The organism is Actinomadura rudentiformis (genome assembly GCF_008923185.1).
Taxonomy (GTDB): domain Bacteria; phylum Actinomycetota; class Actinomycetes; order Streptosporangiales; family Streptosporangiaceae; genus Spirillospora; species Spirillospora rudentiformis.
Genome location: NZ_WBMT01000015.1, coordinates 1 through 115,343 on the forward strand (window position 1 = coordinate 1; position 115,343 = coordinate 115,343).

Genomic DNA, 115,343 nt, shown 5'->3' on the forward strand with positions numbered 1-115,343 from the left:
CGGGACCGCCGGGGCCGCGACCGTTGGGCGCGCCGCCCAGCCTGCCGGGGCCTCCGGTGCGGGGAGCACCAGGACGCGGCGGGGCCTCGGCGCGCGATGCCGCACCGGCGCCTGCGGCAGCACCGGCACCCGCGCCCGCGCGTGCCGGGGCTCCTGGGGCGCCAGGGCGTCCGGGGGCTCCGGGCCGACCGTTGCCATTGGGTCCAGAGCGTGTGCCGTTGGGTCCAGAGCGCGCTGCGCCGCCGGGACGGCCGATGCCGTTCGGCTGCCCGGAACCGTTGGGGCCGCCGGGACGTCCGGCCGGGGCACCGGGGCGACCGGGGGCGCCGGGGGCACCGGGTCGGCCGGGACCGTCGGGACCGGCGGCCGCGCCGCGGGGGCCGGGGCGTCCGGGCATGGCAGAGGACTGGGGGGCTCCCGGCCGGGCGGGGACGCCTGGCTGGCCGGGGCGGGGATTCTGCTGCCCGCCCGGCCGCGGCGACCCGGGTTCTGGTCGGGGCTGGCTTGGATTACTCACGCGACCTCATCAACGGGGGTAACGGCTGGTGCGTCGTCCGAAGAGTACTGTGCAGGCTGGTGAGCGGGTGACGGCCGTGCACGGTTATGACGCCCTGACATGGGCCGTCCTCGCTGGTTGCGAGGCCGCCTGGGAGCTATCCCCGCTGGCTGCGGGGTTCCTGCCCATGGCCGAGGACGTATGACACCGACAGGTGATTCCAGGCGCAACCTTGGCACACTTCGACCACATAGACCCTGAATTCTCCGTATTCACGGTCCATGTCGGCAAGATCGGCTGTCGTCTTGACCCTGCCTTCGTAACGGCCCAGTTCGTCTCCGTATACATAGGTGACGTGCGTGAGGCGCTCGCGGCCGCAGACCGGACAGGCCTGATCGGTCGGCTCTCCGTGGTACCTGGCCGCGCGGAGGAGATAGGGGTGGGCGTCGCAGGCGTCGTCCCTGGTCAGTGCACCGGAGCGTAGCTCGGCCAGGGCTGCTCGCTTCGCGAGGCCGTAGTCCACGACCAGCCTCGGTCTCATGGGCGGTTGCTCCGACCCCACATGCCAGCAGGGTACGACCCGGATCCCGCCTTTGGAAGATCACGTAGAGGCCGCGGACGAGCACGGAGCAGCATCGGTCCCCGCGCGACTTGCGGGGACGGGCGCCGGTACGTATCTTTCAGATGTATCGAGTCGATACATTCGCTCGATACATCTGACTGAGACATCGGCTCTCCGGGAGTGGAACATGAGCAGTAGGAAGGGACAAGGCGTGCTCGAGCTCGCCGTGCTCGGCCTGCTGCACGAGTCCCCGATGCACGGATACGAGCTGCGCAAGCGGCTCAACACCCTGCTGGGCATGTTCCGCGCCTTCTCGTACGGCTCGCTCTACCCGTGCCTCAAGCAGCTCCTCTCCAATGGGCTGATCATGGAGGACCGGTCGGAGCAGAACGTGCCGCTGGCGCTCCAGAGCCGCCGCTCGAAGATCGTCTACAAGCTCACGGCCGAGGGCAAGGAGCGGCTGCAGGAGCTCCTGACCGAGGCCGGCCCGGCGTCGTGGGAGGACGAGGGGTTCGGCGTGCACTTCGCCTTCTTCTCGCACACCCGCGCCGACGTCCGGCTGCGGATCCTGGAAGGCCGGCGCAGCCGGCTGGAGGAACGCCTGGAAGGCGTGCGCGCCGCGCTGGCGCGGACCCGTGAGCGGGTGGACAGCTACACCCTCGAGCTCCAGAACCACGGGCTCGAGTCCGTCGAACGCGAGGTCAGATGGCTCAACGAGCTCATCGGGCGCGAGCGGGCGGAGCAGCAACAGCAAGCACAGCAAGAGCAAGAGCAAGAGCAAGCACAGACTTCGAATACGACTCAGGACATGCCTCGGGAGACGGGCCGCTGATCGCGGTTCCGCGCCCCCTCGGGGTCGGGTGAAACACACCACATGTTCCGTAAGAGAGAATGGAGCAACCGGATGGGTTCGGTGCGCGTAGCCATCGTGGGTGTGGGCAACTGCGCCTCTTCGCTCGTCCAGGGTGTCGAGTTCTACAAGGACGCGGCGCCCGAGACGCGAGTCCCCGGCCTGATGCATGTTCAGTTCGGCGACTACCACGTCGGTGACGTGGAGTTCGTCGCGGCCTTCGACGTGGACGCCAAGAAGGTCGGCATGGACCTGTCGGAGGCCATCCACGCCAGCGAGAACAACACCATCAAGTTCGCCGACGTCCCGCCGACCGGCATCATCGTCCAGCGCGGCCACACCTTCGACGGCCTCGGCGAGTACTACCTCGACATGGTCGAGGAATCCGACGCCCAGCCGGTCGACGTCGTGCAGGCGCTCAAGGACGCCCAGGTCGACGTGCTGGTGTCGTACCTGCCGGTGGGCTCGGAAGAGGCCGACCGCTTCTACGCCCAGTGCGCCATCGACGCCAAGGTCGCCTTCGTGAACGCCCTGCCGGTGTTCATCGCCAGCGACCCCGAGTGGGCCCAGAAGTTCACCGACGCCGGTGTCCCGATCGTCGGCGACGACATCAAGTCCCAGGTCGGCGCGACCATCACGCACCGCGTGATGGCCAAGCTGTTCGAAGACCGCGGCGTCGAGCTGCTGCGCACGTACCAGCTCAACTTCGGCGGCAACATGGACTTCATGAACATGCTGGAGCGCAAGCGCCTGCAGTCCAAGAAGATCTCCAAGACCCAGTCGGTCACGTCCCAGATCCCGCACGAGATGGCCAAGGCCGACGTGCACATCGGCCCGTCCGACCACGTGCCGTGGCTGGACGACCGCAAGTGGGCCTACGTCCGCCTGGAGGGCAAGTCCTTCGGTGACACGCCGCTCAACCTGGAGTACAAGCTCGAGGTCTGGGACTCCCCCAACTCGGCCGGCGTCATCATCGACGCGGTCCGCGCCGCCAAGATCGCCAAGGACCGCGGCATCGGCGGCCCGATCCTGTCGGCCAGCTCCTACTTCATGAAGTCGCCGCCCGAGCAGTACAACGACGACCAGGCCCGCGAGGCCGTCGAGGCCTTCATCCGCGGCGACGTCGAGCGCTGAGGCCGAGCACCGGCATCGAAGGCCGACGTCGAGCACCGACGTCGAAGGCTGACGTGGAGCGCTGACTGAGAGCCTGGTCACAAAGATCGCTCAGGGACGCCCTGACAGTGGACATCACTGTCAGGGCGTCCTTACTTCTATAGGGAAATGGTGATGTAGCGGCCGTTGTCACGCTCTGGCCCTACTCTGGCACCGCTAGTGATGGCCGTTGCCGGTCGGTCGGTGGAGGGACGATGGCACGCGAGGCACTGAGGGCGACCGCGGGGCTCGTAGGGCTCACGATGGGGCTGACCGCGTGCGGGGGCGGCGGCGACTCCGGTGGCCCGACCGCCGGCCCGCCGAGGAACGGCGGCACGCTCCGGGTCATCGGGTCGTCCGACGTGGAGCACCTCGACACCGCCAGCGCCAACAGCACCGGCTCGTACGGCCTCAACCGCACGTACGCGCGGACCCTCTTCGGTACCCGGGCCGCCAACGACTTCAAAGAGACCGTGCCGGTGCAGGCCGACGTCGCGGCCAAGCTGCCGAGCAGGGAGAACGGCGGCATCAGCAAGGACGGCCGCACGTACACGGTCAAACTCCGCAAGGGCGTCCAGTGGAACACCCGTCCCCCGCGCCCGGTCGTCGCCGCCGACTTCGTCCGCGGGTTCGAGCGGCTGTGCAATCCCGCCTCCCCGGCGGGCGGCATCGGCTACTACACCTCCACGATCCGCGGGATGAAGGACTACTGCCGCGGCTTCGCCAAGGTGAACGCGAAGGACCCCGCCGCCATCGCCGCGTACCAGAACGAGCACGCGATCCCCGGCGTCCAGGCCAAGGGCGACGACACCCTCGTCTTCAGGCTGCGGCAACCGGCGAGCGACTTCCTCAACCTGCTGACGTTGCAGTTCACCGCCGCGGCGCCCAAGGAGTACGACAAGTACGTGCCGGACAGCCCCGAGTTCCGGCAGCACACCATCTCCAACGGCCCGTACCAGATCACCTCCTACAAGCCCGGTCTCTCGTACGTGCTGAGCCACAACCCGGCCTGGCGGCAGGAGACCGACCCGCTGCGCGAACGCCATGTCGACAAGATCCAGCTCACTCTCGGACAGGACTCGGCAGACGCCGTCCAGCAACAACTCGAACAGGGCACCGCCGACCTTTCCTGGGACCAGCCGGTGCCGGTCACCGCGATCGCACGGCTGCGCCGGGACCGGGACGAACGCTTCAACATCCGCGACACCCCCAGCAGCAGCCCGTACCTGGTCTTCAACACGCGCGGCAGGACGGGCGGCGGCGCGCTGGCCAGGCGCGAGGTACGGCAGGCGCTGCAGTACGCGGTCGACCGGACGGCGCTCATCAAAATCGTCGGTGGCCCGGAGGTGGCCGAGCCGCTGCACACGATCATCCCGCCGGGGAACGCCGGTCACTTCGCCTCCAACCGTTACGCCACGGCAGGCGAAAGCGGTGACCCGGCCAGATGCCGCCTGCTGCTCGCCAAAGCAAAGGCGCCGAAGGATCTGACCCTGAACTTCCCGTACCGGATCCAGGGCACCCACAAACGCATCGCCGAGTCCATCAAGGAGAACTTCGGCGCCTGCGGAGTGAAGGCCAAGCTCATCCCTGACACTGGCGGCAACTACTACGGCGAGACGCTCGCCGACCCGGCCAAGGCCCGAGAGGGCGTATGGGACATCGCCGCCCCTGGCTGGACGCCCGACTGGTACGGCAACAACGGTCGTTCCCTCATCCAGCCGCTGTTCGACGGCCGGACCTACGGGCCGAACTCCACCAACTTCGGAGGCTACGACAACCCGCAGGTGAACGCCCTCATCGACAGCGCCCTCACCGCACCGGACCAGGGCCGCGCCGCCGGTTACTGGCAGCTCGCCGATCAGAAGATCATGGAGGACGCGGCCGTCATCCCGCTGCTCAACCGATCCCTCCCGATCTTCCACTCCGCCCGTGTCCAGGGCGCCCGGTACCTCCCCACCGCCACCGGCTACGACTACACCCGCCTCTGGCTGTCCCGCTGACGTAACCCAGATCACCACCACCGCACGTTGCGGAATCCGATCCTGGATATCTAATATCCAGGATACTTCCTCAGAGAGCAAAGGCGGACAGAGTGGCGCACAACATCCTCAACCCGAGCGAGCTGCATGACCCGGTGCGCTTCGGCTACAGCCACGTCGCCGAAACCTCCGGCGACCTCGTGTTCATCGCCGGCCAGTACGCGTCCGACGGGAACGGCGAGGTCCCCACTGACGACTTCGCCGAGCAGGTCGCGTTGTCCCTCGCCAACCTGCGTACCGCACTCCGTTCCGTGGATCTGGACTTCGAGCACGTCGTCCAGCTCCGCACGTACATCGTCGACCACGATCTCGCCAAGCTTGAGATCCTCGGCCGCCGGATCGGAGAGATCTGGAGCGCCAAGCCCCCGACCCAGACCCTGAACGGCGTCGCCGCCCTGGCCCTCCCCGCCATGAAGTTCGAAATCGACGCCGTCGCCGCCCGACCCTGACCACCACGCCAGGAGCCCCGGCCACCACGCCGGGAGCATGGAGGGAGTGCGCGTAGGGTGATCTGATGAGGGCGAGCGAGCTGCGAGTGATCCTGCGTGGGCGGGATTTCCGGCGGCTGTACGCCACGCGCCTGATCTCGCAGCTCACCGACGGCGTCTTCCAGGTGGCGCTGGCCGGGTGGGTGTTCTTCTCGCCCGAACGGCAGACCTCGGCGGGCAAGGCGGCCGCCGCGTTCGCCGTGACCTTGCTGCCCTACTCGGCGCTCGGCCCGTTCGCCGGGGTCTTCATCGACCGGTGGCAGCGGCGCCAAATTCTGGTGTGGGCGCCGATCCTGCGGGCACTGATGGTGATCGCGGTCGCCTCCCTGGTGGCCTTCGGGAGTGACGGCGTCCTCTTCTTCCTGGGCGTGCTGCTCGTCCTGGGGATCAATCGGTTCTTTCTGGCGGCCTTGTCCACCGCGCTTCCGCACGTCGTACGCCGCGAGCATCTGGTGACCGCCAACGCGTTCGCGGTCACCTCGGGGACGATCGTGGCGTTCGTCGGTGCCGGTGTCGGCTATCTGCTGCGGCAGGTGTTCGGCGCGGGTCATGCCGGCACCGCGCTGATCCTGCTCTGCGCGGCCGGGCTCTTCCTGCTGGCGGGAGCCGTCGCGACGAGCCTGCCGCGCCGGTTGCTCGGCCCTCACCTGGAGGAGGCCGCGGCGCAGACGCGAGACGCACTGGGGAACGTCCTGCACGGCCTCGTGGACGGAGCCAGGCACATCCGGGGACGGCCGTCGGCGGCCCTGGCGCTCGGCGCGATCTCGTTCCACCGGTTCATGTACGGCGTCATCCTGATCATGACACTGCTGCTCTGCCGCAACCACTTCACCACGGACGCCGACGCCGGTCTCGACAAGTTCGCGCTGATGCTCGGAGTCTCCGGGGCCGGCTATTTCGCGGCGGCGGTGATCACTCCACCGGTCGTCCGGCGCATCAGCAAGCAGCTCTGGATCGCCTGGCTGCTGGGCGGTGGCGCGGGCGCCCTGCTGGCGTTCGGCATGCCGTTCACCGAGCCTGCCTGGGCGGCCGGAGCCTTCGCACTGGGTGTGGTGTCGCAGGGGGTCAAGCTCTGCGTCGACACGATCCTTCAGGAGACGATCGACGACGCCTACCGGGGCAGGGTGTTCGCCGTCTACGACATGCTCTTCAACGCCACGTTCGCTGCGGCGGCAGCGGCGGCGGCCACCTGGCTCCCGTCCGACGGCGTCTCGTACCCGACTCTGGGCCTGGTCATCGTCACCTACGCCCTGGGCGCCGTCGCCTACCGGACGGCGACCACCCGCATCACCCGCCATCCGCTGGGGTCATCGGTCACCTGAGGCGTCCCCGCCCCGGCGCACGCCAAGCCGCAACGCGGTTTGGGCGCTCAGAGAGATTCGGCGGCGGCGTACATGGCCTCGGTGATGTGGCCGACCTCGTCCTCGGAGCAGACGTACGGCGGCATCGCGTAGATCAGCTTGCCGAACGGGCGGAGCCATACGCCGTGCTCCATCACGGTCTTCTGGATGGCGGGAACGTCGACCGGCTCACGTGCCTCGATGACCCCGATCGCGCCCAGCACCCGGACATCGGCGACGCCGGGAAGCTCCCTCGCGTCCTCCAGGCCGGCCGTGAGCAGGGCCTCGATCGTGTCGACCTCCTCCTGCCAGTCCCGGGAGAGCAGGAGGTCGATGGAGGCGTTCGCGGCGGCGGCCGCCAGGGGGTTGGCCATGTAGGTCGGGCCGTGCATGAGCACCCCGGCTTCGCCCGCGGCGATCCCCTCGGCGACCCGGTCCGTGCAGAGCGTCGCGGCCATGGTCATGTAACCGCCGGTCATGGCCTTCCCGACGCACATGATGTCCGGGGCGACCTCGGCGTGGTCGCAGCCCCAGAGCTCGCCCGTACGGCCGAACCCGGTGGCGATCTCGTCGAGGATGAGCAGCAGGCCGTGCTCGTCGGCCAGGTCGCGCAGTGCCCGCAGGTATTCGGGCGCGTAGAAGCGCATGCCGCCTGCGCCCTGCGCGATGGGCTCGGCGATGATCGCGGCCAGCTCGCCCTCGTGGGCGGCCACCAGCTCGGCCAGGCCGCTCAGGTAGGTCTCGTCCGGCTCGGCCTGGTAACCGATCGGGGGCGCCGGGGCGAACACGTGCTGCGGCAGGACGTCGGCGAAGAGATGGTGCATGCCGTTCACCGGGTCGCAGACGGCCATGTCCCCGAACGTGTCGCCGTGGTAGCCGCCGCGCACCGTCAGCAGGCGGTGCCGCTCGGGGCGGCGCTGCGAGCGCCAGTACTGCAGCGCCATCTTGATCGCGACCTCAACGGCGACCGAGCCGGAGTCGGCGAAGAACACCTTGGTGAGGGGTCCCGGGCTGAGGTCGACGAGCTTCTCGGCCAGCCGGATCGCCGTCGGGTGCGTCAGCCCGCCGAACATCACGTGCGCCATCTTGCCCAGCTGGCGCGTGACGGCCGCGTTCATCTCCGGGTGGTTGTGGCCGTGGATGGCGGCCCACCAGGACGACATGCCGTCGATCAGCTCGGTGCCGTCCGCCAAGGTCAGATGCACGCCCGACGCCGAGACCACGAGCTCGGACGGGTAGGCGGCGGGCATCGGCGCGTACGGATGCCACACGTGCTCGCGGTCGTACGCCAGCAGGCGCTCGGTCTCCTGCGGGCTCATCCGGCCGAGCCTGAGCTGGATCATGAATCCTCGTCCTTGGGGCTACGGTCCTCGTCCTTGACGGAACGGTCCTTGCCCTCGGTCGTGTCGTCCTTGCCCTCGGCACCGCTCGTCGGGGCGCCGGTCGCGTCCAGGATGCCCTGGTCGACGGCCCAGCGGCGGAGCTCCTCGACGGCGGCCTCCTTGCCGATGGGGCCGCGATCGAGGCGGAGTTCGAGCATGTAGCGGTAGGCCTTGCCGACCAGGGGGCTCGGCTTGATGCCGAGGATCTCCTGGATGTCGTTCCCGTCGACCTCAGGGCGGATCGCGGCGAGTTCCTCCTCTTCGGAGAGCCGCGCGATCCGGGCCTCGAGATCGTCGTATGTGCGGCGCAGGCGGTCGGCCTTGCGCCTGTTGCGGGTCGTGCAGTCGGCCCGGGTCAGCTTGTGCAGCCGCGACAGCAGCGGCCCGGCGTCGCGCACGTACCGGCGTACGGCCGAGTCGGTCCACTCGCCCGTGCCGTACCCGTGGAAGCGCAGGTGCAGCTCGACCAGCCGGGACACGTCGGCGACGACGTCCTTGGGGTACCGGAGCTCGGTGAGGCGCTTGCGGGTCATCTTGGCGCCCACGACCTCATGGTGATGGAACGACACCCGCCCGCCGGCCTCGAACTTCCGGGTCCTGGGCTTGCCGATGTCGTGCAGCAGCGCCGCCAGCCGCAGGACGAGGTCCGGTCCCTCCTCCTCCTGCGCGATCGCCTGCTCCAGAACGATCAGCGAGTGCTCGTACACGTCCTTGTGCCGGTGGTGCTCGTCGATCTCCAGCCGCAGCTTGGGCAGCTCGGGCAGCACCCTGGCGGCCAGACCGGTGTCCACCAGCAGGGCCAGGCCCTCCCGGGGATGCGCGCCACAGATCAACTTCGAGAGCTCGTCACGGACGCGTTCAGCGGAGACGATCTCGATCCGGCCCGCCATGTCCGTCATGGCCTGCACGACGTCGGGCGCCACGGTGAAGCCGAGCTGGGAGGCGAAGCGCGCCGCCCGCATCATCCGCAGCGGGTCGTCGCTGAAGGAGTCCTCGGGGCGGCCGGGCGTGCGCAGCGTCTTGCGCCCCAGGTCGGTCAGCCCGCCGAACGGGTCGACGAACTCGTGCCCCGGCAGGCGCGCCGCCATGGCGTTGGCCGCGAAGTCGCGGCGGCGCAGGTCCTCCACGAGCGAGGTGCCGTACGAGACCTCGGGCTTGCGGGACTTGGGATCGTACGACTCGCTGCGGTAGGTGGTGATCTCCAGCTCGTAGCCGTTCTTGCGGAGTCCCACCGTGCCGAACTCGATGCCGATCGTCCACACCGTGTCCGCCCAGCCACCGATGATCTCCAGGATCCGGTCCGGGGGCGCGTCGGTGGTCAGGTCGACGTCCTTGCCGGGACGGCGCAGCAACGCGTCCCGTACCGGCCCGCCGACGAGGGCCAGTTCGTGCCCGGCCGCCGCGAACCGCTCGCCGAGCTCGTCGGCGACCGGCGCCACCCGGCGGAGCAACTCGGTGATCGCGACGCGCTGCGGCTGTGACACCTGCGACTCCGGCGACTCGGGCACCGATCGCGGCATGTGCGACGGCGACGGCCGCAACGGTTGCGACGCATGCCGCTGCTGCGGCGGCAGCGGCTGACGCGGTTCGGGCGAAGCCGGCGCCTCGGGCGAAGCCGGCGGCTCCGGCGACCGCCGCGTCGGCTGGGAGCGCTCCGACAGCTCATGCGGTTCAGGGGTGGCGTTCTCTTCAGGCACGGCCATCGAGCGTATTTCCTTGCTGGGCGGCTGACAAAAGACTTTGGGACGTTCCCGACCGCGAAGAAAGGTAAGACGCCTCTTCACACGTCGCGATCCCCGAGTTACGTTCTGGACACCCCGAAGAGGACGCTCGCGCGGCCGCCGGTCCGTCAGACCAACGGTAGCGGGAGTGGGCGGGGCGATCGTCACTGCACGGCGCCAGAGCTGGGTTCGCGGGCGCACAGGCCACAGAGGCCACACGGAACGCAAGGCGAGGGTTAAAACCGCCACCGTGGGTATGTGGGGAGATCCCCCAGCGGAGCGGGAGACGGGGGCGAAGAGAGTCACATCGGGGGTGTGCGGGGGTCACCCCGCAGGACGGAGCTGAAGAGATGAAGGACGCTCTCACCATTCACCGCGCGCTCCTCGAACGGGAGACGCTGCACGAGATCGTGCGGCTCCCCGCCGCGATCGCGCACGCCGACGAGCTGCCCAGGTCACTGGGACTTCCGGCAGGCCGGTGCCTGGTGACGCGCGTCTACGCCTGTAACGACGTCCACCGGGGTTCGCGTTTCCTGGTGGGAGTGATCGTCCCGGCGGGCGTGCGTCCGCCGGCCGAGCGGGTCCGCCTCGCCGTCGGCGCGCGACTGATCCGCCCTGCCCGGCCCGACCTTGTCAACACCGTCACCGAGTACGCGGCGGGCCTGGTCTGCCCGCTGCTCCTGCCGGAGTCGATGCCGCTGCTGATCGATGAGGAGACCGTCGGCGAGCTTCCGGTCGACGACGTCGTCTACACGGCGACCGGCGAGGCGTCCACCGCACTCGGAATCCGGGCCCTGGACCTGTTCGCGCTCAGCGGCGCGAAACCTGTCGATCTGAGGAATGGCCGGATGACCGGCGACCACGACCCCGGGGCCGGCCCCGGGCCCAGGGAAATTGGGCAGATCGCCAAGCCGAGGGCACGCGAGCAGGCTGCGGGAAAGGCCGCCGGGCAGGCCGCCGGGTCTGCGACGAGCGGCCGTGCCCGGCTGACCTTGCCCCGCTGATCTTCCTGGGCACCCGGCACGGCGGCGTTCGCCGATCCAGCAGATCGGACGTATCGGATCCCGGATTGGATCTGCGTCGGATCCGGGATTGGATCTACGGAGGTGGCCAGGAAGGTCTGACGGCACCCATGTCACGGCTAACATCGAGGCCGTGATGCGGGAATGCGACGCCCGCTGCCCTCGGGTGGCCCGCCCGGCGGCCGGCAGCCCCTGGGTGGAAGGCTCTCAGGCGGACGGCACTCGGGCGGACGGCACTCAGGTGGACGGCCCTCGGGTGGAAATGGCGTGAGAACGTTCGAACGCGCGGCCGCGCTGGCCGCCGCCCTCTCCTGCGTCATGATGTCGGCGACGCCGGTCCTCGCCGACCCCCGCGATGGGAACGCGCAACGCGCCTCCCGGCAGTCCTCCCGCCAGACCCAGTCGCAGGCCCGCGACCAGGTGTCCATCGTTCTGGAGTCGGTGACGCCCAAGTCCGCCCAGCCGACGGACAAGGTGCAGATCACCGGCACCGTGCAGAACCGTTCCGGCGCCGCGATCAACGGTCTGTCGGTGCGGTTCCGTTACAGCGGCCAACACGTCACCAGCCGGGGGCAGCTGGCGCAGTTCGCCGCGAGCCAGCCCTCGTCGATTCTGCGGGGCGCCCCTACGGGGTCCGCCAGCGTCAGAGCGCTCCCGCAGGCGGCCGCGGCCAATGGCAAGCAGGCCTTCAAGGTTGGTTTCACGACCCGCCAGATGGGACTTGGCCAGTTCGGGGTGTATCCGGTCGGCGTGGAGGTCTACGACGCCAGCGGCCGGGTCCTCGGCGGCCAGACGACCTTCATCACTTACGTTCCGGCGGGGCGGCAGGCCTTCACGCCGGTGAAGGTGGCGTGGATCTGGCCGATCGTCAGCGGGATCCACCGCGCCAATGACGAGACCTTCATCGACGACCAGCTGGCGAAGGAGGTCGCTCCGGGGGGACGGCTGACCAATCTGGTCAACGTGGCCGCGCAGAGCACAACCCCACTGACCTGGGCGATCGATCCGGCAGTGCTGGACGACGCGCAGGCCATGAACGCCAAGGGCGGCTACTCCTTGATGTCGGGCCGCAAGAAGACGACCAAGCGGCCCCAGAACGCGGTCGGCGTCAATTGGACGAGGTCCTTGAAGGAAGCCTCGAAGTCCGAGCCCCTCTTCAACTTGCCGTACGCCGATCCCGACGCCGTGGCCTTGGTCCGGTACAAGCTCGGAGCTCACCTCAACACCGCGTACAAGAACGCCAATGAGGTCACCACCGCGACCCTGCAGCGGCCACCGGACGCCCAAATGGCCTGGCCTCCGTCAGGTTCGGCGGGGCGTGGCACGCTCAACCAGCTCGCCAAGTCAGCGAAGCTCTCTCCCAAGTCCGGCGCGTTCGTGATGAGCAGCCGTGACTTCCCTGTGCAGACGGTGACGCCGAGCGCCACCACGACCGTGCCGACCGACGCGGGTGCGATGCGGGCCGTCGTCTACGACGAGGGGCTCAGCGACATCATCAGCGGCGACAGCCGTTCACCGGGCGCGGACACGCTGATCGAGCAGCGGTTCCTGGCCGAGACCGCCATGATCACAGCGGAGGCGCCGGAGCTGCCCCGAACGCTGGTCGTCGCCCCCAACCGGCGCTGGGACCCGAGTCCCGAGCTGGCCTATAACCTGCTGAAGTACTCGGCGACCGCCAAGTGGCTTGACGAGCGGACGCCCCTGGGCGGGATCGCGCAGGCGCGACCGGTCGACCGGCCCTACGCGGGCTATTCCAACGCGTACGAGCGGTACGAGCTCGGTAAGAACTACCTCGCCGAGGTCCAGGACATCGCCCGGCGCGCCGTGACCTTCCGCTCGATCCTGAACCCCCCGGTCAACACCTACGAACGCGGCGTCCTGCGCATGGAGTCGTCATACTGGCGCAGCCGGTATTCACGGTCGGTGCGGGCCCGGGACGAACTGGACCGGGGGCTCAAGGACGACATGGACGGGCTGCGCGTCGTCTTGCCGGCCAACAAGCGGATCTCGCTCGCCGGGACGTCAGGCCGGAACACCGTCACGATCGCCAACGATCTGCGCGGCAGGAAGGTCAGGTTCCGGGTCGTCTTCACATCGCAGAGCCCCGGTCTGCGGATCGGCAGGCTCCGGCCCGCGGATGAGGGCGTGATCGCGCTCGATCCGGGCAAGAAGATCCAGATCCGAATCCCCCTCCAGGCGTCGGGCAACGGCAATTTCAAGATGGTCGTGCAACTGATGACGCCCACGGGCGAGCGGGGCAGGGTGTACGGCCAACCTGCCGAGATCACGGTCCGGAGCACGGAGTACGGCAGGGTGGCCTTGCTCATCACGGGCGGCGCACTTGCCGTACTCTTCGTGGGCGTCGGAGTGCGGGCCATGCGAGCAAGGCGCCGCCGGAAAGCGGAGGCAGCCGGTGACGGGTCGACCGGAGTGGGACCAGCAGGGACGACCGGACCCCAGGGGTCAGGGTTCCCCGGCGACGGGTCCGGGTACCCCGCCGAATCCGCATTCCCCAGCGGGCCCGAATTCCCCGGGGGGACCGGGCTCCACAGCGGGCCCGGGTTCGACCGGGAGGCCGGGCCCAGGTCCGATTCCGACCGGTGGGAGGCAGGGTCCGGGCTCGGCCGGGAGGCCGGGTCAGCATCAGGGCCAGGGGCCACATCAGGGACCGGGTCAGCAGCCGGGTCCGGGTTCGGCCGGGAGGCCGGGTTCGACGGGCCGTCCGGGCCCGATGGGGAGTCCGGGCCAGGGCCCCGCGGGACCTCCGGGCCAGGCGGGTCCGGGCCGTCCGAGAACCGGGCCGGGTTCACCCGCGGATCCTCGGGGGACGGGCCGTCCGCCTTCGGCCGCTGGGATGGAAACCAGAGTTGATCTCCCTGCTGCCGTCGCGGGAGCCGGTGCTCAGCAGACACGCGTAGACCTTCCAGCCGGCGTGCCCGGTGGGCCCGGCGCTCCCGGACCAGGCGACCCGGGAGGGCCTGGCGGCGAGCCGCCGTCCGACAAGGGCGCCTCGGGACTGCTGCGATCCGGGGCGATCATGGCCGTGGGGACGCTGGCGTCCCGGGTCACCGGATTCCTGCGTACCGCCATGCTGGTGGCCGCCCTGGGCACCGGCGCGGTCGCGGACGCCTACAACACCGCCAACACCGTTCCGTTCATCGTCTACGACCTGCTGCTGGGCGGCATCCTGACCGCGGTGGTCGTACCGCTGATCGTCCGCGCTCGGGAACGTGACAGCGCGTACGGCGCGCAGTACGAGCAGCGGCTGTTCACGCTTGCGGTGCTCGGGCTGTCGGTGATCACGGCGATCGCGGTGCTGCTCGGGCCGGTGTTCATCAGCATCTACGGCGGCAAGATGGAGGGCGACCAGCGCGATCTCGCGGTGCTCTTCGCCCGGCTGTTCGCGGTGCAGATCTTCTTCCTCGGCGTGAGCGCGTTCTCCGGCGCGATCCTCAACACCCGCAAACGTTTCGCGGCGCCGATGTGGGCGCCGGTCCTCAACAACATCGTCATCTGTTGCACGGCGGCCGCGTTCCTGCTGGTCAGCACCGGCAAGGTGACACCCGAGTCGATCTCGTCCGGGCAGATCACGCTGCTGGCGGCGGGCACGATCGGCGGCATGGCGCTGCAGACTCTGGCGCTGTGGCCCTCGCTGCGGAGCTCCGGTTTCCGCTGGCGGCCACGGCTCGACTTCCGCAAGGGCGAGCTCGGGCAGATGGGCCGGATGGCGATCTGGACTCTCGCGTACGTGATGATCACGCAGATCGGGTTCGCGGTGACCACCCGGCTGGCGAACGCGGCGGGCGTGGAAGGCCGCCAGGAAGGCATCGGGGACGTCGGCTACACCCCGTACTTCAACGCCTACCAGCTCTTCCAGCTGCCGTACGCGATCATCGGCGTCTCGGTGATCACCGCGCTGCTGCCGCGGATGAGCGAGCACGCGGCGGCCGGCCGCATGGGCGAGGTGCGCGACGACTTCTCCAACGGCCTGCGGCTCTGCTCCGCGGTGATCCTCCCCGCGGCCGCGCTGATGGGCGTCTTCGCCTCCGAGATCACCACCGTGCTCTTCGCCCACGGCAACACCAGCGAGAGCGACGCCCTGGTCATCGCCAACGTCCTGCGCGCCTTCGCGGTCGCACTCGTGCCGTTCGCCGCGTACCAGCTCATGCTGCGGGTCTTCTACTCGATGCAGGACACCCGCACTCCCACGTTCATCAGCGTCGCCGTCGTCGCCACCAACATCACGGCGTCGATCACCATGTACAGCCTGCTGCCCACCGATAAGATCATCGTCGGTATCGCCAGCGGCTTCGCGGTCGCTCAGACGGCCGGCGCGATCGTGGGCTGGGTGATCCTGCGCCGCCGCCTCGGCGGCATGGACGGCCGGCGTGTCTTCACCGCGTACGTGAAGCTGGCGGTGGCGATCTGGCCGCTCATCGGCTTCGCGTACGCGACGCACGCGATCATCGACGCCACCCTGGGCCTGGGCCTGCTGTCCGGACTGATCGCCCTGGCCGTCGGCAGCGCCGGCGGCGGGGTGCTTTACCTGTTCTTCGCGAAACTGCTGCGCGTCGGCGAAGTCCAGTCAATGATCTCAATGGTCGCCGGGCGCCTGCCTGGCCGAGGCTGAGCCGGGTTCCGTGACTACTGCGCACAGTGTGACGTAAGGGTAAATCGTGGCAAAGTGCACACGACGCGCGCCGATAAGGCATCCAGCGATCGGTGTAAGCACTACCATGTGGGGGACTACGGCTTGCGGGGCGACACCCTGGGGAACGCAAAGAGGAGGGTCGGAGGCGTAAGCTGCCACGCCACGAACATGACACTTTTGCGCAGGACGTTGCCGTGAGCACGTCAGTCATAGAGCCCGGCACTCGTCTCGCCGGCCGTTACCGCCTTGAAGAGCGCATCAGCGACTCCGGCGGATCCACGCTCTGGAAGGCCATCGACGAGATTCTGGCTCGCGCCGTGGCCGTCCGGACCTTCGAGCCCGACTTCCCCCGCATCGCCGAGGTCGTCACCTCGGCCCGCGCCGCCAGCCGGCTCACCGACCCCCGCCTCACCCAGGTCTTCGACGCCGACGACAGTGGCGAGAACGCCTATGTCGTCAGCGAATGGGTCGTCGGCGAGACCCTTGAGCAAATGCTCACCAAGGCGCCATTGGAGCCTGGCCGCGCCGCCACGCTGCTGTTCGAAGCAGCCGAGGCGATCTCGACCGCGCACGCCGCGGGCCTGGCCCACCTCTGCCTCACCCCCCGTGACCTGGTCTGGACGACCGGCGGCACCGTCAAGCTCCTCGGCATCGCCACCGACGCCGTCCTGGCCGACTGCTACTCCGACGACCCCGCCGCCGAAGACGTCCGCGGCCTGGGCGGCATGCTCTACGCCGCCCTCACCGCCCACTGGCCAGGCGCCGCCGACCGTTCCCGCCTGCCCGCCGCTCCGGAGACCGACGGCGTCCCCCACGCTCCGCGCCAGGTCCAGGCCGGCATCTCCCATCCGCTGAACGCCATCGCCTGCCGCGCCCTCGGCGTCGAGGTACCGGGCCAGAGCCCGATCACGACCCCCGCCGAGCTGGCCCAGGCCCTCCGCGGCGTCCCCCGTACACCTCTCCCGCTCTTCGCCGGCCTGGCCGCCTCTCAGCCGCCTCCGCCCGCCCCGCCCCGCCAGACACGCACCACCCCGGCCCCGGTGCAGCCTCCCGCACCGCGCCCCCAACCACCTCAGCCGCGCCAGCCGGTCTCCCACCGGGCGCCGCAACCCACCCAGCACCAGAGCATCCCGTCAGCGCCGACGGCCCCGCACTCCGCCCGCAAGCCCATCAGCCGAGGCCTCATGGGCATCGGCGCCGCCGCCCTCACCGTCATCCTCGGCCTCGGCATCTGGGCCATCTCCAACCTGGGCGACGACGACTCGGGCAAGAACAACAAGGCCAGCATCGGCAAGGCCGGCAAGAAGTCCGAACCCGCGCGCCCCACCACCACCAAACTCAACGTCGTCAGCGCCAAGGGCGTCGAGGAACGCTGGATGGGCGGGCCCGACTCCTCCATCGACAAAAATGTCGACACGGTCCACGACGGGGCCATGAAGCCCGTCTGGCAGTCGCAGACCTACAACAACGTTAACTTCGGCAATCTCGAGAGGGGCGTCGGCGTTCTGCTCGACATGGGCGGGACGGTCAAGATCTCCAAGGTTGAGGTGACCACGCCCGAGGGCGGCGCATCGATCCAGCTCCGGGTAGGAGACAGCGAGTCCGCCGCGTCGCTGCCAACCGTAGGCAGGAAGACCAGTACAGCCGGCAGCTTCAGCATCGTCCCCACTGCCGAAGCACGCGGCCGCTACGTGGTCGTGTGGTTCAGCCAGCTCCCGTCCTCGTGCAAGGCCAAGCTCAGCGAGGTCACCGTGTATGGCTCCAAGGCCTGAGGGGCCACCTGGCCGTCGACACCGCAGTCTTCGCAGACCAAAGGGAGAGGGACCCTCCGCCCAAGGCGGGTCCCTCTCCCTTATGTCAGCAGGTGGCGCTGCATGCCGGGGCGGCCGCGACACGGCCGCCCTCGCTGGGGCGGGGGCGCACGATCGGCAGAGACCGGGGTCTATTGGCCCTGCGCCTGCGCGGTCGACTTCCACCCGAAAGATCAGCACGGCGAGCTGCAGCGAGCCCTGGCGTCAGTAACTGGCGCTGCACGCTCTGCCCTGGTAACCGTTGCCGTCGTAGGTGGAGATGCAGATACGAGCCCGGTAACCCTTTCCGTCCCACGCCCACCCGGTCGTGTGCTTCGGCCGCGTGTTCTCAAGCCATCCAGCGGGCCCAACTTGGCGCCAGGGGCCCTTTCCCTTCCGCCGCTCAAGAGTCACACGGAAGTCGGCGTTGTACTTCATGCTGTTGTGGAATCGTCCTCGCGCGTAGATTCTGCCCTTGCCGGTTGTCGATGTCGAGACGCCCAGTGATCCCGTCGTACCGAACCACGCGCTTGCTGTAGTAGACCTTCGCCGAGGCGGGGGCGGCGGGGGCGACGACGAGCCCTCCGGCCAGGGCCGCGACGGCCACTGCTGTGATGCCTCGCCTGACATGCGATGTCATCGAGTGTGGTCCCCTTCGTCATGAATCAAGATCAACCGCAGCCTATGGGGGCTACCGGGAGGATTCCAGCGTGTCGGGCCGCCGGTTGTGGACGGTCGGGGAGGGCTTGATCGACGTAACATCTCCGCCGCGAATGGTGAGGCGGCCATATGAGCTGTGACGTGGGGTCGCACCAGTCGGTATCGTGCCTGTGAGCAGAATGTCCCCTCCCCTCAGGAATCTGTGGTGTCGACCCCAGCAGGCCAGACCGCACCCACGAGCAGGTGCCCATGGCGTCGGTGAGCATGCGGCGCGTGGACGAGGTTCCCGACAAAGAGCTGCTCGCCAGGCACGCTCAGGGAGATCCGCATGCCTTCGCCGAGCTGGTCAACCGGCATCGCGACCGCATGTGGGCGGTGGCGATCCGTACCCTCGGCGACCCCGAGGAGGCGGCGGACGCGCTGCAGGACGCCTGCCTGTCGGCGTTCCGCGCCGCCGGGCGGTTCCGGGGTGACGCGGCGGTCACCACGTGGTTGCACCGGATCGTGGTCAACGCCTGTCTGGACCGGCTACGGCGCAAGTCCGTACGGCCGGCGACGCCGATGGGCGACGACGCCACGTTCGACGCGGTGGCGCCGAAGATGCCCGATCCCACGGACGCCCACGGCGTATCGCTCGACGTTCAGTCGGCCCTGGCCCAGTTGCCGTTCGAGCAGCGAGCGGCGTTGATTCTGGTCGACATGATGGGGTACTCCGTCGATGACGCGGCCAAGGTGCTGGAGGTGCCGCCCGGGACGATCAAGAGCCGCTGCGCCCGGGGACGCGCGCGACTGGCGCCACTTCTCGTGCAACATCGGAACCGACGGGACCGCAAGAACGTCGGAGGTGTGGAAGGAGGTGGCATGCCCTGATGAACCCCGCTCACTATGACTACGACACCCTCGCCGATCTGGCCGAGGGCCTGCTCGAAGACGATCAAGCCGCCTCCGTCAACGCGCACCTCGACACCTGCGCCGAGTGCCGGGACCGATCCGCCGATCTTGCGGACGTCTCCCGGATCCTGGCGGAGGCACCCGTTCCGTCCATGCCCGCCGAGCTGGCCGCGCGCATCGACACCGCCATCGCGGCGGAGTCGATGAGCAACGCCACGGTGGTGAGCCTGGAGCAGCGGCGCGGAAGGCGGCACTGGCGGATCCTGTCCGCCGCTGCCGCGACGGTGGTAGTGCTCGGCGGCGGAGCTATGGTCGGCAAGGCGGCCCTGAACGGGTCGGGCGATAATGATCATTCGGCGACGGCGCACTCACCCGTCACTGACCGTAAGGATTCGAATAGCGGCGCCCCACAAGGTGCGGCTCCGTCGGAACGTACACAGACGCTCGGTGAGAGTGGCCAGCCCAAGGTGGCCGGCCCGTACACCGTCTCCCGCAGCGGGACGGACTACCGGCAGGGACAGCTGAACCAGCAGGTGGCGCGCCTCTTCGGCAAGGGACCGGAGCTGAAGGCCGGCGGTGGACAGACCCCTGATCCGCAACTGGCCCAATGCGTCTCGACGATCACCGGAGGGAAGAAACCGGACCTCGTCGACGTGGCCAAGTACGAAGGCTCGGACGCCACGGTGATCGCTTTGGCCGGAGCCAAGCCCGGGACCTGGAACGTCTGGGCCGTGGGCCCGAACTGCTCGGTCCTGAAGCGCGAGTCCGCCTGATCGAAAGCCCTCCCGCCCGCCCCGCATGGGACGCGGTCCGGAGGGCTTTCGCGTACGCGCTGGAGGCCACGGAGAGATCAGCGAGCATGCCCGGGAGTGGCCGCGACTGGTGACCGGTCCGCCCTGGATATCAATATCGCCACGTCATGGCTCCCGCCCCAGCATCCCCATGACACCGTGGGCCACCTTGGGGGTGGCCCAACTCACGAGCGGCGGCCGCCTTGGCGTGCACGTCTCCCAGCGTGGCCAGCACGTGACCGTCCATGCTCGATCACCACGCTCATGTAGGAAGCCTCCGCCACAGCCGACCCGGACGACGGCCAAGGCGTTCCCTCGTCAATCGTCACGTGCCCTGTTCCATGGAGTGGTTTGGTCTCGCGCGTGGTTTGGTCTCGCGCGTGGGTTGGTCTCGCGCGTGGGTTGGTCTCGCGCGTGGTTTGGTCTCGCGCGTGGGTTGGTCTGGCGCGTGGGTTGGTCTGGCCGCCTGGCTTGGTGCCGCGCGTGGCTTAGCGTCGCGCGTGGCTTGGTGTCGCGCGTGGCTTGGCGTCACGCCTGGCTTAGCGTCACGCGTGAGTTGGCGTCGCGCATGGGTTGGTCACGCGCGTGAGTGGGTCTCGTGCGTGAGTGGGTCTCGTGCGTGAGTGGGTCTCGTGCGTGGTTTGGTTTGGTGTCGCGCGTGGTTTGGTCTGGCGCGTGGTTTGGTGTCGCGCGTGGTTTGGTCTCACGCGTGGCTTGGCGTTACGCGTGAGTTGGTCACGCGCATGGGTTGGTCACGCGCATGGGTTGGTCTCGCGCGTGGCTTGGTCTCGCGCGTGGCTTGGTCTCGCGCGTGGCTTGGTCTCGCGCGTGGCTTGGTCTCGCGCGTGGCTTGGTCTCGCGCGTGGGTTGGTCTCGCGCGTGGCTTGGTCTCGCGCGTGGTGGTGGGCTGTCTGGGCCGGTGGCTTTGATGGCTGTGGGCGTCCTGGGCCGGATTAGAGGTCGGCTAGGAAGGCTTCGGCTGTGGCCCAGGCTTGTTCGGCGGCTTCGGCGTCGTAGTCGGGGAGGTCGGGGTCGGTGAAGAGGTGGCCGGCTCCTCGGTAGCGGTAGACCTCGGCGTCGGCTCCGGCTTTGCGCATCCGCAGGTACCAGGCGTTCAGCCAGTCGACGGGCTCGAACGTGTCGGGGTCGGCGACGTGCAGCTGCACCGGGATGTCGGTGGATGCGTCGTCGGCCAGGTCCGACGTACCGTGGAAGAGGAGCAGCCCCCGGGCCTTTTCGTCGGCGAGTGCGAGGTTCTGGGCGAGGGCGCCGCCGAGTGAGAAGCCCATGTACACCAGGCCCTCGTCGGAGAGCGGTGCGGCGGCGGCGACGGCGCGCTTGAGGAGCTCGTCCCGGCCGATCTCCTCCCGGATCGCGGCCCCCGCCTCGGCGTCGTCCACCACTCGCCCGTCGTAGAGGTCCGGGACGTGGACGTCGTGGCCGGCAGTTCGGAGCCGTTCGGCGGCCGCGTGGACGGCTGGTCGCAGGCCGTACATCGAGTGCAGGAGAAGAATCCGTGCCATGTGGTCAAGCTTATGACCAGGCAGACGAGCGGATCGGACCGTACGGGAATCACCGGGCCCTAGGATCGGTTGACGCCACTGGCAGGCCGGAGTCACCGGAGGCGGCGACCGGCCGCCTGACACCCTGGCGTACAGGAGGCGGGGTGGGTCCTCAGCCAGGGGGCCGGAAGAAGCAGAGAGGCGCAAAAAGTGAGCGACGTCCGCAACGTCATCGTCATCGGCTCGGGCCCCGCGGGCTACACCGCCGCGATCTACGCGGCCCGCGGCGACCTTAAGCCGCTGGTGTTCGAGGGCTCCGTGACGGCCGGTGGTGCGCTGATGAACACCACCGACGTGGAGAACTTCCCCGGCTTCCCCGACGGGATCATGGGTCCTGACCTGATGGACAACCTGCGCAAGCAGGCAGAACGCTTCGGGGCCGAGCTCATCGCCGACGACGTCACCGAGGTCGACCTCACGGCCGACCCGAAGGTCGTGAAGGTCGGCGAGGACGTCTACCTGGCCAAGTCTGTGATCATCGCGACCGGCTCCGGCTACCGCGAGCTGGGCCTGGAGAACGAGAAGCGGCTGTCCGGACGCGGCGTCTCCTGGTGCGCCACCTGCGACGGCTTCTTCTTCCGCGACCAGGACATCGCCGTGGTCGGCGGCGGCGACACCGCCATGGAAGAGGCGATCTTCCTCACCAAGTTCGCCCGTTCCGTCACCGTGATCCACCGCCGCCACGAGCTGCGCGCCAGCAAGATCATGCAGGACCGGGCGTTCGCCAACGAGAAGATCCGCTTCCTCTGGGACAGCGAGGTCGTCGAGATCCACGGTGACAACAAGCTCACCGGCGTCCGCGTTCGCAACACCAAGACCGCCGCCGAGGCGGACCTGGAGCTGACCGGGCTCTTCATCGCCATCGGCCACGACCCGCGCAGCGAGCTCTTCGCCGGGCAGCTGGAGACCGACGCCGACGGTTACCTGCTCGTCGAGGCCCCGACCACGAAGACGAAGATCCCTGGCGTGTTCGCCTCGGGCGACGTCGTCGACCACATCTACCGCCAGGCCATCACCGCGGCCGGCAGCGGCTGCTCCGCGGCCATCGACGCCGAGCGCTGGCTGCAGGACCAGGGCACCGCGGAGCTGACCCACCAGGTCTGAGCACCGCCGCGCAGATGCTGATCGGGACCCGAGTCCATGGGGGCCGGGTCCCGGCGGGGGACGACCCTGCCGTTCAGAATGAAGGAGACACCGTGAAAGCCGTGACCGACACCGACTTCGACGTCGAGGTGCTCAAGAGCGACAAGCCCGTCCTGGTCGACTTCTGGGCGGAGTGGTGCGGGCCGTGCCGGATGGTGGCCCCCATCCTCGAGGAGCTCTCCGCCGAGCACGGCGACAAGATCGAGATCGTCAAGATGAACATCGATGAGAACCCGCAGAAGCCCGCGCAGCTCGGCATCACCGGCATCCCGACCCTGCAGGTCTACAAGGACGGCGAGATCGTCAAGCAGATCGTCGGCGCCAAGCCGAAGGCCGTTCTGCTGCGTGAGCTCGCCGAGTTCATCTGAGCCATCGATCCACTGACCCTCGCCTCTCCCGCGGCGGGCGCATGAAACACGGCCCGTACCCCTTGCAAGTCAGGGGGTACGGGCCGTGCTCGTTCATCGTCAGAGCTTGATGACGCAGCCGGAGACGACCCAGCCCTTTGTGCTGCCATAGGTGATGTAGTAGTAAGTCGTGCCCGTGACGCCGCAGGCGGTGTACGAGGGGCCGGACGAGCGGCTGTTCAGGCACCCGGTGCGGTCCTTGTGGAACAGCCCGAGCGAAGTGCCGCCGATCGAGGCGCGAATGTGAATGCTCTCCTTCGCCTTGATCGGGCTGCTGCAGGCGGCCACGGACGCGGGCACAGCCGTCGTGGCCTGTGCGGCCGCGGTGCCGGCCAGGCCCGTGCCGGCGATCGTGAACGCGGCGGTGGCGGCCGGAGCGACGAGAAGCAGTCTCTTCATGGGGGTTCTCCGTTCGAACGAGCCTGGACGCCCGAGGCCGGCGGCCCTGGGCGATGTGCCGGATGATCTTCACTGCCCGAGCGTCACCGTAGAGGCAAATGATCTTCACGGAAAGATCAACTTGTGCCAGAGCCCGAGCTGATCATGGACGAAGAGCGACAGGGTCGTGGAGAGTCGGTACACGTTCCGCGCAGCCCGGCCGCTGTCGGGCGCAGCGCGGTTGTCCGGCTGAGTTTGTGGCGCCGCAGCCAGCACGCCAGGCGATGCCCGCGATACCCGCGCCGGAGATGAGGACGTTGGCGTTCTTCTTCGCTGGGGTCTCCTGGCCGTCCGTTGTTGTCTCGATGTCCGGGACGGTATTTGAGACACACGTGCAAGACAGTTGTTTTAGACGTTCGTTCCGGGCGTGTGTAAGCTCCTGGCCATGGGCAACCGTGAAGATCTGTTGGAGGGCGCGAAGCGCTGCCTGCTCGAGAAGGGCTACACCCGCACGACGGCGCGTGACATCGCGGCGGCCGCCGGGGTCAGCCTGGCCGCCATCGGCTATCACTTCGGGTCAAAGGATGTGCTGCTGACCGAGGCGTTGCGGCAGGCCATCGAAGAGTGGGGCGACGACATGGCCCGTATCTCGACCGCGTCCAAGAACGCCGTCGACGCCGATCCGGCGGAACGTTTCGCGGCCACGTGGACGAAGGTCACCGAGTCGTTCGCCCAGTCCCGCGCCCTGTGGTCCATCCAGTTCGAGATGCTCGCCTACATCGAGCGCGACCCCGGCCTGCGCCAGACGTTCGCCAAGGCCGGCAAGCAGGCCCGCATGGCCCTGGTCGACCTGTTCGGCATTCCTGCATCGGTGACCGACCCGCAGGAGGTGGAGAAGATCGGCGCGTACTACCAGACGCTGCTCAGCGGCCTGGCGGCCCAGTGGCTCCTCGACCCCGAAACCGCGCCCTGCGGCCGCGACCTGATCGAAGCCGCCCAAACCGTGGCCAAGGGCCTCCCGATCCCCACTGACTCCCGGACGACCTGACAGCCCTCCGTCCCGGACCGCTGGGTCAGATCCGTTCGAGGACGACGACCGGGATCTCGCGGGTGGATCTTGCCTGGTACGTGTCGTACGCGGGCCACCATGAGGTCATCAATCGCCAGAGGCGCGCCCTCTCCTCACCCTCGGCGGTACGCGCACGGACAAGGAACCTCTCACCCTTGATCTGCACCTGCGCCTCAGGGTGGGCGACCAGGTTGAGGTACCAGGAGGGATGCTTGGGGCCGCCGCTGAACGAGGACCCGATGAGCACGAAACGGTCCTCGTCTTGCCCGAAGAAGAGCCCTGTACGGCGCAGCTGTCCTGACTTCCTCCCCACCGTCGTCAGCAGCAGGTTGGTGACGCCGCCCTCCATGAAGCCGTCCTCGCCGTCGGTCGCGAGGTAACGGCGTACGTGCTCAGCCACGCTTGGCTCCGGGCTGTCGATCACCTCTGCGTCCCATACGGACATGTTCTTCTTCCTCCAACCGGCTTGTACGACGCGTCTGAGCGGACGATCAGGAGGCAGGGGCGCGGAGAGCTGGAGCAACGGCCGCGAGGTGGCTCTGCGCACATCGCCTGTCCACCGCCGTTTGGCCCCTTGCGGTGAACGTGGCGGTGGGAGCCAGGAAGGTAACTTGCGGCCGCTACGTCCCGTTCCGACCAAGCGAGGTGATCTCGACGGCTCTCGTTCCTGCGTCTGGTCCGTGGGTGTCCCCGATCCTCAATCCTCAGTGCTTCGGTTCCTTGTGGTGACTGAGGTCATCGTGCCGAGATCGGTGATCAGTAGAGAAGAAGGCACTTTGAAGTAACCCGGTCACCGCCAATGGAGTGAGCCGGTCACCGCCAATGCTCAGGTCCCTGGCGACCTGCTGGCCCTGTGAGGGACTGGCCCTGTGAGGGACTGGCTTCCGCCCTGGAGGTCGGTGCTCAAGCACCGGCCACCCCGGAGAAGGCGGGACGGGTGGGCAACACAATGGCTCGGCGGGCCGGAAGGAGTATTCCCCCGGCCCGCCGAGCCATGGATCCGGCTACGCGGAGATCGGCACCTGAGGGGCGTCGTCCTCGTCAGCGACCTCTTCGGTCACGCTCGGACGGTTCCTCTTGCGCAGGTAACGGACGACCTCGACCACGATGGTGACGCCGATGGCCATCCCGAGGCCGAGCACCACACCCTTGATGGGGTCGTTCTCGAACGCCATCCCGCCCAGGTAGCCCAGGAGCGTGCCGTACAGCGCCCAGCTGACGGCGGCCAGGGTGGCGAAGAAGGAGAAGGAGCGCAGGCGGTAGCCGACGCAACCCATCGTCATCGTGACCGCGGTGCGGCCGCCGGGGACGTACCGGGCCACCACGAGGATGAGCCCGCCGCGTTCGTGCATGGTCCGGCTTGCCCAGTCGAACGCCTTATGCCGGCGTGTGCCGGGCTTGAGCCGCGCCGTCAGGCGGCCGCCGGAGCCGCGTCCGATGAAGTAGGAGACGTGGTCACCGAGGAAGGCCCCGAGTGCGGCCAGGACCACGACGGCCACCACGTTCGGCTCGCCGGAGGCCGCGTAGACGCCCGCGGTGATGACCATGCTTTCGCTGGGCACCACCGGGAAGAATCCGTCGATCGCCGCCACCGCGAACAGCACCAGGTAGAACCACGGCGAGCTGACCGCCGTATGCACAAGATCCAGAATTCCGTCCACAGGAAGAGAATCTAGTGACGATCACTGGCCCGCGGATCGACCTTACGTCCATAACCACCCCCTACTTTGGGTGGGGTGTCGACCCGATCCTCCGGTGGGGGCGAGACGGCGGCGCTCTCAGGCGGCCTCAGACGGGACGGAGGGCACCCTCTGGGGTCATGGAGCCCAAGAGACGTTCCAGGGCCACCTCGACGTCCTCACGCCACGAGAGAGCCGACTTGAGCTCAAGCCGGAGGCGGGGATAACGGTGGTGCGGTCGTACGGTCTTGAACCCGACCGAAAGCAGGTAGTCCGCAGGCACCATGCAGCCGCCCTCCTCGCCCTTCAGGTCGCCGAAGGCCTCGATGGCCTTCACCGCCCGGCGCGTGAGGTCCTTGGCGACGCCCTGGACGAGCATCCGGCCCAGCCCGCCTCCGGTGAACTCGGGCAGGATGTGCGCGGTCATCAGCAGCACGGCGTCGGCGCTGACGGGGCTGGTGGGGAACGCGACCGAGCGCGGCACGTACAGCGGCGGCGCATACAACACGAACCCGGCCGGCGCGTTGTCCACGTACACGATCTTGCCGCAGCTGCCCCACTCGAGCAGCGTCGAGGAGATCCAGGCCTCTTTTTCGAGGTCGGGGTCGCCGTCCTCCACGGCGCGGTCCCGGCTCACCGGATCCAGCTCCCAGAAGACGCAGCGACGGCAGCGGCGAGGGAGATCGTCGAGATTGTCCAACGTGATGTTGACGAGACGACGCGACACCGGATCTGCACCCCTTGGTGGACCCGCCCGGTGGACCTCGGGTGGCGCGCGGCCGAGGACCGGACAAGGAGCGTGCTGGGAAACGGGTTTGCTCGCGCGGAGCGCCACTTCGCGGAAATTCCCGGCAACTACCCGGGTTCCTCAGGCATCGTATCGGACGGAAGGCTTCGCACCGCCGGAAGCACTATCCGGCGGGCGCAGACACCCCGACACCCCTCGAATTGTAAGCAAGGCTCAACGGAGAGTCACCACAAGATTTCGTCATATGAGGTCAAAGATCGCAGGCGCATCGGCCTGAGTTCTCGTAACACCAAGGGGCCGTCCCGGTCACATGACCGCGATGCCGTAGTTTGCAGTAAATCGAAACGCCACGGAGGTACCTCGTGGAACAGCACTCGCGCACAGATGCCTACTCCGATCGCTACGCCGCCCGTGCCGCCGGCATGGTCGCCTCTGAGATCCGGGCTCTGTTCGCAGTCGCTGCCCGTCCCGAGGTGGTCTCGCTCGCGGGCGGCATGCCGTACGTGTCGGCGCTTCCGCTCGACGCCGTCGGCCAGATGGTCGGCGATCTCGTCGCGCGCAACGGCGCCGAGGTGCTGCAGTACGCGTCGGCGCAGGGCGACCCGGGACTCCGTGAGCAGATCTGCGACGTCATGTCGCTGGAGGGCATCAAGGCCTCCGCGGACGATGTCGTCGTGACCGTCGGGGCCCAGCAGGCGCTGGACCTCATCACCCGGATCTTCGTAGACCCCGACGACGTCGTCCTGGCCGAGGCACCGTCGTACGTCGGCGCGCTCGGCACGTTCGCCTCGTACCAAGCGGACGTCGTCCACGTGCCGATGGACCAGGGCGGTCTCATCCCGACCGCGCTCCGCGAGACTCTCGAACGGCTGCGGATCGAGGGACGCCGGGTCAAGTTCCTCTACACGGTGCCCACGTTCCAGAACCCCGCCGGCGTCACGCTCACCCCGGCTCGCCGTGCCCAGATCCTGGAGATCTGCGCGGCGTACGACGTGCTCATCATCGAGGACAACCCGTACGGCCTCCTCGGCTTCGACAACGAGCCCATGCGGGCGCTCCGCGCGGACGACCCCGACCGGGTCATCTACCTCGGCTCGTTCTCCAAGACGATCGCCTCCGGCCTCCGCGTCGGCTGGGTCCTGGCGCCCCACGCCGTGCGCGCCAAGCTCGTGCTGGCCGCCGAATCCGCGGTGCTGTGCCACTCCAGCCTGACGCAGCTGGCGGTACGGGAGTACCTGACGACCCAGCCGTGGCGAGAGCAGATCAAGGACTTCCGCGAGCTCTACCGCGAACGCCGCGACGCGATGCTGGACTCGCTCGGGTCGCTCATGCCAGAAGGCTGCACGTGGACCCGCCCGGCGGGTGGCTTCTTCGTTTGGCTCAGTCTCCCCGAGGGCTTGGACGCCAAGGCCATGGCCCCGCGAGCCATCGCCCAACGGGTCGCGTACGTGCCGGGGACCGGTTTCTACGCCGATGGCAGCGGCCACAGGCACATGCGGCTTTCGTACTGCTACCCCGAGCCCCACCGCATCCGCGAAGGCGTCCGGAGGCTCGCCGGAGTGATCGAGCAAGAGATCGAGCTCCGCGACACCTTCGGTGGAGCCGGCGGCTCCGGCGCCCAATCGGCCTTTGTGGACACGCCAGGCCCCGAAACCCTCTAACCCCCGACCCCTACAGCGCCCCAGAGGAACCCCTCTGGGCGCTGCGCATAGAGGCCCCAGCCCGTCGCGCCCCGTGGGGATTCGCAGATCGTGTTAGCGCCGGTTCCAGCCGGGTCGGTCGGCTGCAACGTCAGCCATGGCCTCGTCCAAGTCGAGACACCAGAGGTCTGCCGTAAGCTCCGCATTTCCCAGCCGACGGAGGTGGTTGGACGGACTTCCAGGCCAAGGAGGGACAGCAGTCACCGCCAACCAAACCCACCTTGCACCCAGGGGCATCGGAGAACCCACCAGACCCTTCATCGACGGCCCCGTCCGCGTCGCAACCGAACTGCTCCATGAGATGGCCCACCCCAGCCGCGACTCACCAACCCCAGCAACCACAACGCCCCCGAACCCCCAGTCCTGCCTTCCATGTGATGCCCTGAGGCATCACCCACTCGCAAGACGAGTCAAACGTTGGTTCTGATGACTGCCGGGACTTCCCAGTCGCGGGCAGTTCCTCCGCCTTACGCAGCAGGGCGGAACCCCGTGCGGCCGCTGCCATCGGGCCTTGTCAGGGCGGGCCAGCGCAGTCGCGCAGCGATGATTCGCACATCTCCAGCTCGGTCACCGGCGCCGGATGAGGGCCTCCCGGGCACCCGGCCCCAACACGCCACCCCACCATTCTGGTTTCCTTGGAACACCGCCAAGCTGGTCTCCGCGGAGACACCGTCTGAAGGGCACTGGATTGGAACTCGGGCACGTGATCGTCCTTGCCGGGGGTCTCTCGTACGAGCGTGAGGTCTCCTTGCGCTCAGGTCGCCGGGTCGCGGACGCGCTCCGCGCAGCCGACGTCCCCGTGGAACTCCGGGACGCGGACGCCACGCTGCTGGACTCGCTCACCAACGATCCTCCGGACGCGGTGTTCCCCGTACTCCATGGGTCCGCCGGTGAGGACGGTTCGATCCGGGACGTGCTCGAACTCCTTGAGGTTCCGTACGTGGGGGCCCGCCCGGACGCGTGCCGGGTCGCCTGGGACAAGCCGACCGCCAAGTCCGTCGTCCGCCAAGCAGGCATCGCGACCCCTGCCTCCGTGGCCCTCCCGAAGGAGGTCTTCCATGACCTGGGGGCGGCCTCTGTGCTCGACAGCATCGTCGACCGGCTGGGCCTCCCGCTCTTTGTTAAGCCCACTCGCGGCGGCTCAGCCCTCGGCGCCTCCGTCGTACGTGAAGCAAGCGAACTACCCGCCGCAATGGTGGGCTGCTTCGCATACGGGGACGCGGCCCTCATCGAGCAGTACATCGAGGGCGTCGAGATCGCGGTCAGCGTCATCGAACGAGCCGGAGAACCCCTCGCCCTCCCGGCCGTTGAAATCGTCGCTCCCAGCGGCCTGTACGACTACACCGCCCGCTACGACGCCGGCGATACCGAATTCGTCACTCCAGCACGCCTCTCACCTGAAGCGGCCCAACGAGCGACCGCCGCCGCCGTGACCGCGCACCAAGCCCTGGGCCTACGCGACCTTTCTCGCACCGATCTCATCGTCGACGCTTCAGGTGAGGTCCACTTCCTCGAAGTCAACGTCGCCCCCGGAATGACCGAGACAAGCCTCCTCCCCCGTGCCGTCAGCGTCGCAGGCCTAGACCTAGGCTTCCTCTGCCGAGACTTGATCCTCCGCCGCTTCCCCTAACACGCCGCCCGCTGTTTCCCGTGAAACATCGCCCGCCGCAACCCGACGCTCCCTCACCGGCACATCCATCGGGCGCCCCCGCCCAACCACCCGGGAAAGACCATGGTCACCGCCGCGTGATGTCCAGCCCGACGAAGACGAGGCGCGCTCCAATCCCCGCCACCGAGCGCGGGCCGATCGCCCCGCGCGAGCTGCCGAAGCCGGACCGCCCGCAACCGATAGATCACGTCCCCAGCCGCCGCAACCGTGTCTGACACTGCCGCCCCCCGTGGCGAGCGCGGCGGCTGGGAACGCGGCCCGTCGATCACCAAGCTCGCACGCCTTGGGACACCGCCGCACAATCCTTCGGCCAGGCCTGAGCCCAGTCGCCAAGGAATTTCACAGAGCCTGTGCCGGTGCCTCACCAAGGCTCTGTGCCACGCAGCTATCAGCCGAAGCCGACATGCCCGGGATGACGTGATCAGGATGCACGCCTGCTCTGCCGCCATCCTCCCCCGTCAAAGGTGTGGAGCCGGTCGGAAGATCGCCGTGTCAGCCAGCTACCACCCACAAGGAGGGCAAGAGCAGGCCGATCGCCTACCTCCACGTACCAGACGGCACTGATCTCAGTACGAAGCAAGAGCTGCTGAAGGTGCTCTATGAGGCCCCCCGCACGAGGCCTACCCATTCCCGACGCCACGGGATCTTCCTGCACGAGTGGCAGGCACCGATCCCCCGCCAGACTCGGGGGAGCGCACGCGGCCGAGACTGGCGGCTGCGCCCGACGCCCAAGGCAACACCGCCCGCAAGCGAGAACGGGGGACCATGCCCCATCGGGACCCGCCAGCCGTTCCACCAAGGACCATCGCTGCAAAAATCAGCCAAGCCCCCGTCGGGATAGCCCGCGCCGGCGTTGTCGGGCCCAGCCCACTGCCCTGCCGGCCTTAGCCACAACCATCGGCTGCTAAATCTCCGCAGATGATTCCGCGCAACTCCCTCTTGCAGACGATTGCCGGGATCGGTGCCCCTCCGGCCGACGCAACCCGGCGGACCTCTGCCCAGCCCGCCATGCTCTGTACTCCTCCCGCGCTCACTACATCCTGAAGGGTGACCCGCGCCGTTCTACTACCCGTTCATGCTGTTCCTGCTGGCGATCATCTCGATCGTCCTGCATCTGGCGCTGCCGGTGAGCCTGGTGCAGTGGTCGGCGAACATGGTCAATCTGGGTGCCCTGATCTACCCGTTAGATTCAAGGATGGGTCCGTTTTGCGCGTCCTCACAGGGCCAGGTCGACAAAGGCTTTTCATCGCCTCGATCAGCCTGGGCGGCTGGCCCCGGCCGTTGCCCGCTCCCGACCGGTTGCCCATACCAGTGTCCGAGGCACCGCCCCCGAGCTCGGCCAGCACGACCCAGCACCCGGTCACGGGCCCGCCCGATCGGGGTCAGTCATGCGCTGATCCGGCACGAATAGCCGACCACCATCACCGACACGGGCGGTCGACTGCCGCCCGCCCTGCCAGCATCCGTCAGGGTGCCCGCTGTCTTGGCCGTCGCCCATCACTGTCCGCCGCCCGTCTTGGTGGCTCGGTTCCTGAACGGGGCGGCGGAGAGGCCAAGCACTCCAGGCCATGGCCTCCCACCATGAGGCAATCTGCTGCCTGAAGGCTGAGCCACGTGAGGGTTGTTTCGATCCCCGGCGCCTCGATCGGCAGAGGCCCTCCACATCACCACCATTCAAGTCATGGCTCTTGCCGCCCACGAGGGCGGCTGTATGGGTGGCAGTCTGCGACACCTCAGCCGATGTTTCATGTGAAACATCGCCGCCTGATACGCCTTTCACGCTCGTGTGGGCATTCTCTAAGGCCCTCTCGCTAAGGCTGGCCGTCTGAGGGTTCACTTCTGAGGACGCACGACGGCACAGGCAACTTGTGCTGCGTCAGCCGCTGTATGCCTTGGGCTCCTCCGCGCACCATGGGTACTCGGCGTGGAGCCTGGCTGGTGTTCTGTCGAGCGCGTCGACATCTTCGACCCGATTTGTGAGGACACAAGGGCTAGGTGTACTGCTCAGGGATGTTGGTCAACCTGGTGATGGGTGGTTTGCCGCCGGTCTGGGCCGGTGGTGATTGTAGTGATGCAGCCAGGCCGGTAACGCTTTGCGGCGTGCCTGCTGCAAGCTGTGGAAACGGCCCCAGGGCCCAACTGTCGGCCAGGGTGCGGTGGAAGCGTTCGACCTTCCCGTTGGTCTGTGGCCGGTAGGGCCGGGTCTTCTTGGGCTGGATGCCAAGCTCGGTGCAGGCGTCGCGCCGGGCGTGGGACTTGTAGGCCGAGCCGTTGTCGGTCAGCACGCGTTCGGTGGTGACGCCGCGGGTAGCGAACCAGGCGACAGCGTTGCGCAGCACGGCGATCGCGGCGGCGGCCTTCTCGTCGTCACAGATCTCGGCGTAGGCGAGGCGGGAGCGATCGTGGACGACAGTGTGCACGAACGCGGTGCCGACCCGGGGCTCGTAGCGGCTGTTGCGGGCTCCGATGCGGCGGGCGGTGGCCTCCCGGTTGCGTTCGCCCTGGATCCGGCCGACATAGCGCCAGCCGCCGCCGTCGGGGATGTTGCCGAGCTTTTGACGTCGATGTGCAGCAACGCGCCTGGGTGGTCGTGCTCGTAACGGCGGACCGTTTCGCCGGTGGCGCGGTCGATGCATGACAGCCGGTTGAGGCGGCATCGGGTCAGCACGGCGTACACGGTCGAGGCCGGCAGCCCGAGGCATCCGGCGATCTGGACTGGGCCCAGCCGCTGCTTCCAGCGCAGGTGCACGATCTTGCGTACCGTCGGCTGCGAGGGCCGGGCCGGGCTGCGGTGCGGCCGCGAGGACCGGTCGGCCATCCCGGTCACGCTCAACTGCCGGTACCGCTCGGCCCCCAGTGTTTTGGCGGTCGGCCAGGACATTTGGTATCGCTCGGCGGCTCCGGCGATCGACCAGCCGTCCTCGACGATCAGACGCGCCAGCCGAAGACGCGCGCGAGGGGTCAGGGCAGCGTTAGCGTGGGACACGAAGGCCTCCTGTTGGCGGAGCGGTTCCTAGACAGCTCCGCTCCACAACCGGAGGCCTTCACCTTTCACGCAGACACACACGGACAGACCGTGTCGTCACACAACCTCAACCAAACTCAGCTAGAGGCCGACCACGCGCGTTCGCCGGGGTCTGGTGACACGCCGGAGTGATGTCCCTGGTGCCGGTGAGCCTCACTCTCGATGAAATCTGAGCGCTGTTGAGGGTGGGGAATGTGGAGCAGAGCCAGTCAGACTGCGGCGGCCGACCGATCAGGGGGCAGAAGCTGCAGCAGATCGTGCGGCCGGGGGAAGCCTGGGCCGATCCGGGTGCGCCGGGCAATGATCACAGTGGCGCCGGCGTAGGGGGCGACGGTTCCGGCGATGGCGCATCTGGCGGCGCATGGGGACACCGCTCGGGGCGTCATCTATGCCTTCAACGATTGGGAGATTGGCCGCGGTGGCGCCTAACTGTGGGCATGGCGGCCTTGTGGGGGCAGTGGGTTCGGGCGGAGGAGGCTCCTCCGGTCGTGGCAGGCGATGAGTTTTGTGTTCGGTGTCGTTGAGGGTTCATGTGGGACGACAAATGGAAACGCCCCGGGTGGGGCCGGGGCGTTTCGGTGGCTGGTGCGGTCAGGCGTCGGGGTCGGCGATGCCCTCGTCGTCGGGGACCATCGTCTTGATGATGCGGTCGAGGTCCTCCAGGGAGGCGAACTCGACAACGATCTTGCCTTTGTTGCGGCCTAGGTCTACGCGGACCTTGGTCTCGTAGCGGTCGGAGAGGCGGTCGGCCAGCTGCTTGAGGGCGGGCGCGACGGGCTTCTTGCGCTTCTGGCGAGGCGTCTGAGGGCTGTCCTCGACGTCGCGCATGGCGATGATCTCTTCGACCGCACGAACGGAGAGGCCCTCGGCGACGATGCGGGCGGCCAGGTTTTCCTGGGCCTCGACGCTCTCCAGAGAGAGGAGCGCCCGAGCGTGGCCCGCCGAAAGGACGCCGGCGGCGACGCGGCGCTGGACCGCTGGAGGCAGGTTGAGCAACCGCAGGGTGTTGGTGATGTGCGGGCGGGAGCGCCCGATGCGGGTGGCCAGCTGCTCGTGGGTGGCTCCGAAGTCCTCCAGGAGCTGCTGGTAGGCGGCGGCCTCTTCCAGCGGGTTGAGCTGCTGGCGGTGCAGGTTCTCCAGGAGCGCGTCCCGGAGCATGGCGTCGTCACCCGTGTCGCGGACGATCGCGGGGATGACGTCGAGGCCGGCGAGCTGCGACGCGCGCCAGCGGCGTTCGCCCATGACCAGCTCGTACTCGTGGTCGGCCGAGTCAATTTTGCGGACGACGATCGGCTGGAGGAGGCCGACGATGCCGATCGACTCGGACAGCTCCTCGAGCGCCTGCTCGTCGAAGTTCTCCCGGGGTTGCCGCGGGTTGGGACGGATGGCGTCGAGCGGGAGCTCGGCGAAGTGCGCGCCGGCGACCGGCTGCATGGCCGGGGCGGCCGCGCCGTCCGAGCCGTTCGGGCCGCCGGGGAGGCCGGGCTCGCCCGCCGTTCCCGGGGTACCCGGGGGCGGAGCGGTGGGAATCAGGGCACCCAGCCCCTTGCCCAGACCTCGTCGCTGCTGGCTCACGCCACCTCCCCGTGCGGCCGCCTGGCCACGTGTGTTTGGACGCTCACTGCGCTGCTCCGCGGTGGGCGATCTCGGATGCGGCCTCGCTGTAGGCGAGCGCACCACTCGATCCCGGATCGTACGTCATGACGGACTGTCCGTAGCTCGGAGCCTCAGAAACGCGGACGCTTCGGGGGATCACCGTGTTGAGCACGACGTCACCGAAGTGATCGCGAACGTCGTCAGCCACCTGCGCGGCCAGGCGTGTGCGGGCGTCGTACATCGTCAGCAGGATCGTGGAGACGTTCAGATCCGGGTTGAGGTGCGATTTCACCAGGTCGACGGTACGGATTAGCTGGCCGAGTCCCTCCAGCGCGTAGTACTCGCACTGGATCGGAATGAGCAGCTCGTCCCCGCCGACGAGGGCGTTGACGGTCAACAGGCCCAGCGACGGCGGGCAGTCGATGAGGACGTAGTCGAACTTGTCCTTGTCGTACGCGTCGAGCGCGCGACGCAGCCGGGACTCGCGGGCGACCTTCGAGACCAGTTCGATCTCGGCGCCGGCGAGGTTGAGGGTGGCCGGAGCGCAGAAGAGATTGGGTATGTCCGGTGCCGGCACGACGATGTCGGCCAGCGGCATGTCCTCGATGAGCACGTCATAGATCGACGGGATCTCGGCGTGGTGCTCCACCCCGAGCGCCGTGGAGGCGTTCCCCTGCGGATCCAGGTCGACGACCAGGACCTGGGCGCCGTGCATCGCGAGCGAAGCGGCCAGGTTGACCGAGCTCGTGGTCTTGCCGACCCCGCCCTTCTGGTTGGCAATGGTGACCACGCGGCATTCGGCGGGCTTGGGCCACTCCTTCTGCTTGCGGCCCGACATGGCCTTGATCACCGCCACCGTTGTTTCTTGTGAAACATTGGCGTCCTTGAGCGCCTCGCGCACGAGCTGCGACTCCCCCTGAGATGGTCCCTTGCGCGGACCTGGCGGCTCCTGCGTGCCCCCGTTGGTCGGTACGTAGCCGACGTTCTCCGCGGTCCCGGACGTTGTGTTCCCCCACATCGCATGCCCGGAAGGCGTCCCCGTCGACTCGCCGGACGCCGCCTCCACGGATTCCTGGGCCTCCGGCGCCGCGCCCTCGTCAGGCGCGGAGACGTTGTCATCAGGGGATTCGTTGGCGCGGTCAGGCCAGCCCAGTCCTGGTCCCGTGCTCATGAAGACCTCTTCCTCGACCTTTTAGCGTCGCCCTTCCCGACCAACCGACCCCGGCCGGACTGCCGGCGGGGTTCGCGCTCGGCGACCACACGGACAAGCGTTGTCGGCGGCTCGACCTTACCGCGCCCGACTTGGAGTAGTTCAGTCGTACGTACACCGAACCGCTTCAGGACAGGCTGAGCTTCTTCCAATTCGGTCGCCGCACGCTCGCCCTTCATCGCCAGAAGCTCACCGCCGGGGCGCAGAAGTGGCAGTGCCCATTTGGCGAGACGTTCCAGCGGAGCCACGGCGCGGGCGGTCGCGATGTCCACGGAAAGCTCCCGGGCGGCCTCTTCCGCCCGGCCGCGGCGTACCTCGACGTTCTCAAGCTCCAGCATCTCGACGACCTCGTTCAGGAAGGTCGTCCTCCGGAGCAAGGGTTCCAACAGGGTGATCGAGAGGTCCGGCCGTACGATCGCCAGCACGATCCCCGGCAGTCCGGCGCCCGAGCCGATGTCCACGACCTCGGCGCCCTCCGGAATCGCCTCCTCCACGACAGCGCAGTTGATCAGGTGCCGTTCCCAGAGCCGATCGACCTCGCGGGGCCCGATGAGGCCCCGTTCGACTCCGGCGTCGGCGAGAAATTCCGCATAGCGCTCCGCCAGCGGTAGTGCATCGCCGAAAACCTCACTCGCAATCCCCACCGTACGAATCGTTCCACAAAAAGTCCTGGGGGCGCACACATGAAACGACCAGCACGAAGACTGTTCGGACCGCCACAAGGGGCTTACCAGCCGCAGCCACAGGCATATTCGCCCCTCGTCGGGTAGGTGCAAGGCAGCAGCCCGTCCGAAAACGGAAGGAGCTCCGAGTCATGGGAGTGGGAGTCAGTCTCGCCTTCATCAGCTTGGGTGCGATTCTTGCGTTCGCCCTCCGCGTCGAACTCTCCGGCATAGACATCCAGCTCGTCGGTTGGATCCTCATCCTGGCGGGGGCCATCAGCATGGCCTTCACCCTCCTGTACACCCGACCTCGTCGCCGGGCAGGCCTCATGGTCGGGGCCGACCCCGGTTACACCGAACCTGCTGAGCCCGAGGCGATCATCCACGAGGAACGCACCGTCGAGCAGACCCCCAACGGCCCGGTCGAGCATGTCGAACGTGTCATCGAACGGCCCGGCCACGTGGCAGATGCGCCGCGAGGCCACACCTCACAGGATCCGGCACGAGCGCAGGATCCAGCCATCGCGCAGGACCCCGCGGCACAAAACCGACCCCACGCCACCACCCCGCCGCTGCGTCGCGCCCCGCACGAACGTCCTTCCTAACCGCTTCCGCAGGGCAGGGACCGCCTGAAGAAGGGGGACGCGCCCGGTCAACTGGTCGCCCGGCCTTGCCCAGTCGCCCGACCTTGCCCAGCCTCCTGGTCCTTGGCCGCGTGGTCTCTGATCACCTCGTCCCTGGCCGCGTAGTCCCTGGCCGCGTGGTCCTCGGCCGCCCGGTCGCCTGGTCCTTGGTCGTCTCATCCCTGGCCGTCTCGTCCTTGGCCGCGTGGTCTCTGGTCGCCTGGTCGGCGACATATCGTCGATAGTTCTCATGAGTCGCCGGGGCGCCGACTCCTGTACCCATCCGAACACCCTCTGTGAATCTCTCCACAGGCTCTATCCACAACGCTCGCCCGCGATCCACACTCACGCGCGTTCAGCTTGCGCATGCAGATGACATACATCACAGGAGACTTCGGGCTCCGGCGTGATCGCCGCCGAAACGAGCCCATCCAGCCGAAACCCACTCCAGCGCCGCACTTTTGCAGGAAGGGACGCCTAGTCGGAGTCGCCCGACGCCCCGCCCTCCGCTCATGCGTTCGTGGCCGTCCAGAGCACCATGGTGTTCCGCTATCAACAGCGCCATCCACATCCCAGCGGCGCCCAAGCTGGGGATAAGACAGCCTGAGCCGCCATCCCGAGAGACGTGCGCCAGAGACCTCAACTTGCGAACACGGCGGGGTGCGCGGCGTGCGTCGCCCGGCTGAGGGTTTGCGGTGTTGATTGGGTGGGGGACTGACCGATTACGGGAAACAAGAACGGCGGTGGTCCCCCGGTTTGGGGGCCACCGCCGTTCTTCTGCGTCTTATGCGGGGAGCACGACCACGTAGCGTTCGGGCTCTTCGCCCTCGGACTCGCTGCGGAGGCCGGCTGCGGCTACGGCGTCGTGGACGATCTTGCGCTCGAACGGGGTCATGGGGGCGAGCGGCTTGGGCTGGCCGCTCTGCTTGACCTCGTCCGACACGTCCTGGCCCAGCTTGGTGAGCTCGGCCCGGCGCCGCTCGCGGTAGCCGCCGATGTCCAGCATGAGGCGGGTCCGGTTGCCGGTCTGGCGGTGCACGGCCAGGCGGGTCAGCTCCTGGAGTGCCTCCAGGACCTCGCCGCGCTTGCCGACCAACTCGTCCAGCGAGGCACCGACAACGGCCACCATGGCGCGCTCGCCCTCGACGTCCATGTCGATGTCACCGTCGTAGTCACCGATGTCCAGCAGACCCTCGATGTAGTCGGCGGCGATCTCGCCTTCCTGCTCGAGCGCCTGGACGTCGACCTCGGTGGTGTCGGTCTGGCTCAACGGGATCTCCTTCTTCGACATGGACCGGGGTTCAAACTAGCGCTTCTGGCTGCCGCTGCGCTTGCTGCGCGGCTTGCGAGTCGGCTGGTTGCGCACGACCTTGGGCTTCTCCTCGGCCTTCGGGGCCGGCTCCGGCGCCGACTCCTTCTTGAGCTTGGACTTGAGGCCCGTCGCCGGCTTGGCGTCGCCGTTGCCATTGCCGTTCTCGTCGTGCGGGTAGTACTTCTTGTAGATGTAGTGCTGCTGCGCGAGCGTCCAGCTGTTGGACGTCACCCAGTACATGAGCACACCGAGCGGGAAGCCGAGGCCGAAGAGGCCGAAGAGCGGCGCGAGGAAGACCATCATCTTCTGCGCCTGCATCATCGGGTTGTTGTCGTCCATCGTGCCCTGCAGCTTCTGCCGCTGCATGCTCGCCCGGACGGTGAAGAACGTGGTGAAGGAGCTGATGATCACCGCGATGCCGGTGACGACGATCGCGCTCCAGGTCTTGGGATCGGCGCCCCACGCGTTCAAGAACGTGTCGGGGATGTGCGCTCCGAAGATGTTGGCCTTCTGGGCGCTCTGCACCAGGTCAGGCGTGACGGCGAAGTAGCCCTCACCCTCCTTGGCGTCCGAGACGTTCTTGAGAACCTGGAAGAGACCGATGAAGACCGGCATCTGTACCAGGATCGGCAGGCAGCCCGACAGCGGGTTGGCGCCGTTCTCCTGGTAGAGCTTCATGACCTCCTGATTGAGGCGCTGCTTGTCGTTCTTGTACTTCTTGCGCAGTGCCTGGATCTTGGGGTTCAGCTCCTGCATCTTCTTCGATGCGTGGATCTGCTTCACGAACAGCGGGAAGAGCACCAGCCGCAGCAGTACCGTCAATAGGATGATGGCGCCGCCCCAGGCCCATCCACTGTCCTTGTCAATGCCAATAGAGCTCAGACCCGTGTGGATCCACACGATGAGCTGAGCGACGACCTTGTATAGCGGATCAAGCACCGGGCAGCTCCTTGGGCTCTCCTAGGGCGGGGCCGCTTTCCTCGCGGCCGGAGGTCTTCGAAGGTGCATCCCCTCTGCGGGGCGGCACGGGGTCGTACCCACCCCTGTGGAAGGGTTGGCACCGGCCGATCCGGCGGACCGTCAGCCAGGTGCCCCGCAGGGCGCCGTGCACCTGGAGGGCCTCCAGGCCATACGCGCTGCAGCTGGGCTGGAAGCGGCACTGCTGTCCGAGCAGAGGGCTCAAGAAGCGGCGGTAGGCGCGGACGAGGAGCATCAGCCCGCGGGCCGCGAGGCTCGGCCTCGCGACCACGTGCGGCGAGGGGAGGTACCCCTCTGGCTGGCTCGTCATTTCCGCCCCTTGGACGCGGGCCGCAGCAGCCGGTCGAGTGCCGACTCGAGATCCGCGGCCAGTTCGTCGTGTCGTGCCGTACCCGCGGCGGGGTTGGCACGCACTACGAGCAGGCTACCCCGCGAAAGTCGATCGAGGTGCGCACGTACGAGGTGACGGAGCCGACGCCGTACGGAATTGCGTACGACCGCGTTGCCCACGTTGCGGGCCACGATGAACCCGACCAATGGGTCCTCTTCGGCGGCGTCATCTCGGCGTAGCAGGTGAACGACGACAGTTGGCCGTCCAGCGCGGCGACCGCGCCGGACGGCCAACGTGAACTCGTCCCGCCGCCGCATCCGGTGTCCGGACGGCAGCATGCGAAGGGAGGGTCAGACCGCGATGCGGGAGCGACCCTTGCCGCGCCGCGCGGAAAGGACGGCGCGCCCGGCGCGCGTGCGCATGCGCAGCCGGAAGCCGTGCTTCTTGTGGCGACGACGGTTGTTCGGCTGGAAAGTACGCTTGCTCACTCGAGGCTCCAGTGCTGCGGTCGGTTTGGTTCTTCAGGCGCGAAAATTCGCATCGAGGGCCGCGTCTGGTCCCTCGCAGCGGGGGCCCATCCGGCTTTCCCTGGGCGGGCAAGACAGCGGGCACGCGTCAACTCCGTCGATGCGACTCGACCTCAGAACGTTACGGGCTAGTCGCCCACTGGGTCAAACGGACAGCACCGACTCGGAGTGCCCAGGATACCCGCCCGAACTCCTCGTTTGAGCCACCCGCACTGACTCCCCTGCGACCTCTCTGTTCGGCTCCAGCCCCCGGCCCCCGCCACGGCGTCCAATCAGCTCCAGCTACGGCGTCCGAGCAGCTCCAGCCCACGGCGTCTGAATAGCTCCAGCCCATGGCGTCTGCGCCTGCGGCTTCGGACCTGAGGTGCGGATGGCGACTTTGTGAACGAGGAGATCTAGGGGACCTATGTGACCAATGTGTGGAGAGCGGAGGTTGCTTGACTCTGTTGCGAGGAGGCACCGCGCAGCGCTAAGGTCTCCCGGCGAGCTGGTGGACTTCTCACATCCCTTCAGCCGGCTCTCTTCCCCTCTGGGACTCGGCATGAGCTACGCGAGTCCCCTCTAGATCACCTACCCTGGCCTCTCCGCTGTGGCTTTTGCACAGGCATCCGATGCTCATACACAGCGTGTGGACAACTCTGTGGACAACTCGTGAGAGAGTAAGGCTTCCGCGGCGGGGCTGAGCTTGTTGAGACTGGCCGTGCCCGTGGTGATGCAGGGCAACCGGGGTGCCTCGGTTGACGGGGAGTTTTGGGAGGGACCTTGCGCATGGATGGTCAGGATCTCGCGTCGGTCTGGGCCCGCACCCTCACTGCTCTCACCGAAGGCGAACTTCCCCCGAGCTACCGCGCCTGGCTGCCGATGGTCCGCCCCCTGGCTCTCGTCGAGGGCACCGCACTGCTTGCGGCGCCGAACGAGTTCGCCAAGGACGCCCTGGAGACCCGGCTCCGCACCCTGATCACGCAGGCACTTTCCCATGAGCTGGGCCGCGAGATCCGTGTCGCCGTCACCGTTCATCCTGAGGCGACCGAGGCCGATCCGCGCGGGCCCGAGTCCGCCGCACCTTCTTCTTATGGCGAACGCCCCTACACAGAGCAGTCCTACGGAGAGTCCTACGAGGACCGTTCTTACGGCAGCCAGTCCTTCGGGGAGCAGTCCTCGTACGGGGACCAGCAGCGGCCGTATGGCGAGCAGGAAGCGTACGGGGAGCAGCAGCCGTCTTATGGTGACCAGGGTTACACCGAGCAGTTCGGTGAACGGCCCTACGGGGATCAGGGATACGGCTCGTCCCAGTCGGGAGTTGTCCACAACTCATCCACGGGAAGCGGTGGTTATCCACCGCAAGACGAGGACCGTGGATGGCCTCAGCGTGACAACGAACACTCCGGTGGTTACCCGACCGCCGCGCCGCGACCGCCCGCATATGGCGGCGGCCCTGGCAATCGAGGGCCAGCTCCGTTCGACGGGCGTGGATCTCAGCAAGGCGGCGGCTTCCCCGGGCGCGGGAGGGGCGGCGGTCAGGGCGGCTCCGGCAGGCCCGAGGGACCCGGCGAATCCGGGGGACCGGGGGGACCCGGAGGGCCTGGCAGTTCGGAACGGCGTGGCGGACCCGGAGGATCAGGCGGCTCGGACGGGCGCGGCGGTCCCGGCGGCCAGGAAGGGCGCGGCGGCCAGACCGGAGGCCACAACGGACTCGGCGAACCCGGGCTGCGGGGCGGTCCCGGCATGGGTGGCAGCGGTTCTGATTCGTACGGCCACGGCGGGGAGCTCCCAGGGCACCAGACGGGCTCGCACACGAACATGCCGGGCGGCAGGCACTCGCCCTCCCATCTGAACGATCGCACCCTCGGTGCACCTCGGCCAGGCCGGCAGGCCGAACCCCCGAACCGCGGTGGCGAACCACAGCATGGTGGCGAAACTCACCGTGGACCCCGGCACCGCAGACGCGAGACCGAGGACGCCTACGGGAGCGGCGACCCCTTCACGAACGACCCGTACCAGGCCGACGCCTTCCAACAGGACGCGTTCCAGCCGGACGACTCGTACCGCAATGACGAGGCCCTCCGGGACGAGGAGCCGTCCCTTCCCGGCCAAGGTGAGCCGCGCGGCGGTCCTGGCGGTATGCCCGGCTCCGGCGGTATGTCGAGTGGTGGCCAGGGAACGTCCGCGGGCGGCGGAGCGAGCGGCGCCGGTGCGAGCGGCAGCGGTGCGACCGGCGGCGGGGCCGAGCACGCGCGGCTGAATCCGAAGTACACGTTCGAGACGTTCGTCATCGGCTCGTCAAACCGGTTCGCGCACGCGGCCGCCGTCGCCGTCGCCGAACAGCCGGCCAAGGCCTACAACCCGCTGTTCATCTATGGAGACTCTGGCCTCGGCAAGACGCACTTGCTGCACGCCATCGGCCACTATGCGCAGAGTCTCTTCAACGGAGCCCGCGTCAGGTACGTGAGCTCCGAGGAGTTCACCAACGACTTCATCAACTCGATCCGCGACGGTAAGGCCGACGGCTTCCGCCGGCGCTACCGGGATGTGGACATCCTCCTCGTCGACGACATCCAGTTCCTCGAGGGAAAGGAACAGACGCAGGAGGAGTTCTTCCACACGTTCAACACCCTCCACAACGCGAGCAAGCAGATCGTGATCTCCAGTGATCGGCCGCCTAAAGAACTGGTGACGCTGGAGGATCGGCTGCGCAACAGGTTCGAGTGGGGACTGACCACCGACGTCCAGCCGCCCGAGCTCGAGACCCGGATCGCGATCCTCCAGAAGAAGGCGCGGCAGGAGGGTCTCGCCGCGCCGCCGGACGTGCTGGAGTTCATCGCCTCGCAGATCGCGACCAACATCCGCGAACTCGAGGGCGCGCTGATCCGGGTGACCGCGTTCGCCAGCCTCAACCGCCAGTCGGTGGACATGAAGCTGGCCGAGATCGTGCTCAAGGACCTCATCCCCAACGACTCCGGGCCGGAGATCACCGCAGCGATGATCATGGCTCAGACTGTGGAGTACTTCGGGACGACGATCGAGGACCTCTGTGGACCGTCGCGGTCGCGCATGCTGGTGACCGCCCGGCAGATCGCGATGTACCTCTGCCGCGAGCTCACCGACCTGTCGCTCCCCAAAATCGGGCAGCAGTTCGGCGGCCGCGACCACACCACGGTCATGCACGCCGAACGCAAGATCCGTTCCCTGATGGCCGAGCGTCGCGCCATCTACAACCAGGTCACAGAGCTGACCGGACGGATCAAGCATCAGGCGCGCAAACGCTGACCCGCCGCGCCCGTGGCGCCGCCGGGCCGCCGGCTCCTCCTGCTGGGACCGCGGCAGACGCCCCCCAGGACGGGTGCGAAAGACTTCGTACGGCACAACGACTCCCACAGGCTGGGGAAAACTCTGGGGATCCCGGTGGAAAAGCCGGGGGACAACCTGCGGAGAACCTGAGGACAATTCGTGGATGGAGTGTGGACCGGTTGGGGACACCCGCCGCACGTCATGGGGACGAACCCGTGGACTGCTTGGGGACTCCCTGGGGACGTCCTGGGGACGAGCCCGCCGCCCGCCGCATCCGACCCAGACGGGCCCCGGGAGGCCGTGCGAACCTGCGGAGAACTCGTGGACAACCGGGGGAAGACATGAGGACGACGTGTGGGGACGATTTGGCCGTCCTCAGGCGACGCTCGGCGATCCACCTCCGGTGCACAGCCGCGGTGGACAGAGATTCGGGCTCTCACCTGGGAGAACGCATGATGTCCACACTTTCCACGGCCCCTATGACGAGTACTACCTCTCTTATCTATTCAAGAAAAAGCTCAACTCAAACTAGGGCCTGGGGATCAAGCGCCCCGGGTGCGTCACCTGAGCTCTTCCACCTCACCCTTAGTCCGAAACCTGCAGGAGGCGGGTCCCCTTGAAGTTCCGCATCGACAGAGACGCGCTGGCCGAAGCCGTGGCCTGGACGGCACGAACGCTTCCGGTCCGGCCGCCCGTGCCCGTGCTGGCCGGCATGCACCTCGTCGCCGAGGGCGACCGGCTCAAGCTGTCCGCGTTCGACTACGAGGTCTCTGCGCAGGTGTCCACCGACATCGACGTGGAGGACGCGGGAACGGCGCTGGTCTCCGGCCGCCTTCTCGCCGAGATCTCGCGCAGCCTGCCTCCCCACCCTGTGGAGGTGACCACGGACGGGGCGAAGGTGATGCTCCGGTGTGGCAGCGCGAAGTTCACACTCCTCACCATGCCTGTGGAGGACTACCCGACGCTGCCGGAGATGCCGCCGGCCGCCGGGTCGGTGGGCAGCGACGAGTTCGCCGCCGCCGTCAACCAGGTCGCCGTCGCCGCCGGGCGTGACGACACCATCCCCATGCTCACCGGGGTACGTGTGGAGATCGAGGGCGAGACCGTCACCCTTGCCGCCACCGACCGCTACCGCCTCGCCGTCCGCGAGCTGCACTGGAAGCCCGAGCGCCCGGACTTCTCCGCGGTCGCCCTGGTGCCCGCCAAGACCCTCGCCGACACCGCCAAGTCGCTCACCGCCGGCGCTGAGGTCTCGATCGCCCTCGGCGGCACGGGCGGCACCGGTGAGGGCATGATCGGCTTCGAGGGCGGCGGCCGCCGTACGACGTCGCGGCTGCTGGACGGCGACTTCGTCAAGTACCGGTCGTTGCTGCCCAGCGAGTACGCGGGTCTCGCCGAGATCCAGACCGCCCCGTTCATCGAGGCCGTCAAGCGCGTCTCCCTGGTCGCCGAGCGGAACACCCCTGTACGGCTCTCGTTCAGCCAGGGAGAGGTCGTCCTGGAGGCCGGGACCGGCGACGAGGCCCAAGCCGTCGAGGCCCTGGAGGCGACGCTGGAGGGCGACGACATCGACATCGCCTTCAACCCGGGCTTCCTGCTGGACGGTCTCTCCAACATCGGGTCCGACATCGCGCGGCTCTCGTTCACCACGCCGACCAAGCCCGCCGTTCTCACCGGCAAGCCGCCGGAAGAGGGCGTGAACCCCAACTACCGTTACCTGATCATGCCGGTGCGCCTGTCCGGGTAGGGGATTTGTCCTGGGGACACACCTGAAGTCGAGGCGGATCGCCGTACAGATCAACAGCCTGTGGGTAACCACAGGCCGCCGATCCGTGCACAGATCGGGTCGGCGGCTGGCGGACTGACTCGGCGGGCTCGCGGGTCGGCCGCCGCTCGCCCGGCATTCGCCGGCGTCGGCCAGGGACTGGCGGTCCGTTGGCGAGCTGCTCGTGGGCAACTTGCGGTCGGCGCGCCAGGAGATCGATGTCCATGGCCGGCGAACGGGTGGTGCATCCGCAGGACCAGCGGACTCGGACCTGGACGTGGGTCGGGATTCGGGAATTACGGCCAGCGGACTCGAGCTGAACGTTCTCGGGGCTCGTGTCCTTGCGACCTTGCGTCCTTGGAGTCTCAGGGCAACTCAGAATCCTCAGGCTGTGGACAGGTCGCAGGCCGATAGGTCTGGGGGCTGTCTGTGCGGGTACGCGGACTTACGTCAGGTATGCGGCATGCGTTCGCAGGGACGCGTGCGCGCGGCAGGCAGGCTTGTGGCAGGCAGGCTTTCGGGCACGACTAGGCAGAGTTATGCACAGGGGAGTGGAGTGAGCATGGAGCTCGGGATGATCGGCCTCGGCAAGATGGGCGGCAACATGGCCGAACGTCTGCGCCGCGGCGGCCACACGATCGTGGGGTACGACCGGAACCCCGAGATCAGTGACGTGAGCTCGCTGGAAGAGCTGGTCGAGCGGCTGTCCCCGCCGAGAGCGGTCTGGGTGATGGTCCCCGCGGGCAAGCCGACCCAGGACACCATCGACCAGCTGGGGAAGCTCCTCCAGCCCGGGGACGTCGTGATCGACGGCGGCAATTCACACTATGTGGACGACCAGAAGCACGGCGAAGAGCTCGCGGCCAAGGACATCAACTTCGTTGACTGCGGCGTCAGCGGTGGTGTCTGGGGCCTGCAGAACGGCTACGCCCTCATGGTCGGCGGCGACGAGGCCAACGTGAAGCGGCTCATGCCGATCTTCGAGACCCTGAAGCCCGAGGGCGAGTTCGGCTTCGTGCACGCCGGGACGATCGGCGCCGGCCACTTCGTCAAGATGGTCCACAACGGCATCGAGTACGCGATGATGCAGGCCTTCGGCGAGGGCTACGAGCTGATCGAGGCCAGCGACATCGTGACCAACGTGCCGGAGACGTTCCGCAGCTGGCAGGAGGGCACGGTCATCCGTTCCTGGCTGCTGGACCTCATGAACCGCTCGCTGGCCGAGGATCCACAGCTTGAAGGCCTCCGTGGATACGCCAACGACTCCGGCGAGGGCCGCTGGACCGTTCAGGCCGCTGTGGATCACGCGGTCCCGCTCCCCGCGATCACCGCCTCGCTCTACGCGCGCTTCGCCTCCCGCCAGCAGGACTCGCCCGCGATGAAGGTCGTCGCGGCGCTGCGCAACCAGTTCGGCGGGCACGCGGTCGAATCGGCCAAGGGCGCCGACTCTCCCGGCGCCGACGTGGAGCCGCCCAACCTCTGACCGGCCACACCGGACTGTGACCGGCCACGCCAGGCTGCGACCAGGCGCGCCGGACTGCGACCAGGCGCGCCGGGCTCTGACGGGGCGAGCCCAAGCTCTGACCAGGCACGTTCAGGCTCTGCCGAGTTGAGGGGCGCAGGCGGCCGCCGGAAGGCTCTACGCTCGTGTCCCGTGCACGTCGCCCACCTTTCGCTCCAGGACTTCCGTTCGTACGCCACCGCCGAGGTCGCGCTCGAACCGGGAGTCACCGCGTTCGTGGGCCCGAACGGGCATGGCAAGACCAATCTCGTCGAGGCCGTCGGCTACGTCGCGACGCACGGCAGCCACCGCTCGGCCACCGACGCGCCGCTGGTCAGGCAGGGTGCGCCGCGTGCGATCGTGCGCGCCGGGGTCGTCAAGGACGACCGCAGGGCACTGATCGAGCTGGAGATCAATCCGGGAAAGGCCAACCGGGCGCGGCTCAACCGTTCGCCCGTCCCCAGGCCGCGGGAGATCCTGGGGATGCTGCGGACGGTCCTCTTCGCCCCCGAGGACCTCGCGCTTGTGAAGGGCGATCCAGGTGAACGCCGCCGCTTCATGGACGAGCTGCTGACCACGCGTGCCCCGCGCTTCGCGGCCGTCCGTTCGGACTATGACCGCGTCCTCAAGCAGCGCAACGCCCTGTTGAAATCCGCGGCCGCCCACCGCCGCTCCCCCGGTCCCGAGATCATCGCCACCCTCGAGGTCTGGGATTCACATCTCGCCCGTACGGGCTCGGAGCTTCTCGCCGCGCGGCTGGAGCTGGTGGCGGCGCTCCGTCCCCTGGTGGCCAAGGCGTACGCGGCGCTCGCACCGAGCAGTGGCGCAGCCGACCTGACCTACAAGAGCTCACTGGGTGACGCGGAGTTGTCCACAGACCGTGCACAGCTGGCCGAAGCCCTCTTGGCAGGTGTGGCCGAGGCGCGCAAACAAGAGCTCGAACGAGGCGTCAGCCTGGTCGGGCCGCACCGTGACGAGCTCGTTCTGCGCCTGGGTGACCTGCCCGCCCGTGGCTACGCGAGCCACGGGGAGTCATGGTCGTTCGCCCTGGGGCTGCGCCTGGCCGCGTTCGACCTGCTCAGGGACGACGGCGACGACCCTGTGCTCATCCTCGACGACGTCTTCGCCGAGCTGGACTCCGGGCGCCGCAGCCGGCTGGCTGAGATGGTCGCCCCCGCCGAACAAGTCCTCATCACCGCGGCCGTCCCGGCCGACGTCCCCGCCGAACTGACCGGCGCCTCGTTCTCCGTCTCCGACGGCCAGGTGACCCGTGACTGATCCACAGGATGTGCACAACTCTTCCGCGCTGCCGGACTCCGGCCCGCTGAATTCCGGTGAGGCGCCGGCCAAGTCGGGGATTGAGCTGGCCCGCGAAGCCCTCGCCCAGGCACGCGCCGACGCCGCCAAACGCGGCTCGGTGCCGGGCCAGGGCAGGCGCAAGGGCCCGCGGGCCCCGCGCGTGCCGCAGCCCGGCCGCGGCGGCGACCCCAAGCCCTTCGGCTCAGCCATCCGCGAGCTGATGTCCGCCCGAGGCTGGGAACAACGCGCCGCCGTAGGCGGAGTCTTCGGCAACTGGCCCGGCATCGTGGGCCCCGAGCTGGCCGAGCACACCCGCCCAGAGAAGTTCGAGGACGGCGAGCTCACGGTCGCCGCCGACTCCACCACCTGGGCCACCCAGCTCCGCCTGCTCTCCTCCACCCTGGTCAAGCGCCTGAACGAAGAGCTCGGCCACAACACCGTCCGCCGAGTCAAGGTCGTAGGCCCCGCTGGCCCCCGCCGCACCGGCGCCTGGCGCGTCCGCTAACCGGATCTGGACACACCGCGCCCCCTGCAAGGGTCACCGCACCCCTACGGGGACGCCGCGCCGTAGGCGTCGCCGCACCCGCCGCGCGGATCACGGCGCCCCTGTGTGGGGTCGCCGCACCCCGCTGTGGCGGTCACTGTGGGGTCGCCACGTCCCGCTGTGGGAGTCACTGCGCGCAGCTGTGGGGACCGCCGCGCCCGCTGTGAGTGTCACGGCGCCTCACTGTGAGTGTCACAGCGTGCCGCTGCGGGGGGCGCCGCGCCCCATTGTGAGTGTCACGATGGCCCACTGTGGGGACCACCGCACCTGCTGTGAGTGTCAGGGCGTGCCGCTGCGGAGGTCGCTGTCCCCGTTGTGGGGACCGCCGCACCCGCTGTGGGGGTCACTGCGCGCGGCTGTGGGGTCGCCGCGTCCCGCTATGGGGAGCGCCGCGCCCGCTGTGGGGGTCACGGTGTCCCGCTGTGGGGGTCACAGCGCCACGCAGTGGGTGTCACGGCGTCCTGCTGTCGGGCTCACGGCGCGCCGCTATGGGAGCTACCGCGCCCGCTGCGGGGTCACTGCGCCGCGCTGCGGGGGGTCGCGTGCTGCTTGGGGGGGTCGTTGCGGCCCGCTGCGCAGGCAAGGTCCATCTGTTCGGGGCGATCAAGGGGCGGTTTCGCTTCGAGCGCCCCGTAGGCCCGTAGAGCCCCCAGGGGCAATGGGGGGATGTATCTCCTCGCCCACTCGCCCGCCACACGCTCATACAGAGCCCGCGAGTGCCACTTTTCCGTCCATGACCCGGTAGAATGAAATCGGGTTCAGGATGCTGCGCCGCCTTGGGTCGCCCGAAGTCTCTGATCGACAGACCGGAGCAGAGGGCGCCCTTACGTGTGTTACGGGGCACACCGCGTGCTTTTCACGGTACGCGGGTGGCGGTGCGCTTCCCCGGCAGGAGGATCTCCTTTGGCGTACGACGCTAGTTCGATCACTGTCCTTGAAGGTCTCGAGGCGGTGCGTAAGCGCCCGGGCATGTACATCGGATCGACCGGGGAGCGTGGCCTCCACCACCTCGTCTACGAGATCGTCGACAACTCCGTCGACGAGGCGCTCGCCGGTTATGCCGACGACATCCATGTGACGTTGCTCGCAGACGGCGGCGTACGGGTGCGCGACAACGGCCGAGGCATTCCCGTGGGCGAACACCCTGTGGAAAAGCGCCCGGCTGTCGAGTTGGTCCTCACCACGCTGCACGCGGGAGGCAAGTTCGACGGCAAGGCGTACGCGGTCTCCGGCGGTCTCCACGGTGTCGGCTCCGCGGTGGTGAACGCGCTCTCCAAGAGGCTTGAGGCCGAGATCAAGACTGACGGCCACTACTGGCGCCAGTCGTACACCTGGATGGGGCCCGAGGCGGCGCTGGCCAAGGGCGAGCCGACCGACGAGACCGGCACCCAGATCACGTTCTGGCCTGACAGCGACATCTTCGAGACGCTCGACTTCAGTTTCGAGACCCTCTCGCGCCGAATGCAGGAGATGGCGTTCCTCAACCGCGGTCTGGCGATCACGCTGAAGGACGAGCGGCCGGACCACATCAACGGTGAGCCCCGTGAGGTCCGCTACCACTACGAGGGTGGCATCGAGGACTTCGTCCGCTACATCAACAGCAAGAAGGACGCCGCCCACCAGTCGGTGATCTACTTCGGCGACGACACCGACGGCATGTCGGTCGAGATCGCGATGCAGTGGAACTCCTCGTACGCCGAGTCCGTCCACACGTTCGCCAACACGATCAACACGGCGGAGGGCGGCACGCACGAGGAGGGCTTCCGGGCGGCGCTGACCACGATCGTCAACCGGTACGCCCGCGACAAGAGCCTGCTGCGTGACAAGGACGACAACCTCACCGGCGAGGACGTCCGCGAGGGGCTCACCGCGATCATCTCGATCAAGCTGGCCGACCCGCAGTTCGAGGGCCAGACCAAGACCAAGCTCGGTAACACCGAGGCCAAGTCGTTCGTGCAGAAGGCGGTCAACGAGCACCTGCGCGACTGGTTCGAGGAGAACCCCGGCGAGGCCAAGGAGATCATCAACAAGGCCTCGCAGGCGGCGCGGGCCCGCATCGCCGCGCGTGCCGCGCGTGATCTGACGCGGCGCAAGAGCCTGCTGGAGTCGACGTCGCTGCCCGGCAAGCTGTCGGACTGCCAGTCGACCGACCCGTCCGAGTCCGAGCTCTACATCGTCGAGGGTGACTCGGCGGGCGGCTCGGCCAAGGGCGGCCGCAACCCGCACTTCCAGGCGATCCTGCCGATCCGGGGCAAGATCCTGAACGTCGAGAAGGCGCGGATCGACAAGATCCTCAAGAACAACGAGGTGCAGGCGATCATCACCGCGCTCGGCACGGGCGTGCACGATGAGTTCGACATCGCCAAGCTGCGCTATCACAAGATCATCCTGATGTCGGACGCCGACATCGACGGCCACCACATCAACACGCTGCTGCTGACGCTGCTGTTCCGCTTCATGAAGCCCCTGATCGAGGCCGGCCACGTCTACCTGTCCCAGCCGCCGCTCTACAAGATCAAGTGGGACGCGCGCGGGCAGGACGCCGACTACGCCTACTCCGACCGGGAGCGGGACGCGCTGGTCGAGGCCGGGATCGCCGCCGGCAGGCGCGACCCCCGTCCCCGCGACCAGGTCCAGCGGTTCAAGGGTCTGGGCGAGATGAACGCCAACGAGCTGTGGGACACCACGATGGACCCCGACAACCGGGTCCTGCTCCAGGTGCAGCTCGACGACGCGGCCCAGGCGGACGAGCTGTTCAGCGTCCTCATGGGCGAAGAGGTCGAGCCGCGCCGCGAGTTCATCCAGCGGAACGCCAAGGACGTTCGCTTCCTGGACATCTGATGAGCCGAGGCTTCCTCCGCGGCCCGGCCGCCGCCCCTAGCTCCCACGCCTTGCACCCGCCCGGCGTCTCCGACCCGCGTCGCACCCACTGTCCGGTTGGCGCCTCCAGTCTGGTCGGTGTTTCCGGTCTGGTTGGCGGCGCTCCGTTCAGCCGTGGCGTCACCTCCGGAGGTGACGTTGTGTCCGGCGGCGTCGTGTCCGGCAGGAGCGCTGCCTCTGGCGGCGGCGCTGCTTCTGGCGTCGCGTCCTGCCGTGGCGTCGTGTCTGGCCGTGGCGTCGCGTTCGGCGGTGGCGTCGCACTCGGCGGTCGCGGGGCGTTGGGCGAGAGGGACGCGGGCATCGCGTCGCGCGGGTGCGGGACGGGAAGTGCCGGTCAGGGTGCGGTCCCGGAGCAGAGGCCTTCGGCAGGCAGCAGTCGTAGTTCCACTATTCAGAAGAGGTCTTTCAGGTGACGGAAGTGACCACCGAAGGCGGGGGCCAGAGCGGCGGGCGCATCGAGCCGGTCGACATCCAGAGCTCGATGCAGGCGAGTTATCTCGACTATGCGATGTCGGTCATCGTGTCGCGTGCCCTGCCCGAGGTTCGTGACGGCCTCAAACCGGTGCACCGCCGCGTTCTGTACGCGATGTACGACGGCGGCTACCGCCCCGACCGCGGCTACTTCAAGTGCGCCCGCGTCGTCGGTGACGTCATGGGTAACTACCACCCGCACGGCGACTCGGCGATCTATGACGCGCTGGTGCGGCTGGCGCAGCCCTGGTCGATGCGTTACCCGCTGGTCGACGGCAACGGCAACTTCGGCTCGCGCGGCAACGACCCGGCCGCGGCCATGCGGTACACCGAGTGCCGCATGGCGCCCCTGGCGATGGAGCTGCTGCGCGACATCGACAAGGAGACCGTCGACTTCTCGCCCAACTACGACGGCCGCTCGCAAGAGCCCGACGTCATGCCGTCGCGGTACCCGAACCTGCTGGTCAACGGCTCGGCCGGCATCGCGGTCGGCATGGCCACCAACATCCCGCCGCACAACCTGCGCGAGGTGGCCGACGGCGTCAACTGGTTCCTGGACAACTACGGCGCCAGCGACGAGGAGCTCCTCGAGGCGCTGATCGCACGGGTCAAGGGCCCGGACTTCCCGACCGCCGGTCTGATCGTCGGCCGGAAGGGCATCGAGGAGGCCTACCGGACCGGCCGCGGCTCGATCACGATGCGCGCGGTCGTCGAGGTCGAGGAGATCCAGAACCGTACCTGCCTCGTCGTCACCGAGCTGCCCTACCAGGTCAACCCGGACAACCTCGCGCTCAAGATCGCCGACCTGGTCAAGGAAGGCAAGATCGACGGGATCGCCGACGTCCGGGACGAGACGTCCGGCCGTACCGGCCAGCGCCTGGTCATCGTGCTCAAGCGGGACGCGGTCGCCAAGGTCGTCCTCAACAACCTCTACAAGCACACCCAGCTCCAGGAGACCTTCGGCGCGAACATGCTCGCGCTGGTCGACGGCGTGCCGCGTACGCTGCGCCTGGACCAGTTCGTCCGCCACTGGGTGGCGCACCAGGTCGACGTCATCGTCCGCCGGACCCGATTCCTGCTGCGCAAGGCCGAGGAACGCGCCCACATCCTGCGCGCGCTGCTCAAGGCCCTCGACCGCATCGACGAGGTCATCGCCCTCATCCGGCGTTCGCCGTCCGCGTCGCAGGCGCAGAGCGGCCTGATGCAGCTCCTGGAGATCGACGAGATCCAGGCGCAGGCGATCCTCGACATGCAGCTGCGCAAGCTCGCCGCCCTGGAACGTCAGGCGATCATCGACGAGTACGACAAGCTCATGGCGGAGATCGACGACTACAACGACATCCTCGCCTCGCCGGAGCGGCAGCGGCAGATCATCGCCGACGAGCTCCGCCCGATCGTCGAGAAGTTCGGCGACGAGCGGCGCACCGAGATCATCCCGTTCGACGGGGACGTCTCGTACGAGGACCTCATCGCCGAAGAGGACGTCGTCGTCACGATCACCCGCGGCGGCTACGCCAAGCGCACCAAGACCGACCTCTACCGGGCGCAGCGGCGCGGCGGCAAGGGTGTCCGGGGCGCGCAGCTCAAGCAGGACGACATCGTCGACCAGTTCTTCGTCACCACGACGCACCACTGGATTCTGTTCTTCACCAACAAGGGCCGTGTCTACCGCGCCAAGGCGTACGAGCTGCCCGAGGCCAACCGCGACTCGCGCGGCCAGCACGTCGCCAACCTGCTGGCGTTCCAGCCGGACGAGCACATCGCCCAGGTCATGGATCTGCGTGACTACGACGTCGCGCCGTACCTCGTGCTGGCCACCAAGCAGGGGAAGGTCAAGAAGACGTCCCTGACCGACTTCGACTCGCCGCGCAGCGGCGGCATCATCGCCATCAACCTGGCCGAGGACGACGAGGTCATCGCCGCGCGGCTGGTCTGCCCGGAGGACGACCTGCTGATGGTCTCCACGGGCGCCCAGGCGATCCGCTTCCGGGCGGACGACGACTCCCTGCGGCCGATGGGCCGCGCCACCAGCGGTGTGATCGGCATGCGCTTCGACGAGGACCAGGAGGTCCTCAACATGCTCGTCATCCAGGCCGGGGCCCAGGATGTCCTGGTGGCCACCGAAGGCGGATATGCCAAGCGAACTCCCGTGGACCAATATCCGTTGCAGGGTCGTGGGGGTAAGGGAGTCCTCACCGCTAAGATCGTGCAAACTCGCGGCAGGTTGGTAGGGGCGCTGATGGTCGGCCTCGACGACGAGGTCTTCGCGATGACGTCCAACGGCGGCGTCATCCGTACGAGCGCGGCCGAGATCAAGCAGTCCAGCCGCCAGACCATGGGGGTTCGGCTTATGAACCTCGCGCAGGGCGACAGTGTGGTCGCCATCGCGAGGAACGTAGAGTCCATGGACGAGCCGGACAACGTGGACTCGCCGGACGACTCCGGGGGCATCGTAGAGTCCATGGATGACGCAAACGCTGAGGTGGGTGAGGGGACTGAAGGTGAGTGACCTCACACCCGCCACCAATCGGGTAGGCCAGGAGGACACGTGAGCACCCAGCCCGGTAAAGGCAAGGGCCGCTCCGGCGGCACTGGCAAGGGTTCCGGTTCGAGCTCGGGCTCGTCCGGTTCCTCTGCGGGCGCCAAGAAGACCGTCCCGGCCGCGAAGCCCGGTCGGGACGAGGCGACCGTGGAGATCACGCCGGTGAAGCCCGCCGTGGACGAGACCACGCCCGATCTGGGCAGCAAGGCCAAGCCTGCGGACGGCAAGTCCGCCGAGGCCAAGCCTGCGGACTCCACGCCGAAGGACCTTGACCAGACGCGCGTCGACGCCGCGATCGACATCGATGTCGATCTGCCCAAGCCCGCCGCCTCCGGCAAGTCCAGCACCTCCGATGGTCCCGGCAAGCCGAGCAGCGCCAGCGGTGCTGGTAAGCCGAGCAGCGCCTCGACCCCCAGCAGTGCTTCGGCCTCAGGCAGCGCTGCTGGGACGGGTAGCGCGAGCAGCGCCGCTAAGCCTGGCAGCCCGGCCAAGCCCGGCGGCCCCGGCGAGCCAAGCGACCTTCCCGGCAAGCCCAGTGCGTCTCCGGTGATCCCGCCGGTCAGGGACACACCGGCCGAGAGCGGTTCCGCCTGGAGCCGTTCACCCGAGACGGGCGGTGGCCGCGACAAGCCGTTCGGCCGCAGCGGGTCCGGTTCCGGTACGGGCGGTGCCAGCGCGGCCTCGGCCAGCCCGGGCTTCGCGGGCACGGCCCTCAAAGACCGTCCCGCGCAGACCTCGGCCAACCCGGCCGCCGGGGCCAAGCCCGCCGGCGCCAAGTCCGCACGGAAGGCCCAGCTGCAGCTCGCGCGCCTTGAGCCGTGGTCGGTGATGAAGTTCAGCTTCGTGATGTCGCTGGTCTGCTTCGTCGTCCTGCTGGTCGCGGTCGTCGTCCTGTACATGATCCTGTCCGGCCTCGGCGTCTTCGACTCGATCAGCGGCACCATCGACGAGCTCACCCGCGACCCGAGCAAGAACGGTGGCGGCCTGGACGCGGGCAGCTGGTTCTCGTTCGCGCGCATCTTCGGCTACACCGTCCTGGTCGGCGCCCTGAACGTATTGCTCATCACGGCTCTCTCCACGGTCGGCGCGGTCATCTACAACCTCGCCGCAGACCTCGTCGGCGGCGTCGAGGTGACCTTGAAGGAAGCCGAGTAGGCACAGCCCGCCGTCCTGCGAAACCGATTACCGGTTGCCCCTTCGGATGGGGTAATCTCTCGTTGCGCCGCAAGGACGGCGGCAAGTGCGGGCCTATAGCTCAGCTCGGTTAGAGCGCTTCCCTGATAAGGAAGAGGTCCCTGGTTCAAGTCCAGGTAGGCCCACTTCGCACGAGCATGTGAGAGAGGGTTTCGGATCATTCCGAGACCCTCTTTTCGATCTCCAAGGTCCTTGGGAGTCCTGCAGGTGCTCCCGGTCTCCATTGGTTCGGTTCTACCGCCACTGACTCGGCTGACTCATGTGCCTGTTGGCGCCAATGGTGCGTCGTGGCGCGACGCCCGGCCAGACGAGTCTTCGTTGTACTCCTCGGTCGGGGTGCGCCACTTGGGTTCGAGGGGATGTGCCTGTTCAGGGCGTACATCCTTCGGAGTACACGCGCGAGGCGGACCGGAGTACCGCTACTTCGCCACAGAGGCTGACTTTTCCATGCGATCGAGCCCCTAGCGTCTTGTTCGTGCGTTATTCGAGGGCTGGATTCGGCCGGAGGAAAAGGGCCGGAACGGTCGCCGGATTCGCAGAACCCGAGACGGCTGAAGAAGGTGAAACTCATGGAGACCTTCGAGGAGATCGTGGTCGAGACGCCGCAGACCGACGAGGCTTCGGACATCGACTTCGGCTGCTGACCGCTCGGTCCGGTCGCCGTCGCCACGCAGACCCTCACCACGAGCATCAGGGCCGGCCCGCACGCCTCCAGCGTCCGCCGGGACGGGACGCTCGCCGCCCACCCGCTGCTGCCGGCCGAGGCCGGTGCGTCCGGAGCGCTTTGGAGCCGCCACCGCTGCCCGGAACGGGCTGGGCTGAGGTGGGGGTCATGTCATGAGCGCTGTCGCGACCGTGGTGGAGGGCTGGACCCCGGAGCCTGGAGGGGAATCGGCCCCGATCCCGCTGCGCCGCAACCGCGACTTCCAAATCCTCTGGCTCGGCCAGAGCGTGGCCCACCTTGGCAACGAGATCGCGCTGCTCGCCTATCCCCTGCTGATCCTGGAAATCCACGGCACGACCGCGCTCGTCGGAGTCCTCGGCTTCCTGGCGTACGCGGCGGGCCTGGCGGCACGGCTGCCAGCCGGGGCTGGGCCGACCGCCGCCGGGCCATGGCGGCCAGCGAGGCTGGACGGGCCCTCGCCATGGTCGCCCTGGCGGGTTGCGGTGGCTGTCGGGGCCGCCCCGGTCTGGCTCATCATCGTGGTGGCCGTCGTTGACAGCGTCGGCCTGGAACTGTTCCGGTTCGCCGAGCGCGGGGCGCTGCGACACATCGAGCATCCTCACAGGTGTCGTCCGCGCTCGCCCGTAACGAGGCGCGGGCACAGGCGGCGGCGCTCGCCGGGCCGGCCGTCGGGGGGCTGGTTGTTCGCCGTCGGGCGGACCCTGCCCTTCGCCGTCAACGCGGTCACCCACCTGCTGGCCGCACTGGCCGTTCTCACCATCCGGCGCCCCCTACGCTCGCCTGCGCAGGGTTCGCCGGAAGGCGTGCGGGGAGGTGTGGCGGTGACGGGGGCGACGTCGGGCGGGGAGGCGTCCGTTGCTGCGGGCGATCTTCTGTGAAGGCTCGCCCGCGTGCGGGCGGCGAGGGGCTCGGTCCGCCGTGCGTGTGGTGACGGCATGCGGGTGGTGAGGGCAACTTCGTCTATGCCACGTTGTTGATGCGGTTGGGGCGCGGTCGGGGCCTGGCGAGGGCCGGGTCGTGCGTCAGGATCGCGTGCTCCAGGCGCAGGAGGGCGGGGCTCGGGTCCAGGCCTAGTTCCTCGGCCAGGCGGCGCCTGCCCTCGCGGCCGACCTCAAGGGCCTCCACGGTCCGTCCCATGGCGTGCAGTGCGCGCATGAGCTGGGCGCGTGGGCGTTCACGGAACGGGTGCTCCGTCACGATCCCGTACAACTCGCAGGCGACGTCGGCGTGCTGCCGCCGGTTGAGTGCGGCCTCAGCCCACTCCTCGGCGGCGGAGAGCCGGAGCTCGGTCAACCGGAACGCCTCCGCCTGCGTCGGCTGGAGGTGGTCCTGCCCGTCGTAGGGAACGCCCCGCCACAGGTCGAGCGCCTCGCGGATCAGCTGCGTTCCGCGCTCGGTGTCACCGGCGGCGATGGCATGGCGGCCTGACTGGATCCGTCCGGTGAAGCAGTCGGCGTCGAATTCGCCCGGCCGTGTGACGAGCACGTACCCAGGGGCGCGGAACATCAGCCGCCCGGGTCCCAGTGCCCGGCGCAGATGGTGGACGTAGCCCTGCAGCGTCTTGGCCGCCGTACGCGGCGGGATGCCGGGCCACAGGGCGTCGATCAGCCGGTCGGCCGAGACGGTCCGGCCGGAATGGCACAGCAGGACCGCCAGCAGGTCCCTCAGTTTCGGTGAGAGGGGAACGGAGGCGTCCCCCATGCAAATCTCCAACGGTCCCAGTACGCGGAGCTTCACTACCCGTCCTCATGTTTCGGTGTGATGTTGTGCCGGAGAGACCGGCTCCCTAAGGTCTAGGGCGTCTCGGAAATGTCCGAAATGGGCTCTCGACCTGCTCCGGACAACCGTCGGCAGGCTCTGGACAACGGGGGTGTGCAGTTGGGGCGGCCTGAACAACCAGTGGATCCGCTCGCCGGCCCGGTCGAGAGGCTCGCCTGGGAGTTGCGCCGGCTGCGGGACCAGGCCGGGCGGCCGAGCTACCGCGAGCTTGCCCAGCGCGCTCACTTCTCCCGGAGCACCTTGGCCGAGGCGGCCAACGGGATGCGGCTGCCGTCGCTGGAGGCGACCCTCGCGTACGCAGTCGCCTGCGGTGGTGACCGTGCCGAATGGGAGCGACGATGGCAGCAGGCCGCAGACGAACTCGAACAGTCGCAACGCCGCTGCCCCTACCCGGGTCCGCAACCGCTCGGTGCCGATGAGGCGGATCTGTTCTTCGGACGGGACCAGCTGCTTGAGGAATTGCTGAAGGCCGTTCAACGCTCACCGCTGACGGTGCTCCTCGGCGCTTCCGGCAGCGGCAAGTCGTCCCTCCTCGGGGCAGGGCTGCTGCCCAAGCTGACCGCGGGCGGCACGGCTGCCGTTCTGCTCTCCCCGGGTGCACATCCGTTGGCGCGGCTGCGGGACCTCGACTCCGATGCGCCCACCGTGGTGGTCATCGACCAGTTCGAGGAGGTGTTCACGCTCTGCGCCGACGAGGATGAACGTGCCGGATTCCTCGATGCGTTGGCTCGTCTGGTCACCAGCGCGGAGGGGACGCTGGTGATCGGGGTGCGCAGCGACTTTTACGCGCGGTGCGCGGAGCATCCCGGCCTGGGTGCGCTGTTCGGCGATGCCGTTCATCTCACGATCGGGCCGGTCTCTGAGTCTGACCTGCACGCCATCGTCGGCGAGCCCGCATCCCAGGTCGGGCTGAGCGTGGAGCCCGAGCTGGTGGCGGCCGTGGCGACCGAGGCCGCCGGGCAGGTGGGAGCGCTACCACTGGTCGCGCACGCGCTGCGGGAGGCCTGGGACCGTCACCAGGACGGCACTCTGCGGCTGGCTGACTACCGAGCGGCCGGTGGCGTGACCGGGATCATCGTGCGCACCGCCGACGACCTGTACGACGACGTGGAGGGCGGCCTGCGGGACATCCTGCGTGCGGTGCTGTTGCGCCTCACCGCGCTGGGTGACGGAACGGAGGACACCCGCCGCAGGATCGAACGGGATGAACTGGCGGGCATCGGAGCCGCCGGTGAGGTGGACGCCGTACTCGACAGGCTCGTCGCGACCCGGCTCGTTGTGGTGGACGGCGACACGGTCGAGGTGGCACACGAGGCCCTCATACGCAGCTGGCTCAGGTTGCGGGAATGGTTGAGCGACGACCGTGAGGTGCTCCTCCGTCACCGGCGGCTCACCGCCGACGCCGACGAATGGGACCGGAACGGGCGCGGTGCGGAGTTCCTCTACCGCGGGAGCCGTTTGGCCGCCTGGAACGACGAGAGCCTCCCTCCGGTGAGCGAGCCTGCGCTGAGCGACCCCGCGCAGAGCGAGCCTGCGCTGGGCGAGCCTGCGCTGAATGAGCGTCCGCTGAACGGGGCTCTGCTGAACGAGCGGGAGCGGGCCTTTCTGGCAGCGTCCCGTTCGGAGGCGGTCCTGAACCGGGTCCAAACGCGCCGTCGGGTCCGTCTTGGCCGCGGCGGGCTCGGGCTCGTGGCGGCAGTGGTCAGCGTGCTGGCCGTCCTCGCCCTGGTCCAGGCCGGCGACGCCGACACCGAACGCGACCGTGCAACGTCGCGGCGGCTCGCGGTGGAGGCCCGCCGCCAGCTCTCGATGGATCCGGAGCTGGCGTTGCTGCTGGCGGTCAAGGCGTACGAGGCCGAACCGACCCAGGAAGCCGATCTGGTGCTCCGGCAGGCCATCACCGACTCCCGGCTGCGCGGCTCCCAGTCCACCTTGATGCGCAGTGCCGAGGGGATGGCGGCCACGCCGGACGGGCGGAGGTTCGCGATCTGGGGTCCGGGTGCGGTCTCGGCGGAACTGGAGATCTGGAGCCTGGACGGTACCGGCCGCCCGCGCCGCGACCACAGGATCCCGGCAAACGGCACCCAGCGGATCGACAGCGCGGCGTTCAGCCAGGACGGGCGCACGCTCGTCACCGGCGACATGGCGGGGAAGGTGGAGTTGTGGGACCTCGCCACTGCCGGTTCACGCCGGGTTCTGGGAGAGGTTGACGGCGGTTCCGTCTCGGGAGTGAGCGTCGACCGGAACGGCCGGGTGGCGAGCGCGCACACGGACGGCGTTCGGATCTGGGACCCGGTGGGACGGAGGGCGCCGACCGAGCTCAAGGTCCCCGGTGGCCGGGTGCGGGACGTCGCGTTCAGCCCGAGCGGCAACTTGCTCGCCACTGGAGGGACCGACTCTCCGCTGCGGATCTGGAACGTGACTCAGGACCGGCCCCGGCTGGAACGGGAGGCACGACGTGGCGAGCCCGAGCAAGTGGCGATCAGCCCTCTTGGACCGTGGGCTGCCGTAGTCGAAGGCGACGTTCCACAGGTCTGGGACGTGAGGGAAAGGCCTGCCGGTGAGTGGCGGCCACAGGCCGAACTCGCGCCCCATTCCCCCAAACTGAACGGCCTGGCGTTCAGCCCCGCCGGAGACCGGCTGGCGACCTATGGAACGGACGGCGTGATCCGCGTCTGGACGACGGGCAGCTCCAGCGACCCGTTGGTACTGCGCACTCACCGGGGAAATCCGCGAGGTGTGACGTTCGGTCCCGACGGCAGATCGCTCATCACCATCGACGCGAACGGATCGCTGCGGCAATGGGACGTTTCGGCCGGGACTCCCGCGTTGCGCGGCTTTCCGGTCGACGGGGTGCCCAAGGCGGTGAGCGCCGACGGCCGCACCGTCGCGTCCGTCCCTGTGAGAGCCGACTCGCTCATCCACGCGCGGGACATCACCATCCAGGTGTGGGACACCACCGACGGCCGGTCTTCGCTCAGCATCAAAGGACCACACGACGCCGCCTACCGCATCGCGCTGAGCCCGGACGGGCGAAGGATGGCGGGCATCGGCAGCGCGGGCACGCTCAGCCTGTGGGACCTGACCAGGGGCGGAACGCCGATCACCGTGCCCGCCGCCTTCCGCGGCAACCCTGAGAGCGTGGTCTTCAGTGCCGATGGCAAGCGGCTGGCGGTCGGCGGGTTCGCGATGGAGCCGCGGGTGTGGCAGCTCTCCCCGGCGGGCGGGCTGACGCGGCTTCAGGGCTGGGAGCTTGAGCCCACCGGCCGCGCCGACGGGCAGGTGGCCCTCAGCCCGGACGGCACCCGCCTGGCCGACGTGCGCAACGACCGCACCATCGTCGTGTGGGATCTGACCCGCAGGTCGAAGCCCGAGATCCTGCGAGGCCATCGAGAGGACATCACAGCGCTCGCCTACAGCCCCGACGGGCGGAAGTTGGCCGCGGCGGCGAGGGACGGCGCGATCCGGCTGTGGAACAGCGAGGGCTCGGGCGAGCCGACGGCCGTGTTGCGCGGTGCGGCGAACCCGGTCCGGAAGGTGGGTTTCAGTGCCGACGGCACCTGGCTGACCACGAGCGAACCCGAGGGGAACCTGCGGTTGTGGCCGGCCACGGGCGCCGGTGACCCGTTGGAGCTGAACGGGTGGGGCGCGACCGGCGGCCTCGTGACGTTCGGGCCGGATGGGAGACGGCTCGTCCGGGCGTTCTTGCGTCCCCTGTTCTCGGGGCGTCCGCAGCTGGGGACCGGGCTCAGGACGGACCTCGTCAGGACCTGGACCTGCGAGGTGTGCGATCGCGACGCGCGCCTGCTCGACCTGGCCAAGGCACGCCACACCCGTGAACTGACCGCCGAAGAACGCCGCGTCTTCCTCGGTCCAGACGATTGATCTCGTTCCTCAAATTGATCTCTTTCCCCAGAAAGAAACTTGACGGGCCCGGTCGCCCCGCGTCCCGGACCCGTCAAGGGTGCTCGGCCGCTCGCTCAGGTGATCGGGATCTTTGCCGATACCGTCACGAGATGCCGGTGGGGTGAAAGCTCGTGCACACTCCGGTCAGGCAGCGAAGCCCCTGTTGTCCGGGAGCTCTCCGTTTGTCAGAAGTAGAGGTAGAACTTGGCGGACCTGGCCGTCGACGGGGCCCACTGGAGCTTGAATCGCACGCCGTCCCGCACGTTGACCTTGGTGAGCGGGACGGTCCTTCCCTGCGGGGCGGTACGGGACGGAACCGTGATCCAGGGGCCCATCGGCCTGCCGTTGGGAAGGATCGCGCGCACCCTGACCGGCCGGTTGTACTGTCGCTGGACGACCTTGATGTAGATCTTGCGGAAGTGCTTGGTCGTCCGCAGCGGGGCTCCCCGGGGGTAGACGACGCGCTGGCGGGGAGACAGCTTGACCGAACGAACCCGGGGCGCCTTGGCCTCGGCGACGTCGGTGCCATTGGCGGTGATGGCGGTGTTGGCGGTGCCCGTGTTGGCGGTAGCGTCGCCGGCGACGGCGGTGCCGGCTGTCAGGGCCGCCGCGGCGCCCAACGACGCGACGACGACGCCGGTCGCGGTCATCTGGCGTGCGAGCCGGGGAAGTGGACTGCTCATCTGCTTCCTTCCTGAAACATCTGGACAGAAGACGCCGGCGACCGGGGCTGGGAACATCCGGTCGCCGGCGTGATCGATGATCCGGGGTGCCGGTTGGAAGCCGGTTGCAGATCGGTTCCTGCGCGCTTCATCTGCGGAGCGACATGCGGACTTCAGTTTCAGACAGAGGGGTATGCGAACCTCTATAGTTCGGGTCATGATCGAGGGCCGTGTGATCGAGGATCGTGGTGCCGAAGTCCGGGAGACGTGGGCCGAGCTCCTGCCCACGGGGTTCCTGCACGGCTTGCGGGAGGCCCACACGGAGGCGACGCTCGTCGTCGCCGGTGCGCTGGACCGGGCGGCCGGCTTCAAGGAACGTTCCTTCGGCTTCACCGCCTTCGACGTCCTGGAGTCCCAGCTGGATCGGGTCTTCGGCGTGGGCACGGCCGAGGAGCCATCCGATCTCGGCGGTTCGTCCGCCGGCGCGGTCGTTCGGGATGATCTCAATGGTTCGCCCGGGTGGCGGCTGGGGCGTTATCGGGTGTTGCTCAAGCGTCATGAGTTCGGGGCGGTGCGGGCCATCCGCTGGGATCGGGAGAGCCCGACCAAGCAGGCGGTCGCCCGGCAGGAGTTCGGTGGCGATCCCCAGCTGGCCCTGGATCTCGGGTTGGCCGATCTCCATGACACGCCCGAGGTGGTGACGCTCGTTCTCGCGCACAGTGCCACCGAAGAGCCACTGGAGATGGAGCTGTTCCTGGGTCTTCCCAGGCTGAACGCCGATGGCGGGGCGGCGTGGCACTGGCTGTGGCCTTTGACCGAAGACACTCTCGGGCCCGATCCGCGCCGTAGGCTCGTGGAGCCCACCCTCCCGCTGTGGAACGACACCGATGACGATGTGCCCGTGACGCTCCACCGGCGGCCGGCTCGCAACGCGAACACCATCGTCGAAAAGGCCCAGTGAACACCACCGATGACCGCGCGGAACAGACAGCCAGGCGCCTCACCGAGGCCCGGCTGCTGTTCGACTGCGAACGGCTGACCCTGGCTCGCCGTCTGCGCGGCCTGCGCAAGAATCAGCTGGCTCAGGCGATCGACACGACCCCGACCGCGGTCGGCCAATACGAGGCCGGGGTGCACCGCCCCTCGGAGAGGACACTGTCCCGGCTGGCGATCGCGCTCGGCGTACCGGTGGAGTTCTTCCACGCCGGCCGCAGCCCCGTGCGGTTGGACACCGCCCACTTCAGGTCGCTGCGCTCCACCACGCAGATCGAACGCGACCAGGCCCTCGCCTACGGCCGGATCGCCGCCGACATCGTGACGGCGGTGGAGGAACTGGTCGAGTTTCCCGTCGCGGACCTCCCGGAATACCCCGTCCCGCCGGACGAGATCGCAGGGCCTGGACCTGTGGAGGCCGCCAGGCAGGCCCGCAAGGGGATGGCCGGCCGGCCGGGCTCCATCCCGCACATGGTGCGCCTGCTGGAGAAGCACGGGATCATCGTGCTGATCCTGCCTTCGCACACCGAACGTGTCGACGCCTTCAGCATTGGCGCGCATCCTCGCCCGATGGTGCTGTTCAACCCCGCCAAGGGCGACTACTGGCGTAACCGTTTCGACGCCGCCCACGAGCTCGGCCATCTGGTCATGCACTCGGACGCCGAGCCCGGCAGCAAGATCGTGGAAGACCAGGCCCATCGCTTCGCCGCCGAGTTCCTCATGCCGGAAGCCGACATCGCCGACCACCTTCCCCGCACCGCGGACTGGCCGCGCCTCGCCGAGTTGAAGGGGGCCTGGGGAGTCAGCATGGCCGCCTTGCTGTACCGGGCCCGGACGCTGGGGATCATGCAGGAGAGCACCTACCGCAACGCGATGAGCAGCATGAGCGCCCGCGGCTGGCGACGTCGTGAGCCCGGCCCGGGCAAACCCCTCGAACGCCCCACCATGCTCACCCGGGCCGTGGAGCTCATCGCCGAAACAGGCACCGACCGTGATCAACTCGCCGGCCGCGCCGGCGTCACCCGCGCCGATCTCGATGCTCTGGCCCCCGTACGAGATCAGCCCGCATTGACCTGACCGGCGGATCGCGGCGGCGAGGCGACTTCATGCCGTGTCCTGGCGGGGTTCTGGTGTGTGCCCGGAATGCGAGCGTTCGTTTGGCGCGGGTTCCCTCCGGCGGGGGAAGTGGTTGGGCCGTCAGGGTGATCACTTGTCTCGGCTGAGGCGAGATGGTGAGGGCATGGCCAGACGTGATGCGGTGAAGGTTTCTGTGGTGTGGGCTGCGGTCGGGTGGACGGCGCTCTATGTGGCGTCCAAGGTGCATCTCGCTCTGGAAGAACGGCTTGGCGTCACAGGGGGACCGCACGTGGCGGCCGATTCCTACCGCGACTACGGGCCGGGTGAAGTCGCACGGGCCCAGTGGGCGAACGCGGCGTTGGGGCTGCTCATCGTGGGTGTGCTGGTGGCGGCGCTCTTCACCGCGCGCCATCGGTGGCCCCGCAGGATCCTGCTCGCGGTGCTCGCGGTGTGCACCGCCATGGCGGCGGCCGGCGCGATCGGCATGCTCGGTGGGGCGATCTTCACTGAACGGGGTGGCGCTGTCTTCGGGGGCTACTGCGCGGTCTGGGCGGTGCTCCTCTTTCTCGCAGGTCGTGACGTCCACCGGCGTAGAGCCGGCTAGGGCTCTACGCTTATATGTCAGATCGGCTATATTGCTCGTATGGCATCAACGTTCGAGGTGCTGGCCGAGCCGCGCCGCCGGGAGATCCTCGATCTGCTGCGCGACGGCGAGAGGCTGGTCGGTGATCTGGTGGAACGGCTGGCGCTCGCACAGCCGACCGTCTCCAAACATTTGAAAGTGCTGCGCGGCGCCGGGCTCGTGGAGGTCCGGCAGGACGCGCAGCGCCGCTGGTACCGGCTCTGCCCGGAGCCGCTGGCCGAGGTCGACGCATGGCTCGCGCCGTACCGGCGCATGTGGACGCACAGCCTCGACGCCCTCGAACGCCACCTGGACACCATGCCGGACGACATCGAGGAAACGAGATGACGAACGAAGCGACGCTGCAGACGATCAACGGAGAGCCCACGCTGCGATTCGAGCGGCGGCTCAAGCATCCGCCGGCGAAGGTGTGGCGGGCAGTGAGCGATCCGGCGGAGATGGCCGCCTGGTTCCCGGCCAAGGTCGAGGCCGAACTGCGCCCCGGCGCGCCCATGCGTTTCATCTTCCCGGAGGAGGCGGTCGTCGACGGTACGTGGGACGGCGAGGTGCTCGAAGTCGATCCGCCGAAGGTGTTCATGTTCCGCTGGAACTCCGACGTCCTGCGGTTCGAGCTCATTCCGGACGGCGACGGGTGCCTGCTGGTGTTCACGCAGACGATCGGGGGCGGCAGCGTCGGACTGCTGGCCGCCGGTCGTACCGCCGCTGGATGGGACACCTGCCTGGACGAACTGGCGGCACGGCTCGACGGTCACAGCGTGACACCTCCTACCGACTGGGCCGGGCGGATCGCGCGGTATGTCGACGGGTTCGGCCTCGGTGACGGCGCCGTCCGGCAGGTGGACGGTGGCTACGAGCTTCACTTTGCTCGGGACCTGGTGTGGAAGCCGGTTGACGAGGTCTGGCGAGTGCTCGTGGAGGACGCGACTCCGGAAGTCGGCGGTGAGCCGCCGCTGCGCGCGACCAACGAGCACGCGCTAGCCGGAAAGATCATCCAGGTCGAGGCTCCGCGCCTGCTGGAGTACGAGACGGCGCGGGCGGGTTCCGTGCGATGGGAGATCTTCTCTGACCCGGCCCTCGGGGTAAGGGTGGAGCTCACCCACACCGTGGACGAGCCGCGGCCCGAGGTGCTCGCCGCATGGCACGTACAGCTGGACCTGTTCTTCCGCGCCACCCAGGGCGAGACGGACATCTGCTGGCCGGAGGACCGGTTCAAGCAGGTGACCGGGCGGTACGCGGCGCAGCTGGCCTGAGCCACCGGTCTCGCCTGGTGAGGGCCGTCCATGCGAACATATGTTCGTGTCAGACGAGGCGGCGATCCTGCACGCCGACCTGGACGCGTTCTACGCGTCGGTCGAACAGCGTGACGACCCCCGGTTGCGGGCCAGGCCCGTGATCGTGGGCGGCGGCGTGGTGCTCGCGGCCAGCTACGAGGCCAAGGCGTACGGCGTGCGCACGGCGATGACCGGCGGGCAGGCACGGCGCCTGTGTCCCCAGGCGGCCGTGGTCCCGCCGCGGATGTCGGTGTACGCGGAGGCCAGCAAGGCCGTCTTCGCGGTCTTCAGGCACACGACCCCGATGGTCGAAGGACTCTCGATCGACGAGGCGTTCCTCGACGTGAGCGGGCTGCGGAAGATCTCCGGGCGGCCCGTCGACATCGCCGGACGCCTGCGCCGCGAGATCCTCGAGGAGGTCGGGCTGCCGATCACGGTGGGGGTCGCGCGGACCAAGTTCCTCGCCAAGGTGGCCAGCGGCGTCGCCAAGCCCGACGGGCTCCTGCTCGTGCCGCCGGACGGCGAGCTGGACTTCCTGCATCCGCTGCCGGTGGAGAGGTTGTGGGGCGTCGGCCTGGTCACCGCCGAAAAGCTCAGGAAACGCGGCATCACGACCGTCGGTGAGGTGGCCCGGCTGCCGGAGAACGTGCTGGTCTCGATGCTCGGCCGGGCATCCGGACGGCACCTGCACGCCCTGGCGCACAACCGCGACCCGCGTCCCGTGCGAACGGGTGTCCGGCGGCGCTCGATGGGGGCGCAACGGGCCCTCGGCCGGCGCGGGCGCTCGCCAGAAGAGCTGGACACATTCATGGTGGGCCTGATCGACCGCCTTGGCCGGAGACTGCGCTCGGCCAACCGGGTCTGCCGCACCGTCACGCTCCGCCTGCGGTTCGACGACTTCACCCGTGCGACCCGTTCGCACACGTTGCCCCAGGCCACTGCGGAGACCGCGGTCATCCTCGCCGCCGCCCGTGACCTCCTGTGCACCGCCCTGCCGATGATCGAGGCCCAGGGGATCACCCTGATCGGCATCACCCTCGGCAATCTGCACAACGACAGCGCCGTCCAGCTCGCCCTCCCCTTCGACCGCGCCACCGGCCCCGCCCTCGACACCGCGGTGGACGACGTCCGCGACCGCTTCGGCTCCTCCGCCATCACCCGCGGCGTGCTCCTAGGCCGCGACCCTGGGATCTCCGTCCCCCTGCTGCCCGACTGACCATCCGTTGTGGCCCGCCCGCCTACACGATCGGCTTGGGGAATGTACTGGGGATCGACGGGGTGTGGCACGGTCGTTACCCCTGGTGAAGGCCTGTGAGGTTAGTTATCCACAGGATGTGGATGATGAGGCTTCTGGGGGCGGCATTGCGGGTCCCCTGGGGGTTGGTACCCGGGGGCATCCTAGGGGCAGCCCCACCTGAAGATCGGGGGCCCTCCCGGATGTGTCCGAGGCCCGTTCACGATGGGGTTTGAGTATGCAGATCCCCTCGCCTTCAGCACGCATCGCACGGATTTCCGTCGGCGCTCTCGCTGGTGCGGCACTCATCGTCGGCATCGTCCACAACTCCCCGGCCTTTTCCGCAGGGGCCGCTGTGCTCAGCTCCGGGAGGGCCGTCCCGCCCCCGCCCGGAACGCCTTGGGTGGGTGCTTGGGGAACGGCAGTCCAACGTCCGGTCGCCGGCAACGAGGACAGCGGCGCCAACTGGTCGCAGCAGGGTTTCGCCGACCAGTCCGTCCGCCAGGTCGTCCGGGTGACCACCGGCGGCACGTCCGTTCGGATCCGTCTCTCGAACGTGTACGGGAGCAAGCCGCTGCGTGTGAGCGGGGCGACGATCGGGCGATCCGCCGGCGCGGCCATGGTGTGGCCGGAGACGTTGAAGAAGCTCACGTTCGCGCGTTCGACGTCCGCTGTCGTGCCGGCCGGACAGGAACTGGTCAGTGACGCCGTGCCGCTGACGACCTCGCCGCTCGAACGGCTGGCGGTGACGCTGCGTTTCGCCGAGCCGACCGGGCCCGCGACGTTCCACCGGTTCGCCTTGGACAAGACCTACCGGGCCAAGGGCGATCGGCTCTCGGACGTCGGCGCCGACACCTTCACCGAGTCGACCAATGCCTGGTACTACCTGAGCGGTGTCGAGGTGGCCGGGGCCGGGCGGCCGGGCCGGAACACCGTGGTGATGCTCGGAGATTCGCTCATTGACGGGGTCGGCGCCACGCCGGGTGCGGACTCGCGGTTCCCCGACCACCTGGCCGAACGCCTCGCCGCCGAACGCCGCCCGTTCGGCGTGGTCAACGCGGGCATCGGCTCCAACAAGCTGCTGAACGACTCGGCATGTGGCGGGGACAGGGCACTGGCGAGATTCCAGCGTGACGTGCTCAGCAGGCCCGGAGTGCGGTCGGTGGTCGTCCACCTCGGCGCGAACGACATCGGCGCGCCCCAGGTCGACGATCCCTGCGTCCTCCCGAATCCGAAGGTGACGGCGAAGCAGCTCATCGACGGGCACCGTGCGCTGATCCGGGCCGCGCACGCGCACGGCGTCAAGGCCATCGGCGCGACGATCCCGCCCATGAAGGGCGCGCGGTTCCCCATCTGGAACGAGGAGGCCGAGGGCATCCGCCAAGCGGTCAACGCCTGGATCCGGAACGGCGGCGAATACGACGACGTCGTGGACATCGCCAAGGTGATGAGCGACCCGTCCGACCCGCTCATGCCGCGTCCGGGGTACGTCTTCATGGACGGCCTGCATTCCAACGACGCGGGCAACCACGCCATGGCGGCGTCCATCGATCTCAAGGACGTGTAGGCCGCCCCGACCTGCAGTGCTAACAAAGCCGTTGCCGCACCGTTGTGCCCCGCTCACCTGCCGGACGAGATGTGCATGTCAGGATCAACCGGTCGTCCTTCGGTGAGGAGAAAGCGTATGAAGCCCATCCGTGCTCGTACCGCCTCGGTCGCTGCCGGTCTCGCGCTCGCGGCCACCACCGCGGGCCTGACCGCCGTCACGGCACCGAGCGCGGCCGCCTCGGCGCAGGGCGCGGCCGCCTCGGCCTCGGGCGGGGCCGCCTCGGCTTCGGGCGCGGCGGCCTCGGCGCAGGGCGGGGTGGCCTCGGCGCAAGGTGCGGTCACCTCGGTGGCGGGCGCGGGCGTGGCGAGAGTGGGGGCGCGGAACGTACGGTTCGCGACCTTCAACGCCTCGCTCAACCGCAACACCGAAGGCGCGCTGGTCACCGACCTGTCGACACCGGGGAACGCCCAAGCGCGGACGATCGCCGAGATCATCCAGCGGACGCGGCCCGACGTCATCCTCATCAACGAGTTCGACTTCGACGCGCGCGGCCGCGCCGCGCGGCTGTTCCAGGACAACTACCTCTCGGTCGGCCAGAACGGCGCCAAGCCGATCAGCTACCGGCACCGTTTCGTCGCGCCGAGCAACACCGGCATCCCGTCGGGCTTCGACCTCAACAACGACGGCAAGGTGGTGACCGAGCCCGGCGCGGCGGGTTACGGCGACGACTCGTACGGCTTCGGTGTCTTCCCCGGCCAGTACGGGATGGCGGTGTACTCGCGGTATCCGATCGACGAGCGGCGGATCCGCACGTTCCAGAAGTTCCGCTGGAAGGACATGCCGGGCGCTCTGCTGCCGGACGACCCGAGCACGCCGGTCCCGGCCGACTGGTATTCGCCCGCCGAGCAGAAGGTCGTCCGGCTCTCGTCCAAGAGCCACTGGGACCTCCCGATCCGCGTGGGGCACCGCACCGTGCACTTCCTCGTCTCCCACCCGACCCCGCCCACCTTCGACGGACCCGAGGACCGCAACGGCCGCCGCAACCACGACGAGATCCGGCTCTGGGCGGACTACGTCCGCGGTGGCTCCACGGCTCGCTACATCTACGACGACAAGGGACGGCGCGGCGGGCTGAGCCGGGGTGCCTCGTTCGTCATCGCCGGAGACCAGAACGCCGACCCGCTGGACGGTGACAGCGTCAACGGCGCCATCAACCAGCTCCTCCGCAACCCCCGGGTGAACGCGTCGGTCATGCCGAGCAGCGCGGGCGCGCCCGAAGCCGCCGCGCTCCAGGGCGGCGCCAACACCACGCACCGGGGGAACCCGGCGTACGACACCGCTGACTTCGCCGACAACGCCCCGGGCAACCTGCGGGTGGACTACGTCCTGCCCTCGCGCAGGCTGCGGCCGGTGAGCGGTGGGGTCTTCTGGCCTGTCGCCGCCGACCCGCTGTCCAGGCTCACGGGCACGTTCCCCTTCCCGAGCTCGGACCACCGCCTGGTCTGGCTGGATGTGCGCCGCTGAAGGCGTGCACCGCTGAACGACGCGTGCCGCTGGACGACGCGTGCCGCTGAGCGTTGCGGCTCGTTCGGGAGAGCTCCTTGCGGGGGGCTCGTTCGCGAGAACGAGCCGCGGTACGTGCCGGAGGAGGATGCCGGTCACGTGACTCCGCCGAACACTTAAATCATGAGCACCCATCCGCAAGGCCGTCGCAAGCGCCGCAGGATCCGCATCCCAGTCCCCGCGATCGGCCGTCGCCGCCACGGCCGCGATGACCACGGCCCCGGTCCCGATGACCACGGCCCGGGGCCAGAGGGCTCCGCCGTACGAGAGCCTCGTCGTCCCAAGCCATCACCACCCACGATGGCGGCAGCCCTTCCCGAACCACCACCACCTGCGATCGCCAGGGACCTCACCATTCCGCCCCCAGGCGCGACCCTGACCTACGACGCGGACCAGTAGCGCCCGCGACCAGTAAGCGCCGCCGCGCGATGCATCCTCGTGAGGTCTGAACGAGCCCGATGCCGCTAGTCAAGTTTGACTAGCGGCGCTTGGCTGCGTACTGTCGCGGCATGGGCGAAAAGACCACTCCGATCTTTCCTTGCCGTTCCATCGACGACTGCTGGGCCTTCTACGAGGCGCTCGGCTTCGAGCTCACGTTCCGGCAGACCCGGCCCAATCCGTTCATCGCCGTTCAACGTGGCGGCATCGAGTTGCAGTTCTACGGGCTCAAGGAGCACGACCCGAACATGGGCCTGTTCGGGTGCTACGTCATGACGACCGACGTCGACGCTCTGTACGAGGCGTTCCGTGGCGGGCTCAAGGCGTCGCTCGGCCGGATCCCCACGCGCGGGCTGCCCAGAATCGGCAGGCTCGGCGACATGTCGTACGGCGTCCGGCAGTTCCTGGTGACCGATCCGGACGGCAACCAGATGCGGATCGGTCAGCCGACCTCCGATGACTTCTCGCATCGGCCGGCGCCGAAGGACAAGGTCGGCCGCGCCCTGCACACGGCCCGGCTGTTCGTGAACTCCAAGGAGGACTTCGACGGCGCGGCGAAGGTTCTCGATCATCTGCTGGCGGCTGACGGTGACAGCCTCACGGCGCCGCAGCGGGTCGAGGTGCTGGTCCTCCGGGCCGACGTCGCACTTCAGCTGGAAGACCTGCCGCGGGCGCAGGAGTCGGTGGCCGAGATCGAACGGATAGAGCTCGGTGAGGAGGAACGGGCGGCGGTGAGCGACGAACTGCAGAGGCTCGTGGATCTCCAGGCCGCCGTACGGGCCGACTGAGCCCTTGACTAGACAGAAAGGTCTGTCTAGTCTCGGGTCCGTTATAGACAGACCTGTCTGTTCAGTTAGGGACTCTCTGATGGAACGCACCCTCGTTGTCCTGGCCCATCCCCATCTCGCCGCGTCCAGAGTGAACGCCGCGCTCGCGGACGGAGCCCGTGAGATGGACGGGATCCTCGTTCACGATCTCTACGCCGCGTACCCGGACCTGCAGATCGACGTCGCCCGCGAACAGCGGTTGTTGAGGGACCATGACCACGTTGTTCTGCAGTTTCCGTTCTACTGGTATTCGGCCCCTGCCTTGCTGAAGAAGTGGCTGGACGAGGTCTTCGAGCACGGCTTCGCGTACGGAACGGGTGGCGATGCCCTGCGAGGCAAGACCCTGCGGGTTGCCGCCTCCGTGGGCGGCGGGGAGGAGCTGTACCGGCCCGGCGGGCTCAACCGCTTCCCTGTTGTCGATCTCCTGCGGCCGTTCGACGCGACCGCCAACCTCACCGGCATGCCCTACCTGCCGCCGTTCCTCATCCATGGCTCGCATGCCGTGGACGACGACGAGCTTGCGGCGTACGTCCGGCGCTACCAGGCCGAACTCGTCACCAGGAGCGGGACGGCTCCTGGAGACCAGCAGCCGGTCTCCTCCGCCGCCTGATCCCTGAGGGGCTCCCACCATGAAGATCATCATTATCGGCGCCACCGGCACGATCGGCTCTGCGGTGGCCGACCTGCTGGAGAAGGAGCACGAGGTCGTACGGGCGTCGCGGCGCGGCCCGGTCGTTGTGGACATGGACGACCCGGCCTCGATCGACGCGCTCTTCGAGTCGGTTGAGGACGTGGACGCGGTGGTCGTCACCGCGGCCAGCGGTGCGCTCACTCCATTGGATTCCGACGACGACTTCGTACGCGGCATCCAGGGAAAGCTGCTCGGCCAGGTGCATCTCGTCCGCCGTGCCATGCGGCATCTCCGAGACGGCGGGTCGATCACGCTCACCAGCGGCGTCTTCGATGAGCCCATGCCAGGCGGCTCGTTCGGTGCCATGGTCAACGCCGGCCTGGAGGCATTCGTCAAGGCGGCGACCATCGAGATGCCGCGCGGCCTGCGCGTCAACACGGTCGGTCCCGGCTGGGTCGCCGAAACACTCGAACGACTGGGGCTCGACCCGGCGGACGGCACCCCGGTGGCAGACGTGGCCCGCGCGTACGTCCAGGCGGTGGAGGGTACCGACCAGGGCCGTACGATCCGGCCGTGATCGGCTAGCGGCTCCCCTCGGGGAACATCCGTACCGGCATAGTGTTGAAGTGCGAAGAACCCGAGGGGAGTCGCCGATGACCCGGACCGCCAAGGTCGCGACCGTTCGTGAACCCGCACGCGACCGGATCCTGCGGACTGCGACCGACCTCTTCTATATGTACGGCATCCGCGGCGTGGGCGTAGACCGGATCATCGCCGAGTCAGGCGTGGCCAAGGCGACCCTGTACGCACACTTCAAGTCCAAGGACGAGCTGGTCCTCGCCTTTCTGCGGCAGGCAGACGAGAAGTGGCGCCGCATGCTCCGCGAGGCGGCGGCCGCGGCCGGGGACGACCCGCGCGAACAACTGATCGCCATGTTCGACGCGATCGCGCCGTCCGGGGAAAGCGGGCAGTTTCGTGGCTGCGTGTTCATCAACAGCGCCAGCGAATCGCTCCCTGGCACCCCGGTGCACCTGGCGGCGGCCGCGCACAAGAAGTCCGTACGCGAGTGGGCCACGCAGCTGGCCACTGCCGCTGGAGCCACAGACCCGGCCTTGCTCGCCCGCCAGCTGACCGTGCTCTTGGACGGCACCATGTCCGCCGCCTCCTTGGAACCCGCCTCCGAAGTCGTCCCCGCCGCCCGCCGAGCCGCCCGCGCCATGGTCGAAGCCGCCTGCCCCTGATTCGCTCCCCGTAGGCCTGCGACCGGGAGCTCGCGCCGCTGATTCGCTGCGCGCATGCCCGCGGCCGGGCCCCCACTGCAATTGCGACTTGGGTCTCTGTGTTGAGAGCTGGGATTTCTGCCGGCCTTGTGGAAGGCGAATGTGGATAGATGGGCGATCGGTGTGTCGGCTGGTGGCTTGTCGTGGGTGTGGAGATCGTGGCGTGCACAGGGCTCGAAGGCTGGGGACTGGCTGGGGACGTCCGGTGGGTGACGTGATCCCCGGTTGTCCCGATGGTGTGGAGGCGCACTGCCCACAGGTTGTGCACGAGAATGTCGCCGACACGCCGGAAGACCCTGTCTTGGCTGGTCATCGACTTATCCCCGGCAGTGGACAACCGGTGGGCGATCTGGGGACGGCCAGGGGACGGGCGGTGGGTAGCCGGCCGGACAGTGATCCGCAGGCTGTGCGACGGGGTTGTCCACAGGTTGTGGATTGCTGCGGTGAAGCTGCCGGACGCGGGGTGGGGCGTCCGCGTGCTGTGCGCAAAGCCCTGGAGAACCTGGTCTTTTGGGGATTCCGCTGTGGAGCCGACGCACTCGGCAAGGCGTCCACAGAGGTTCCTGGATGTGTATTTCCTTGCCCTCAGTCTGTGGATAACTTGGCCTGTGCCTAACAGCCTGAGACTGCGTGAGGAGAACGGCCATGGTGCGGACGGATTCGGTACGCGTGACGGATGGAGCGTTCGACCTGTCGGTATGGCTTCCTGAGGCTGGGCGCGGGCCTGGCGTGCTGCTGGTACAGGAGATCTACGGGGTCGGCGAGTACATCCGGGACGTTGCTGAGGAACTCGCCCGCCTGGGGTACGTCGTCGCTGCGCCAGACCTCTTCTGGCGGTTGCAGCCGAACTGGGAGGCCGCCCACACCGAGGAAGGGACCCAACAGTCGCTGGACATGGTTTCCCGCTTCGACCTCCCCCAGGGACTGGCCGACCTAGAAGCGGCGTTCGAGCACCTCAAGGCACTGCCCGAAACGGATGGGGGACCAGGGATACTCGGGTTCTGCTTTGGCGGCACGATGGCCTATCTCCTGGCGGGACGGCTGGAGCCGGCCGCCGTGCTCTCGTTCTACGGCTCGGGTGTCGCCGACCAACTCGCGGTGCTGGACCAGATCGACTGCCCGATCCAGTTCCACTTCGGCGGCTCGGACCCGTACATCCCGCGAGAGAACGTCGCGGCGGTGGAGAAGGCCGTGGAGGGCAGGCCGAACGCCGAGATTCACGTTCAGGAAGATGCCGGGCACGCTTTCCACAACCACCGGTCGGCCATGTTCCACATGCCTGAGCCCGCGCAGCGCGCATGGGAACTCGCCGAAGGGTTTCTGAGCCGCCACCTGCCGGTACGTCGCTGAAATCGACTCGTCAGAGGTCGTAGGCGACCTGGTGGTGCGGCTCGTACAGGCCAAGCTCGGCGCCGCTGGGCAGCTTGATCGCCGTGAGCGTGCCCCAGCCCTCCTCACTCGGCGGCCTGGCGATCTCGACGCCTTGAGAACGCAGGTCGCTGAGCGTCTCCTCCAGGTCGTCGCACATGAGGTAGAGCTCGTGCTGCGGCTCGCCATCGGTGGGATGCGCGGCGATCTCGGCCGGCGGCAGTTTGAAGATCAGCCAGCCGCCGCCCACGTCCACGCCCCGAAAGCCGAGGACATCGCGGATGAACGCCCGGTCCGCATCCGCGTCCCGGCTGTAGACGATGACGTGTACCCCGTTGATCATGCTGTGTGTCTACCCCGCCCGCCGTCATCGACCCAGACCATCTTCGGTCACGGCGGGCGGGCACATGGACGGGCTGATGGCCGGCCGCGGCGCAACGGGATGTGGACGCTCGGCCGCGGCTCGGCGCGAGGTGGATGGTCGGCCCAGGGTCGGCGGGCGGCGGACAGTCGCTCGGGTTCGGTGGGCGGTGGATGGTCGGCTCAAGGTCAGCGCGGGCCGGATGGCGGGCCCAGGATCGCAGGCGGTGGATGGTCGCTTGAGTTCGGTGGGCGGCGAGTGGTTGAGCCCAGGGTCGGTGGGTGGCGAGTGGTTGGCCCAAGGTCGGCGCCAGCCGGGTGGTCGGCCCAGGGTCGGCGGGAGGTGGGGCCTGGTGCTGGGGTGGCGGGGCTGCTTTTGGGTCAGCGGGTGGCGGAGGCGACGAAGAACGGGACGGCCAGGAAGGCGCGGTCCATGTCGGCTCGCTCACGCTGATCGGCCACCCAGGCGTCGGCTTGCGCCTGGCTGATGACGCCTGCTGACGACACGGCTTCGGCCATGCCGGAGACCACTGCCGCGGCGGTCGGTCCGGTCAGCACTCCCGTGTGCACCTCGATCGCGACGTCTTCGAAGCCGGCGTCCAGGAGGAGGTTCCGGCAGCTGCGGGCGATCCGCGGGTTGGCGACGAGGTCCGCGCGGGCGTGAACGATCGTTCGGGTGAGGTGCGGGTCGTCGGAGTCGATGACGAACGTGTCCCAGTCCTGGCCGATCAGGACGATGCGGCCGCCGGGTGCCAGCACGCGTTGTGCTTCGGAGATGGCGCGGGCGGAGTCGTCGAGGGCGTGGAAGACCTTGTCGGCTCGATATCCGCTGACTTCTCCGTCATGAAAGGGCAGCTCGAAGGCCGACCCGAGGCGGAAGTCGCGGTCCGGCCAGCGGTGCCGCGCCGCCGCGATCATCTCCTCGCTGATGTCGACGCCGACGGCTCGTACACCTTGGCCGGCCAGTTCCGTCACGGCTCGTCCGGCGCCGCAGCCGACATCGACCACCAGCGCGCCGGGTGCCGGGGCGAGGAGCTCGTACGAGCGGGCTCGCAGCTGAGCTGCTCCGGGGGCGGCGTCGACGGCGTCGAGCAAGGGGATCAAGGCTTTGATGTCGTCTGTTGTGGACATGCGCGTCATCGTGCGACTTAATGTCGACATGAAGTCAAGCGTCGACGTCGTCTCGATGAGCATCGGCGAGGTCGCGGCCCATTTCGGGCTGGCAACCCATGTGCTGAGGCACTGGGAGTCGATGGGCTTGCTCGCCCCGGCCCGGATCACGGGGGATCGGCGGCGCTACGGCACCGGGGATCTCTACCGGATCGCGATCATCCTCCGGGCCAAGGAGGGCGGCCTGGGGCTGGAGGACATCCGCGCGATGCTGATGGCGCGGGACCCGGCCGAGCGCCGTGCCGTACTGCGCAAGCAGCGAGCCGAACTCGTCCGGCGGATCACCGAGGCGCAGGCGTCTCTCCATCTGATCGACTGCGGGCTCAACTGTGAACATGACGAACTCGCCGAGTGCCCGAATTTCCGGGCCGAGATCGCTGCCCGCGCCCGCCTCCCCGTCCCCGTACCCGCGGATCTCGTGGCCGGGATGCCGCCACGCCCGGCCGTCTACGACTCGCAGAATGATTCGGGCGGGCCGAACGCATGAGCCGACGGATCTCTGCAGCTCAAGGGGCTGATGGCGGTCCCCTGAGCGGCGAACACCAGTTCGATGTCGTGCTACGCTCGCGGACTCATGGGACACCTTCTGAACGAGCCTGTTCGGGCCGAACACGACACGGCCGGACGGCTCACCGCGTACGAATGGCGAGGGTCGCGCTACGCGGTGGACGAGGTCCTGAAGACCTACGGCTCGTCCTCGGACGGCCGTCTCTACCGCGTCCGGATCACAGGAGCCGAAGGCGTGGCGATCGCGGAGCTCAGCCGTGACGCGGATCGCTGGCGGCTCCGGCATCTCTTCTCCGCCTGACGGACCCCTGCCGCCTGAAGGGCTTCTCCCGCCCGGCGGCGACTCGGCACTTGACCGACCCTTGTCGCCAGACGATCGCAAGCCGGATCGAGCGGTCTGGACGCGTATCGGCGGGATCCAGGGCGCGCCTCTCGATCTGCTGACCGCGCGCATCGCCAGCCGGCACTACGCACCGCATGCTCATGAGGAATACGCGATCGGCGTGTGCACCGACGGGCGCGAAGTGATGAGCTACCGGGGCGAACGTCACTACACCGGGCCTGGCGCGTTGGTGATGCTGGAGCCAGGAGAAGCGCATACGGGCGGCCCAGCGGATGCGTGCGGTTTCTCGTACCGGGTGTTCTATCCAAGTGCGGCACTGCTAGCGGAGGGTGCCCTTTGTGCTCCGCATTTCCCAGAGGCTTTCGTCCGGGACGAGGAACTGGCGCACGAGCTCTGGCGCACGCATCGCATGCTTGTCCGGAACGACGACCTGCTCGAAGGCGAGACCCGGCTGCTCGAACTGCTACGTGCCCTCGTACGCAGGCACGGTTCGTCAACGAAGCCGCCCGGGCGGCGTGCGTCCCGCCGTGGCGTCCGGCTGGCCGAGTTTGAATCAGGGGAACGAGGCGACGCCGCCGCGACCCGGATCGCTCGTACAGTGGCAGAGCGCCTGGCGGACGAACTGACCGATCCCCCGCCGCTCGCCGACCTCGCCGCCGATCTCGGGTTGTCGCGTTACCAACTGCTGCGGGCGTTCCGTGACGCCGAAGGCATGCCGCCGTACGCCTGGCTCGCGCAGCACAGGGTCGCCAGAGCCCGTGCCCTGCTCGACGCCGGACATCGCCCGGCCGAGGCGGCGACACTGGTCGGGTTCGCCGACCAGGCCCATCTGACGCGGTGGTTCCGGCGCGTTCTCGGAGTGACGCCCGGCGCGTACCGCAACAGCGTTCAAGACAGCGCCCTTCGCACGCGGCGAAGCTGACCCGGCACGGCGCACCAAGTACGGACGCCGTGCGGGTGAACGCATATGGGCGAACGGAGGACGTGTTGAGTCGCCGCGGGTGGGTGTTGTTCGCGCTGATGAGCGTGCTGTGGGGGATCCCCTACCTGATGATCAAAGTGGCGGTCGAGGATGTCTCGGTGCCCGTCCTCGTGTTCGCACGGACGGCGCTGGGAGCCGCCTTGCTGCTGCCTTTCGCGATGCGCGCCGGTGGATTCGGGATGCTCCGGCGCCACTGGAAATGGCTCGTCGTGTTCTCCCTCCTGGAGATCCTCGGACCGTGGGCGTTGCTGTCCGACGCCGAACGCACGTTGTCCAGTTCGATGACCGGTCTCCTCATCGCCGCCGTGCCCATCGTCGGGGTGCTCGTGGCGCGCCTGGCCGGAGACGCTGAACGGCTCGGACCGGCGCGGTGGGCCGGGCTGCTGCTCGGCCTGGCGGGCGTCGCCGTCCTGGCAGCACCGCATCTGGACGGTGGCAGCGCCTGGTCGATCGGCGAGGTGATGCTCGTCGTGCTCGGGTACTCGACCGCCCCGCTGATCGCCACCCGCAAGCTGCAGGACGTACCGAGCCTGCCGTTGACCACCGCGTGCCTCACGTTCGCCGCGCTCGTCTACATGCCTCCGGCAATCGTGACGTGGCCGGACACGATGCCCAACGGACGCGTGCTCGCCGCCCTCGCAGGCCTCGGCGTCCTCTGCACCGCCCTGGCGTTCATGATTTTTCTGGAGCTCATCCGCGAGGTCGGCACGTCCAGAGCCATGGTCTTCACCTACGTGAACCCGGCCGTCGCCGTCGTCGCCGGTGTGGTCCTGCTCAGCGAACCCCTCACCGCCACGATCGCCATCTCGTTCATCCTGATCCTCTGCGGCTCCGTCCTGGCCACGGTCCGCCAACCCTCACCCCCACCGCCCACCGACACCCCACCCACAGACACGTCACCCACCAACACACCGTCCCCTGACACCCGGCCCGCCGACGCACCGACCCGCTGACGCGCGGACCCGCTGACGCGCGGACCTGCTGACGCGCGGACCTGACGCGCGGACCCGCTGACGCACCGCCTGTCGATGCACCGCCTGTCGATGCACCGCCTGCCGACATGGCGCCTGCCGACGTGCCGTCAGCTGACGTGTGGGGTGGTGACCAGTTCGTGCGGCACCATCCGTGCTGCCGGAGCAATTCGCATGGCCGATGTGCAGCCGACGATGCGCAGTCGGTCCGGTGTTTGCTGGCTGGTGCGTAGCGCTACGCGGGTCTGTGGACGGGGAGGCTGGGGGAATCAACCCAGGGCGGTTAGTTGGTCGATCTCCTCAGGGGAGAGGGAGATGTTGGCGGCGGCGAGGTTGTCATCGAGGTGTGCGACCTTTGACGTGCCGGGGATGGGCAGCATCACGGGTGAGCGATGCAGAAGCCAGGCCAGCGCGAGTTGGGCCGGGGTGGCGTTGTGGCGCTCGGCGGCCTCGGCCAGGATCCCGCCGGGCTCGGCGAGCTTGCCCGTTGCCAGCGGGAACCACGGGATGAAGCCGATCCCCTCGCGTTCGCAATGGTCGAGCAGCGGCTGCGACTTGCGGAAGGTCAGGTTGTAGAGGTTCTGCACGGAGACGATGTCGACGATCTTGCGGGACTCCTCGAGCTCCTCCACCGAGACCTCGGAGAGGCCGATGTGGCGGATTTTGCCCTCGTTCTGCATGTCCCGCAGGGCGCCGAGTTGTTCCTCCAGTGGCACCTTCGCGTCGATGCGATGGAGTTGGTAGAGGTCGATCCGTTCCACCTTGAGCCGCCGGAGGCTCATCTCCAGGCACTGCCGCAGGTATTCGGGGCGGCCGAGGGAGAGCCATTCGCCCGGCCCTGGACGGGTCAGGCCCGCCTTGGTCGCGATCACCAGGTCGTCCGGGTACGGGTGGAGCGCCTCGGCGATGAGGTCCTCGCTGACGTACGGTCCGTACGAGTCGGCGGTGTCGATGAACGTCACGCCGAGCTCGACGGCACGGCGCAGCACGCGGAGGGCCTCGTCGCGGTCGGCGGGCTCGCCCCAGACGCCGGGGCCGGTGATCTGCATGGCGCCGAAGCCAAGCCGATGCACGGGCAGGTCGCCGCCGAGGGCGAACGTGCCGCTCGCGGCCGCCGGGCGGGTGGAGAGGTCAGTCATGGGTTCCCCAGAACGTCGTCGTTGCCGGGTTCCATTGGATCACGGCACGGCGACCATCAGCGCTTGTCACGCTGGCCCTGGGCCAGGCCGCGGGTGATCTTGTCGCTGCCGGCGCGGCGTTGGACCGCAGCCGCGAGGCTGGGGGCCGCACCGCCGATCAGCGCGCCGATGCGCAGGCCCAGCGGGGCGACGTCGACTTCGGCGATGTTCTTGTCGACGGCTCGTACGGTCGCGCGTGCCACATCCTGCGGCGAGCGCGTGCCGACTCCGCGCGGCAGGGTCACGTTGGCGTCGGCGAACATGCCCGCGTCCCTGATGAAGCCGGGGAACACCGTCGAGACCCCGACACCGTGCGGTCGCAGGTCCTCGCGGAGCGCGAGCGCGAAGCCGCGCATCCCGAACTTGGTGGCGTTGTAGATCGAGGCCTGCCCGGAGGCGGTCTTGCCGGACAGCGAGGAGATGAAGACCAGATGTCCCCGGCCACGAGCGGACATCTGCTCTCCCGCCAGCTTCGCCATGACCATCGGTGCGCGCAGGTTGACGTTGAGGGCGCGGTCGATGTCGTCTATCGAGTATTCGGAAAGCAGCCCGGAGCCGGGCAACGCCGCGTTCGCCACAAGAACGTCGATCTCACCGGCTTCAGCGAGCAACTGCTCGGGGGTGGCCGGATCCGCGAGGTCGGCGGCGATCGCGCGACCGCCCAGCCGTTCGGCCAGCGGTTCGAGCACGTCGGTCCGGCGGCCGGTCAGCACCACCTCGCCACCGTGCGCGGCGAACGCCTCGGCGAGCGCCTGGCCGATGCCGCCGGTGGCACCCGTCAGCAGAACTTTCGCGCCTCGTAGCTTCATGGCGGGATGATCCCACTGGCGGTGGCCCGGCGCCATAGCGACGCCCAAGCCCCGAAGGCGGGCGCGAGGCCACCCGCCTTCGGGACGTGGACGTCACCGCCTTCGGGACGTGGACGTCACCGCCTTCGGGACGTGGACGTCAGCCGTTGAGGGTCACGACGAACTTGCCGGCGCGGCCGATGTTGCCGGACGAGTCGATGGCGCGGTACTCGATCGTGTGACGTCCCGTGCCGAGCTTGCCGTACGTCAGATGGTCGATGACGGTGCCGTTCGCGGTGAAAAGGAACGGCGCCTTGGAGTCGGTCGGCCAGCCGAAGTAGTTGAACCAGCCGTCCCCGTCCACCCGGAACTCGGTCACGACTGCGCCGGGGCGGTCGTCCGCACCGGTCAGCCGCATGGTGAACGGTCCGTCGAAGACATACTCGGCAGGCTTGCCCGGCCGCGGCTTGGTCGTCTTTGCGGCCTTGGACAGCTCGTACGTCACGGTCGGCCGGCTTGCGTCGATCGTCCAGGCGCGCGTGCGTGAGCCAAGCTTCGCCACGAGCCGGTGAGCGCCGGGGGAGAGCCGCAGCCGTTCCAGATCGATCGAACGGTCACCGCCTCGTACGCGCCGCCCGTCGACGAACCACGAGATCCGCGGCGTGCGGCGCGCGGGGTGCGTCGTCTCGGCATAGACGACGTCCTTCGCGCCCACGGGGCGGTCGGTCGGGGTCGAAGACGTGAAGTCCGCCGCCTCGTTCGTGGGCGGCGTCTTGACGCGCGTGTCGACCGTCCACGTACGGGTCTGCGTGAGCGCGGCGGACGCGCGGATCTCCGGGTCTCGGACGAACGCGGTCGTGTCGGTGACCGTCACCTTCAGCGTGTGCACACCCGGCCTGATCCGCAGCGTGCGGAGGTCGAGGTTGCTGAGGTCGCGCGCTCCGCGTACGACACGGCCATCGAGCGTCCACTGAACGGACAGATCGCCCCCGGTCGGGTGCATCGTCTCCAGCCACACCACGCGGTCGGCGCCGATCGGGGCGTCGGTGGGGGTGTGCGCCTGAACGAGGTTGACCTTGGCGGAGATCCGCTGCGTCATGCGTTCGCGGGAGACCTGGTCGAAGTAGTAGCCGAGCGTCTTCATCATCGAGTGCCGGCTGGGCCGCCAGACGCCCTTGGTGTTGTAGAGCCCACCTTCGTACCGGCCGATGGTCCCGCCGGATTCGCTCCGTTCTCCGAGCCAGCGCCACCACTTCTTCTTCTGGTCGCGCATCTGCTGCTCGGTGAGGAGGGTGTGGTGGATGGACGCCGGTTCGGGTCCCTCGTACGTGCCGCCGGGGACGCCGCGCTGGTAGTAGTCGTACTCGTCGTCCAGGCCGCCCAGCGAGTGCCCGAGCTCGTGCGGCGTGATCAGCGCCGACAGCGCGTTGCCTCCCGACGCGGTGGCGTACGTGCCGCCTGCGCCGCCGTAGGTGTCGCTGTTGGCCAGGGCGAGGATCTGCCGGTTGGCGGACGAGGTTCCGGTGACCATGTCGGCGTACTTCTTGGCCGCCGAGGAGCTCATCGTCAGCAGGCGCTGGGGACCCTGCGTGGTGCAGCCGCCCCAGAACGCCATGTTCAGCGGCGTCGTGCGGCGCGGGGACTCCAGGGCCGGGTCGCAGCTGACTCCCGACTCCCCCGACTCGATCTCGACGGCGTAGACGTTCACATAGCTGCGGTACGACTTGAACGGCTCGATCGTCCACAGGTCGCTCAGGTGTTTGTCCACATGGGCCCGGAACTTCGGCAGGTCAGCGGTCATGTAACCGTCACCCATGATCACCAGGTTGAAGCGCTTGGCCGGATCCCCGGTGACCTGGATCGGTACCACCTTCGCATCACCGGGCGCCGCGCCCGCTACAGCGCTCGCCGCTCCGATCGGCAGCGCGGCCGTGGCGGTGCCCGTCACCACGGCGATCGCGAGCGTCCTTGCTCTCCTCATGCGCCTACCTCCTCGAGGGCGCGCACGGTGGACGAGGTCGTCCAGGGGGACCGGGCGCGCCGGCTCGACCCGTTGATCAAACGGGCCGCGCCGGATTATCGCGAGTAGATCGGCTTAACACCACACTTCGGGCTGGCGCCTTCCAGTCGTCCTCAGAAGCCGAACCGCCAGAGCACCAGGATGAGCGAGCAGAGGATCAGGCCGGCGGTGCCCAGCGGTGCCTGTCCGAGCATGATCAGCACCATGCACCCGGCGGTGACGACGGCGGCTGCCGTGATCATGCCGCCGCCTCCCGTGCCGCCCTCGGGCTCGGGGGCCTGCCGGAGTTCGCGTTCCCAGAGACCGAAGTCGTCCTCTGCGCTCATGGGACTTCCAGACATTTCGCCGTGCCTGGATTATGCGGCCGATCGGGCCGTTCGGCGAGAGGACGCTGACGAAGATCGACCGGATAACGGTGTGTGGTGCGGAGCGGCCGGGATCGGTTGCTAGGCTGCGGAGAGCCTGGGGAAGAGTTACATGATCGGAACGCCCCCCAGGTTTGGCTTCATAGTCGAGGTGAAGGGGTCCCCACCGTGAAGAAGCTGCTTGTTCTCGCTGTTATTGCTCTTGGCGGCTTCGCTGTCTGGCGTCGGCTCCAGCAGGACCGCGCTGAGCTGGACCTGTGGACCGAGGCCACGTCCTCCGACAGCTGAGATAGTCCCGCGGCGCACGGGAGACTGACTTCGAGGGAGGCCCCGGCGTGAGCGGAGCAGAGCGGATCACTGTCGCCTGCCTCGATCTCGCCGGGACCACTGTGGCCGACGGCGACGCCGTCGCCACGGCCTTCGCCGAGGCGATCGCCACGATGGGGATCGTCGCCGGCACGACCGCGTACGAACGTGCCATGGCGCACGTCCACGATGCCCGCGGCCGCCCCAAGATCGAAGTCTTCCGCTCGCTGTTCGCCGGCGACGAGGCCCGCGCGCAAGCCGCGAACCTCTCGTTCGAACGGTCGTACGACTTGATCGTCGACCGTCGGGGGCTCGTGCCCGTGCCCGGCACCGAGGAGGCCTTGCATCGCCTCGCCAGTGCCGGGGTCCGAGTGTGCCTGCTGACCGGTTTCAGCCGCCGCACCCTCGGCCGGGTCCTCGACACGCTCGGCTGGTGGGGCCGGGTCGACATGGCCCTGTCCCCCGAGGACGGCGGCCGCGGTAGGCCATGGCCTGATCTCATCCTGTCCGCCGCGCTCCGCCTGGGCATCGACGACGTACGGCACATCGCCGTCTGTGGCGACACCGAGAACGACATGCTCTCGGGCCGCCGCGCGGGAGCCTCCATCGTCGCCGGCGTCCTCACCGGAGCCCACGACGCCGACCGCCTCCACAGCGCCGGCGCCACCCACGTCCTCGCCAGCGTGGCCGACTTCCCCGACCTTGTCCTGTCCCCACCACGCTCCCGCCACCACGATGACGCAGTGACCGCCGAGCACAGGTAAGCTTGTCGCGCCCTCCCAGGGGCGCATCCGAGGGGCCTTAGCTCAGTTGGTAGAGCACCGGCTTTGCAAGCCGGGTGTCAGGGGTTCGAATCCCCTAGGCTCCACACACCCCGCCCCCATCCAGACCATGGATGGGGGCGTCCGCGCACCCGAGGCCCAGTGCTTTGAGCCTCCCTCGACTCAAGGGCATGGCCCTCGCTGACGCTCGGACAGGCTCATTGGGGCTCCGCCCCAAACCCCTGCGGGGCTCCGCCCCCGCACCCCCGACACCTTCCGGACTTCAGCCCCTCCGGCACGAAGCACCATGATCGCGTCGAGCCCAGGGCCTCTTCTACGTTTGCTTGCCCGATCGCTTCCTCTTCTTGAGCTCTGCGTTGGCCGTCGTGCTCAGCGCGTCCGCGATCGGAGGCGGGACCGCGATGCGAGAGCAGGCCTATCCACGCGGTCCGGCTTGAGCGATTATCTGGTGATGTGGTGGCTGGTCCCTTTGGGTTTCGTTGCGGTGCTGTTGATCTACGGCGCGTTGGTGGACTGGCGTGCCCGGAGGAGGGGTCACCGGATTCGAGTCAGCGATGCCGCATCTGCCGAGGCGCGTGAGAACCGTCGCGATATGCGGGCTTGGGCGCGAGGCTCCCTCGGGCACAGCGGGGAAGGCATGTCGTGGATGAAGTTCCGTCGTGGCAGACACGGCAATAAGGGCTGAATACAAGTTAAAGGTCCGAAATATATGCGGAATGATCCAAAGGCGTAGCGAGATCGAAGCGGAGCCGCGTGCAGGTCAGCAGTCGTTTCCACGCGCTGCCCGGCAGGCCGCTTGGGCGTGCGACCGCCGCTGGCTTTGTCCGACCTGCGGCTGACGGCAGTTTCGGATACGCGCCGCCGCGTTCACGAGTTGCCTGCGGAGCCTTCCCTGAAGGCTCGTGCCACCATCTCCATGACCTGACGACGCAGCGACTTGTACAACAGCGGATCCATGCCCTCTGCACGGAAGACCGCGTCCGTGAAGGAATCAACGTCCCCCGGTGGCGCATCGCAAAGAGTGGCCTGGTCGTCTGGCGCCAGGCAAAAGCCAGGCGGACGCACAAGTCACGGAGCAGGAAGGCTACGTCCTCGCGAGACAAACCTTGGGCATCCATGCAGCTCATGATGACCGGCTCCGTCCCGCAAGTCAGGTTGTTTTCTTTCGCTTGAAGCGCGACGCGGGTGGGCCGGAGGAGTGCAGGGGCGTAGATCCACGCGCGAAGCCTTCCATACCTTCAGTGGTGACAGGGACCGGCGTATAGCCATTGATGCTGGTGACGCCGTCCTGGGCCTGCCTCCGCAGGCTGTGACGAAACTGTCGTTCTTAGCGGCGCCTTGGAGTGGAGACCTGTGGCGGAAAAGTTGGTCGGTCCGCGCCACGTTCGATCGCCGGTGGCGACCGCTCGCTGCTTGCGTGCGCCGGTCTGCTCAGTCCTCGGTGATGCCCATGTCAAATGCGAAGGTCTGCAGGAACTTCCGGTACGCGGGGTCGGTCTCTGCGGCTGCCAACGCGGCCAATTCCTCGACCAGGCGCTGCTTCTCCTCGTCCGCTAGCTGATTGAGCAGGTAAGAGGCGTACTCCATCTGCTTGAGCGCCGTGCGGTCGTCCAGCACGGAGTCGTCACACGTCTCGAAGAACCATGTGTACGCAACGACGGTCTGGAGGAGTTGCCGCACCAGCCCGGGAGAATTGTTCATCCCCGCTTCCTTCCGACAGGGGGAACGCCCCGATCCAGCTGTGGATCGGGGCGTTCACGGTGATTGCTCAGGAGGCGTCCCAGGCGACGGCGACCGCGCCGTCGTCCTCGCGACGGATGCTGACGCCGTCGGTCGTCTTGGGGTCGCGGAACCGAATCCACGGCTTTGGCTTGGCGGAGTCGACGACCAGGATCTCCGAGTACCAGCCCTTCGCGTCGTGGATCGCGACCCGGATGCTGGCCGGCGGGAGCTGCTGGATCCCGTTGTCGCCCCAGAAACCGATCGCTGTGGCGTCACCGGGGTGGATCGAAATCGGGGTGATCGCGGCGGGGCCGTTGTTGAGCTGTCCGTAATACCGCACTTCGTCGTCCTCCTCGGGGGGACGGGGGGAAAGGGCCTTCTGGAGCGCGGCCGCGGTGCGGGAGCCATAGACCCCGGCCGTCTCGCTGATGTCGTGCTTGCGCTGGAACGAGGTGACGGCGTTCACGGTCTCGACGCCGTAGTCGCCGTCGGCGCCGAACTCGGGCAGCCGTTCCCCGGCCTTCATGAGGGCGTTCTGCAGGTCGCGCACGCGGTCGCCGACGTCTCCGCGGCGCAGCGTCGCTGCTGGCGCCTTGCCGTTCCACTTGTACGCGGTATAGGCGGGGCGGCCGTATCCGGCGATCGAGGAGGCGGAACGGACGCGGCGTTTGCAAGCGTCGCCGGTGTTGCCTTCGATGGTCTGGACGCGTCCGCCGCCGAGGACCTTCTCGACGATGCCGACGTGGTCGATCGCGCCGATGGTGTTGGAGGAGCCCCAGTCGAAGAAGACGATGTCGCCCGGCTTGGCCTTGTCGATGTTGGCGGCGGTGCCGGTGTACCAGCGCTTGATCTTCTGGAAGTCCTGCGCGTGCCAGACGGTGTAGGCGCGGTCTCCGGCGGGGAGCACGGCGTCGGCGTTGCCGGAGCGGCGGGCCCATTCGGTCACCGCGATGTCGCACCAGGGTGCGCGGAGGAAGCCGTCGCCGTGGCGGGAGGCGTACGCGCGGGTGAGGGTGTTGGGGCGGCCCGAGGTGCCCAGCCATTTCCGGGCCTCGGCGATCATTGCTGACGCGCTGCCCATCAGCCGCCCCCGCGGTAGAAGCCGTCGGGATCGGGTTCGCCGTAGATGTCCACGAGGACGCGGTCCTCGTCGGCTTCCGTGGCGTGGTGCGCCTCGGGCTCGGCCTCGGGGGGAATCGGAGGCGGATCAGTCATGTCGGATCTCCTGCGATTTGGCGATGATGTTGAGTATTGCGGGGCAAGTCGGCATAGAGACCGAAATTACGGCAATGTTCAACCCCGCCGTGGGAGATTTGCTGCGGACGATCGCCGCCTCACGCACGTCCCTCAACCGGACAAATAGCCCAAAGCGGCGCTATCGTGAGCGCGGCGATGCAGGTGTCGCGGCCTCGCCGCTCATTCGTTCAGCCCGGTTCGCTCCGGCCTTGGCCGCCTGATGCGACATTCATCTGTGGGCCCGCAGAGGCAAGCACCAGGGGACATCGTCACGCCTGACATACCTGTCACGTTCGGCGGTGGCGCGGGCGTCGGCCTTTGCTGCGCACGGCGCGCCCCCACCCAAGCGTCGTAGTCGGCGATGTCTAGGGCGCGCGCCGGTCGCACACCGCCAGTCCTCCAGCCCTTCGGTGAACACCGGGGACATGAGAAACGAACGGTCCGTTCCTCAACGGTCCGTTCCTCAACGGTCCGTTCCTCAACGGTCCGTTCCTCAACGGTCCGTCCCGCAATGGTCCGTCTCCCGCCGCGCGTCGGTCAGCTCGTCGAAGACCTCGCAGGTCACCGGCGGCAAGCCCAGGCGTTACCGCAGCGGCACCACCACCGCGCGCGGCAGGTCGACCCACAGCATCCGAAGGCGGTCGAAATCACCGACAACGCCGTGGAGCAGGTACGACATGTCCGCACTCCAGAGCGAGCAGCGCCACTCCAGGTTGAGGAGACACGTCCCGGAGCAGTGGCCAGCCCACCGCCATCACCAGCGCTTCCCAAAGGAATCTCGGGCTTGCGGCGGTGAGGTTCCTGGGCTCAGCAGTCCGCTGGTGTCATCGGCCGCCATTTGTGAAACCGTGCATTTCGTCGGACGAGGATGAGCTGATCGAACATTGGACGCCACCACAGCAGCCTGCTTCCGGCCGAAAGTGAGGTGAGTGGTGACGGAACGGTTCAGGAGGACTCCCCGCGCGGATGGAATCGTACGTGGACATCTCGCAAGGACCTGGCGCGCCGCCTCGCCCGAGGTGAGAGCCGGTGTACGGCTCAGCCTGGTGCTGGGCACAGTGCTGCTCCTGGCAGGCATCGTCGTGGACGAGACGACGGGCTGGTTGGAGGGGCGCGGATTCCTGACGAACGTCCTGTCCTCACTGACCGGATTCTTCTTTGCGGTGCCACTCGCGGTGCTTGTGCTGAGCGAGGTGAACGCCGGGCAGGAGGAGCGGCGAGCCGTGCGCGCAATGCTGGAAAGAGCGTCCACGGCGGCGGAGTCGATCGCTCTCAGCGGAGCGGTACTCGCCCCGCCGGAGCCCAGTGACCTGCGAGCCCGGGCGACGCAGGCACGACGCCGAGCCATGGCGATCGAGTCGGCCATCGCCCCGGATGCCGATGACCGGCTGGCTGCCGCAGCCGAGGCACTGACGGCGTTCCTGAACGGCTGGACGGCCAGTTGGCTCGAGCCCTCCGCGGTGGCCGCCTCGCTGGTCTCAATGGAGCATCACTGCGAAGAGCTCACCAGGATCAGCGCCCGGCTTGCCGATCTCACCGGTCCACTTGCAGGCCTCCCCTTCCAGCCGGCCTCCTTCTCGTCAGACGCCGCCGACTGGAGACTGGCGGACTCCACGCTGCACGAGGAGATCGGCTCGGCACTCGCCGGCATCCGCGACCTGCGCGGCGAGTGGGCCAGCCGGCCGACCGGACTCGATCAGGCGACACTCCGCGCTCTCGTGCTGACCACCCGCACTCACGACGTCACCGCCGTCCTGGCCGCCATTGACGCCGCGGTCACCAGCGCGGACCGGCTCACCGAGCTTGCGCGCAGAGCCCGCGCCCTCGACACCACGCTGACCTTCGACGGCCGTCCTCTCCGTGATCATCTTGTCGCCTAGCCGGGGACGCGGTCCGACGGGCGGGACGTGGCAGGGCACAGCCGACCGGGGGGCGGGCCGGCTGTGCCCAAACTCTATTTGGGGGAGGTCGGACGGGCGGCGGAGAGTGGACGTGCTGCGGAGGTGCCGAGGCCCGTGGGGCCGAGGCTTGGTTTCTGCGGGGCATGTGGGGTGGCCGTCCTCGGTGAGGGTCCGTGGTGGCGGACAAGGGCGGACTCCCTGTAGCGGTGGCAGCCGGCATGCCAGTTCAGGATCCCGGACATCCAGTGCTGCAGCTCCACCACGTACTCGTCGAGGGTTGTGCGGGCTTCCGGGCTCAGCTCGGCGTCTTCGTACAGGATGGGCAGCTCGTGATCGGCCACGTATTGGAACTGGCGCATCCGCGAGGTCATCAGGTCCGTGACGATCGACAGCGCGGTGGGGTAGTCGCACTGGAAGAAGTTCTGGACGACGAGGACGCCGTTGTGGACCTCGCCCTCGAACTCGATCTCCTTCTGGTACGAGAACACGTCGTTGGCCAGGGCGGCATAGTCCATGGCCGCGTTCTCCAGCGAACACATCGGGCCGCTTGCGTAGATCTCCGACGGCACCTGGCGCTCATGGGCAAGCCGGCAGAGGCTCATGGTGAGTTCGGAGCCGAAGGTCTTCCGGCGCATCTCGATGTAGTCGACCGGGTCAGGGATCCGGTTCTCCGCCTGGTTGGTGAGCTCCCAGAGCCAGCTGTCGATCATCTCCTCGATCGCGGTGCGGAACTTCTCTCGCGCGCTCACCGACATCGGCCCGGCCGTACGGGCCCACAGGTCGGCCAGCGCTCGTTCTATCGGCGTCACAGGCACGGCTCCGGCCGCATGCGCGGCGTCTGGTCCGCTGCCGGGCGTCGGGCGATCGACCTCCGCGCCGTTCACCGTGACCTCCTCCGCGCCGTTCACCGCGGGCACGGTCCCCTCCACCGCGGTGCCGTCCACCGCGGTGCCGTCCACCGCGGTGCCGTCCACCGCGGTGCCGTTCACGGCGGGCGCGGTGCCGTTCACCGCCGGGTCTTGGGTCGGCATGAACAGGCGTAGTCGTTCGTTGCACAGCTTCGCCCCGGCCAGATCCCGTGTACGGCCGAAGGCCACGGGATAGAGGTCGTCGGCGTACGTGCCCCAGGTCAACCAGCCTGACGTGAGGTCGAGTTCTTCGGGCGAGGCATCAGGGTGGATGCCGGCGGCGCACAACGGGAGGTCGTAGTCCGCCAGCTTGTCCTCGTCCCAGATCTCCGAGCCCGGCACGCCTGGCTGCGGATGGAGGAGCCCCATCCTGCCCGCCCAGTCGACCAGGTTGCGTCGTGCGGCGTTCAGATGCGGGCTGATGGTGGTGGGGAACGGCATGTAGAGGTCGGGAATCCGCGACGGCCCGACCCTCTCGTACGGCGTGTGCGTGAAGCCGCGGAGCCTGCTCAGCAACGCCTTGATGTTCGCCGCCGACATGCCGAGGCCGTTGAGTTCGTTGATTCCCGCCGGGGTGAGCGCCGCTTTCTTGTTCATGTAGCGGCTGGAGCGCATGTGCCATTCATGCCCGCCCGACTGCCAGTCCTGGAGGCCTTTGACGTACGCGAGAACCTTGGCGCACGACGCCGGATCCAGTCCCTTCTCGGCGAAGAGCGGGCTCAGCTCGGTGAGCGCCGTGTGCTCGAACTGCTGAAGGCGCGAGGTGAGCAGGTCGTTGACCGCGTCCGCAGCCTGCTGGGTCGTGCAATTGAGAAACGTCTCCAGAACGAGGACACCGTTGGCCAGTTCCCCTTCGTCCTCTGTCTCCCGCTGGTACGAGAAGAGATCGTTGCGTAGGTGTACGGCGTCCGAGAACGAGTCGCGCAACACCTGCAAGGGCCGGGAGCCGGCGACCGTGGCGGGCACCTCGGCTCGTGCGGCGTGTTCCACAAGGCCGGCGGACCACGGCGCTCCACCGACCTTGCGGCGCATCTCGATGTACTCGACGGGGTTGGGGATGCGCCGTGCGTTGATATTGGAGAGTTCCCAGAGTGACTCGTTCAGGAGGTTCGCGGTGCTCTCGGCGAAGCGCGCGCGCCACGCCATGGTCATGGTGGGTACGCTCCGCGCCCACAAATCCGCCAAGCCCGCCTCTACGGGATTGGTCGGCTCGGGTGTCCCGGCGGCGAGGTCCATCGGCATGAAGGCGGGCAGCCTGTCCAGGTGCTCCTTGCCGCCCTCGCGGTCGTGCGTGCGCTTGTAGCGCTCCAGGAAGTGGTCGTCGAAGAAGAACACCCAGATGTACCACTCGGTGATCAGCGTCAGCTCGGGGCCGTCGCAGTCCGGATGGGTGTACGCGCACAGCAGGGGATAGTCGTGGGCGTCGAGATCCGCCTCGTCCCAGATGCCGGAGCCCTTCAGCATCCCGAGATCACGCGTCCATATCTTGGACTCCTCACGTGCAGTTTCGAGATGCGGGTTGATCCGCGCGGGGTACGGCATATAGAAGTCCGGCAGCTCAAAAGGCTGTGACATTGATGTGCCTTCCGGTTGTGGGGGACGGCGGTGACGGAGGGTCAGCAGGCGTAACCGGTAGGAGATGATGCCCCGGTCATGCCAGGCCACAAACTCCACTCGCGGCAACGGCCAGCGGCCAGGGCGGTCACTGAGAGCACCCCTCTCGGTAACTTGCCGGGAGCCTCTCTCAACCCGCCAACCTCCCCCAGCTGCTTACGCTGCCGTTTGAGCTGCTCGCCGACGTTGGCTCCTCGGCACTGCTGCGTCGGCAGGTCTACGCCTAACGGGCGTGGCTGGTCTGCGCGGATCCGGCTCGGCAGGTCTACGCCTAACTGGCCAGGCAGGTCTGCGCCCAATTGGCCCGGCTGGTCTGCGCTGGCGAGCTCGGTAGTTCGTGCGGATCCGGCTCGGCTGGTGTGCGCCTGACGAGCTTCGCAGTCTGTGCGCATTGGGCTCGGCTTGTGTGCGCTTTACGGGCTCGGCAGTCTGCGCGGATCTGGCTCGGGATGGCGTGCACGTTACTGGCTCACTGGGTCGGCTGGTCCGCGCGTTTGCTGACCCACTCCCTCGGCTGGTCTGTGTGTATGACCTCGTTGTTTACGGCTCTGGCTCGTGGTGCTGGGCTATACGTATCTGCTCTGGGTAGGGAGCCGTTATGAAAGACCACAGCGAGAAGGCGCGCGCGGGTCGTTCGGCGGTAGTGGCATCGGACGCTGAACGCAACGCCGTCATCGCGCGGTTGAACCAGGCGTGCGGCGAGGGGTTGCTGAGCCTGCGGGAGTTCAGCGAACGGGTGGAGGACGCACAAGTGGTGCGTACCCGTGCCGAACTCGATGAGCTCATCGACGACCTTCCGGCGCAAGGTGACGCTCCCGAAATCCGTACCCAATGGCATGTGGCGGCGATGGGCGGGCTACGCCGCCACGGTCGCTGGCACATGGACCGCCATCTGGTGTCACTCGCCGTCATCGGCGGCACCAACCTCGACCTGCGCGAGGCTGATATCGCTGCTCCGGAGGTGACGCTGACGAAAATCTCTCTGCTCGGCGGCGTCTCAGTGTGTGTGCCCCGGGGCGTGCGGGTTGTGTTGGAACGCCGTGGACTGCTCGGTGCGCTGGCACTCGGCCTCCTCGGCTCCGCCAACGGCGCGGACGGTGACGAGTGCGGTCAGGGTGACTCCGATGTCCCCACCGTGCGTGTACGAGCGTTCTCCTTGCTCGGCGGCGTCACCGTTCAGGAACCGCCCCTGAGACACTCCGCCTGACCAGTCACCCAGCACGGAATCCCTCGTGCGAGCGAGGTGTGGCGAGGGCTTTCGCGCCGATACTGGGCAGATGCGCGATCGGTTCCGCCTCCTCGCCGCCCGACTTCGCAACGGCGACGACTATCTCCTCGACGTGCTGGTGGCGGCCGCCGTCGCTGTTCCGGTGACCGTCCCGTTCGCGACCGCGCCTGAGGTGACGCCGCTGGGGGTGGTCCTCAACTTCGGCACGATCCTGCCGCTCATCTGGCGACGTCGTGCGCCGTTCGCGATCGCGTTGATCGTGGCGGCCTTCGCCACGCTCGTCTCGGCGTACCACCGCCCAGGCCAGATGTTGCAGTACGGCGCGCTCGTGGCGATCTACACATTGGCCGACCTCGGACGGCGACGTTGGCAGCGCTGGGGCTTCATCAGCGTGCTCGTCGTGACCACCCCGCCCAGCTCGCTCCTCATCAAGGACAACGACGCGGGGGAGTTCATGTTCACGCTCCTCCTGCCTATGTGCGCCTTCCTACTGGGAACGCTCGCACGCACGGCGCGGGAGCGTTCGAACGCTTTGGTGGAACGCTCCGTACGCCTGGAACGCGAACGAGAGGCCGACGCGGCGCGGGCAGCGGCGGAGGAACGGGCGCGGATCGCGCGCGACATGCATGACGTGCTCGCCCACGCCGTCAGCATCATGGTCGTTCAGGCGGAGGCCGGTCCCGTGGTCGTCCGCACCGACCCCGACCAGGCTGAACGCGCGTTCGACGCGATCGCGGACGCCGGCCGGGACGCGATGACCCAGTTGCGGCGCATGCTGGGTGTGCTCAAGGAGGAGCAGGACTTCGGAGTACGTGCGCCACAGCCGACCGTCAGTGCCCTCCCCGATCTCCTGGACCAGGTCAGGCGTACACACTTGCGCGTGGACCTGCACGTCACGGGCGATCCTCGCGCCTTGCCGGCCGACGCCGATGTCGCGGCCTATCGGATCGTGCAGGAGGCGCTCACCAACACGGTCAAACATGCCGGGGCCTCAGCCGCAGCGGTACGGCTCCATTGGAAGGACGACGAGTTGGAGATCAAGGTGACCGACAACGGGCGAGGCCAGGACGCGGAGGACGCCGCAGCCGGATGGCGGCGCGGTGGCGACGGCCTGATCGGCATCCGGGAACGTGCCGTGGCCTGCGGCGGGCGGGCCGAGGTGGGGCCGATGCCGGACGGCGGCTTCCACGTGACGGCGCGACTCCCCCACGCCGGCGCGGTCGGGCTCGACGACACGGCGGCGGTGACCTCGTGATCCGCGTGGTGCTGGCCGACGACCAGGAACTCGTCCGCAGCGGCTTCACGATGATCCTCGACGCGCAGCCGGACATCGAGGTCGTCGCCGAGGCCGGCGACGGTGCCGCCGCGATCGCCGCCGTACGGGAGAACGATCCGGACGTCGTCCTGCTGGACATCCGGATGCCCGGCATGGACGGCATCGAGGCCGCGAAGGCCGTCTGCGCCGAGACCCGCGCCCGCGCGATCATGCTGACCACGTTCGACCAGGACGACTACGTCTACGACGCGCTGTACGCGGGTGCCAGCGGCTTCCTGCTCAAGGACGTCCGCCGCGACGACCTCGTCCACGCGGTACGGGTGGTGGCGGCGGGGGAGTCGCTGCTCGCGCCGGCCGTGACCCGCCGCCTCATCTCGGACATCACCCGCAACCGCCCACGCTCCGGGAACACGCCCTCGGACCGGCTGACCGTCCTGACCGAGCGAGAACGCGAGACCCTTCGCCTGCTGGGCCGCGGCCTGTCGAACGCCGAGATCGCCGCCGCGATGGTCGTCAGCGAACACACCGTCAAGACACACGTCAGCAATGTCCTGTCCAAACTCGGCCTGCGCGACCGCGTCCAAGCCGTCATAGCCGCCTACGAGACACGCCTCATCGAACCCTCCTGACACGTCCCGATCGAGCCGTCCTGACGCACACTGATCGAGCCTCCGGACACGCCCGGATCGAGCGGTGCTGACACAGTGATCGAGCCGTCCGGACACGGCCGGATCGAGCGGTGCTGATGCGCTCTGAGCGAGCCGCGCTGACGCGCCTCGTTGAACCCTCCTGATTCGCCCTGAGCGAGCCGTCCGGGCACGCTGATCGAGCCGTGCTGACGCATCCTGATCGAGCGGTGCTGATGCGCTCTGGGCGAGCCGCGCTGACGCGCCTCGCCGAATCCTCCTGAGTCGTGGCGCTCTCCGTCGTGTGGGGGAGCCGACCAGCCCAGCTCCCCCACGTCACCGATGGCCCAAGACCGCTCGCGGCGGCGATCACAGAAAGCCGTTGTTTCCAGAGGATCGAGACGTATGCACGCATGTCTTGAATCCTCGAACCTCTGGGAGCCAACATGACGGCCACGACCGCGCATCGCTCGCAGGACTCCCCTGCCGCCACGTTCACCCGGATCGCCTTCCACCTCGCGCCCGTGCTCATGCTCACGTACGGGCTGGTCCGGCTCATCGACGGCCGCGACGGCCACCATGGACCGGGCACCGCGTGGACGGTGGGACACCTGCTCTTTCTGGGCGCCCTGCTCATGTACGGCCCGGTGATCGTGGGGCTCCGCCGCCGAGTGCCTCGCGGGGGCATGCCGCGTAGGTTGACCGCCAACATCGCCACAGGGGTCGCGCTCGTCGGGCTGGCGACGTTCATCCGGGTAGCGATCATCGACATCGTCGTCGGGCTCCAGGCAGCGGACCCCGCAGAGAAGAGCAGGCTCTCGGACCGGTACTCCGACGTCCCGGCTGTGCTGCCGCAGGTGGTGTACGAGATCGGCCCGATGTTCTTCATGCTCGGCCTGATCGTGCTGCTCGTTCAACTGGCCGTGGTCGGTCCGCGCAGCATCGGCAACATCCTCAGCCCCGTGCTGGTCGTACTCGGCTTCATCACGATCTTCATCAACCTGGACCTGCTCTCGGCCGGGGCGGCCTTGATCTGGCTGGCCCTCATCCACCATGCCCGTACACCCGCCCGAGCCGAGACTCGTCGCCGGACTCCCCAGCCGAACACCGCTTGAACGACGCCCAGCCAACGATGCCCAACCGACGGTGCTGAGCCGTCAGCGCCCAGCTAACGACGCCGAGCCGACGACGCCGAGCCGTCAGCGCCGAGCCGACGACGCCGAGCCGTCATTCCCGAGCCGATGAGGCCGAGCCGTCAGCGCCGAGCCGACGACGCCGAGCCGTCATCGCCGAGCCGATGAGGCCGAGCCGTCATCGCCCAGCCAACGATGCCGATCCAACGATGCCGGGGCTCTCAGCGCCCAGCTGGCGACGCCAGCTGACGATGCCGAGCCGTCAGCGCCCAGCCAACGGCGCACAGCCAACGGCGCACACCCAACGGCGCACACCCAACGGCGCACGGTCGACAGCGCCCGCCAACAGCGCGCCGCCAACAACGGCGCGCCAACGGCGCCGAGCGGGCGGTGCCCGGTCGACGGTGTACAGATCCGGCGCAGGGTTCGTGGAGGTAGGAGCGGCGGTGTTCGTGGGGCTAGGAGGCGTTGGCGCGGAAGGTGCGGCGGTAGGCGGAGGGGGAGGTTTTCATGGCGCGGGTGAAGTGGTGCCGGAAGGTGACCGCGCTTTCGAAGCCGACCGCAGCGCCGATCTCCTCGATGGGCATCGTGCCGCCTTCGAGGAGGGGCAGGCTGGCCATGATGCGCTGGGTGATGACCCAGCGCAGGGGGCTGGTGCCGGTCTGCCGGTTGAAGTGGCGGATGAACGTGCGGGGGGCGAGGTGTGCTTGGCGGGCCAGGTCGGCGACCGTGATGGGGTCGGTGAGGTGGGCCAGCGCCCATGCCATGGCTCGGGCCACCGCGTCGTCCTCGGCGGGCTCGGTGACCGCGGCCTCCACGAACTGCGCCTGGCCGCCGTCTCGGTGCGGCGGGATGACCAGGCGGCGGGCGACGGCGTTGGCCACCCTCGCGCCGTGGTCCTTGCGTACGAGATGAAGGCAAAGGTCGAGCCCTGCGGCGCTGCCGGCGCTGGTGAGGATGTCGCCGCCGTCCACATAGAGGACGTCTGGATTCACGTGAATCATTGGGTACCGCTGTTGCAGGAGCGCCGCGTACCGCCAGTGGGTGGTCGCCTCGCGCCCGTCCAGCAGACCTGCCGCCGCCAGCGCGAAGGCGCCTGAGCAGATCGAGACGACGCGCGCGCCTCGGTCGTGCGCGCTGCGGAGTGCGGCGACGACCTCGGGGTGCACGTCGCCGCGTACGTTCGGGACGGCGACGACCATGACCGTGTCCGCGGCGGCGAAGACCTCAAGGTCGTTCTCGGCGGTCATGGTGAAGCCGCCGACCGCCCGCATCGGTCCGCGTTCGAGCGAGCAGACCCGCAGGTCGTACCAAGGAACGTCGAGTTCGGGCCGGGGCAGCCCGAACACCTCCACCACGGACCCGAGCTCGAACGGAGCCATGCTGTCGAACGCCAGGACGGAAATCGTGTGTCGCTTGGCGAGCTGCATGGCGAGATCTTATCGGTCACGGGCATTCATGCCACTGTCCGGGATGCCGACCAGACCGCGACCATTGAGGCATTCGCAGGAGTAACGCCAGGTCAAGGAGTCACATCTATGATCACTACCGCGTCAGCAGTCACCCGGATCCCCGCTGCCGCCAACGCTGAGGCGCTCGCGCACTTCGCGGCCCGGCTGGCGTTCGAGACCGACGTGTCCGACGTCGCCGCCGACCTGGCGGCCGGTGCGTCCGGCATCGTGGTCGTCGACTCGCGGAGCATCGAGAGCTGGAACCAGGGCCACATCGAGGGCGCGATCCACCTGCCCACCGCGGAGATCGCCGAGCGCGCGGCCGGCTTGATCCAGCGGGACGTGACGGTGGTCGTCTACTGCTGGGGTCCTGGTTGCAACGGTGCGCAGAAGGCCGCCTTGGAGTTCGCCAAGCTCGGCTATGCCGTCAAGGAGATGATCGGTGGTTTCGAGTACTGGGCGCGCGAGGGCTTCCCGGTCAAGAACGGCGCAGGCCTGGTGACACGCCGTCCCGCCGATTCTCTGACCGCCCCGACCTCCGGCATCTCCTGCGCCTGCTGAGCGCGTTTTCCGTGCCCGGTTACGGGTCGTGTACGTGGATCCCTGGATTGTTCGCGAAGGGTCCAGCCCGCACTGTCTAAGGGTCGGCTCCCAAACGGGGTGAGCTGAAACGCGGCGGGTTGCCGGATGAAGGGCCTCCACCCCGGCAACTCGCCGCAATCATCGTCCGGCGCCTCAGCTCGGCTGCGTCGGCAGAGTGATCCAGGACGGGTGCTCCGGATCGTGCCACAGTTGGACGTCGCCGCCGAGGCTGTCCTTCAGCTGCGGGAACGGCGGGAACAGATGCGGGAAGTCCCCGGTCTGGACGGCCAGCCGCAGCCTGTGACCGGGCTGGATCGACCACGAAGCCGGGAAGATCTCGACGTCGACGGAGACAGGCTCGTCCTTGGGCATCGCCTGCTGTGAGGCCTTGGTGTACGGATGCCACGGCTGGACGATCATCCCGTTCCGCACAATGCTCTTCCCTCGGTCGAGGTGCCGCATCGACAACGACAGCCAACCGGCGGTCAGCTGAATGGCGGAGCCGTCGGGTGCCACGTCTTCCAGCCGTACGGTCAGCTGACTGTCCCGCGACCTGGTCGACACGGTGAAGTGCGCGTTCAGCGGACCGGTGAGGCGGAGTGGCTGGCCGCGCACCGGCAGGTCGTACGTCAGCCCCAACCCTTCGTTGTACCGGTTGTCGGTGACACAGGGATTCTGAGCGGGCCGTTGCCGAACTCGCCGCCGAACAGCAGCCACTGGAACGTCGAACGGGAGCACACCCCCGAGAAGAGGTTCCACGGAACGACATCCGGCATGCCGGACACCAGCACGCCACCAGACCGCCCCACACCCCTGGACCACCCCAGGCCGCCGGATGGCTGCACGTCACCCGACCGCTGTGCGCTGCCGGATGGCTGCATGCCGCCGGCCTGGTGTGACGGCTGCGCAGTGCCAGATGGGTGGGCGCCGCCGTGCCGCTGCAGGCCGCCTGACGCCTGCCCGCCCCCGAAACCCAGCGCGCCACCCGACCGTTGTGCGCTCTTGGGCGGTTGCGCGGCGCCGGATGGTTGCGGGCCGTCGGGTGACTGTCGGCCGTTTGACGGCTGCGCGGTATCCGATACCAATGTGCCGGGGCGTCCTCGGCTTGCTTGTCCGGACAGGAAGGACTTCTGGTACGTGACGTCCGCTTGAGGCCACTGACCGGCAGTACGCCACTGGTTGGCGCCGTTCTCGAAGTAGGTGACCTGCTTGTCGCGCCGTTCGAGCGCCGGATCTGGAACGCCGCGCACGTAGTGGTCGAACCAGCGCAGTTGCAGCTCGCCCAGCCTGACGCCCGGCGGCTCGTTGGCCATGCCTGGCAGGCTCACTCCGGCCGCGGGGATGGCGGCGATGATGTGCGACCACGGGCCGTCCACGAACTGCACGGGCGTACCGTTCGCGGACAGCCGCTGGTAGAGCATCGGCGTGCCGCGCTGGAACGCGTCGAACTCGCCGCCCATCAGCAGCGTCGGCGGCCGGGCGCGGCGGGTAACCGGACTCGAGCCGGACGAGAGACACTTGCCGGTCGATCGCCCAGCCGACCACGCGATGCCAGATGGTCACCAGGCACTCCGTGACGAAATGATCCGGATCACGTACCGAGCCGAGATCGATCGTCAGCCGGACCTCGAGGTGTGTGCTGGAGGGCTTCGGTGTTTCTAGATGGAAGCGGAGCATGGTGGGAAGCCGTAGAAGTCGGCGGCGCGCCGGAGGGCCGTCGCCAGATCCGGGCTGCTGAGCACCACCAGGCCGCGCTTGCAGGTAAAATCGCCCAGTCCCAGGAACTCGTCGTCCAGCGTGTCCCACAGGCCGCGGCTCAGCGCCGCGTACTGCTCCCGGGTCACTCGGGCCCGCGAATCGCCCAGGAGCGCGGGCGGGATTCCTGCACGGAGGAGCACCGGCCACACGTCGATGTCGCGCTCCCGCGCCCCGCGCAATGCGCTGTCCACGAAGTGGATCGCGATGGTGCGGGAGGGCGCGATGGGCATAAAAGTAGCTCTTGGGGCAGTGGAGAAGGAGGTCCCAGATGGGGCCAGGGCATAAACCGGTAGCGCCGGAACGTTAGACTGAACAAATCACTCTTACGACGCCCAAGCGTCAGGCTCGTCCTTGCAGGCCACAGATCCGACTGTGGTGCCTCCCGAGACGTGCCCCCCTCTCGGAAGGTAATGCGTGACAACCCTGCCTGTTGGTAATGCCCTGCCCGAGTCCGGCCTGACGGCTGACGACTCTCCCGCGGTCCCCACGTTCGCCGAGCTCGGTCTCCCCGAGGCTCTGGTGAGCGGACTGGCCCGCCAGGGCATCGAGGCACCGTTCCCCATCCAGGCCGCCGCCATCCCCGATGTGATGGCCGGCCATGACGTGCTCGGTCGTGGCAAGACCGGCTCCGGAAAGACCCTGGCCTTCGGGCTGCCGATGCTGGCCCGGCTGGCCGGCCGGAAGGCCGCGCCCAAGCGCCCGCTCGGCCTCATCCTCGTCCCCACCCGCGAGCTCGCCCAGCAGGTGCAGACCAACCTCGAACCGCTCGGCCGCACGCTCGGCCTGCGGTTCAAGACCGTCATCGGCCAGACCTCGATGTTCAAGCAGATCGACGCGCTGCGTCGCGGCGTCGAGATCCTCGTCGCCACGCCCGGCCGTCTCAAGGACCTCATGCGCCAGGGCGCGTGTGATCTTGGCGACATTGAGATCGTCGTGCTGGACGAGGCCGACCACATGGCCGACATGGGCTTCCTGCCCGACGTCACCGACATCCTCGACCAGGCCAAGCGGGGCGGGCAGCGCATGCTGTTCTCGGCCACCCTGGACAAGGACGTCGACGTCCTGGTCAAGCGTTACCTGAACGACCCGGTGACGCACGCCATCGGCCAGGTCGACGAGTCGGTCGACACCATGGACCACCACCTCCTGCTGGTGGCGCCCAAGGAGAAGGCCGCGATCACCGCCGAGATCGCCAACCGCGAGGGCAAGACCATCCTCTTCGCCCGTACCAAGCACGGGGTGGACCGGCTGGCCAAGCAGCTCGCCCAGGCGGGCGTGCGGGCCGCGGGCCTGCACGGCGGCAAGAGCCAGGGGCTGCGCACCCGCACGCTGGCCGAGTTCATGGAGGGCTCGTTCGACGTGCTCGTCGCCACCGACGTCGCCGCGCGCGGCATCCACGTCGACGACATCAGCCTGGTCCTGCACGTCGACCCGCCGGCCGACCACAAGGACTACATGCACCGCGCAGGTCGTACGGCCCGCGCCGGTGAGCGCGGCACCGTCGTGACCCTCGTGCTGCCCCACCAGGTACGCGCCACCCAGCAGATGACCAAGCGGGCCGGCATCCACGCCCCCCGCACGCGGGTCACCGCCGGGGACGCCGACCTGATCAAGGTGACCGGTGCGCGCACGCCGTCCGGCATCCCGATCGAGGGCCCGATCATCCCCGAGCGCCCCAAGCGTGAGGGCCGTGGCCGCCAGGGCGGTGGCCGTCGCGGTGGCCGTGGCTTCAGCGGCCGCTCCTCCCGGCCGTCGTACGACCGCCAGGACGGCGGTCAGCGCCGCGAGGGCTCGGGCTCGTACGGCGAGCGTCGCGGCTCGTACGGCGGCGGCGAGCGTGGCTCGTACGGCGGCGACCGCTCCCCCCGGGGCGAGCGCGGCTCGTACGGCGGTGGCGAGCGTCGTGGAGGCGCCGCAGCGTCACACGGCGGGCGCCGTGGTGGCCCGCGCCGTGAGGGCGGCGACCGCCGTCCCGCCCGCACCAACTGACGAACGGCTGTGAGGCCCCGCCCACCGGGCGGGGCCTCTGGTCTACCCGGCCTCCTCGCGGAGCTTGTCCTGGAGGATCTGGAGGCCGTCGAGCCCGTCGACCGAGAGGGCGGCCAGCTCGTCCAGTGAGATCAAGGGAGGCTTGCGCAGTGGCGGCTGCCAGCCCTCCTCCGGATCGTGGCTGCGCAGGACCTTGGCGGGCACACCGCCGATGACCGAGTGGTCGGGGAACTCACCGCGTACCACCGCGCCGCCCGCGACCGCCACGTTCCTGCCCAGCCGCGTCCCCGGCAGGATGATCGCGCCGGTCCCGATCCAGCATCCGTCGCCGATCTCCACGGGGTTGTTCTCGGGCCACTGCCGCCCGATCGGCACGTCCACGTCGCCGTAGCTGTGGTTCTGGTCCGTGATGTACACGTTCGGGCCGGTGAAGACATCGTTGCCGATCTCGATCGACTGGTGCCCGACGATGTGGGTGCCTCGCCCGAGCGAACAGCTCGACCCGATCTTCACGATCACGTTCGGTCCCAGGTCCAGCCCAGGCACGAACCCCGCCGAGATCGTCACATGCGTACCGACCAGCGTGTGGTCGCCGATCGAGATCCAGGGCTCCCCGTAGATCGCCCCCACCGGAAATCCGATGCACGCGCCCTCACCCAGATAGGCGAACTTCCGCCGGCCCGGCGTCTGCGGCGTGATCTCCCCCTGCCGCCGCACCCACTCCCAGCCGCGATGTACGGCCGTATGCACGCCCTGGCGGGCCTTGGCCGCCATGAGCTGCCGGATCGAACTGGATCTCGGACGCATGCGGTGTACCTTGCTCTCTGCCCTGGCCAACGACGGAGATGTCAAAGTACCGGTTGGTAGCCCCACCCCGACAAAGCCCCCACCGCTTTCCCGCCACCCCAACTCCCGCGCCCTCGATCCCGCCCGCGCGCGCAGCCTGCCGCCCCGCCCCCCGCGCCGGCCACACCCATCGCGTGTCGGCCCGCCCCTGCATGTCGATCTGCCCCTGCACATCGATCCGCCCCCTAAGCCTCGATCTGCCCCTGCGCGTCGGCCCGCCTGCCGCGCGCCGCTCCGCTTGCCGTGTGTCGGCCAGCTTGCCGCGTGTCGGTCCGGCTCCCTCGTGCCGATCTGCCTGCCGTGTGTCGGCCCGCTTGCCGCGCGCCGCTCCGCTTGCTGTGTCGGCCCGCTTGCCGTGTTTCGGTTCGCCTGCCGTGCGCCGATCTGCCTTCTGCGCGCCGCTGCGCCTGCCGCGTGTCGGTCCGCCTGCCGCGCGCCGCCCCGTCTGCCGCGTGTCGACCCGTCTGCCCCGCGCCGCCCCGCCTACCGCGTGTCGACCCACCTACCGCGTGTCGGCCCGCTTGCCGCGTGTCGGTCCGCCTCCCTCGCGCCGATCTGCCTTCTGCGCGCCGCCCCGTCTGCCGCGTGTCGACCCGCTTGCCGTGTGTCGGTCTGCCTTCCGCGCGTCGACACGCCTACCGCGTGTCGGCCCGCTTGCCGCGTGTCGGCCCGCCTCCCTCGCGCCGATCTGCCTTGTGCGCGCCGCCCCGCCTGCCCCGCGCCGCCCCGCCCACCGCGTGTCGCCCCGCCTCCCTCGCGCCGCTCCGCCTGCCGCGTGTCGGCCCGCTTGCCGTGTTTCGGTTCGCTTGCCGTGCGCCGATCTGCCTTCTGCGCGCCGCCCCGTCTGCCGCGTGTCGACCCGCTTGCCGTGTTTCGGTCTGCCGTCCGCGCGTCGACACGCCTTGCGCGTCGGTCCGCCTGGGTGTGGATCTGTGTCCTGTATGTCGGCCTGCCTCCCGCGCGTTGGCCCGCCTCCTGTGTCGGGGCGACTCCTGGTGTCAGCTCAACGCCCGCAGGGGTAGCTGGCCCCCCGTGTGTCGGGGCGACTCGTGTGGGTCGGCTCGGCTTTCACCGGTCGTGCGGCTGGGCATCGGGGGGTTATGTGTCGGGCTCCGTGTGGGTTCGGGCTCCGCGTATGCGGGCATGCGAAAGGCCCGGCCTTGGTAGGCCGGGCCTTTCTTCGCCGTGGTTACGGCGTGTGCGCGTGGCTGTTGGCTTCAGACTTTGCCGGTGCCTCCGGCTGGCTCATGTCGTCTTCCATCAGCGACTGCATGGAGTTCCGCTTGGTCATGACTGCTCCGGCGATCCCCACCGCAGCCACGGCGGCGAGCATCATCATGGTGATGTTGCGTCCGCGATGGCTGGGCTTGGGTGGTTCGACCCTGTCGGCTACATCTGACAGGAAAGAGCTCACCCGTGGGGCGAGTCCGCCCTCCACATATCGTGCGGCGTTCTCGATCCGGGGCGCGCTCCAGCCGCGAGCGCCCATGATGCGGTCGGCGGCGACATCGCGCGTGCGCTGCGCCGCCGGGGCGATACGATCCGCCGCGTCGGACGCGTTCAGCCGCCACGTTTCAGCTCCGTGCCGACACGCTTCCCGCACACGCCCGAACCGCGAGAGCACTTCGTCCTGCGGCTTCCGGCGGATACTCATCATTAGGGACACGCTAACCTCCCTGTTTGCGAGGTCCTGCCATGCAGCCTTCCCAAAGCGCGGAAGGTAAACCCTGTGCACGAGATCATTGGGTCACGCACAGTGGGCATACGTGTATGTCCGAAACCGGAGATGCCCATATCGACGAGGAGGCGGCCATCCGTGGCTGAACAAATCTTTGCGACGCTCAACACCACCCTTGGCAAGATCGTCATTCAGCTCTACCCGGAGCAAGCGCCCGTCACGGTCGACAACTTCGTCGGCCTCGCGGAGGGCACCCGCGACTGGCGGCATCCCGAGACCGGCGAGCCGCGGACCGGCACGCCGCTCTACAACGGCACGGTGTTCCACCGGGTCATCCCCGGCTTCATGATCCAGGGCGGGGACCCGCTGGGCCGTGGCACCGGCGGGCCGGGCTACGAGTTCAAGGACGAGTTCCACCCGGACCTGAAGTTCAACAAGCCGTACCTCCTGGCCATGGCCAACGCCGGGCCCGGCACCAACGGCTCGCAGTTCTTCATCACCACCGACAACATCGGCCAGGTCCAGCACCTGACCGGCCGCCACACGATCTTCGGCAAGGTCATCGAGGGCACCGACGTCGTCGACAGGATCAGCAACGCGCCGACCGGCCGGATGGACAAGCCGGTGAACGATGTCGTCATCGAGTCGGTGACGATCGACCGCCGCCAGTCGTAATACCTAGAGAGACCCTGCGCCGGCCCTACGGAGCCACGATGAGCACAGACCCCAACCCTTCGCCCGGGTCGGACACCCCGGTGCCGACCTGCTACCGGCATCCGGGGCGCGAGACGTACGTGCGCTGCACCCGGTGTGACCGCTACATCTGCCCGGAGTGCATGCGGGACGCCGCGGTCGGGCACCAGTGCGTCGAATGCGTGGCGGAGGGCAACAAGAACGTTCGCCGGGCCCGGACCGTCCTGGGCGGCCGGGCCCCGGAGTCGGCGACGCCGGTCGTGACCTACTCGCTGATCGGCATCTGCGTACTGGTCTACCTGGCCGAGCTGGCCTCGTGGAAGGTCGTCGAGGACTTCATGATGCTCGGCGTCGCGGTCGGCCGTGAGGGCCGGCTGGTGGGCGTCGCCGAGGGTGAGCCGTACCGGCTCTTCACCTCGATGTTCCTGCACCAGCGTCCCAGCGGCGGCTCGTTCGGGATCACCCACATCCTGTTCAACATGTGGGCCCTGTGGGCGATCGGCCCGGAGCTGGAGCGGGTGCTGGGTCGTTGGCGCTTCGTGGCGCTGTACGTGCTGTCCGGGCTGGGCGGCTCGGTCCTGCTCTACCTCGTGGAGCCGGGCTCGGCGGCGGTCGGGGCCTCGGGCGCCATCTTCGGCCTGTTCGGGGCGTTCTTCATCATCGGCCGGAAGTTCGGCGGCCAGGTCGGCCCGATCGTGTTCCTCCTGGTGATCAACCTGGTGATCACGTTCGCGGTCCCCGGGATCTCCTGGCAAGGGCACATCGGCGGTCTTGTCACCGGTGCTCTGCTGGCAGTGGCGTACGCCTACGCCCCGGCTAAGCAGCGCCAGCTCATCCACATCGCCGCACCGGTCGTGACCCTGGTGCTGTTCGCGATCCTGGTGATGGTCAAGACGGCCGACCTGACGGCAGGAGTGGCTTAACCCTGGCCGGCCCGGGGCTGCACCAAGCCAGGCCCGGGCCAGCCAGGCCCGGGGGCTGCCTGGGCCGGCGCCGCCGCACCGGGTCGGCCAGGGCAGGGGCTGCCTGAACCGGGTCGGCGAGGGCCGAGGCCGCCTGCACCGGGGCTGCCTGGACCTGTCTCCGCATGGGCCATCTGGCCTAGTACCGGCTACAGCCATCCGTTGGAGGCACGAAGGTCGGCTGGCCCGGCTCAGGCGGACCCCACTGGCGAACCGGGCTGGGGTCGCCAAAGAGAAGCTTTGGCGTTCGCTGCACGAGGGCCGCCGCCACCGGGCGGGCGGCGGCGCCTCGAGACTTCCCTGTGGAAAAGCTGTGGGAAGCTGGCCGGGAAATCCCCAGGGTGTGGATAACACTGGTGGATTACGCGACCCGAATGTGGGTACGCGGGCCGATCAGCGCCAGCGCGTGGAGAGGATCACGCCCAGGATGATCGCGGTGAAGCCGATCCCCAGGTTCCAGTTGCCCAGGTCGGTCATGACCGGGATGTCGGTGCCTGTGCTCGCCGTCACGTAGAACACTGCGATCCAGGCTAGCCCGAGCAGCCAGAGAGTGATCATCGTCGGCACGAGGAACCGGGGGCTGACCTCGGGTGCCTTCGACTTCTGCGGCGGTGTGTAAACGGCCTTCTTGCGCACTTTGGACTTGGCCACGGTGGGATCGATCTCCTCGGGCGGGCGACGGCCGGAGCGCCGGTCCGCGCATGGGTGTTTTGTCGGTTAGCGTAGTCGCTGGTGAGCAGCGTACGACGTCGAACGTGGGGAAGCATCATCCCAGGCCTCACGCTTGTGGCGGGAACTTTGTTCGCGGCGAGCGCGAGCACGGCCCGCGGGACCGACCTGCGCGAGGAAGGCCGGACCAAGATCACCGAGCTCATCGCCGCCGAGCAGCGCCGGACCCGCCACGAACGCGCCGGCTACCAGCGGCTTCGCCATCAGGTAGAAACGATCTCCCGCCAGGCCGGCCGGCGTGACGCCCGGGTCAAGCAGGCTCAGGCCCGGGCCGACGCGCTTGCGGTGCGTTCCGGATTCACCCCGTTGCGTGGTTTCGCGGTACGCGTGACCCTGGACGACGCACCTCAACGAGATTATGGCCGTGAGGTCAGTCCGGACGACCTCGTCGTGCACCAGACGGACGTCCAGGCGGTCGTGAACGCCCTCTGGGCGGGCGGTGCGGCCGGAATGCAAATCATGGACCAACGGGTGATCTCGACGAGCGCGGTGCGGTGTGTGGGCAATACCCTGATCCTTCAAGGAGTCGTCTACTCGCCGCCGTTCACGATCACCGCCGTGGGGGATCCGCGACGGCTGCGGGCGGCGCTCGACGGCTCCCCGGAGATATCGATCTACAAGCGCTACGTTCGCGAATACGGGCTCGGCTACTCGGTCAGGACTGCGGACCGGGTCGCCTTGCCCGGCTACACCGGGAACGTGACGATGAAACACGCGACGGTGCCCTAGGAGGAGACGCGCAGTGCGGATTCTGATCCGTAACCTGGGCGAGTTGTGCATCACCGCCGGCCTGGTCATGCTCCTCTTCGTCACCTACGAGCTCTGGGGCACCGGCCGATACACCCGCCAGCAGCAGGACGTGCTCAACAAGGAACTCCTCAAGAGCTGGCAGGCGCCGAACGTCACCACGGAGAAGGTCAAGCTCGGCAAGGGCCTGGCCATGATCCGAATCCCGCGTTTCGGTCCGAAGTACCGCTTCGTCATCATCGAAGGCGTCGACCTCGCAGACCTCCGCAAGGGCCCCGGCCACTACCCCGGCAGCGCCCTGCCCGGGGAGGTCGGCAACTTCGTGGTCTCCGGCCACCGGACGACCTACTCGGCCCCGTTCAACCGCGCGGGCGAGCTGCGTGCCGGCGACAAGATCCTCATCGACACGCGGCAGAAGCAGTACGTCTACGAGGTGACTGGCAAGAGGATCGTGAAGCCCTCTGCGGTCGAGGTCACCGCGCCCGTACCGTTGAAGCCCAAGGACAAGCCCACCAAGCCGATGATCACCCTCACCACCTGCCACCCCAAGTACTCCGCCGCCCAGCGACTGATCATCTTCGGTGAGCTGACCGGCGAGCTGCCCCGCCGCGCCTAGGAGAGCCATGTACGCCTGGATCTGGCGCCACCTGCCCGGTCAGTGGCAGGCCAAGACCGCCATCGCCGCAGCCTTGATCCTCGCCGCCGCGGCCGTCCTCTGGTACGTGGTCTTCCCGTGGCTCGAACCCAAGATCCAGTTCGACCGCGGCGTCATCAACACCCCGTCGTCCTCCGCCACCGACCGTCGCTGACCCGCTGAGGTTGCTGAGACACTGAGGGCGTGCGTCTCCTCGTCGTCGACAACCACGACAGCTTCGTCTTCAACATCGTGCAGTACCTCCTTGAGCTCGGAGCCGACTGCACGGTGAAGGACCGCTCGGACGTGACGCTCGCCGACGCCTCTGTGGACGGCATCCTCGTGAGCCCCGGGCCGGGCCACCCGGCCGACTCCGAGATCTGCCTGGACCTCGTCCGGCTCGCCTACGAACGGCACACGCCGCTCCTGGGCGTCTGCCTCGGCCACCAGGTGATCGCCCATGTCCACGGAGCGGTCGTCTCCCGGGCACCCGAGATCGTCCACGGCTACACCAGCCAGATCCAGCACGACGGCCGCGGAGTCTTCCAGGGGCTCCCAAATCCGCTTGAGGCCACGCGCTACCACTCGCTCGCTGTGGAGCCCGCGACGATCCCCTCGGACTTGGAGAGCACCGCTCGTACGCCCGACGGCGTGATCATGGGGCTCCGCCACCGCACCCGTCCGATCGAGGGGGTCCAGTTCCACCCGGAATCCGTGCTCTCCGCCCACGGCCACGACCTGCTCCGCAACTGGCTCGCGTCCTGCGCTTCCAGCGTATGAACACCCACGCCGCAAGTCGTTCGACCATCTCGGGAGAAGTTTCCGGGAGAAATCTGTAACACCGGCCCTTCTTGATCCGAAAACCATGACAGAGGGCTTCCGCCATTGCCCCCGAGTGGCGGAAGCCCTCCTTCTATGCTCAGAGGCTCTCGCCTCACAGCGGGCCTTCCTGCTCGCCTCACCGCGAGCCTTCGCTCTGGCCTCAGGGCGAGCCTTCCTGGCAGCGAGCTCTCCGGGCATACACGGCGCCCTAGCGAGGGTCATGGGACAGCAGGCTGCCCATCCGCCGGGGTGCTCTTGGTCGTCGAGCGCATGCCACACCTGACCCAGCGCATGCCACACCTGACACGGGTCACGTCGGTGTCCCCGCTGGCCGAAAAGAAGACGACAAATTGAACGCCCGGCCCCTGGTTGCAGGGGCCGGGCGTTCAGCGAGTGGAGGGCTTGTCAGCCGCCTTCGCCTCCGATGTCAGGCGGGGAGATGCCGGGCGACGGGCTCTGTTGCTGCTCCTTGGGCGCGACGATGATGGTCACCGTCTCGCCCTGGGCGAGCGTGGAGCCGGCCGGAGGGCTCTGCTGGTAGACGAAGCCCGGCGTCACGGTGGTGCCGGGCGGCGGGGCCACGAACTCGATCTTGCACCTCAGCCGCATCCGCTTCAGCTCACCGCAGGCCGCCCTGGCGCTCTGGTTGGACAGGTCCGGGACCTCGACGTTCTCGGTGCCGCTCGAGTAGAAGACCGTGACGATCGAGTTCTTCTTGGCCTGCTCGCCGCCGGACGGGTTGGTCCGGATGACGTTGCCCTGGTCGACGCTGTTGGAGCTCTCCTGCTTGGTGATGACCCGGAAACCCTTGGAGGTGAGCTCCTGCTGAGCGTCGTTGAGGGACCTGCCCTTGACGTCAGGGACCTCGACCGTCGAGGGCGGCTTCCTGCCCTTGGAGATGACGAGGGCCACCGGGGTCTTCGGCGGGACCTCCGCTCCCGGCGCCGGGTTGGAGCTTATGACCGAGCCGTTCTTGACCTCGCTGCTGAACTGCTCCGTGGTCTCGCCGACCGTCAGTCCCGCGGCCTCGATCGCCTTGGTCGCGGCGGACTGCGTCTGGCCGACGATGTTCGCCGGAACGGCGACATCCGCGGGCGTGTTGCCCTTGTTATCGTCGCCGCTGCTCAGGAGCACTCCGATCAGGGCGGCGCCGCCGATGAAGAGGACGGCCAGAGTGATCCACAGTGCGGCCTTCTTGCCTCCGCCGCCGCCACGACGGTCGAGGTCCTGGTCGTCGTACTGGACCGGCGGCAGGTCATAGCCGGTGCCGACCGGGCGCTGCGACTGGGTGTGCGGCGGCATGGCGCCCATGACCTGGGTGCCCTGCGGGTACTGCTGCTGGCCGCCCATGAGCATGGTGGAGGCGGCGGTGGACGCGATGGGCTGGCCGTGAAGGGCCCGCTGGATCTCCTGACGGAACTCCGTGGCGTCCTGGTAACGGTGGTCGGCGTCCTTTGCCATCGCCTTGAGGACGATGGCGTCGGCCCACTGGGGGATCTCGGGGTCGACCTGGGACGGCGGGACCGGCTCCTCGCGGACGTGCTGGTAGGCGATCGCCACCGGGGAGTCGCCGGTGAACGGCGGCTGGCCGGTGAGGAGCTCGTACAGCACGCAGCCCGTGGAGTAGATGTCGCTCCGTGCGTCCACGCGCTCGCCGCGCGCCTGCTCGGGCGACAGGTACTGGGCGGTGCCGATCACCTGGGCCGTCTGGGTCATCGTGGACGCCGCGTCATGCATGGCCCGGGCGATCCCGAAGTCCATGACCTTGACCTCGTGATTGCGGGTGAGCATCACGTTGGCCGGCTTGATGTCGCGGTGCACGATCTGGCCGCGGTGGCTGTAGTCGAGGGCACGCAGGATGCCGTCGGTGATCTCCAGCGCCTTCTCGGGCATGAGCGCGCGGTTCTCCCGGAGGAGGTCGCGCAGCGTGCTGCCGTCCACGTACTCCATGACGATGTACGGGATCGAGGTGTCGCCGATCGTGTCCTCGCCGGTGTCGTACACGGCGATGACCGACGGGTGGTTCAGCGACGCGGCCGACTGGGCCTCGCGGCGGAACCGGGCCTGGAACGTGGGGTCGCGGGCGAGGTCGGACCGGAGGGTCTTGACGGCGACCACACGATCGAGGCGCAGGTCTCGGGCACGGTAGACCTCGGCCATGCCGCCGCGCCCGATGACGCCATCGAGCTCGTAGCGGCCGCCGAGCAGCCGAGGTTGACTCATATGTGCACTTTCCCTCGTACGTCTACACCTTGTCCTCCGAACCTAGCTCCCCGCTGTCGCTTGGTGAGGGAACCGGGCTCAGAGTCGGCGGAGTCGTGGTGCTTTCCGCCGGTGTGGGTGTTGGGGCGGTGGGAGTTTCCTTGGTCGGTTTCCTGGTGGGCTTCTTCTGGGACGTTTTGGACGGCCTGGAAGTTGACGGGTCGGCGGGAACTATTGGCCGCCGCCCGTTCGTTGGTCGCGGGTGTACGGTCGGTGTGGTCGTGGACGGAGGCTCGCCGCCGGGTTGTACGGCCGGCAGCGGGCTCCGGGTCTCCACGAGACCCGCCGAGCTGAAGCCGCGCCACAGTGAGCCGACCACGATGACCCCGAGCAGGACGACGCCTGCGGTCACCGAGGTGTACATCAGCGCCGAGCGTCTTTGCCCGGGCACCTCCGTGAGGTTATCCGGCGTAGCGCCGCCGTCAAACTGCGGCAAAGCCGCATGATCTCCACCGAGAACGACCTGATCTCCATCTCCACCGAGAAGCAGAGCCTGGCGGATCATCTCAGCACGGTCGGCCGTCTGGTTCGCACCCGCTGGGCGTTCGGCCGGGGCCTTGGCGAGCAACGCGGTGATCAGCGATCGAACCCCGGCCGGGACGGACGGCGGCAGCTCCGGCGGGGCGTCGCGGACGTGCTTGAGCGCGATGCCCACGGGAGTGTCGGCGTCGAAGGGGGCGTTGCCGGTCAGGCACTCGTACGCCACCACGCCGAGCGAGTAGAGGTCCGACGCGGGAGTGATCTCCTGGCCGGAGGCCTGCTCGGGCGAGATGTAGTGGGCGGTGCCCATGACCATGCCGGTCTGCGTCTGCGAGCTCGTGGCCGACAGCGCCCGGGCGATCCCGAAATCAGTGATCTTGACCGTGCCGTCGGAGGCGATCATCAGGTTGGCCGGCTTGACGTCGCGGTGCACGATTCCGTGATCATGCGCGACCGCCAGGGCCCGGGCGGCCTGCGCGACCAGGTCGAGGGTGGCCTCGGGCGTCAGCGCGCCGGTGCGCTCAAGGATGGCCGAGAGCGGCTCGCCGGGCACCAGCTCCATGACGAAGTAGGCCCGGCCGTCCTGCTCGCCATAGTCGTACACCTGGGCGATGCCGCCGTGCCGCAGCCCGGCCGCGAAGCGCGCCTCCGCTCCGAACCGCCCGCAGGCGCGGTCGTCGGAGACCAGTTCCTGGCGCAGGAGCTTGACCGCCACCTCGCGGGCCAGCGCCTCGTCCTCGGCCCGCCACACTTCGCCCATACCGCCGGTGGCCAGCAGCTCCAGCAGCCTGTACCGCTCGTTGAGCAGGAAGTCACCGCTCATGCGGCCTCCTCTGCAACCCGCGCCACCGGTGCCGACGCACCCGCACCGCCCCCACGCCGTTCGACTGAGCCGCCGTCAGTCTAGGCGCGCTCATGCCGGCGCTTGGGCGGCTTTCCGTGGTCTGCGCCACCCGGGGTGCGGCATGCGGCACCGGCGCGGCCCCGTGGGACGCGCCGGTGGGCGGGGTGGCGGGCCTGCTCAATCCTTGCGCACCGCCTGCATGATCTTGCCGGCGACCGGACCGGCGAACTCGCCGCCGGAGCCGTCGCCCACGGTGTAGACGGCGAAGGCGTAGCGGGGGTTCTCGACGGGGGCGAAGCCCACGAACCAGCGGTTGTTGAACTCGACGCCGTCGATGTCGGCGGTGCCCGTCTTGCCGGCGATGTTGAACTGGGCCAGCGACTTGCCGGTGCCGGAACGGACGACCTCGCGCATCAGGTCGGCCAGCTGGTCGGCGCTGCCGGCGGACATGGCCTGGCCGAACTCCTTCGGGTCGGCTTCCTCGATGACGTTCTGGCTGTCACCGGACACGACCTTCTCCATCAGGTAGGGCTTCATGATCTTGCCCTTGTTGGCCGCGGCGGCGGCGACCATCGCCATGTGCAGGGGGGTGGCGGAGTTGCTTCCCTGGCCGATGGACGCCAGGGCCGTCTGGGCGCCGTCGGCGTTGGGCAGGGTGAAGGTGCTCTTGGCGGACGACATGTTCGGCTCCACCTCGATGCGCTGGTCATAGCCGAACTTCTTCGCCGTGTCGGTGACCTTGTCCTTACCGAGTTGCTGCGAGCCCAGGATGCCGTAGGTGGTGTTGCAGGACTCGGCGAACGTGACGATGAGCGGGGCCTGGCCCTGCTCGCAGGCGCCGCCTTCGTGGCTGTTGGGCAGCGTGGTGTTCGTCCCTGGCAGCAGGAAGGTCTTGGGCGCCGGGACGCTGCTGTCCTTACTGATCCCGTTCTCCAGGGCGCTGGCGGCGACCACTGCCTTGAACGACGAGCCGGGGAAGTTGACCTCGCTCATCGCCTTGTCGACGTTGGGCTTGGCCCGATCCCGGTTCATGGCGTCGAACCGCTTGACGCCTGCTTCACCCGTCTGCGGGGCGACCGTCGTCGGGTCGTAGGAGGGGAACGAGGCCAGCACCTTGAGCGCGCCGGTCTTGATGTCCATCACCACGGCCCCGCCCTCGCGGGTCGTGCTGGCCTTGAGCGCGTTGTAGGCGACGCGCTGGGCCTGCGGGTCGATCGTGGTCTGGACGTTGGCGGCCTTGGCCTTCTTGCCGATGAACGTGTCGAACCACTCCTGGTTCGCAAGGCGCTTGTCCTGGCCGCTGAGCAGCAGGTTGTAGGCCCTCTCCAGCCCGCCGGAGCCCCCCGAGTTGGTGAAGTAGCCGGTGATCGGGGCGAAGATCTCGCCGTCCTTGTAGACCCGGCCGTACTTGGGGTTGCTCTTCTTGGTCTCGATCGACGTCACCAGGACGTCCGGGCCGGCCATGATCGTGCCGCGCGGCTCGTTGAAGAGGTTGAGGTACTGGCGCGCGTTGTTGCGATCGGTGCGGAGCTTGTCCGCCTGGCTGCCCTGCACGTAGTTGACCTGTGCCATCAGCCCGAAGAACAGCAACAGGCCGAAGATCGCC

Annotated in this window: 98 protein-coding genes, 2 tRNA genes and 2 pseudogenes (1 of these 102 running past the window's edge); 62 read left to right on the plus strand and 40 right to left on the minus strand. The window is 68.4% G+C overall.

Going from position 1 to position 115,343, the window contains the following annotated elements:
* On the minus strand, nucleotides 1-198 hold a 198-nt coding region (locus F8566_RS51555), incomplete at its 3' end, for a hypothetical protein (protein WP_225993624.1).
* Nucleotides 199-653: 455 nt separating this feature from the next.
* Entirely contained in the window at nucleotides 654-1,037 is a 384-nt protein-coding gene (locus F8566_RS28985; RefSeq protein ID WP_151565031.1) for a DUF5318 family protein, read from the minus strand.
* Nucleotides 1,038-1,245: 208 nt separating this feature from the next.
* Between F8566_RS28985 and F8566_RS28990 the strand changes: the two genes are divergently transcribed.
* The 5 genes from F8566_RS28990 to F8566_RS29010 all read left to right on the plus strand — a co-directional run bounded on the left by F8566_RS28990 (nucleotide 1,246) and on the right by F8566_RS29010 (nucleotide 6,909).
* Nucleotides 1,246-1,890, plus strand: a complete 645-nt coding sequence (locus tag F8566_RS28990) for a PadR family transcriptional regulator (RefSeq protein WP_151565032.1) — start codon at nucleotides 1,246-1,248, stop codon at nucleotides 1,888-1,890.
* Nucleotides 1,891-1,962: 72 nt separating this feature from the next.
* A complete protein-coding gene (locus tag F8566_RS28995) occupies nucleotides 1,963-3,042 on the plus strand; it encodes an inositol-3-phosphate synthase (RefSeq protein ID WP_151565033.1) in 1,080 nt (359 codons plus the stop codon).
* Nucleotides 3,043-3,275: 233 nt separating this feature from the next.
* On the plus strand, nucleotides 3,276-5,060 hold the full coding sequence (locus F8566_RS29000) for an ABC transporter substrate-binding protein (RefSeq protein ID WP_151565034.1): 1,785 nt from the start codon (nucleotides 3,276-3,278) through the stop codon (nucleotides 5,058-5,060).
* A 92-nt stretch (nucleotides 5,061-5,152) separates the two neighbouring features.
* Nucleotides 5,153-5,548, plus strand: coding sequence for a RidA family protein (locus F8566_RS29005; RefSeq protein WP_151565035.1), 396 nt, complete (start codon nucleotides 5,153-5,155; stop codon nucleotides 5,546-5,548).
* Between the two features lie 65 nt (nucleotides 5,549-5,613).
* Nucleotides 5,614-6,909 carry an MFS transporter gene (locus tag F8566_RS29010; protein ID WP_151565036.1) on the plus strand — a complete coding sequence of 432 codons (1,296 nt, stop codon included), beginning with the start codon at nucleotides 5,614-5,616 and terminating at the stop codon, nucleotides 6,907-6,909.
* Between the two features lie 47 nt (nucleotides 6,910-6,956).
* Here F8566_RS29010 and F8566_RS29015 read toward each other — a convergent pair whose 3' ends face one another.
* Together F8566_RS29015 and F8566_RS29020 are read right to left on the minus strand one after the other, a co-directional pair.
* Nucleotides 6,957-8,270 carry an adenosylmethionine--8-amino-7-oxononanoate transaminase gene (locus F8566_RS29015; RefSeq protein WP_151565037.1) on the minus strand — a complete coding sequence of 438 codons (1,314 nt, stop codon included), beginning with the start codon at nucleotides 8,268-8,270 and terminating at the stop codon, nucleotides 6,957-6,959.
* A complete protein-coding gene (locus F8566_RS29020) occupies nucleotides 8,267-9,829 on the minus strand; it encodes a CCA tRNA nucleotidyltransferase (RefSeq protein WP_151565291.1) in 1,563 nt (520 codons plus the stop codon). The genes F8566_RS29015 and F8566_RS29020 overlap by 4 nt, the downstream gene beginning before the upstream one ends.
* Nucleotides 9,830-10,380: 551 nt before the next feature.
* Between F8566_RS29020 and F8566_RS29025 the strand changes: the two genes are divergently transcribed.
* The 6 genes from F8566_RS29025 to F8566_RS29050 all read left to right on the plus strand — a co-directional run bounded on the left by F8566_RS29025 (nucleotide 10,381) and on the right by F8566_RS29050 (nucleotide 19,817).
* Nucleotides 10,381-11,034, plus strand: a complete 654-nt coding sequence (locus F8566_RS29025) for an aminoacyl-tRNA deacylase (protein ID WP_151565038.1) — start codon at nucleotides 10,381-10,383, stop codon at nucleotides 11,032-11,034.
* Nucleotides 11,035-11,319: 285 nt separating this feature from the next.
* A complete protein-coding gene (locus F8566_RS29030) occupies nucleotides 11,320-13,923 on the plus strand; it encodes a DUF6049 family protein (RefSeq protein ID WP_192809910.1) in 2,604 nt (867 codons plus the stop codon).
* A gap of 61 nt (nucleotides 13,924-13,984) precedes the next feature.
* Nucleotides 13,985-15,682 carry a murein biosynthesis integral membrane protein MurJ gene (murJ, locus tag F8566_RS29035; protein ID WP_264159454.1) on the plus strand — a complete coding sequence of 566 codons (1,698 nt, stop codon included), beginning with the start codon at nucleotides 13,985-13,987 and terminating at the stop codon, nucleotides 15,680-15,682.
* Nucleotides 15,683-15,897: 215 nt separating this feature from the next.
* Nucleotides 15,898-17,475 carry a protein kinase family protein gene (locus tag F8566_RS29040; protein WP_151565040.1) on the plus strand — a complete coding sequence of 526 codons (1,578 nt, stop codon included), beginning with the start codon at nucleotides 15,898-15,900 and terminating at the stop codon, nucleotides 17,473-17,475.
* A gap of 927 nt (nucleotides 17,476-18,402) precedes the next feature.
* A complete protein-coding gene (gene sigM / locus F8566_RS29045) occupies nucleotides 18,403-19,023 on the plus strand; it encodes an RNA polymerase sigma factor SigM (RefSeq protein ID WP_192809911.1) in 621 nt (206 codons plus the stop codon).
* A complete protein-coding gene (locus F8566_RS29050; RefSeq protein WP_151565041.1) occupies nucleotides 19,023-19,817 on the plus strand; it encodes an anti-sigma factor family protein in 795 nt (264 codons plus the stop codon). The genes sigM and F8566_RS29050 overlap by 1 nt, the downstream gene beginning before the upstream one ends.
* A 971-nt stretch (nucleotides 19,818-20,788) precedes the next feature.
* Here the strand turns inward: F8566_RS29050 and F8566_RS29055 are convergent.
* Complete coding sequence (locus F8566_RS29055) at nucleotides 20,789-21,358, minus strand: dienelactone hydrolase family protein (protein WP_151565042.1); 570 nt, start codon at nucleotides 21,356-21,358, stop codon at nucleotides 20,789-20,791.
* A 189-nt stretch (nucleotides 21,359-21,547) separates the two neighbouring features.
* On the opposite strand from F8566_RS29055, the gene trxB reads away from it, so the two are divergent.
* Both trxB and trxA read left to right on the plus strand, forming a co-directional pair.
* Complete coding sequence (gene trxB, locus F8566_RS29060; protein WP_151565043.1) at nucleotides 21,548-22,501, plus strand: thioredoxin-disulfide reductase; 954 nt, start codon at nucleotides 21,548-21,550, stop codon at nucleotides 22,499-22,501.
* A gap of 92 nt (nucleotides 22,502-22,593) precedes the next feature.
* The gene (gene trxA / locus F8566_RS29065; protein ID WP_225993625.1) at nucleotides 22,594-22,908 is read left to right on the plus strand and encodes a thioredoxin; all 315 of its coding nucleotides are present in this window, start codon (nucleotides 22,594-22,596) and stop codon (nucleotides 22,906-22,908) included.
* 99 nt (nucleotides 22,909-23,007) lie between these two features.
* Here trxA and F8566_RS29070 read toward each other — a convergent pair whose 3' ends face one another.
* Nucleotides 23,008-23,346, minus strand: coding sequence for a hypothetical protein (locus F8566_RS29070; RefSeq protein ID WP_151565045.1), 339 nt, complete (start codon nucleotides 23,344-23,346; stop codon nucleotides 23,008-23,010).
* Between the two features lie 424 nt (nucleotides 23,347-23,770).
* Here F8566_RS29070 and F8566_RS29075 point away from each other — a divergent pair, with 424 nt between their 5' ends.
* The gene (locus F8566_RS29075; protein ID WP_151565046.1) at nucleotides 23,771-24,373 is read left to right on the plus strand and encodes a TetR/AcrR family transcriptional regulator; all 603 of its coding nucleotides are present in this window, start codon (nucleotides 23,771-23,773) and stop codon (nucleotides 24,371-24,373) included.
* A gap of 25 nt (nucleotides 24,374-24,398) precedes the next feature.
* Here F8566_RS29075 and F8566_RS29080 read toward each other — a convergent pair whose 3' ends face one another.
* The 3 genes from F8566_RS29080 to F8566_RS29090 form a co-directional block, all read right to left on the minus strand.
* Entirely contained in the window at nucleotides 24,399-24,839 is a 441-nt protein-coding gene (locus tag F8566_RS29080) for a nitroreductase family deazaflavin-dependent oxidoreductase (protein ID WP_151565047.1), read from the minus strand.
* 559 nt (nucleotides 24,840-25,398) lie between these two features.
* The gene (locus F8566_RS29085) at nucleotides 25,399-26,055 is read right to left on the minus strand and encodes a DedA family protein (RefSeq protein WP_225993626.1); all 657 of its coding nucleotides are present in this window, start codon (nucleotides 26,053-26,055) and stop codon (nucleotides 25,399-25,401) included.
* A 127-nt stretch (nucleotides 26,056-26,182) separates the two neighbouring features.
* Nucleotides 26,183-26,800 (minus strand): GNAT family N-acetyltransferase, encoded by a 618-nt coding sequence (locus tag F8566_RS29090; RefSeq protein WP_151565048.1) that lies wholly within the window; start codon nucleotides 26,798-26,800, stop codon nucleotides 26,183-26,185.
* 443 nt (nucleotides 26,801-27,243) lie between these two features.
* On the opposite strand from F8566_RS29090, the gene F8566_RS29095 reads away from it, so the two are divergent.
* Entirely contained in the window at nucleotides 27,244-28,482 is a 1,239-nt protein-coding gene (locus F8566_RS29095; RefSeq protein ID WP_151565294.1) for an aminotransferase-like domain-containing protein, read from the plus strand.
* A gap of 727 nt (nucleotides 28,483-29,209) precedes the next feature.
* Nucleotides 29,210-30,151 (plus strand): D-alanine--D-alanine ligase family protein, encoded by a 942-nt coding sequence (locus F8566_RS29100; RefSeq protein WP_225993628.1) that lies wholly within the window; start codon nucleotides 29,210-29,212, stop codon nucleotides 30,149-30,151.
* A 2,030-nt stretch (nucleotides 30,152-32,181) separates the two neighbouring features.
* On the opposite strand, the pseudogene F8566_RS29105 reads toward F8566_RS29100, so the two are convergent.
* From F8566_RS29105 to rsmG, 4 genes and pseudogenes are all read right to left on the minus strand, one after another.
* Nucleotides 32,182-33,176: pseudogene (locus tag F8566_RS29105) on the minus strand (IS481 family transposase).
* A gap of 630 nt (nucleotides 33,177-33,806) precedes the next feature.
* Entirely contained in the window at nucleotides 33,807-34,790 is a 984-nt protein-coding gene (locus F8566_RS29110; RefSeq protein ID WP_151565050.1) for a ParB/RepB/Spo0J family partition protein, read from the minus strand.
* A gap of 43 nt (nucleotides 34,791-34,833) precedes the next feature.
* Nucleotides 34,834-35,649, minus strand: coding sequence for a ParA family protein (locus tag F8566_RS29115; protein WP_151565295.1), 816 nt, complete (start codon nucleotides 35,647-35,649; stop codon nucleotides 34,834-34,836).
* 329 nt (nucleotides 35,650-35,978) lie between these two features.
* Nucleotides 35,979-36,665: a 16S rRNA (guanine(527)-N(7))-methyltransferase RsmG gene (rsmG, locus tag F8566_RS29120; protein ID WP_151565051.1), complete on the minus strand. Its 687-nt coding sequence runs from the start codon at nucleotides 36,663-36,665 to the stop codon at nucleotides 35,979-35,981.
* Between the two features lie 170 nt (nucleotides 36,666-36,835).
* Between rsmG and F8566_RS29125 the strand changes: the two genes are divergently transcribed.
* Nucleotides 36,836-37,288, plus strand: coding sequence for a DUF6458 family protein (locus F8566_RS29125; protein ID WP_151565052.1), 453 nt, complete (start codon nucleotides 36,836-36,838; stop codon nucleotides 37,286-37,288).
* Nucleotides 37,289-38,090: 802 nt separating this feature from the next.
* Here the strand turns inward: F8566_RS29125 and F8566_RS29130 are convergent.
* Genes F8566_RS29130 through rpmH form a run of 5 tightly spaced genes read right to left on the minus strand, consistent with a single transcriptional unit; the run spans nucleotide 38,091 to nucleotide 40,415 of the window.
* Nucleotides 38,091-38,597 carry a Jag family protein gene (locus tag F8566_RS29130; protein WP_151565053.1) on the minus strand — a complete coding sequence of 169 codons (507 nt, stop codon included), beginning with the start codon at nucleotides 38,595-38,597 and terminating at the stop codon, nucleotides 38,091-38,093.
* A gap of 15 nt (nucleotides 38,598-38,612) precedes the next feature.
* A complete protein-coding gene (yidC, locus tag F8566_RS29135) occupies nucleotides 38,613-39,557 on the minus strand; it encodes a membrane protein insertase YidC (protein ID WP_151565054.1) in 945 nt (314 codons plus the stop codon).
* Complete coding sequence (gene yidD / locus F8566_RS29140; protein WP_151565055.1) at nucleotides 39,550-39,906, minus strand: membrane protein insertion efficiency factor YidD; 357 nt, start codon at nucleotides 39,904-39,906, stop codon at nucleotides 39,550-39,552. The genes yidC and yidD overlap by 8 nt, the downstream gene beginning before the upstream one ends.
* Nucleotides 39,903-40,265 carry a ribonuclease P protein component gene (gene rnpA, locus F8566_RS29145; RefSeq protein WP_151565056.1) on the minus strand — a complete coding sequence of 121 codons (363 nt, stop codon included), beginning with the start codon at nucleotides 40,263-40,265 and terminating at the stop codon, nucleotides 39,903-39,905. The genes yidD and rnpA overlap by 4 nt, the downstream gene beginning before the upstream one ends.
* Nucleotides 40,266-40,277: 12 nt before the next feature.
* Nucleotides 40,278-40,415, minus strand: a complete 138-nt coding sequence (gene rpmH / locus F8566_RS29150) for a 50S ribosomal protein L34 (RefSeq protein ID WP_151565057.1) — start codon at nucleotides 40,413-40,415, stop codon at nucleotides 40,278-40,280.
* Nucleotides 40,416-41,222: 807 nt separating this feature from the next.
* On the opposite strand from rpmH, the pseudogene F8566_RS51565 reads away from it, so the two are divergent.
* From F8566_RS51565 to F8566_RS29200, 11 genes and pseudogenes are all read left to right on the plus strand, one after another.
* Nucleotides 41,223-41,417, plus strand: a pseudogene (locus tag F8566_RS51565) (DnaA N-terminal domain-containing protein); the annotation flags it as partial.
* A gap of 30 nt (nucleotides 41,418-41,447) precedes the next feature.
* Nucleotides 41,448-43,721: a chromosomal replication initiator protein DnaA gene (dnaA, locus tag F8566_RS51570; RefSeq protein ID WP_404800363.1), complete on the plus strand. Its 2,274-nt coding sequence runs from the start codon at nucleotides 41,448-41,450 to the stop codon at nucleotides 43,719-43,721.
* 637 nt (nucleotides 43,722-44,358) lie between these two features.
* Nucleotides 44,359-45,489 (plus strand): DNA polymerase III subunit beta, encoded by a 1,131-nt coding sequence (gene dnaN / locus F8566_RS29160; RefSeq protein ID WP_151565059.1) that lies wholly within the window; start codon nucleotides 44,359-44,361, stop codon nucleotides 45,487-45,489.
* 580 nt (nucleotides 45,490-46,069) lie between these two features.
* Nucleotides 46,070-46,990: a phosphogluconate dehydrogenase (NAD(+)-dependent, decarboxylating) gene (gene gnd / locus F8566_RS29165; protein ID WP_151565060.1), complete on the plus strand. Its 921-nt coding sequence runs from the start codon at nucleotides 46,070-46,072 to the stop codon at nucleotides 46,988-46,990.
* A 171-nt stretch (nucleotides 46,991-47,161) separates the two neighbouring features.
* A complete protein-coding gene (gene recF / locus F8566_RS29170) occupies nucleotides 47,162-48,286 on the plus strand; it encodes a DNA replication/repair protein RecF (protein ID WP_151565061.1) in 1,125 nt (374 codons plus the stop codon).
* On the plus strand, nucleotides 48,279-48,812 hold the full coding sequence (locus F8566_RS29175; RefSeq protein WP_318836449.1) for a DUF721 domain-containing protein: 534 nt from the start codon (nucleotides 48,279-48,281) through the stop codon (nucleotides 48,810-48,812). The genes recF and F8566_RS29175 overlap by 8 nt, the downstream gene beginning before the upstream one ends.
* A 942-nt stretch (nucleotides 48,813-49,754) precedes the next feature.
* Nucleotides 49,755-51,692, plus strand: a complete 1,938-nt coding sequence (gene gyrB, locus F8566_RS29180) for a DNA topoisomerase (ATP-hydrolyzing) subunit B (protein WP_151565062.1) — start codon at nucleotides 49,755-49,757, stop codon at nucleotides 51,690-51,692.
* A gap of 448 nt (nucleotides 51,693-52,140) precedes the next feature.
* On the plus strand, nucleotides 52,141-54,711 hold the full coding sequence (gene gyrA / locus F8566_RS29185; RefSeq protein ID WP_151565063.1) for a DNA gyrase subunit A: 2,571 nt from the start codon (nucleotides 52,141-52,143) through the stop codon (nucleotides 54,709-54,711).
* Nucleotides 54,712-54,750: 39 nt separating this feature from the next.
* Nucleotides 54,751-55,899 (plus strand): DUF3566 domain-containing protein, encoded by a 1,149-nt coding sequence (locus F8566_RS52695; protein ID WP_318836450.1) that lies wholly within the window; start codon nucleotides 54,751-54,753, stop codon nucleotides 55,897-55,899.
* Nucleotides 55,900-55,988: 89 nt separating this feature from the next.
* Nucleotides 55,989-56,063: transfer RNA gene (locus tag F8566_RS29195), tRNA-Ile, on the plus strand.
* Between the two features lie 712 nt (nucleotides 56,064-56,775).
* The gene (locus F8566_RS29200) at nucleotides 56,776-57,501 is read left to right on the plus strand and encodes a hypothetical protein (protein ID WP_151565064.1); all 726 of its coding nucleotides are present in this window, start codon (nucleotides 56,776-56,778) and stop codon (nucleotides 57,499-57,501) included.
* Between the two features lie 82 nt (nucleotides 57,502-57,583).
* Here the strand turns inward: F8566_RS29200 and F8566_RS29205 are convergent, their stop codons facing one another.
* Nucleotides 57,584-58,324, minus strand: coding sequence for an AfsR/SARP family transcriptional regulator (locus F8566_RS29205; RefSeq protein ID WP_151565065.1), 741 nt, complete (start codon nucleotides 58,322-58,324; stop codon nucleotides 57,584-57,586).
* A 198-nt stretch (nucleotides 58,325-58,522) separates the two neighbouring features.
* Between F8566_RS29205 and F8566_RS29210 the strand changes: the two genes are divergently transcribed.
* Nucleotides 58,523-62,287, plus strand: a complete 3,765-nt coding sequence (locus F8566_RS29210; protein WP_192809912.1) for an nSTAND1 domain-containing NTPase — start codon at nucleotides 58,523-58,525, stop codon at nucleotides 62,285-62,287.
* A gap of 206 nt (nucleotides 62,288-62,493) precedes the next feature.
* On the opposite strand, the gene F8566_RS29215 is transcribed toward F8566_RS29210, so the two are convergent.
* On the minus strand, nucleotides 62,494-62,991 hold the full coding sequence (locus tag F8566_RS29215; protein ID WP_151565067.1) for a hypothetical protein: 498 nt from the start codon (nucleotides 62,989-62,991) through the stop codon (nucleotides 62,494-62,496).
* Between the two features lie 196 nt (nucleotides 62,992-63,187).
* On the opposite strand from F8566_RS29215, the gene F8566_RS29220 reads away from it, so the two are divergent.
* From F8566_RS29220 to F8566_RS29280, 13 genes are all read left to right on the plus strand, one after another.
* Nucleotides 63,188-63,931 (plus strand): hypothetical protein, encoded by a 744-nt coding sequence (locus tag F8566_RS29220; protein ID WP_225993630.1) that lies wholly within the window; start codon nucleotides 63,188-63,190, stop codon nucleotides 63,929-63,931.
* Nucleotides 63,928-65,040, plus strand: a complete 1,113-nt coding sequence (locus tag F8566_RS29225) for an XRE family transcriptional regulator (protein ID WP_151565068.1) — start codon at nucleotides 63,928-63,930, stop codon at nucleotides 65,038-65,040. Before F8566_RS29220 ends, F8566_RS29225 begins: the two co-directional genes overlap by 4 nt.
* 163 nt (nucleotides 65,041-65,203) lie before the next feature.
* A complete protein-coding gene (locus F8566_RS29230) occupies nucleotides 65,204-65,644 on the plus strand; it encodes a hypothetical protein (protein ID WP_151565069.1) in 441 nt (146 codons plus the stop codon).
* A gap of 39 nt (nucleotides 65,645-65,683) precedes the next feature.
* On the plus strand, nucleotides 65,684-66,010 hold the full coding sequence (locus F8566_RS29235; RefSeq protein WP_151565070.1) for an ArsR/SmtB family transcription factor: 327 nt from the start codon (nucleotides 65,684-65,686) through the stop codon (nucleotides 66,008-66,010).
* The gene (locus F8566_RS29240; RefSeq protein WP_151565071.1) at nucleotides 66,007-66,933 is read left to right on the plus strand and encodes an SRPBCC family protein; all 927 of its coding nucleotides are present in this window, start codon (nucleotides 66,007-66,009) and stop codon (nucleotides 66,931-66,933) included. The genes F8566_RS29235 and F8566_RS29240 overlap by 4 nt, the downstream gene beginning before the upstream one ends.
* Nucleotides 66,934-66,979: 46 nt before the next feature.
* Nucleotides 66,980-68,170, plus strand: coding sequence for a DNA polymerase IV (dinB, locus tag F8566_RS29245; protein ID WP_264159456.1), 1,191 nt, complete (start codon nucleotides 66,980-66,982; stop codon nucleotides 68,168-68,170).
* A gap of 421 nt (nucleotides 68,171-68,591) precedes the next feature.
* Nucleotides 68,592-69,755, plus strand: coding sequence for an SGNH/GDSL hydrolase family protein (locus F8566_RS29250; RefSeq protein WP_225993631.1), 1,164 nt, complete (start codon nucleotides 68,592-68,594; stop codon nucleotides 69,753-69,755).
* A 117-nt stretch (nucleotides 69,756-69,872) separates the two neighbouring features.
* On the plus strand, nucleotides 69,873-71,261 hold the full coding sequence (locus F8566_RS29255) for an endonuclease/exonuclease/phosphatase family protein (RefSeq protein WP_151565074.1): 1,389 nt from the start codon (nucleotides 69,873-69,875) through the stop codon (nucleotides 71,259-71,261).
* A gap of 548 nt (nucleotides 71,262-71,809) precedes the next feature.
* A complete protein-coding gene (locus tag F8566_RS29260) occupies nucleotides 71,810-72,526 on the plus strand; it encodes a bleomycin resistance protein (RefSeq protein ID WP_151565075.1) in 717 nt (238 codons plus the stop codon).
* Between the two features lie 79 nt (nucleotides 72,527-72,605).
* Nucleotides 72,606-73,175: an NAD(P)H-dependent oxidoreductase gene (locus F8566_RS29265; protein ID WP_151565076.1), complete on the plus strand. Its 570-nt coding sequence runs from the start codon at nucleotides 72,606-72,608 to the stop codon at nucleotides 73,173-73,175.
* Nucleotides 73,176-73,194: 19 nt separating this feature from the next.
* Complete coding sequence (locus F8566_RS29270; protein ID WP_151565077.1) at nucleotides 73,195-73,773, plus strand: short chain dehydrogenase; 579 nt, start codon at nucleotides 73,195-73,197, stop codon at nucleotides 73,771-73,773.
* Between the two features lie 76 nt (nucleotides 73,774-73,849).
* On the plus strand, nucleotides 73,850-74,437 hold the full coding sequence (locus F8566_RS29275) for a TetR/AcrR family transcriptional regulator (protein ID WP_151565078.1): 588 nt from the start codon (nucleotides 73,850-73,852) through the stop codon (nucleotides 74,435-74,437).
* Between the two features lie 684 nt (nucleotides 74,438-75,121).
* Complete coding sequence (locus F8566_RS29280; RefSeq protein ID WP_151565079.1) at nucleotides 75,122-75,826, plus strand: dienelactone hydrolase family protein; 705 nt, start codon at nucleotides 75,122-75,124, stop codon at nucleotides 75,824-75,826.
* A gap of 10 nt (nucleotides 75,827-75,836) precedes the next feature.
* Here the strand turns inward: F8566_RS29280 and F8566_RS29285 are convergent, their stop codons facing one another.
* Together F8566_RS29285 and F8566_RS29290 are read right to left on the minus strand one after the other, a co-directional pair.
* Nucleotides 75,837-76,187, minus strand: coding sequence for a VOC family protein (locus tag F8566_RS29285; protein WP_151565080.1), 351 nt, complete (start codon nucleotides 76,185-76,187; stop codon nucleotides 75,837-75,839).
* 398 nt (nucleotides 76,188-76,585) lie between these two features.
* Entirely contained in the window at nucleotides 76,586-77,335 is a 750-nt protein-coding gene (locus tag F8566_RS29290) for a methyltransferase domain-containing protein (RefSeq protein WP_151565081.1), read from the minus strand.
* Nucleotides 77,336-77,363: 28 nt separating this feature from the next.
* Here F8566_RS29290 and F8566_RS29295 point away from each other — a divergent pair, with 28 nt between their 5' ends.
* The 4 genes from F8566_RS29295 to F8566_RS29310 all read left to right on the plus strand — a co-directional run bounded on the left by F8566_RS29295 (nucleotide 77,364) and on the right by F8566_RS29310 (nucleotide 80,159).
* A complete protein-coding gene (locus F8566_RS29295) occupies nucleotides 77,364-77,861 on the plus strand; it encodes a MerR family transcriptional regulator (RefSeq protein WP_151565082.1) in 498 nt (165 codons plus the stop codon).
* Between the two features lie 87 nt (nucleotides 77,862-77,948).
* Nucleotides 77,949-78,182 carry a hypothetical protein gene (locus F8566_RS29300; protein WP_151565083.1) on the plus strand — a complete coding sequence of 78 codons (234 nt, stop codon included), beginning with the start codon at nucleotides 77,949-77,951 and terminating at the stop codon, nucleotides 78,180-78,182.
* Between the two features lie 61 nt (nucleotides 78,183-78,243).
* A complete protein-coding gene (locus F8566_RS29305) occupies nucleotides 78,244-79,146 on the plus strand; it encodes an AraC family transcriptional regulator (RefSeq protein WP_151565084.1) in 903 nt (300 codons plus the stop codon).
* 65 nt (nucleotides 79,147-79,211) lie between these two features.
* Nucleotides 79,212-80,159: a DMT family transporter gene (locus F8566_RS29310; protein ID WP_151565085.1), complete on the plus strand. Its 948-nt coding sequence runs from the start codon at nucleotides 79,212-79,214 to the stop codon at nucleotides 80,157-80,159.
* A gap of 287 nt (nucleotides 80,160-80,446) precedes the next feature.
* Here F8566_RS29310 and F8566_RS29315 read toward each other — a convergent pair whose 3' ends face one another.
* From F8566_RS29315 to F8566_RS29330, 4 genes are all read right to left on the minus strand, one after another.
* Complete coding sequence (locus F8566_RS29315) at nucleotides 80,447-81,316, minus strand: aldo/keto reductase (protein ID WP_151565086.1); 870 nt, start codon at nucleotides 81,314-81,316, stop codon at nucleotides 80,447-80,449.
* A gap of 56 nt (nucleotides 81,317-81,372) precedes the next feature.
* A complete protein-coding gene (locus F8566_RS29320; RefSeq protein ID WP_151565087.1) occupies nucleotides 81,373-82,164 on the minus strand; it encodes an SDR family NAD(P)-dependent oxidoreductase in 792 nt (263 codons plus the stop codon).
* 139 nt (nucleotides 82,165-82,303) lie between these two features.
* The gene (locus F8566_RS29325; RefSeq protein WP_151565088.1) at nucleotides 82,304-84,124 is read right to left on the minus strand and encodes a M64 family metallopeptidase; all 1,821 of its coding nucleotides are present in this window, start codon (nucleotides 84,122-84,124) and stop codon (nucleotides 82,304-82,306) included.
* Nucleotides 84,125-84,276: 152 nt separating this feature from the next.
* Complete coding sequence (locus tag F8566_RS29330) at nucleotides 84,277-84,489, minus strand: hypothetical protein (RefSeq protein ID WP_151565089.1); 213 nt, start codon at nucleotides 84,487-84,489, stop codon at nucleotides 84,277-84,279.
* 207 nt (nucleotides 84,490-84,696) lie between these two features.
* On the opposite strand from F8566_RS29330, the gene F8566_RS51575 reads away from it, so the two are divergent.
* From F8566_RS51575 to F8566_RS29340, 3 genes are all read left to right on the plus strand, one after another.
* Nucleotides 84,697-84,816: a DLW-39 family protein gene (locus tag F8566_RS51575; RefSeq protein WP_225993632.1), complete on the plus strand. Its 120-nt coding sequence runs from the start codon at nucleotides 84,697-84,699 to the stop codon at nucleotides 84,814-84,816.
* A gap of 47 nt (nucleotides 84,817-84,863) precedes the next feature.
* Nucleotides 84,864-85,598: an HAD-IA family hydrolase gene (locus F8566_RS29335; protein WP_192809913.1), complete on the plus strand. Its 735-nt coding sequence runs from the start codon at nucleotides 84,864-84,866 to the stop codon at nucleotides 85,596-85,598.
* A 31-nt stretch (nucleotides 85,599-85,629) separates the two neighbouring features.
* A tRNA-Ala gene (locus F8566_RS29340) sits at nucleotides 85,630-85,702 on the plus strand.
* A gap of 1,345 nt (nucleotides 85,703-87,047) precedes the next feature.
* On the opposite strand, the gene F8566_RS29350 is transcribed toward F8566_RS29340, so the two are convergent.
* The 3 genes from F8566_RS29350 to F8566_RS52400 form a co-directional block, all read right to left on the minus strand.
* A complete protein-coding gene (locus tag F8566_RS29350) occupies nucleotides 87,048-87,317 on the minus strand; it encodes a hypothetical protein (RefSeq protein ID WP_151565090.1) in 270 nt (89 codons plus the stop codon).
* A gap of 67 nt (nucleotides 87,318-87,384) precedes the next feature.
* Nucleotides 87,385-88,419: a CHAP domain-containing protein gene (locus F8566_RS29355; RefSeq protein WP_151565091.1), complete on the minus strand. Its 1,035-nt coding sequence runs from the start codon at nucleotides 88,417-88,419 to the stop codon at nucleotides 87,385-87,387.
* The gene (locus tag F8566_RS52400) at nucleotides 88,419-88,553 is read right to left on the minus strand and encodes a hypothetical protein (RefSeq protein WP_264159457.1); all 135 of its coding nucleotides are present in this window, start codon (nucleotides 88,551-88,553) and stop codon (nucleotides 88,419-88,421) included. Before F8566_RS52400 ends, F8566_RS29355 begins: the two co-directional genes overlap by 1 nt.
* A 1,040-nt stretch (nucleotides 88,554-89,593) precedes the next feature.
* Between F8566_RS52400 and F8566_RS29360 the strand changes: the two genes are divergently transcribed.
* Entirely contained in the window at nucleotides 89,594-90,454 is an 861-nt protein-coding gene (locus F8566_RS29360) for a hypothetical protein (protein ID WP_151565092.1), read from the plus strand.
* A gap of 74 nt (nucleotides 90,455-90,528) precedes the next feature.
* Here F8566_RS29360 and F8566_RS51580 read toward each other — a convergent pair whose 3' ends face one another.
* On the minus strand, nucleotides 90,529-92,958 hold the full coding sequence (locus tag F8566_RS51580) for a terpene synthase family protein (protein ID WP_225993633.1): 2,430 nt from the start codon (nucleotides 92,956-92,958) through the stop codon (nucleotides 90,529-90,531).
* A gap of 637 nt (nucleotides 92,959-93,595) precedes the next feature.
* On the opposite strand from F8566_RS51580, the gene F8566_RS29375 reads away from it, so the two are divergent.
* The 4 genes from F8566_RS29375 (at nucleotide 93,596) to F8566_RS29390 (ending at nucleotide 97,242) form a co-directional block, all read left to right on the plus strand.
* Nucleotides 93,596-94,204, plus strand: a complete 609-nt coding sequence (locus tag F8566_RS29375) for a DUF1707 SHOCT-like domain-containing protein (RefSeq protein ID WP_151565093.1) — start codon at nucleotides 93,596-93,598, stop codon at nucleotides 94,202-94,204.
* A 70-nt stretch (nucleotides 94,205-94,274) separates the two neighbouring features.
* Nucleotides 94,275-95,480 carry a sensor histidine kinase gene (locus F8566_RS29380; protein WP_151565094.1) on the plus strand — a complete coding sequence of 402 codons (1,206 nt, stop codon included), beginning with the start codon at nucleotides 94,275-94,277 and terminating at the stop codon, nucleotides 95,478-95,480.
* Nucleotides 95,477-96,130 carry a response regulator gene (locus F8566_RS29385; RefSeq protein WP_151565095.1) on the plus strand — a complete coding sequence of 218 codons (654 nt, stop codon included), beginning with the start codon at nucleotides 95,477-95,479 and terminating at the stop codon, nucleotides 96,128-96,130. The genes F8566_RS29380 and F8566_RS29385 overlap by 4 nt, the downstream gene beginning before the upstream one ends.
* Nucleotides 96,131-96,573: 443 nt before the next feature.
* On the plus strand, nucleotides 96,574-97,242 hold the full coding sequence (locus F8566_RS29390; RefSeq protein ID WP_151565096.1) for a hypothetical protein: 669 nt from the start codon (nucleotides 96,574-96,576) through the stop codon (nucleotides 97,240-97,242).
* Between the two features lie 476 nt (nucleotides 97,243-97,718).
* Here the strand turns inward: F8566_RS29390 and F8566_RS29395 are convergent, their stop codons facing one another.
* The gene (locus F8566_RS29395) at nucleotides 97,719-98,690 is read right to left on the minus strand and encodes a helix-turn-helix domain-containing protein (RefSeq protein WP_151565097.1); all 972 of its coding nucleotides are present in this window, start codon (nucleotides 98,688-98,690) and stop codon (nucleotides 97,719-97,721) included.
* Nucleotides 98,691-98,798: 108 nt separating this feature from the next.
* On the opposite strand from F8566_RS29395, the gene F8566_RS29400 reads away from it, so the two are divergent.
* Complete coding sequence (locus tag F8566_RS29400; protein ID WP_192809914.1) at nucleotides 98,799-99,272, plus strand: rhodanese-like domain-containing protein; 474 nt, start codon at nucleotides 98,799-98,801, stop codon at nucleotides 99,270-99,272.
* Nucleotides 99,273-99,446: 174 nt separating this feature from the next.
* Here F8566_RS29400 and F8566_RS29405 read toward each other — a convergent pair whose 3' ends face one another.
* The 3 genes from F8566_RS29405 to F8566_RS29410 form a co-directional block, all read right to left on the minus strand.
* Complete coding sequence (locus F8566_RS29405) at nucleotides 99,447-99,932, minus strand: CocE/NonD family hydrolase C-terminal non-catalytic domain-containing protein (RefSeq protein ID WP_192809915.1); 486 nt, start codon at nucleotides 99,930-99,932, stop codon at nucleotides 99,447-99,449.
* Entirely contained in the window at nucleotides 99,923-100,753 is an 831-nt protein-coding gene (locus F8566_RS50180; protein ID WP_192809916.1) for a hydrolase CocE/NonD family protein, read from the minus strand. Before F8566_RS50180 ends, F8566_RS29405 begins: the two co-directional genes overlap by 10 nt.
* A gap of 198 nt (nucleotides 100,754-100,951) precedes the next feature.
* Entirely contained in the window at nucleotides 100,952-101,281 is a 330-nt protein-coding gene (locus tag F8566_RS29410; protein ID WP_151565099.1) for an AraC family transcriptional regulator ligand-binding domain-containing protein, read from the minus strand.
* Between the two features lie 193 nt (nucleotides 101,282-101,474).
* On the opposite strand from F8566_RS29410, the gene F8566_RS29415 reads away from it, so the two are divergent.
* Entirely contained in the window at nucleotides 101,475-103,040 is a 1,566-nt protein-coding gene (locus F8566_RS29415; protein ID WP_404800364.1) for a DEAD/DEAH box helicase, read from the plus strand.
* A gap of 42 nt (nucleotides 103,041-103,082) precedes the next feature.
* Here the strand turns inward: F8566_RS29415 and F8566_RS29420 are convergent, their stop codons facing one another.
* Both F8566_RS29420 and F8566_RS29425 read right to left on the minus strand, forming a co-directional pair.
* Complete coding sequence (locus tag F8566_RS29420; protein WP_151565100.1) at nucleotides 103,083-103,847, minus strand: acyltransferase; 765 nt, start codon at nucleotides 103,845-103,847, stop codon at nucleotides 103,083-103,085.
* Between the two features lie 1,228 nt (nucleotides 103,848-105,075).
* Complete coding sequence (locus tag F8566_RS29425; RefSeq protein ID WP_151565101.1) at nucleotides 105,076-105,543, minus strand: hypothetical protein; 468 nt, start codon at nucleotides 105,541-105,543, stop codon at nucleotides 105,076-105,078.
* A 129-nt stretch (nucleotides 105,544-105,672) separates the two neighbouring features.
* Here F8566_RS29425 and F8566_RS29430 point away from each other — a divergent pair, with 129 nt between their 5' ends.
* On the plus strand, nucleotides 105,673-106,239 hold the full coding sequence (locus tag F8566_RS29430; protein WP_192809917.1) for a peptidylprolyl isomerase: 567 nt from the start codon (nucleotides 105,673-105,675) through the stop codon (nucleotides 106,237-106,239).
* 38 nt (nucleotides 106,240-106,277) lie between these two features.
* The gene (locus F8566_RS29435; protein ID WP_151565103.1) at nucleotides 106,278-107,180 is read left to right on the plus strand and encodes a rhomboid family intramembrane serine protease; all 903 of its coding nucleotides are present in this window, start codon (nucleotides 106,278-106,280) and stop codon (nucleotides 107,178-107,180) included.
* 432 nt (nucleotides 107,181-107,612) lie between these two features.
* Here the strand turns inward: F8566_RS29435 and F8566_RS29440 are convergent, their stop codons facing one another.
* Nucleotides 107,613-107,870: a cell division protein CrgA gene (locus F8566_RS29440; RefSeq protein ID WP_151565104.1), complete on the minus strand. Its 258-nt coding sequence runs from the start codon at nucleotides 107,868-107,870 to the stop codon at nucleotides 107,613-107,615.
* A 135-nt stretch (nucleotides 107,871-108,005) separates the two neighbouring features.
* Here F8566_RS29440 and F8566_RS29445 point away from each other — a divergent pair, with 135 nt between their 5' ends.
* The 4 genes from F8566_RS29445 to F8566_RS29460 are packed head-to-tail and all read left to right on the plus strand — an operon-like array spanning nucleotide 108,006 to nucleotide 110,109.
* A complete protein-coding gene (locus tag F8566_RS29445; protein ID WP_225993635.1) occupies nucleotides 108,006-108,677 on the plus strand; it encodes a DUF881 domain-containing protein in 672 nt (223 codons plus the stop codon).
* Between the two features lie 13 nt (nucleotides 108,678-108,690).
* Nucleotides 108,691-109,311, plus strand: a complete 621-nt coding sequence (locus F8566_RS29450; protein ID WP_225993636.1) for a class E sortase — start codon at nucleotides 108,691-108,693, stop codon at nucleotides 109,309-109,311.
* Between the two features lie 7 nt (nucleotides 109,312-109,318).
* Complete coding sequence (locus F8566_RS29455) at nucleotides 109,319-109,504, plus strand: hypothetical protein (protein ID WP_151565106.1); 186 nt, start codon at nucleotides 109,319-109,321, stop codon at nucleotides 109,502-109,504.
* Nucleotides 109,505-109,533: 29 nt separating this feature from the next.
* Entirely contained in the window at nucleotides 109,534-110,109 is a 576-nt protein-coding gene (locus F8566_RS29460) for an anthranilate synthase component II (RefSeq protein WP_151565107.1), read from the plus strand.
* A gap of 447 nt (nucleotides 110,110-110,556) precedes the next feature.
* Here F8566_RS29460 and pknB read toward each other — a convergent pair whose 3' ends face one another.
* The 3 genes from pknB to F8566_RS29475 all read right to left on the minus strand — a co-directional run.
* Complete coding sequence (gene pknB / locus F8566_RS29465) at nucleotides 110,557-112,374, minus strand: Stk1 family PASTA domain-containing Ser/Thr kinase (RefSeq protein ID WP_151565108.1); 1,818 nt, start codon at nucleotides 112,372-112,374, stop codon at nucleotides 110,557-110,559.
* Between the two features lie 22 nt (nucleotides 112,375-112,396).
* Entirely contained in the window at nucleotides 112,397-113,716 is a 1,320-nt protein-coding gene (locus F8566_RS29470; protein WP_151565109.1) for a serine/threonine-protein kinase, read from the minus strand.
* Nucleotides 113,717-113,914: 198 nt separating this feature from the next.
* A protein-coding gene (locus F8566_RS29475; RefSeq protein WP_151565110.1) for a penicillin-binding transpeptidase domain-containing protein crosses the window boundary here: on the minus strand, nucleotides 113,915-115,343 show its 3' portion. The gene runs 29 nt beyond the window's last position; 1,429 of the gene's 1,458 nt are visible here — the last part of the coding sequence; its start codon lies beyond the right edge, outside the window — the gene reads right to left on this strand; it ends in the stop codon at nucleotides 113,915-113,917.

What these genes read in the sequence shown, in the direction of transcription:
- F8566_RS28985 (WP_151565031.1), bottom strand. Translation starts at nt 1,037, where the DNA reads ATGAGACCGAGGCTGGTCGTGGACTACGGCCTCGCGAAGCGAGCAGCC.
- F8566_RS28990 (WP_151565032.1), top strand. Translation starts at nt 1,246, where the DNA reads ATGAGCAGTAGGAAGGGACAAGGCGTGCTCGAGCTCGCCGTGCTCGGC.
- F8566_RS28995 (WP_151565033.1), top strand. Translation starts at nt 1,963, where the DNA reads ATGGGTTCGGTGCGCGTAGCCATCGTGGGTGTGGGCAACTGCGCCTCT.
- F8566_RS29000 (WP_151565034.1), top strand. Translation starts at nt 3,276, where the DNA reads ATGGCACGCGAGGCACTGAGGGCGACCGCGGGGCTCGTAGGGCTCACG.
- F8566_RS29010 (WP_151565036.1), top strand. Translation starts at nt 5,614, where the DNA reads ATGAGGGCGAGCGAGCTGCGAGTGATCCTGCGTGGGCGGGATTTCCGG.
- F8566_RS29015 (WP_151565037.1), bottom strand. Translation starts at nt 8,270, where the DNA reads ATGATCCAGCTCAGGCTCGGCCGGATGAGCCCGCAGGAGACCGAGCGC.
- F8566_RS29020 (WP_151565291.1), bottom strand. Translation starts at nt 9,829, where the DNA reads ATGCCGCGATCGGTGCCCGAGTCGCCGGAGTCGCAGGTGTCACAGCCG.
- F8566_RS29025 (WP_151565038.1), top strand. Translation starts at nt 10,381, where the DNA reads ATGAAGGACGCTCTCACCATTCACCGCGCGCTCCTCGAACGGGAGACG.
- sigM (WP_192809911.1), top strand. Translation starts at nt 18,403, where the DNA reads ATGGCGTCGGTGAGCATGCGGCGCGTGGACGAGGTTCCCGACAAAGAG.
- F8566_RS29050 (WP_151565041.1), top strand. Translation starts at nt 19,023, where the DNA reads ATGAACCCCGCTCACTATGACTACGACACCCTCGCCGATCTGGCCGAG.
- F8566_RS29055 (WP_151565042.1), bottom strand. Translation starts at nt 21,358, where the DNA reads ATGGCACGGATTCTTCTCCTGCACTCGATGTACGGCCTGCGACCAGCC.
- F8566_RS29070 (WP_151565045.1), bottom strand. Translation starts at nt 23,346, where the DNA reads ATGAAGAGACTGCTTCTCGTCGCTCCGGCCGCCACCGCCGCGTTCACG.
- F8566_RS29075 (WP_151565046.1), top strand. Translation starts at nt 23,771, where the DNA reads ATGGGCAACCGTGAAGATCTGTTGGAGGGCGCGAAGCGCTGCCTGCTC.
- F8566_RS29080 (WP_151565047.1), bottom strand. Translation starts at nt 24,839, where the DNA reads ATGTCCGTATGGGACGCAGAGGTGATCGACAGCCCGGAGCCAAGCGTG.
- F8566_RS29095 (WP_151565294.1), top strand. Translation starts at nt 27,244, where the DNA reads ATGGTCGCCTCTGAGATCCGGGCTCTGTTCGCAGTCGCTGCCCGTCCC.
- F8566_RS29115 (WP_151565295.1), bottom strand. Translation starts at nt 35,649, where the DNA reads ATGTCGGGCCGCAAGCAGAAGGAGTGGCCCAAGCCCGCCGAATGCCGC.
- F8566_RS29125 (WP_151565052.1), top strand. Translation starts at nt 36,836, where the DNA reads ATGGGAGTGGGAGTCAGTCTCGCCTTCATCAGCTTGGGTGCGATTCTT.
- F8566_RS29130 (WP_151565053.1), bottom strand. Translation starts at nt 38,597, where the DNA reads ATGTCGAAGAAGGAGATCCCGTTGAGCCAGACCGACACCACCGAGGTC.
- yidD (WP_151565055.1), bottom strand. Translation starts at nt 39,906, where the DNA reads ATGACGAGCCAGCCAGAGGGGTACCTCCCCTCGCCGCACGTGGTCGCG.
- rnpA (WP_151565056.1), bottom strand. Translation starts at nt 40,265, where the DNA reads ATGCTGCCGTCCGGACACCGGATGCGGCGGCGGGACGAGTTCACGTTG.
- gnd (WP_151565060.1), top strand. Translation starts at nt 46,070, where the DNA reads ATGGAGCTCGGGATGATCGGCCTCGGCAAGATGGGCGGCAACATGGCC.
- F8566_RS29200 (WP_151565064.1), top strand. Translation starts at nt 56,776, where the DNA reads ATGAGCGCTGTCGCGACCGTGGTGGAGGGCTGGACCCCGGAGCCTGGA.
- F8566_RS29205 (WP_151565065.1), bottom strand. Translation starts at nt 58,324, where the DNA reads ATGGGGGACGCCTCCGTTCCCCTCTCACCGAAACTGAGGGACCTGCTG.
- F8566_RS29215 (WP_151565067.1), bottom strand. Translation starts at nt 62,991, where the DNA reads ATGAGCAGTCCACTTCCCCGGCTCGCACGCCAGATGACCGCGACCGGC.
- F8566_RS29220 (WP_225993630.1), top strand. Translation starts at nt 63,188, where the DNA reads ATGATCGAGGGCCGTGTGATCGAGGATCGTGGTGCCGAAGTCCGGGAG.
- F8566_RS29230 (WP_151565069.1), top strand. Translation starts at nt 65,204, where the DNA reads ATGGCCAGACGTGATGCGGTGAAGGTTTCTGTGGTGTGGGCTGCGGTC.
- F8566_RS29235 (WP_151565070.1), top strand. Translation starts at nt 65,684, where the DNA reads ATGGCATCAACGTTCGAGGTGCTGGCCGAGCCGCGCCGCCGGGAGATC.
- F8566_RS29240 (WP_151565071.1), top strand. Translation starts at nt 66,007, where the DNA reads ATGACGAACGAAGCGACGCTGCAGACGATCAACGGAGAGCCCACGCTG.
- F8566_RS29255 (WP_151565074.1), top strand. Translation starts at nt 69,873, where the DNA reads ATGAAGCCCATCCGTGCTCGTACCGCCTCGGTCGCTGCCGGTCTCGCG.
- F8566_RS29260 (WP_151565075.1), top strand. Translation starts at nt 71,810, where the DNA reads ATGGGCGAAAAGACCACTCCGATCTTTCCTTGCCGTTCCATCGACGAC.
- F8566_RS29265 (WP_151565076.1), top strand. Translation starts at nt 72,606, where the DNA reads ATGGAACGCACCCTCGTTGTCCTGGCCCATCCCCATCTCGCCGCGTCC.
- F8566_RS29270 (WP_151565077.1), top strand. Translation starts at nt 73,195, where the DNA reads ATGAAGATCATCATTATCGGCGCCACCGGCACGATCGGCTCTGCGGTG.
- F8566_RS29275 (WP_151565078.1), top strand. Translation starts at nt 73,850, where the DNA reads ATGACCCGGACCGCCAAGGTCGCGACCGTTCGTGAACCCGCACGCGAC.
- F8566_RS29280 (WP_151565079.1), top strand. Translation starts at nt 75,122, where the DNA reads ATGGTGCGGACGGATTCGGTACGCGTGACGGATGGAGCGTTCGACCTG.
- F8566_RS29285 (WP_151565080.1), bottom strand. Translation starts at nt 76,187, where the DNA reads ATGATCAACGGGGTACACGTCATCGTCTACAGCCGGGACGCGGATGCG.
- F8566_RS29290 (WP_151565081.1), bottom strand. Translation starts at nt 77,335, where the DNA reads ATGTCCACAACAGACGACATCAAAGCCTTGATCCCCTTGCTCGACGCC.
- F8566_RS29295 (WP_151565082.1), top strand. Translation starts at nt 77,364, where the DNA reads ATGAAGTCAAGCGTCGACGTCGTCTCGATGAGCATCGGCGAGGTCGCG.
- F8566_RS29300 (WP_151565083.1), top strand. Translation starts at nt 77,949, where the DNA reads ATGGGACACCTTCTGAACGAGCCTGTTCGGGCCGAACACGACACGGCC.
- F8566_RS29315 (WP_151565086.1), bottom strand. Translation starts at nt 81,316, where the DNA reads ATGACTGACCTCTCCACCCGCCCGGCGGCCGCGAGCGGCACGTTCGCC.
- F8566_RS29320 (WP_151565087.1), bottom strand. Translation starts at nt 82,164, where the DNA reads ATGAAGCTACGAGGCGCGAAAGTTCTGCTGACGGGTGCCACCGGCGGC.
- F8566_RS29325 (WP_151565088.1), bottom strand. Translation starts at nt 84,124, where the DNA reads ATGAGGAGAGCAAGGACGCTCGCGATCGCCGTGGTGACGGGCACCGCC.
- F8566_RS29330 (WP_151565089.1), bottom strand. Translation starts at nt 84,489, where the DNA reads ATGAGCGCAGAGGACGACTTCGGTCTCTGGGAACGCGAACTCCGGCAG.
- F8566_RS29350 (WP_151565090.1), bottom strand. Translation starts at nt 87,317, where the DNA reads ATGAACAATTCTCCCGGGCTGGTGCGGCAACTCCTCCAGACCGTCGTT.
- F8566_RS29355 (WP_151565091.1), bottom strand. Translation starts at nt 88,419, where the DNA reads ATGGGCAGCGCGTCAGCAATGATCGCCGAGGCCCGGAAATGGCTGGGC.
- F8566_RS52400 (WP_264159457.1), bottom strand. Translation starts at nt 88,553, where the DNA reads ATGACTGATCCGCCTCCGATTCCCCCCGAGGCCGAGCCCGAGGCGCAC.
- F8566_RS51580 (WP_225993633.1), bottom strand. Translation starts at nt 92,958, where the DNA reads ATGTCACAGCCTTTTGAGCTGCCGGACTTCTATATGCCGTACCCCGCG.
- F8566_RS29375 (WP_151565093.1), top strand. Translation starts at nt 93,596, where the DNA reads ATGAAAGACCACAGCGAGAAGGCGCGCGCGGGTCGTTCGGCGGTAGTG.
- F8566_RS29380 (WP_151565094.1), top strand. Translation starts at nt 94,275, where the DNA reads ATGCGCGATCGGTTCCGCCTCCTCGCCGCCCGACTTCGCAACGGCGAC.
- F8566_RS29390 (WP_151565096.1), top strand. Translation starts at nt 96,574, where the DNA reads ATGACGGCCACGACCGCGCATCGCTCGCAGGACTCCCCTGCCGCCACG.
- F8566_RS29395 (WP_151565097.1), bottom strand. Translation starts at nt 98,690, where the DNA reads ATGCAGCTCGCCAAGCGACACACGATTTCCGTCCTGGCGTTCGACAGC.
- F8566_RS29400 (WP_192809914.1), top strand. Translation starts at nt 98,799, where the DNA reads ATGATCACTACCGCGTCAGCAGTCACCCGGATCCCCGCTGCCGCCAAC.
- F8566_RS50180 (WP_192809916.1), bottom strand. Translation starts at nt 100,753, where the DNA reads ATGGGCGGCGAGTTCGACGCGTTCCAGCGCGGCACGCCGATGCTCTAC.
- F8566_RS29410 (WP_151565099.1), bottom strand. Translation starts at nt 101,281, where the DNA reads ATGCCCATCGCGCCCTCCCGCACCATCGCGATCCACTTCGTGGACAGC.
- F8566_RS29420 (WP_151565100.1), bottom strand. Translation starts at nt 103,847, where the DNA reads ATGCGTCCGAGATCCAGTTCGATCCGGCAGCTCATGGCGGCCAAGGCC.
- F8566_RS29425 (WP_151565101.1), bottom strand. Translation starts at nt 105,543, where the DNA reads ATGATGAGTATCCGCCGGAAGCCGCAGGACGAAGTGCTCTCGCGGTTC.
- F8566_RS29430 (WP_192809917.1), top strand. Translation starts at nt 105,673, where the DNA reads ATGCCCATATCGACGAGGAGGCGGCCATCCGTGGCTGAACAAATCTTT.
- F8566_RS29435 (WP_151565103.1), top strand. Translation starts at nt 106,278, where the DNA reads ATGAGCACAGACCCCAACCCTTCGCCCGGGTCGGACACCCCGGTGCCG.
- F8566_RS29455 (WP_151565106.1), top strand. Translation starts at nt 109,319, where the DNA reads ATGTACGCCTGGATCTGGCGCCACCTGCCCGGTCAGTGGCAGGCCAAG.
- pknB (WP_151565108.1), bottom strand. Translation starts at nt 112,374, where the DNA reads ATGAGTCAACCTCGGCTGCTCGGCGGCCGCTACGAGCTCGATGGCGTC.
- F8566_RS29470 (WP_151565109.1), bottom strand. Translation starts at nt 113,716, where the DNA reads ATGAGCGGTGACTTCCTGCTCAACGAGCGGTACAGGCTGCTGGAGCTG.